The following is a 103,922-nucleotide window of genomic DNA, read 5'->3' as shown; positions in this document are numbered from 1 at the left end:
CCGCGATCCCGCCGGCGGCGATGACGGGCACGTCGACGGCGTCCACGACCTGCGGCACGAGCGCGACGGTTCCCACGAGCGACTCGGCCGCGGGGCGGAGGAACGACACCCGGTGCCCGGCCGCCTCGGCTCCCGAGGCGACGACCGCATCGACTCCGGCCTCGGCGAGCGCGACGGCCTCCGCGACGGTGGTGGCGGTGCCCACGACGCGGATGCCGCGGTCGCGGGCTTCGGCGACGAGAGCGGCGGACGGCACCCCGAACACCACGCTCAGCACGGCCGGAGCGACCTCCCACACCGCGTCGAGCTGTTCGTCGAGCTCGGGGACGTAGCGCTCGGGCCGGGCCGGCACCGGAACCCCGACGGCCTCGTAGAACGGCTCCAGCGCCTGGGCGAAGACCGCGTGCTGCGGGTTCGGCGCGACCTCATCCCCCAGGGGCAGCCAGATGTTCAGGGCGAACGGACGGTCGGTGGCGCGGTGCAGTTCGGCTCCGACAGCGCGGATCCGGTCGCCGTCGTACCCGTACAGCCCGTACGACCCCAGCCCGCCGGCCGCGCTCACCGCCGCCGTCAGCGCCACCGACGAGCTCCCCCCGAACGGTCCCAGCACGATCGGATGCTCGACTCCCAGAAGTTCTGTCGCCATACCCCGACCGTACGCCCTTCGAATCGCCTGAATGGCTCCATCGGCGGCCCGGATACAGCAATTCAGGCGATTCGAACGGGGTAAGCTCGCGGCATGAGCGAGTGGTTCGGGCAGATGCTCGGCTTCGTCGCGGCCGCGATCGGTCTCGTGACGGTGCCGGATGCCGCCGCGCTCGGCCTCGCGATCGCGCTGCTCGCCGTCACGGTCCTCACGCTCGCGCTCGTGCTGAGCGTGCGGCACCAGACCTCCGCCGATGCCCCGCACCCGCTGCGGGCGATCGATGTCGGAACGCTCCTGCCTCAGAGCGATCCGGATGCCGCAGGACACCCTCGTCCGCGAGCGCCGGGAGTCGCGACCGCCGCGTAGTCCGTCCGACCGGGACCGCGCGGCCTTCGCCGACCCCTCCCGACCTCATCGAACGGACCTTCCCGTGGACATCTTCGCCTTCCCTCCCCTCGCTGCGCTCCTGGACGCCGCCTACGGTGCCCTGAACGGCCTCTCCACCCTTCTCGAACTCCTCGCCGGCCCCTCCGCCGCCGCCCTCGCCGTAGTCCTGGTGACCCTCCTCGTGCGCGCCCTCCTCATCCCCGTCGGCATCTCCCAGGCCCGAGCCGAGCAGACCAGGGCCCGCCTCGCCCCGAAGCTGCGCGCGCTGCAGCAGCGCCACCGGAAGAACCCGGAGCGCCTGCAGCAGGAGATGATGGCGCTCTACCGCGCCGAGAACACCTCGCCCTTCGCCGGGATGCTGCCCGTGCTGGCGCAGGCACCGGTCGTCGGCCTGCTCTACACGCTGTTCCTGCGACCGGAGATCGCCGGACACCCGAACGAGCTGCTCACCCACGACCTCTTCGGCGCCCCGCTCGGCACGAGCCTAGTGTCGGCCCTGTTCGGCGGCACCGCGACCCCGGCGACGTTCGCGGTCTTCGGCGTGCTGCTGGCCGTGATGATCGCCGTCGCCGAGGTCACCCGGCGGGTGTTCCGACCGGCCCCCGTCGAGGGCGACGACTCTCCACTCAGCTCCCCCGGCATGCTCCGGATGATGGCCGCGCTGCACTACCTCACCGCGGTCTTCGCGGCCTTCGTCCCCCTCGCCGCCGCGCTCTACCTCACGGTCACGGTGGTGTGGACCCTCGTGCAGCGGGTGATGCTGCGCCGCCGTTACCCGCTGCCGCAGCCGGTGGCCGTCCGGGCATGAGAGCCGCCCGACCGGAGGGGCGTCAGTCGGGAAGCGGGATCGGCGCGGTGAACGGTCCCGCGGGGCCGTCGCCCCTCCGGTCGCGGCGCACGCCCAGCGTCGTCCCGACGCTCGCGGCGATCACGAGCGCCACCGCGAGCAGCCGCAGCGGCGTGGCGTCCTGTCCGAGGATGAGCCACCCGGCGAGGGTCGCGAACGCGGGCTCCAGGCTCAGCAGCACGCCGAACACCCGCTGTGGGAGCCGGCGGAGCGCCGCGAGCTCGAAGCTGTACGGGATCACGGACGACAGCACCGCGGTGACCGCCGCGAGCAGGAGGAGCTGCGGATCCAGCGCCACCGTCGCCGCCGCGGGCACGCCCACGGGGATGAGGAGCACCGCCGCGACGACGAGTCCCATCGCGAGACCGCTGCTGCCGGGGATGAGGGCGCCGACGCGCGCGCTCATCCGGATGTACATGACCCAGAATCCGGCCGCGATGAGGATGAAGACGACGCCCAGCGGATCGAGGGGCTCGGCGCCGACGAGGCCGTCGACGCCGAGCAGCGCCATGCCCAGCAGGGCCACGCCCACCCAGACCGCGTCGGCGAGACGGCGGGTCAGCACGGCGGCGAGCACGAGCGGCCCGAGGAACTCGATGGCCACGGCGGGCCCCAGGGGGATGCGGTCGATCGCCGCGTAGAAGAACCCGTTCATCGCGGCCAGGGACACCCCGAACAGCACGGCGGCGAGCCACTGCGACCGGGTCCAGGCGCGGGGCCGCGGGCGCACGATGACGACCAGCAGCAGCGCGGCGATCGCGACGCGGAGCGACGTCACGCCCCACGGCCCGAGGACGGGGAAGAGCTGCGCGGCCACGGCGGCGCCGAACGGCAGCGAGAGGCAGGATCCGATGACGAGCGCGACGCCCATGAGGGGGCCGGATGCCGCGGGTCTCTGCACCAGACAAGCTTAGGCGGCGGGGCCCTGCCTCCCCGCCGCCTGCGCCGTCCTCGCGCGGATCAGAGCGGCTTGCCACCCGTCACCGCGAGCACCGCGCCGGATACGTACGACGACTCCGCCGAGGCGAGGTACACGTAGGCACCGGCGAGTTCTGCGGGCTGCCCCGCGCGTCCGAGCGGGGTGTCCTGTCCGAACGTCTCCAGGCGCTCCGGCCCCCATCCGGTCGCGGGGATCAGCGGCGTCCAGATCGGCCCCGGCGCGACGGCGTTGACGCGCACGCCGCGCGGCCCGGCCTCCTCCGCGAGCGCCTTGACGAACGCGACCTGCGCCGCCTTCGTCATGGCGTAGTCGATGAGTCCCGGCGACGGCTGCGCCGACTGCACCGACGAGGTCACGATGATGCTGGATCCCGGCTCGAGGTCGGGGAACGCAGCCCGGGCCGAGAAGACGAGGCCGGCGAGGTTCGTGTCGAACACGCGGCGCATCTTCTCGGTGTCGAGGTTCTCGAAGCCGTCGATGTCGTGCTGATAGGCCGCGTTGAGCACGAGCACGTCGAGTCCGCCGAGCTCGCGACGCGCACGGTGCACCGCATCGGTCGCGAAGGCCTCCTCGCGGACGTCGCCCGGGATGCTGACGCCGGTGCGACCGGCTTCGCGGACGAGCGCGAGCGTCTCCTCCGCGTCCGCCTGCTCCTCGGGCATGTGCGCGATGGCCACGTCGGCACCCTCGCGGGCGAAGGCGATCGCGACCGCCCGTCCGATGCCGGAATCACCACCGGTGATGAGAGCGCGCCGTCCCTCGAGCCGGCCGTGGCCGACGTAGGACTGCTCGCCGTGGTCCGGCTCCGGGGTCGTCTTCTCGGTGAGGCCCGGCTGGTCCTGGCTCTGCGCCGGGAAGCCGTCCTCGTGGTGGGCGTGTCGGGGGTCGGTGAGGCCGCCGTCGCGGGTGGTGTCGGTCATGTCCGCTCCTCCTGTCATGGGGCTGTCGATCAGGTCGTGATCGAGCCTCGTGGGTCCGGAGGAGGGACGGCAGGGGGTTGACAGCCCGGGGCGGTCTCCGCGACAGCAGGTGTCAGCCGGCGGAGGAGACGTCGCCGTGCGGGGGCTCGGCGCCCTCGGCGGGCTCGGGGACGAGGTAGAGCCCGCTGGGGGAATTCGCGGTGAAGGCGAGCGCTTCGACCCAGGCCCGGTTGACCGCGGGCTGGCGGCTGCCGAAGTACTTGAAGACGAGAGAGCTGCCCGGCTGGATCCAGACGGTGGTCCGGCCGCCGCCGACGCTGGCGTCCTCGCGCCAGTTGAACGGGAACGGCTCGCCGCGACGCAGCTTGGCCGTGATGACGAGCTGCAGGTGCGTGAGTGCCCGGTCCTCGATCTCGGTCTTCACGCTGCCTTCGTAGATGAACTTGCCCATCGGGTGATGCTCCTCGGTCGGGTGGTCCTCAGCCCGGCGGACACTGCCGGGATCGGCCTATGGGTAGAGGGTAAGCCCTCGGGCGGGGCGCACGGCAAATCAGCCCCGGAGGGCGATGCGCGCGTCGAAGTCAAGGCCCTGCGCGCGATCCGCGCGGCGATTAGCCTCGAATCATCGACACCCGAGGAGGGCACCGCCATGACTGACCGCCACATCGACGACCGTCCCGACGAGGGCTACACGCCCGGCACAACCCACGCCGAGCGCGGCGCGGGCAACCCGCGACTGCGCGTGCGGCGCGACGACGAGCGCACCGAGTTCGCGCTCGACATGGAGGAGGTCCGCATCGGATCGGCCGCCGGGAACGAGCTGCGCCTCGCCGACACCGAGCCGGTGCACGCGACGGTCGTGCACGACGACCGTGACGAGTACGTGGTGACCCTGCACGCCGACGGTGAGATGAACTCCAACCCCGATGCCGACGCGACCCACCCGGGCGACCGCACGGAGACGCTGCGTACCGGATCGCGCTTCACGGTGGGCCCGTGGGAGCTGGTCTTCGCCCGCGAGGAGTTCGCCGACCACGGCCGTCCGTTCGGTGGACGCCAGGGCGGCGAGTACTCCGACCAGCCGCTGCAGGAGGCGCGTGCGGGCTACGACGCCGACGACGAGCGGCTGTCCCAGGCCGACGTCAACGACGAGCGGTCTCAGTCGGACTCCAAGGCCGACTGATGGTGCGGGGTGCCGACGGGCTTCGACTCCGCTGACCCCCGCTGGCGGAGGTAGATCGCGAACGCGACCATCGTCCCCACCGCGAGGAACTCGGACTGCCAGTTCTGCAGGGTGCGGTCCCAGAAGTCGGAGCTGGTCACGTAGTCGCCCCAGGTGATCGCGGCGAGGCCGTGCATCGCGTTCTCCTCGTTCATGACCACTGTCCCGGCGAGCGACTGCGCGAGCCAGGACAGCACGAACACCGCCCCCATCACGAGCAGTAGCGAGTTGCCGAACACCGCCGCTCGCCACCCGCCCGCCCGGGCCCACCGCGGAGAGTCCGGGCGGGCGTGCGCGCCGACGAGCTGATCGGCATCGCTGCCCGGCCCCTCGTCGCCGGGCTTCTTCGACTCCGGGGAGCCCTTCTGCACGAACCAGATCGTCGCGGCGATGAAGAGGAAGAACTGCAGGAACTCCGACTGCCAGTTCTCGGCGACGTCGACCGCGAAGTCGGACGACCAGAGGAAGTCTCCGAAGCCGATCGTCGGCTGCCCGTGGTCGAGGAGCTCGTCGTTGTTCCGGAGGTAGCCGGCGACGGCCTGTCCGGCCAGAGCCAGCACGAAGAGGGCGAGGAAGAAGAGGCTGAGGGCGTGGTCCTTGATCCGCGAGCGCATGTCATCGCCCTCCCAGCGGCAGGCCGATCATCACGGCGAGCCCGACGCCGATGATCCCCGCCCAGATCCAGAAGACCGCCCGCATCCCTGCGGTGTCCCGCGCATCCTCCGCCATGTCCGCCTCCTTCGTCGGTGTGACGTTCCTCGACGATGGCGCGCCGGGCGACGGCCCTCCAGGGGCTTGACGCGGGCGTCGTTGTCAATCCCCTGCGACAGGGCGCCACGGGGTCCGTAGCGTAGGGGGAACCGACGAGAGGAGCGCCCCGATGACCGCACCGAACGAGACCCCCGACCTCGAGCACCTCGGCGAGCTCGCCCGCAGCCGAGGTCTGCGCGTGAGCGTGGCGGAGTCGCTCACCTCCGGACGCCTCGCGAACACGATCGGTGCGGGCGAAGGGGCGTCGGGGTGGTTCGCCGGCGGTATCGTCGCGTACTTCACGGAGGTGAAGGAGAGGGTGCTGGGGCTCACCCCGGGGACCGACCCGACGTCCGCCGCCTGCGCCGAGCAGCTCGCCCGGGGCGCACGGGAGCTCTTCGACGCCGACATCTGCGTCTCGACGACCGGGGTGGGCGGGCCCGGTCCGGAGGGCGGTCATCCCGCCGGCACGGTGTACCTCGGCTGGGCGACCGCCGACGACGCCGGGCACCGGAGGCTGGCCCTGACCGGTGACCCGGACGAGATCCTGTCGGCGAGCGTCGACGCCGCGGTGCGCCTGCTCGCCTTCCACGCCGAAGGACTCCACCCCGCAGGGCCCCGGCGCACCGGGTCCGACTGAGGGCTCAGCGGCCCGGCACCAGCCCCACCCGCAGCGGGGCCCCCGGCGCCGCAGCCTCCGTGAGAGCGGCGTCGATGTCGAGCAGCGGTCGCACGGCGCCCACGGCCTCGGCGAACGGATAGGCGCGCCCGCGCCCCGCGAGGAACGACACCGCTGCCGCGAGGTCGTCGGCGCCGTAGTTGTGCACGCCGGTCACCGTGACGAGACGGCGGACGAGATCCTCCGCCTCCAGGGGGATGGGCGCCGCCGGGAACACGCTCCCGACCAGGACGACCGTGCCGCCGACGGCGACGCCGGCGAGCGCCTCCCCGACGGCGTGCCCGGAGGCTTCGATGACCACGTCCGGGTCACGGTCGAGCGCGGTGGCTCCGAAGCGGGCGGCGAAGCCACGACGATCGTCGTCTGGATCGCGCACCTCGACCACGGCCCCGTGCTCGGCCGCGATCGCCGCGGCGCTGATCCCCACCAGTCCTGCACCGTGGATGCGCACCGCGGCACCGTCGAGATCGATGTCACGCGCCGCTCGCGCCACGGCCGCCCATGCCGTCGCCGTCGCGCAGCCGGCCGGAGCCAGCACCGCGGCCGGCAGCGCCTCCGGTACGCGCGCGATCGCGGTGCCGGCCCGCAGCTGCACATGACTGGCGAAGGCTCCGGTCAGGTCGCCGTGCGCCCCGACGCGGTCGTGACCGTACTTGCCGAGGTCCCGGCACTTCTGCGTGAGGCCGCGCCGGCAGTGATCGCAGGTGCCGCACGACACCGTGACAGACCACACCACGCGGTCGCCGATCCGCAGCGGGGTCCCGTCCACCGCCTCCGCACCGTCGTCGCCCAGCGCGATGACCCGACCGACGCTCTCGTGCCCGAGGACGAGGGGCGCGGGCGCGGACCGGCGGCCCTGCACGGTGTGCACGTCCGATCCGCAGATCGTCGACATCTCCACGGCGACGAGCACGTCCCGGTCACCGAGCGCGACCCCGGGGACGGCGATGGTCTCGTGCGGGTGGCCTTCGCCGATCCAGACCATCGCGGTGGCGGCGGGGCGCAGCGCGACGTCCCTCCGGTGGCCGGGTGGGCGGATCAGCACCGTTCCCATGACACGACCTCAGACGGAGGCGACGGCAGGAAGGAGCTCGCGCTGCGCCAGCGCTGTCCGCAGCGCCGTGACGTCGGACAGCACGACGTCGGCCCCGGCTCCGCTCAGCGCCGCGCGATCGTGGGCTCCGGTGAGCACTCCCGCGACGAAGCCGGCCCCCGCACGACGGCCGGACTCGACGTCGCTCACGGTGTCGCCGGCGACGGCCACCGCCTGCACCGCTGACGCGCCCGTCCGCAGAAGGGCGGTGAGGACGAGGTCGGGCGCGGGGCGTCCGCGGCCGGCATCGACCGGAGACAGGGCGAGGTCGATGAGTCCTCCCCACCCGAGCCCATCGATGAGCGCCTGTCGCGTGACCGGAGCGAATCCGGTGGTCAGGACGACGGTGAGCCCCGCGTCCTTCAGCCCCTGGATCGCATCCGCCGCTCCGGAGATCTCCGCGACGCCGCTCTCGGCGACGATCTCGGCGTACGCGGTCTCGAACGCCGCGGTGGCCTGCCGCGCCGCCACCGCGTCACCGCCGGCGAGATGGAGGAAGACGTCGAACTTGGACTGCCCCATCGTCTCCCTGACGTAATCGAGGGCGTCCTCCCAGGGCAGCCGCGCGGCGACGCCGGTGCGCTCGGCGGCGCGCTGGAACGCCTGCTCCACCACGCCGTCGTCCACGACGGTGGTGCCGGCCATGTCGAGGACGACGAGTTCGATCGGAGTGGTCATGGTGTTCCTTCCAGAGCAGGGGTGCCGCCGAGGGCGGCGGTGAGGTTCAGGTCGGCGAGCCCGAGGCCGCAGGTCATGCCGATGCCGGTGGTCGCGGCGAGCACGAGGGCGCCGTCGTCTCCGCGGTCGACGAGGAACTCGCCGGGGGCTTTCGCGTACACGCCCTGCCACCGCTCGATGACCCGCGGCGCCGCCCCGTCGAACAGGGCCTCGGCCTCGTCGAGGAACGCGGTGAACGCGGCCTCCGGCTGGAACGGCGACGGGGCGGCGTCGGTGGCGTGGGAGTCTCCGAGGATGAGCGTGCCGTCCGGCAGCTGCGTGTACATCTGATTGAGATCGAGGGCCGCGAGGTCGGGGCGCTCGGCGTGCAGGCGCTCACGGAGGACCCGGGCCTGCAGTCCTTCGGCGAACCTCCCGTATCGGATGAGGGACCAGCCGGTCAGTAGGGGCGCGGTCAACGGTCGCGGGAAGGAGACGGCCGCCCGCATCATGTCCAGCGCACACCGCACGACCCCGTGCCGTTCCGCGACCTCGGGCAGGAGCTGGTCGATGTCGTGGTTGACGGCCACGACGACCGCCCCGGTGTCGATCGCCCCGCGCGTGGTCTCCACCCGGCCGGGGCCGAGGGCCGTCACCGCGGTGCGGAAACGGAACTCGACGCCCTGTGCCGTCAGGTGGCGCACGATCGCGGTCGCCGCCGTGCGCGGATCCGTCTGCAGATCGGCCTCGATGAGGGCACCGCCGACGAGCCCGTCCCGGCGCAGCGGCGCACGGCGCAGGAGCTCGGCGGCCTCCAGCATCCGGATGCCGCCGTCCTGCGCCGCCGCGGAGAGCACGGCGAGCTCGTCCTCGTGGCGGGCGGCCACGAGCGTTCCCGACTCGCGGAGCCAGAACCCCGCGTCGCGGGCGAGCTGCAGCCAGAGCTCACGGGACGCATCCGCGTATCGCCGTGCCTCTCCGCCCTGCGCGCCGATGCAGAGGTGGCCGAAGTTGCGGATCGTGGCGCCGGTCGGGGCGGCGCTGCGCTCGACGACGACGACCCGGAGCCCGCGGCGCACGGCGGCGAAGGCGGCGCCGAGACCGACGATCCCGGCCCCCACCACGACGAGGTCCGGATTCTGCTTCGCCCCGGTCATCGGAACACCTTCCTCATCCACATCCCGAGCCCCTCGACGGCGAGCACGGTGACGAGGATCATCAGCACGATCGCGGTGACGGTCTCGTAGCGCGATCCCTGGCTGGCGTTCAGCAGGTAGTAGCCGACCCCGCCGCCGCCGACGATGCCGAGGATCGTGGCCGCGCGGATGTTGGTGTCGAGCATGTAGAAGCTGTGCCCGATGAGGGCTCGGGTGCCCTGGGTCAGCGTGGCCGACGTGTACGTCTGCATCCGTGTGGCGCCCACCGCCCGCAGCGCGCGCTCGGGCCCGCGGTCGACCTCCTCGAAGGAGTCGGCGATGAGCTTGCCGAGCAGACCGATGCCGCCGATCGCGAGCGCGATGACGCCGGCCTGCGCGCCGAGACCCGTGATGACGACGAGGACGATGGCGAGGATCAGCTCGGGGATGCCGCGGATGCCGACGAGCAGCAGACGGGCGATGCCGCGCCCTGCCGCGTGCGGGGCGACGTTGCGCGCGGCGAACGAACCGAGCAGCAGCGAGGGCAGGAGCGTGAGGACGGTGGCGGCGAGCGCGATGGCGACGGTCTCCCGCATGGCCTCCAGCATCGCGACCGTGTCGTAGCTGCCGAACGACGGCGGCCAGAACCGGGCGGCGACGTCGGGCAGCTTCGCCCAGAAGGTGAACAGGTCCGACCAGGTGATCTGGCTCACGACGACGCTGCCGATCACGACGAGGAGCGCGACGGCACCGGCCGCGGTGTGGCGCACGCGTTGCGCGGTCCACGGACGACGCACCGCGGTCTCCGGGCTCGCCGCCCACGCCGGGCGGCCCTCGGCGGGCGCCTGCGACCGCCGACGCAGGCGCGGGTGCACGATCCGGTCCATCCAGGAACGGGTCTGCTTCTGCTCACCGAGCATCGCGCCCCGCACCGTGCTCGAGATGATCTCCATCACGATGCACAGCACGAAGATCACGAGCGCGATCCCGAGACCCTTGCCGTAGTTCAGCGCCTTGAACGCGTAGGACATCTCAAGACCGAGGCCGGCGACGCCCACGTAGCCGAGCACGACGCTCCCGCGCAGGTTGATGTCGTTGCGGTGCAGCACCGTCGCCACCCAGCTCGGCAGCACCTGCGGGAGGATGCCCGCCGTGAACTCCTGGAGCTTCGAGCCGCCGGCGGCGCGGATCGCGAGACGCGGCCCCTCGTCGATCTGCTCGATGGCATCCGCGAACATCTTGGAGATCATGCCGATCGAGTGGATGCCGATCGCGAGGATGCCGGGCAGCGTGCCGAGCGAGAACATCAGCACGAAGGCCATGGCCAGCACGACGTCCGGCAGGGCACGGGTGAGGACGCCGAGGAAGCGGGCCGCCGCGCGCCAGCCGGCGCCCGGGGTGGTGTTCGCAGCGGCGAGGTAGGCGATCGGCACGGAGAGCACGGCCGCCAGCAGCGTGCCGACGAGCACGAGGCCGACGGTCAGGGCGATCAGCCAGGCGAGGTCGGCCGGCGCGGGGAAGGAGAGTCCGCCGACCCGGGCGAGGAAGTTCTCGGCGTTGCCCCAGCTCTGCACCATCGCGGGGATCGAGATGCCCACGTCCCGCACCGCGACGATGCCGAGCACGACGAGGACGACGAGGGTGAGCCCCGCCGCGATGCGCTCCGCCGAGAGCGGCCGCTTCGGCGCCCGCTCCGCGACGCTCCCTCCGCCCTGGTTCGCTGAGCCCGTCGAAGCACCCTGGGTCGCTGAGCCGCTGCCCTGGGTCGCTGAGCCTGTCGAAGCGGCCTGGGTCGCTGAGCCGCCGCCCTGGGTCGCTGAGCCTGTCGAAGCGCCCCGTGTCGAGGCCCCCACCGTCGTCATGACGCCCCCACCGTGGTCACGGCGTCGACGAGTTCCACCTGCACGGCGCGGATCTCCGCCGTGGTCGTCGCGACGCGGCCGTAGATCTCCATCACCTCGGCCTTGGTGAGTCCGTCCGTCGGGGTGTCCAGGACGACCTCGCCGTGCCGGAGCCCGACGATCCGGTCGGCCCAGCTGATCGCGAGGTCGACCTGGTGCAGGCTGCACACGACGGTGAGGCCTTCGTCGGCGGCGATCTCGCGGATGAGGGCCATCACCTGCTCGCTCGACTCCGGGTCGAGGGAGGCGACGGGCTCGTCGGCCAGGAGGATCGCCGGCTTCTGCATGAGGGCCCTGGCGATGGCCACGCGCTGCTGCTGGCCGCCGGACAGGGTGTCGCTGCGCTGGTAGGCGCGGTCGAGGAGGCCGACGCGGTCGAGGTGCTCCAGCGCGGTGAGCTTCGCGGCGCGGGGATAGCTCCACAGCCCGAGCCGCGGGCCGCGCATCCGCGAGAGCGACCCTGTCAGCACGTTCTCCAGCACGGTCAGCGAAGGCACGAGCTCGAACTGCTGGAAGATGAAGCCCACGCTGCTGCGAAGCTGTCGCAGCGCCCGCCCCTTCATCGAGGGAACGGACGCGCCGAGCACCTCGACGGACCCGGAGCTGGGCAGCTCCAGGCCGTCGAGATGCCGCAGCAGCGTGGACTTGCCGGAACCGGAGAGCCCGAGCAGCACGACGATCTCTCCCTGGGCCACCTCGAGCGTGACGTCCTTGAGGGCGGTGGTGCTGCCGAAGGTCTTCGTGACGCCGGCGAGGCGGATGAGGGTGTCGGATGCCGCGGTCATGGCTTCTCCTGTCGTCAGGCGCGGGGCGTCAGCCCTGGCACTGCTCGGCTTCGGTCTCGGCGCAGATGTCGCGGATGAGGTCGTAGTACGCGTCGTCCACCGGCTTGGTGGCGAAGAACACGCTGCGGAACGCGTCCGAGTCCGCGCTGTCGATGCCCGCCGCGATGATGTCGTCGATGGTGACCTCGCCGAGGGCGTCGACGAGCTGTGTCGCCACGTCGTCCGGCAGCGACGACGAGTAGACGAGCGGAGCACCCGGGACCATGGTCTCGGCGATGACCTTCACCGTGTCCGACTTCTCGACCTCGGAGTCCTCGGCGAAGCCGGCCTCGCACTCGACGCCCTCGCCGACCTTCTGCACGCTGACATCGTGCTTGCCCGCGAACACGGGGGTGATGTCGGTCTTCGGGTCGACGCCCGCCTCGATGAGGTTGTACGACGGGAAGAGGTAGCCGGAAGTGGACGAGGGGTCCACGAAGCACACCTTCTTGCCCGCGAAGTCCTCGAGGCTGGAGATGTCGCTGTCCGCCGGCACGATCGCCTGCGAGTAGTAGCCGGGCTCCTGGCCTTCCTCGGTGACGATGGAGGAGATCGGGGTGAGCTTCGCGCCGTTGTTCGTCGCGGTGACGTAGGTGAACCCCGAGAACGAGGCGACGTCGACCTTGCCGGCGACGGCGGCCTCGATGAGCGCGGCGTAGTCGGTGGACTCGTGGTACTCGACGGCCTTGCCGGTGACCTCGGCGATGTAGTCCATGAGCGGCTGGTAGTTCGTCTCGGTGTCCACCGAGTCGGGGACGACGCCGAAGACGAGGGTGTTCTCGTCGACGGCGAATCCGCTGGCCGACTGAGCGTCGGCGGAGGCGTCGGTGGCGTCGGCCGATCCGGAACAGCCGGCGAGGCCGAGCGCGAGGATCGCAGCGCCGGCGAGGGCAGGGAGAGCGCGGAGCTTCATGAGGACCTTTCAGGGTGGGAGGAGTGATCCAGGGACGACTCTCCCAGCCCCGCGGCCGAGATGTATACCTATCTCGGAAGAGTTCAGGCGGCGTTCACCCGGCATTCGCTTGGGTGAACAGGCGCGCAACGCCGACTGTGCGACGGCGTCGAACGAAGTAATGTACCTATGTGGCAGAAGCTGTGTACACCCAGATCGCCGACGAGCTCCGCGCGCGGATCGCCGACGGGACGCTCCGCCCCGGGGACGACGTGCCGACCGAAGCGGAGCTCGCGGACCGCTGGCGCACGTCTCGCGGTCCGATCCGCAACGCCCTGGCTGCCCTCCGCGCCGAAGGGCTGATCGAGACGGGCCGCGGCCGCCCCGCGCGCGTGGTGGCACGGAAGGCGAATCAGGCGGTGGACGTCTCGGTTCCCTTCACCCGCTGGGCGCGGGACCTCGGCGTCTCGCCGGGCGCGCAGACGCAGGAGCTCAGCCTGCGTCGCGCGGGAGACCTCGCCTCGGCCCTGGGCGTGGGACGCGACGACACGATCGTGAGCGTGGTCCGGCTGCGGCTTCTCGACGGTCGACCGACGATGCTGGAGCGCCTCGCGTACACCGAGGACGTCGGGCGACGCCTGTTCGAGGTGGACCTCGACGAGGTGTCGATCACCGAGTACCTCGCCTCGGTCGGCCATCCCATCGTCACCCTGCAGCACGTGATCGATGCCGTGGCCGCCGACGACCAGGACGCCGCGCTCCTGCGTGTGCCGCGCGGAACCCCGATCCTCCGCCTCACGCGGACGTCGCGGGACGCCGAGGGGCGCATCTTCGAAGCATCGGAAGACCGCTACCTCAGCGAGGTGGTGCGCTTCACGGTGGCGGCATCCGGGATCTCGACGGACGGACACTACATGAGAGCGGTGGGCGGCTGAGCCCCGGAACAGATTCGCGACCGCGGGCGCGGGAGTTTAAGAAGCCAGAAAGATCGCGCCCGCGATCGCAGCGCTGGGGACGCTTTATCTGGGGAGCCTTCAGGATATGTCGGCGCCGCGAGGCCGCTGAAGTGCCGAATGTCGAGACACTCGTAGACTTTCGTCTACGGTCTCAGACCCGGAATCACGGGCGTCGTCTCAGACTACGCGGGGCTCACACCACCGGCAACACGGCGGAGACGAGCCAATGCCCGTCCACCTCCCCGGCGCTGAACTCGCCGCTGGCGCCCATCACGCGTTCGGCCATCCGTCCGAGTCCGGTCCGGCTGGAGGAGAGCTCGCGACGCGGCGTCGTGGGCAGCGGACTCCGCAGCGACAGGTGGGCCTTGTCGTCGTCCACGGCGAGACGGATCTCGACGGTGCCGGGGCCCGCGTACTTCAGGACGTTCGTCGCCGACTCGCGCACGATGCGCGCGAGCACGATCTCCACGGCCCGGGGGATGCGCTCGTCGCCGGGGTCGCCATCGAGGATGACCTCGTGCCCGGCCGCTTCGAACTCGGTCTGCGCCTCCTCGACCGCCGCGACGAGGTCGCCCGTCGGCATACCCGCGGCACGGGGGCCGTCGTCGGCGAGGTCGATCACGAAACGGAGGTCGGTCATGGCCTTCCGGGCGGCGACACGGATCGCCTCCCGGGAGCCATCGCTGGCGTCGGGGTCTTCGAGCATCTGCACGTGCAGCGACACCACCGTGAGGTGGTGCGCGATGCTGTCGTGCAACTCGCCGGCGATCCATCGTCGCTCGGCGAGGACGGCTTCCCGTTCCTGCTCCGCCGCAGCCTCCAGCTCGTGCTCGAGGCGACGTCCCCGGTCGAAGGCCAGCCGGAGTCCGAGGCCGATGGCCCCGGCGACCGTGGCCGCAATCAGGTAGATGCCGACATTGACGGGGACATCGGAGTCTCCGTACGCCATGACCGACGCAGCGACGAGGAAGACTCCGGTGTACGAGAGAACAAGAGGGGTCCAACCCAGGCGCATGACCAGCGCAGACGCCAGGGCGGCGGTGATGAGGACCTGCGATTCGGTCCCCGTGAAGAAGGAGGCCACCAGGACGACACCGATCGCACACGTGGCGATCAGAGGCGACCAGAGAAACAGAGCGGTAGCCAGAGTGGAGGCGATGCTCACCGCGGAGGCGAGGGGATTCACGGTGGGATCCGTGAAAAGAGTGAAGACGTCGATCGCGACCATCACGCCGATGATCGCGAGGATGACGATGCTCTCCACGCGTGTGAGGCGTTCGCCGCGTGCGAGTCGGAAAATGTCAGGCACCGCCCGTTTTGACTGGTCTAAGGCCATGGTGCACTGTCTCCTATTCGCCAGCTATCCTAGCGAGTGAAACCGAAAAGCTTGCCAACCTGCTGCCAGAAAGTCATTACATTCACCTCCGTTCTAGTGCCGTTTGTCGATGTCTGTATTCATCTTCTCGGCGGCGCGCGGAGCGCACATCTGGCGTTCGTCCAGACCTCGATAGCCAAAGGTCTACATCCTCAGAGCGCCCGCTTCACGCCGTTAGGCTTCCTCCATGCAGGAAATCCGCGTGGTGATCGTCGATGACGATCCTCTGGTCCGCTCCGCGCTGTCGCACTTCGTGTCGCGCGCGCCCGAGATCACGGTCGTGGCGCAGGCGGAGGACGGTGTGGAGGCCCTTACGACGGTCGAGCGCGAGAAGCCCGACGTCGTGATGATGGACGTCCAGATGCCGGAGATGAACGGCATCGAGGCGACTGCGGCGATCGCCGAACGGTGGCCTGACGTGCGCATCCTCGCCGTCACCACGCTCGACGGGAGCGACACCGTGCTGCCCATGCTGAGCGCAGGCGCCTCCGGCTACCTGCTCAAGGACTCCAGCGCGGAGGAGATCGTCACGGGCGTGCGCGAGGTGTTCGCGGGAGCGAGCTCGCTGTCGCCCCGCATCGCGTCGATGCTCATCCGCCATGTGCGCGACTCCACTCCCACCGCGGCGGCGGAGACCCTCGAACCGCTCACCGAGCGCGAGGAGGAGGTGCTGCAGTGCCTCGCGAAGGGCATGTCCAATGCCGAGATCGCGAAGGCGCTCATCGTCTCGGAGGGAACCGTGAAGGCCCACCTCGGTCGCATGATGTCGAAGTGGCACCTGCGCGACCGCGTGCAGATCCTCGTCACGGCCGCCCACGCCGGCCTCGTCACCTTCCGGTGAGCCGCGGCCTCAGAGCGCGAGCAGCACGATCCCGGTGAGGACGACCAGCGAGGCGCCGATCCGCCAGCCGGGCCGGGACTCGCGCAGGACGAAGGCGCCGAACAGGCTCACGAGCACGACGCTGACCTCCCGCAGCGGTGCCACGAGAGCCACCGGAGCGATCTGGATGGCCGTCAGCACGAGGATGTAGGACAGCGGCGACAGGATGCCGAAGGCCAGGATGCGCCGCCACTGCGTGCGCCCCAGCGCCACGACCGCACCCCATCGTCCGCGCACCGCCACGGAATAGAACGGCACCTGCAGCAGCGTCGTCCCGACCATGAACGCCACGGGTGACAGCTCCCACTCCCGCACCGCGTGGGCGTCCCAGATCGTGTAGACCGCGATGGCCACGCCGGTGAGAGCACCGAACAGGAGGCCGGGGTCGATGCGGCGCCCGCTGCCCGCCGGACGGCGGTCGACGAACCCGATCGCGACCACACCGGCGATCACCGCGGCGACGCCGACGAGCGCCAGGGCCGAGGGGCGTTCGCCGAGCAGGAGCACGGCGACGATCACGGAGAGGAAGGGGCCGGTGCCGCGTGCCGTCGCATAGACGGTCGACAGGCTGCCCTCCCGGTAGCCGCGCTGCAGCACGGCCATGTAGGCGACGTGCAGGACCGCGGAGACGGAGACCCCGAGTGCGAACGAGCCGAGGTCGGCCGCACCGAGTCCGCCCGTGAACGGCACGGCCCCGATCCAGACGGCGGTGCTGGCGACCGCACCCCACCACAGGAACGGCGAGCCGGCGCGGCTGATGCCGTGCGCGATGACGTTCCAGGACGCGTGGGCGATCGCGGCGGCGAGGACGAGGACGAGAGCGACAGCGGACACGGCAGACCCTTCCCTCCGCCGCGGGCGCGACGAATCGGGTCCTCCGGGCTTTTGTCCTGTCAGATGACGGCCCTCCTGCGGAGGAGGACCGTGGCGCCGCTCGGACCAGACGGGTGCAGACCCCGGAACCCTAGGCGCTATCGCCACCACCCTATCCCCGACCGGGAGGGGCGCGGTGACCGGGCGCGACTACGCTCGAAGGACACCCTGCGCAGGAAGGTCATGCCATGCCCGTCACCCCGGACGCCCTCGCCCACGCCGAAGACCTCGCCGACTTCGTCGCCGCATCCCCGTCGAGCTACCATGCCGCCGCCGAGACCGCCCGCCGTCTGGAGGAGGCCGGCTTCACACGGCTGGAGGAGGAGGACGCCTGGTCTGCGCAGCCCGGAGGCCGGTACCTCGTCGTCCGCGACGGCGCGACGATCGCATGGGTGGTGCCGGAGGACGCGACCGCCACGACGCCCGTGCACGTGTTCGGAGCGCACACCGACTCCCCCGGCTTCAAGCTCAAGCCGCAGCCCACCACCGGAGCCCGTGGCTGGCTGCAGGCCGCCGTCGAGGTGTACGGCGGTCCGCTGCTGAACTCCTGGCTCGACCGGGAGCTGCGCCTCGCCGGCCGGCTCGCCCTCGCCGACGGACGGGTCGTCCTCGCCGACACCGGAGCCCTGCTGCGCCTCCCCCAGCTCGCCATCCACCTCGATCGCGGGGCCAACAACGGCCTCGCGCTCGACAAGCAGACCGAGACGCAGCCGGTGTGGGGTCTGGGCGATCCGACCGAGGCCGATCTGCTGGCCGAGCTCGCCGACTCCGCCGGCGTGGACGCCGCAGAGATCCGCGGCTACGACGTCGTGGTCGCCGACGCCGCACCGGGCGCCGTGTTCGGCAAGGACGACGCGTTCTTCGCCTCCGGCCGGCTCGACGACCTCGCCTCCGTGCACGCCGGCGTCGTGGCCCTCGCGGCACACGCCCCCGTGGCGGGCGCGCCGATCGCGATCCTCGCCGCGTTCGATCACGAAGAGCTCGGTTCCGAGTCGCGCTCCGGCGCCGCAGGCCCCTTCCTCGAAGACGTTCTGGAGCGTCTCTACGCGGGGCTCGGCGCCGACGGCTCCGCCCGCCGCCAGGCGTACGCGTCGTCGTGGTGCCTGTCCAGCGACGTGGGGCACTCCGTGCACCCGAACTACATCGGCCGGCACGACCCCGTCGTGCAGCCCGTGCTCGGCTCCGGACCCATCCTCAAGCTCAACGCCAACCAGCGCTACGCGACCGATGCGGTCGGCGCCGCGTCCTGGCGGAACTGGTGCGATCGGGCCGAGGTCGTGACGCAGGAGTTCGTCTCGAACAACAGCGTGCCGTGCGGCTCGACGATCGGCCCGATCACCGCGACCCGGCTCGGCATCCGGACGGTCGACGTGGGCATCCCGATCCTCTCGATGCACTCCGCCCGCGAGCTCGCCGGGGTCTCGGACCTGCACGACCTGACCCGCGTGGCCGGGGCCTTCTTCGCCGGCTGAATCGGGCCGCGCGGAGTGCGCCCCCGGAGTGCCAGGATGTGAGGATGACCGACATCAGGCCGGCTCTCATCGAGCGTGCAGGCATCGAGATCATCCCCGAGTCCGAGCGGACCGCCCAGCCCCGCGACCTGTTCTGGCCGTGGTTCGCGGCGAACGTCTCGGTGTTCGGGATGTCGTACGGCTCGTTCGTGCTCGGCTTCGGCATCTCCTTCTGGCAGGCGACGGTCGTCTCGGTCATCGGCATCGTCGTGTCGTTCCTGCTCTGCGGGCTCATCGCGATCGCGGGCAAGCGCGGGTCGGCGCCGACGATGGTGCTCTCCCGGGCCGCGTTCGGCGTGCAGGGGCAGAAGGTGCCAGGGGTCGTGTCCTGGCTCACGTCGATCGGGTGGGAGACGTTCCTCGCGATCATGGCGGTGCTCGCCACGGCGACCGTCATCACACAGCTCGGCGGCGAGGGCGACAGCCTGTGGCTGAAGATCCTCGCCACCGTGATCGTCGCGGCGCTGATCGTCGCCGCCTCCGTGCTCGGGTACCACACGATCATGCGGCTGCAGTCGGTGCTGACGTGGATCACCGGCGTCGTGACGATCGTCTACATCATCCTCGCGGCGCCGACCATCGACCTCGCCGCGGTGCTGGCCCGGCCGGACGGCGGCATCGGTCAGGTCGTCGGCGCGCTCGTGATGGTGATGACCGGATTCGGGCTGGGGTGGATCAACATCGCCGCGGACTGGTCGCGCTATCAGAAGCGCACCGCGTCGGACGGGGCGATCGTCGCCTGGAACACCATCGGCGGCTCGGTGGCACCGGTCATCCTCGTCGTCTTCGGTCTGCTGCTCGCGGGATCGGACGAGGAGCTGATGGTCGCGATCGCCGCCGATCCGATCGGCGCGCTCGCGAGCATCCTGCCGGTGTGGGTCCTCGTGCCGTTCCTGTTCACGGCCGTGCTCGCGCTCGTCTCCGGCGCGGTGCTCGGCATCTACTCCTCCGGCCTGACCCTGCTCAGCCTCGGCATCCGCATCCCGCGGCCGTCCGCGGCGGCGATCGACGGCGCGATCCTCACCGCGGGCACCATCTTCGTGGTGTTCTTCGCGACCGACTTCCTCGGCCCGTTCCAGAGCTTCCTCATCACCCTCGGCGTGCCGCTGGCCTCGTGGGCCGGCATCCTCATCGCCGACATCCTGCGGCGGCGGAAGGACTACGACGAGGCGGCCCTGTTCGACAGCCGCGGCCGCTACGGCGCCTGGGACTGGACCTCCATCGGCACCATGGTCGTCGCGAGCGTGATCGGGTGGGGCCTCGTCCTCAACGGCTTCGCGGACTCGGCGCCGTGGAACAACTGGCAGGGATACCTCCTGTTCCTCGTCGGCGGGACGGACGGGGACTGGGCGTACGCGAACCTCGGGGTGTTCGTGGCGCTCGTGCTCTCGTTCCTCGTGACCTGGTTCGCGCGGGCCGGGAAGATCCGGCGGCAGGAGTCGTGAGCCCTTCGACAGGCTCAGGGACCCAGGGGGCGGCAGGCTCAGGGACCCAGGGGGCGGCAGGATCCGGGGCCGAGGAGGCGGCCGGTTCCGCAGACGAGAGCTGGCTCGTGGTGATCGATCCGCAGGTGATCTTCGCGTCGCCCGACTCCGCCTGGGGCTCGCCGTTCTTCGCCGCCGCGATGACGAACATCCGGCGCCTCGCGGACGCCTTCGGCGAGCGCGTGCTCGTGACCCGGTGGCTGCCGACGGCCGACCGCTCGACCTCCTGGGGCGAGTACTTCGCCGCGTGGCCGTTCGCCGACCGCCCCGCTGACGACCCGTTGTACGCGCTCGTCCCCGAGGCGGAAGGGCTGTCTCCACATCCCACCGTCGACCTCCCGACGTTCGGCAAATGGGGTCCGGAGCTGGAGGCGATCGTGGGGCGCGGTGGTCGGATCGTGCTCGCAGGGGTGTCCACGGACTGCTGCGTCGTGTCCACCGCTCTCGCCGCCGCGGACGCCGGGGCACGCGTGACGCTCGCGGCGGATGCCTGCGCCGGCTCCACGGCCGAGAACCATGCGGCCGCCGTGCAGGTCATGTCCCTGTATCCCCCGCAGATCACCGTGACCGACACCGCCACCCTCCTCTCCCCCTGACCCCGCCCCTGACCCCTCCCGCGCCCGTGCGGGACGGAAATCGCACCTCCGCGCACCGTTTCGCGCCCGTTTTCGATCCGGCACGCCGGCGAGCCCTCCCAGCGGGACGGATTCCGCCCCTCGCGCGGGTCCGCCGGGCACGGTTTCGATCCCGCACGGAGTCCGCGTCGCGGGACGCGAAACGCACCTCCGCCGCGCGACGGCGGTGCGTTATCGATCCGGCACGGTGCTGCGGCGTTCGGGCGGGACGGGAAGTGCACCTCGGCAGAGGCGGGGAGGAGCGTTATCGAACCCGACAGGGGCGAGCGTCAGGCGTGGGCGCGGACCGCGGCGGCGATGTCGGCGGGAGTTCCGTGCCACGGAGCACCATGGCCGGGAAGGACCCACTCGGCCTCGAGCGCCGCGAGGCGGTCGAGCGAGGCCAGGGCTTCCGCGGGCTCGTCGGTGAACGGGGCGGGTTGCGCGCCCTCCTCCCCCGTGAGCACATGCCGCGTGGTCAGGGCGTCGCCGACGAACACCGCGCCGACCGCCGGGACGTGCACCGCGATGCTCCCCGGCGAGTGCCCCGGAAGACCCACGACGAACGGGGCCCCGGGGAGGTCGAGCACGTCGCCGTCCGCGACCTCGGAAACCTCGGTGACGTAGCGCGTGCGGAGCGCACTCTTGCGGAGGCCGTAGGCGAGGAACCCGAGCATGGGACCGATCCGGGAAGGACCCATCGGGGTCTTCGGCTTCTCCCCGGTACGCACGCGGTGTGCATCGGCGCCGTGGATGTACACCGGAACGCCGGACTCGCGACGCAGTCGTTCCGCGAATCCGATGTGGTCGCTGTCGCCGTGGGTCAGCACGAGTCCGCGGATGTCGGACAGCGGGCGGCCGATCACGGCGAGCTCCCGCTGAAGGTCATGCCAGTGCCCGGGCAACCCGGCGTCGACGAGGGTGATGCCCTCGGGCAGGTCGATGAGGTACGAGGCGACGATGTCGTTGCCGAGGCGGTGGAGGTGAGGGGCGAGCTTCATGATGATCCTCTCGGGCGATTGCGATGGCTACGTTACGTAGCTATCATGGCTACTGTCAATAGCCATCGAGGAGGATCCATGCCCACCCCCGAACGCACGTCGATCGATGCCATCGTCGCGGCCGGCCAGGAGATCATCGAGGCCGACGGTCCTGCGGGGCTCACGATGCAGGCGGTCGCGGAGCGTGTCGGCGTGCGGGCCCCCTCCCTCTACAAGCGCGTGCGCGATCGTGAGGCGTTGCGAGTCGCGGTCGCCACGGCATCCGTCGATGCCCTCGCGACCCAGCTCGAGGCGGCCGGCGACGACCTCTCCACGCTCGCCCGGACCTATCGCGCCTTCGCTCATGCGCATCCGGAGGGTTTCCGCCTCATGTTCAACGCCGCGGTCTCCCGCGAGGCCCTGGAACGCTCCGCCGCCCCCGTCATCCGCGCCTGCGCCACCGCGGTCGGCGAGACGGACGCTCTCGACGCCGCGCGTCTCTTCACCGCCTGGGCCACCGGATTCCTGCAGATGGAACTGTCCGGGGCGTTCCGACTCGGGGGTGACGTCGACCGCGCCTTCGAGTACGGCCTCCGGCGTCTCCTCGCGAGCCTCGCCGGGTGAGGACGCTCGTCATTCCCGGTCCATGACGGCGGATGCTGGCACACTGAGGCCGTGGAAGACTCCCGCAGCACCGCCGGAACCGTGGCCGCGAAGACCGGTCGGACGCCCTGGCGTCGCACGAAGATCGCCGTGGGCACCCTCGCCGCGGTCGCCGCCGTCGTCGCGATCGTCGGCGCGCTCACCCCGTGGCCGTCCGCGATGATCATCCGCTCCGTGTTCACGAAGGGCGGCGACGAGACTGCCGCCGAGATGACCAAGCATGTCCCGGACACCGCCCTCGACGAGCGGAAGGATGTCGCCTACGGTGACGCCGGCGCGGACACGACGATGGACGTCTTCCGCCCCGCTTCCGCCGACGGCGCACTGCCGACCGTGGTGTGGATCCACGGAGGCGCCTGGATCTCGGGCTCGAAGGAGGACGTCGATCCGTACCTCCGCATCCTCGCCGCGGAGGGCTACACGACCATCGGCGTGAACTACACCCGCGGACCCGAGGGCGTGTATCCGCTCGCCGTCCACCAGCTCGACGAGGCCCTCGCCTACATCGACGCGCACGCGGCGGAACTGGGCGTCGATCCGCGCCGCATCGTCCTGGCGGGAGACTCCGCCGGGGCCCAGCTCGCCAGCCAGATGGCGACACTCATCACGAATCCGGACTACGCGGAGATCCTCGGCATCCGCCCGTCGATCCGCGCCGATCAGCTCGTCGCGACCGTGCTGAACTGCGGAGTCTACGACCTCGCCGCGCTGGCTGAACTCGACGGGGTCGCCGGATGGGGTTTCAAGTCGGCGATGTGGGCGTACTCCGGCACGAAGACCTGGGCGGAGGACTCGACGGGTGCCACGATGTCGACCGTCGACTGGGTCACGGCCGACTTCCCCGCGACCTACATCTCCGGCGGCAACGGCGACGGGCTCACCTGGCTCCAGTCGATCCCGATGTCGAAGCGGCTCCAGGAGCTCGGGGTCGACGTGACGCCGGTGTTCTGGCCCGCGCCGCACGAGCCGGAGCTCCCGCACGAATACCAGTTCCACCTCGATCTCCCCGAGGCCCGGAAGGCGCTTGCGGACACCATCGCCTTCCTCGACGCGCACACCCGCTGACCCGGCCCCTTTCGTCCAACCTCGGCTCCGACACGGATGCACGACTCCGGCACGGGTGCACGACCGAATCCTCCGGATACCCGTGCCACTGTCGCCGGGTCTTGCAGTCGGACCCGGGCACGGATGCACGAGCCGGGCACGGGTGCACGACTGCGGCACGGGTGCACGACCGAATCCTCCGGATACCCGTGCCACCGTCGCCGGGTCGTGCTGATGCGTCGGGATTCGGACATAACGTCTCTGTGACGACCGGCACGGAAATGATATGTTCACGAGATGCACACCGAGAACGAACGCGCACTCGAGTCCGGGATCGTCACGGACCTCTCCGGTCGCATGACCTACGGCTCGTACCTCGCGCTCGACCAGCTCCTCACGGCACAGCACCCGGTGAGCGACCCGCAGCACCACGACGAGATGCTGTTCATCATCCAGCACCAGACGACGGAGCTCTGGCTGAAGCAGCTGCTGCATGAGCTCAGCTCGGCGCGGGAACTGCTCGCGGCCGACGACCTGCGCGACGCCCTCAAGCGCATCGCCAGAGTCAAGCGCATCCAGGACGTGATGACGCAGCAGTGGTCGGTGCTCGCGACACTGACCCCGACGGAGTACGCCCAGTTCCGTGGCGCGCTCGGCAACTCGTCCGGCTTCCAGTCGGTGCAGTACCGCGCCGTCGAGTTCGCGCTGGGCAACAAGAACGAGAAGATGCTGAGCGTCTTCCGCGACCACCCCGCGAACCTTGCGCTCCTCACCACCGAGTGGGAGAAGCCCACGCTGTACGACGAGTTCCTCCGCTATGCGTCGCGCCGCGGGCTCCCCGTCCCGCGCGAGATCCTCGACCGGGACGTGCGCCAGCCGTACCGCGAGACCCCGGCCCTCGTACCCGCCATCCGCGCGATCTACCAGGACCCGCGCACCCACTGGGACCTCTACGAGGCCTGCGAGGACCTCGTCGACCTCGAGGACAACTTCCAGTTCTGGCGCTTCCGCCACCTCAAGACCGTGTCCCGGACCATCGGGATGAAGGTCGGCACGGGTGGATCGAGCGGCGTCGGCTTCCTGCAGCGCGCCCTCGACCTGACGTTCTTCCCGGAGCTCTACACCGTCCGCACCGAGATCGGCTCCTGATGCTCGCGGCGACGTTCTTCGACGGCGAGCGCTGGCGCGACGGCGTCGTCGGGCTCGGCGCGGACGGGCGCCCCCAGCTCCGCGATGAGGCGCCCTCCCCCGGCACCCCAGCCCTGGCCGGACGCATCGTCGGCGGCTTCACCGACCACCACGTGCATCTGCAGCTCGTCGACCACATGCTCCTGGCCTCGTCGCGCCTCGGACGGGTGGTCGACCTCGGCGGCGACCCGTCGACCGTCGCGTCTATCGCCGTCCACAATGCAGGAGAACTGGCCGACGGAGGCGGCGCCGGCGCGGTTTCGCGCACGGTGGGGCCGGATTCTCCTGAGTTGCGAACCGTCCGGTACGCCGGCGCCTTCCTCACTTCGCCGGGTGGCTACCCCTCGGATCGGGCATGGGCTCCGGCCGGATCGGTGCGGGAGATCGCGGACCCCGCCGGGGCGGCGGCCGCCGTGGCGGAGATGGCGGCGTCGGGCGCGTCCTTCATCAAGATCGCGAGCAACAGCACCGCCGGCCCGGTGTTCGCCGACGCCCTCTTCCGCGCGATCGTCGAGCTCGCCGTGGCGCACGGCCTCCCCGTCGTCGCCCATGCGGAGGGCACCGGCGAGGCGCAGCGCGTCGTCCGCCTCGGAGCGACGCAGCTCGCGCACGCCCCGTTCACCGAGCGCCTGGACGACGAGGAGATCGCGGAGCAGGCCGTCCGGGCCTCCTGGATCAGCACACTCGCCATCCACGACCCCGCCGCGAGGGCCATCGCGATCGACAACGTCGCCCGCTTCCATGCCGCCGGCGGCACCGTCCGCTACGGCACCGACATGGGCAACGGCCCGACCCCCGTTGACATGAACCCCGACGAGGTCCGTGCCCTCCGCACCGCCGGGCTCGACGACGAGACCCTCCTCCGCGCCCTCGCGCCGGTCGACCCGCTCGATCCCCGCTCTCTCCTGCTCCTGCTGCCACCGGGATCCGCCGATCCCCTGGCCGCCCGCCCCCTCACCGCCGCCGACCTGAAGGTGTGACATGACCGACCGCTCCGCCGACACCGCCCTCCTCGACGCCGCCCGCACCCTGGACGCCGCCGACCCGCTCGCCGCGCACCTCGACGCGTTCGTCGAGGCCCCGGGCGTCACCGCCTATCTGGACGGCAACTCGCTCGGCCGCCCGCTGCGCGACGTGCCGGAGAAGCTCGCCGCGTTCGTGCGCGAGGACTGGGGCACACGCCTCATCCGCTCCTGGGACGAACAGTGGATGGCCCTGCCGATGGAGCTCGGAGACCGCATCGGCGCCATCACCCTCGGCGCGGGGCCGGGGCAGACGGTCGTGTCGGACTCCACGAGCGTCCTGCTGTACAAGCTCATGCGGGGGGCCCTTCGACAGGCTCAGGGCCCCAGGGGCACGGCTCAGGGATCCGCGGGGCGGACGGAGCTCGTGATCGAAGAGGGGAACTTCCCCACCGACCGGTTCCTCGCCGAGGGCGTCGCGGCGGAGATGGGGGCCACGCTGCGCTGGATCACGCCCGACCCGGTGCACGGCGTCACGGTCGACGACGTCGCGGCCGTGGTCTCCGAGCGGACGGCGCTCGTCTCGCTCAGCCACGTCGACTACCGCTCCGGCGCCCTCGCCGACATGCCCGCCATCACCGCCGTCGTCCATGACGCGGGAGCGCTCATGCTGTGGGACCTCTGCCATTCGGCGGGTGTCGTGCCGATGCAGCTCGACGACTGGGGCGTCGACATGGCCGTCGGCTGCACCTACAAGTACCTCAACGGCGGCCCGGGATCGCCCGCGTTCGCCTACCTCCGCCACGACCTGCAGGGCCTGCTGCGGCAGCCGATCCAAGGCTGGTGGAGCGCGGCCGACATCTTCGCCATGGGCCCGGAGTACGTCCCCGCCGACGGCATCCGTCAGCTCCTCAGCGGCACGCCGCCGGTGACCTCGATGCTCGCGATGCAGGGGATGATCGACCTCATCGAGCAGTCGGGGATCGACGGCGTGCGCGCGAAGTCGGAGTCGCTCACCGCGCTCGCTGTGCGGGCGTACGACGAGCTGCTCGCGCCGCTGGACGTCCGCCTGCTCAGCCCTCGTGACCCGGCGCGACGCGGCGGACACATCACGATCGGCCACCCCGATTTCCGGGAGGTCACCCGGAGGCTCTGGGCGGACGGCGTCATCCCCGACTTCCGCTTCCCTGATGGGATCCGGCTCGGGCTGTCGCCGCTGAGCACCTCACACGCCGAGACCGTGGCCGGGGTGCTCGCGGTCAGGGACGCGTTGGAGTCCGGTGTCTCCTGACCCCGCGGCGCCGGTCGTGCTCGATGACATCGACGCCCGCCCCGGCAGCACCGCCTCGCTCCTGCGCACCCTGATCGGCCTGTATCTGCGCCCGCTGGGAGGCTGGATCTCGGCCGCCGATCTCGTGGCGCTGGCCGCCGACCTCGGCATCCCCGCCGCTCCCGCCCGGACGGGCATCGCCCGTCTCAAGCAGAGGGGCCTGCTCCTGCCGGAGCGCCGCGACGCCGTCGGCTACCGGCTGAGCCCGGCGGCCGTGCCGATGCTGGAGCGCGGCGACCGCCGGATCTTCCGGATGCAGGAGATGACCGACGACGATCCGTGGTGCCTCGTGTCGTTCTCGATCCCGGAGAGTGCGCGCAGCGTGCGTCATCAGCTGCGCCGGCGCCTGCAGTGGATCGGCGCCGGCGTCGTCTCCCCCGCCCTGTGGATCTGCCCCGGGCACCTCAGGGCGGAGGCGGAGCAGATCCTCGACGAGCTCGGCGCCCGCCGCTGGGCGACGCTGTTCGACGCGTCGGCCCCCGCCCCGGCCGGCACGCTGGCCGAGGCCGCGGCGGCGTGGTGGGACCTGGACGCGCTGCGCGGCGAGCACGAAGCCTTCCAGGCCTCGCTCACCGCGCTCCCGGATGCGCCGTTCCCCGCGTACGTGCACCTCATCGACCGCTGGCGGGTGCTGCCCTACACCGATCCGGGACTGCCCCCGGCGATGCTGCCGGCCGACTGGCCGGGCGGACGCAGCTTCGAGGCGTTCGCCCGCCTGTCGGCGGCGTGGGCGGCACCCGCCCTCGCGCATGTCCGCGCCGTGACGGCCTAGTCGGTCCGGGCGACCTCGCGCACGAATCCGGTCACATGCTCCTGCAGCCGCAGGATCCGCATCTCGCGCGCGAGCTCGCGGTCGTACCCCGGATAGGCCAGCGGCGGGAGCTTGCGCACCGCCGCGTTGCAGCCGAACTCCGCGCACGCGAGCACACCGACCGTGTCGCCCTTGCGGCCGGCGGCCCCGGCGCGTCGGGCGACGTACAGCTGCACGTCGTTGCGGAGCGTCACGTCCTCGCACCACGAGCACTGGGCGCGGGCGAGCACGCGCTGCTCGGCGCGCTGCAGCACGACGCCCACGGGTTCGTCGTCGATCCACACGACGACATAGGCGCGCCGGGGCAGCTTCGGGTCGATCCAGCCGAGGTAGTCGAGCCGGTCGAAATCGGTCTCGGCGAAGCCGGGCGGCAGAGTGATGTCGGAGACCTCCTTGCGGGAGGCGTTGCAGAAGGAGGCGCGCAGGGCGCGCTCGTCGATGGGACGCATGAGGGGAAGAGCTTTCGGTGTGATCGCCGGAACGGCGAGACGGATCGGAGGATCACCCGGACGATGCCGGGGTACGACGCAGCACCGGGGACGGGGTTCCGCCTCCGGCCGGTCCTCAGCCTCTGCCTGCGGCGCTGAACGCGCCTGCAGCTCCGCTCCGCGCCCCGAGGGCACTCATCGACGACAGCACCCGGCGAGCCTACACCCGTTTGTTTCGTCGCGTGTCGGGAGCGCTGCGGGATCCCGACCTCGTCGACGTACTCTGGCCGGACGCCGATCCGAAGGAGTTCCCGTGTCCACGCCGCTGCACCGCCGTCCGCCCCTCGAGGTGCGTGAGCGTGCGACGTGCATGTGCAGGAACGGCGGCCGCTGCTCCTCGTCGGCCCCCGGCCACGCCCTGCACCTGATCCAGGAGCGTCTCGCCGCGGCGACCCCGGCGCGATGGGCGGACGCGTTCGTGATCGCGGCGGATCCGGGCGCCGGAGACCTCGTCGTCCGCACGCTCGACGGCACCACGCACACGCTGTGGAACGGCTCCGGCGCCGCGCTGGAGGCCACCATCGGCAGCCCGGTCGCCCTCCACCTCGACTACGCCGTGCTCGCCGTGGGACGCACCCGCTTCAACGTCGCCGTCGTGTGACGAGGGCCTGATCCCCTCGGGTCAGGCGCTCGCCATCATCATGTCGCGGACCGCCATGCACGCGTTCATGCAGGCCTGGCACGCCTGAGCGCAGAGGCGGCAGACGTCGCTGTGATCGGCATGCTGCATGCACTCGTCCATGCACATCTGGCACATCGCGATGCAGGCGTCCAGCATCGCCATCATCGTGGCCGGGGTCATCCCCTGCATGCGGAGCATCGATCGCATCATCGTGTGGCACATGTCCGCGCAGTTCATGCACGCGAGGGCGCAGTCCATCTCCTGCGTCGCGCACACCGTGCAGGCCTGCTCGCAGGCGGCACACGCGTCCATACACGCCTGGAGCACCGACATGTCCATCATCGCCATGTCCGGCATCGACTCCATGTTCTTGGATATGGCACCCATCATCATCGCGTCCATCGCACACCGCTCCCTTCGTCCAGGACGACGGGCAGGACACCCGCCTGGCGCCAGGCTAACCCCTGTGCGGGCGGGAGTCGATGGGGGCGGAACGCTGACACGCCCGTCGGTGAATGTCAATCCCGTGGACGGACCGCGACGCCGGTGCGACGCTCGAAGAGAAATCGATCCGTCCAGGAGAGGAGCCTCTTATGAGTGGCGCAGATGACATGAAGAATTCCGCTGAGAAGCTGGGTGGCAAGGTCAAGGAAGGCTTCGGCAAGCTCACCGACAACGAGAAGCTCGAGGCCGAAGGCCAGGCGGATCAGGTGAAGGCCGACGCGAAGCAGGCCGGCGAGAACGTGAAAGACGCCGCGGGCAAGGCCGGCGACAGCGTCAAGGACGCGTTCAACCGCTGATCCCCCACCCGCTGAACCCATGAAGAGGGGGAGGCTCGCCGATGGCGAGCCTCCCCCTCCGCACTCGGGTCAGACCTTGCGGCTGCCGGTGATCGCTCGGATCAGCCAGGCGATCACGGCGATGGCCAGGAGCACCAGACCGACCCACAGCAGGAACTGGAGCGACTGCACCAGTCCTCCGGTGATCGCGAGGATCACGGCGATGACGATGACGATGATCAGGAGGATGTTCATCGGTCTTTCCCTTCTCTGGGGGCGCGGGCGCCCGACTGCGGTGACCTCACGCTAGACCCGAACCACACCCTCTCTGGAGGGGGTTGACTTGGACCCTCCCGATGCGCGAAGGAGCAGAGCAATGCCAGGACGACGCAACAACTCGCTGAAGGATCCGGAGCTGTACGAAGAGCTCCGCGACGACGGGGCTTCGAAGGAGAAGGCCGCCCGCATCTCGAACGCGGCCGCACGAGACGGCCGCAGCTCGGTCGGCCGCCGCGGCGGGAAGCACGGGGACTACGAGGACTGGACCGTTCCCGAGCTGCGGAAGCGCGCGAAGGAGTTGGGTCTCACCGGCTACAGCGGCAAGCGCAAGGCCGAGCTCATCTCCGAACTGCGAAACCACTGACCCGGATGACGCGCTTCGGGATCGAGGAGGAGTTCCTCCTGCTCGATGAGGATTCGCTCGTCCCCGTCGCCCTCAGCGGTGACATCCTGGAGCGCATCGGCGATGACGTCACCGCCGGACGCGTGACCACCGAGTACCTGGCCTCGCAGGTCGAGGCGCTCACCGACCCGGTGCGCACCGGCGCCGAGGCCGTCCAGGAGCTGACGGCGTTGCGCACGGCCATCGGGAGGCAGGCACGCGTCCGGCGCGCGATCGCGGCACCGACCGGCGCGCCGTTCACCACTCTCCGCTCGCCGCGCCTCTCACCGTCGGCGCACTACGACGACGTCGCGCGACGGCTGGCGCACCTCACCCGCGAGCACGAGGTCAACGGCCTGCACGTGCACGTGGAGGTGCCGGACGAGGAGGAGCGGGTCCGTTCCCTGAATCGGCTTCGCGCGTGGCTGCCCCTGCTGCTCGCCCTCAGCACGAACAGCCCGTTCGGCAACGGTCTCGACACGGGCTTCGCGAGCTGGCGGAGCATGCTCATCCGCCGACTCCCCTCGTCGTGGTGTCCGCCCCGGTTCGCCGACGTCGACGACTACCGCACGCGCGTGGACCAGCTCCTCGACCTCGGGACCATCGGCGAGGCGACCTCCCTCTCCTGGGCGGTGCGCCTCTCCGAGCGCTACCCGACCGTGGAGGCGCGCGTCGCGGACACGCAGCTCACCGCGGAGGACGCCGTCCTCTCCGCGCTGCTGACCCGCGGGATCGCCCTGTCGTCCGGGCAGCGGATCGTCGCCGATGAGACGGAGACGATCGACGCGTCGATCTGGATGGCGTCGCGAGCCGGGATGACGGCCCGCCTCCTGGATCCGCTCACGGGCGAGATCGCCCCGGCCTGGACGGTGGCGGAGCACCTTCTCGACGACATCGGACCGGTGCTGGACGAGCTCGGCGATGCGGACGCGGTGCGGGCGGGCCTCGCCCGGATACGGGCCGACGGGACCGGCGCGGCACGGCAGCGTGCGGCGCACGCACGGGACGGGCTCCCCGCGCTCCGACGGCTCCTGCAGGAAGGTACCGGAACACCGCCTGACTGACCGGCCCTCGCGTCCGTCGCCCGGAGTAGGGTCGGCCTGTGTCATCCTTCGCCCCGCTCCAGCGGCTCGTCATCGCGATCGCCGTGCTGGCCTCGTTCGTCACGTTCCTCGACGGGACAGTGGTGAACGTCGCCCTTCCCGCCATCAGCGAGGAGCTCGGCGGCGGGATCACCACGCAGCAGTGGGTCGTCGACGCGTACCTCATCACCCTCAGCGCGCTGATCCTGCTCGCCGGCTCCCTGTCCGACGCCTACGGACGGGTGCTGGTGATGCGGATCGGCCTCATCGCCTTCGGCATCGCGTCCGTCGCGGTCGCCGCCGCGATCGACCCGCTCATGCTCATCGTGGCCCGCGGGGCCCAGGGGGCGGCCGGGGCCCTGCTCGTCCCCAGCTCCCTCGCGCTCATCACCGCGACCATGCGCGGCGACCTGCAGGCGAGGGCCATCGGCGTCTGGACCGCCTTCACCACGGCCGCTCAACTGGTCGGTCCGCTGCTCGGCGGGCTCTTCGTCGACTTCCTGTCCTGGCGCTTCGTCTTCCTCATCAACGTCCTCCCCATCGGGGTGACGCTGGTGCTGCTCGCCCGCCTGCATCTGCCGGAGCACCCGCGGGGCGTCCGCGTGGACTGGTGGAGCGGTGTACTGTGCGCGCTGGGGCTGGGCGCCATCGTCTTCGCCCTCATCGAGCAGCCGAACCTCGGGTGGGCCTCCCCCGCGATCTGGATCCCCGCCGTGGCCGGGGCCGCGCTCTTCGCCGTCTTCCTGTGGCGCCAGGGCCGCTCGGCCACGCCGCTCATGCCGCTCTGGCTGTTCCGGGTGCGCGACTTCGGGTGGGGCAACCTCGCCACGCTGTTCGTGTACGCCGCGCTCTCCCTCAACGGCTTCGTCGTCGGCGTCTACCTCCAGCAGGGGGCGGGACTGAGCGCGACGGCGGCGGGGCTCGCGAGCCTGCCGATGACGATCCTCATGATCCTGCTGAGCTCCCGTGCCGGCGGGTGGGCAGGGCGCTGGGGCCCGCGCATCTTCATGACCGTCGGGCCGCTGATCATGGCCGTCGGAGCGCTGATGCTGCTGACCGTGAACGCCGCCTTCGACTACTGGGCGCAGGTGCTCCCCGCCATGATCGTGATGGGCCTCGGCCTGTCGCTCACCGTCGCCCCGCTGACGGCCGCGATCCTCGGCGCCATCGATGAGAACCACTCCGGCATCGCCTCCGCCGTGAACAACGCCGTCTCCCGCGTCGCCGGTCTGCTCGTGGTCGCGATGCTGTCGACCATCGTCGGCGGCACCCTCGACCTCGGCGGGTTCCACAACGCGGCCTGGGTCACGGCGGCGCTCCTCGTGCTCGGCGGCGTCGTGTCGTGGATCGGGATCCGCCGGAACCCCTCGGAGGCCGCGGCCCCGCCCGCCGACGCCCCCGCGCAGCCGACGCCTCAGCCGCGATGAGCCTCCCCCGTCCCCCGCGCGGTCGAAGCAGCATACGCGTCTCCCTGGCGCCGGCGGCCCTCGTCGCGGTCGGGATCCTCGCCCTCTCCGCCTGCACCGCTCCGTCCGCTCTCCCCGCGGAGGGAACGGCGCCGTCGGCCGCGGTCGCGCTGCCTCCGACCGCCGCCCTCCCGGACTACCAGCTCGGCGGCGCGTACGATCCGGCCGAGGGTGTGGGCATCGTCGGGCGAGACCGCAGCGCGGAGCCGGCTGCCGGCCTCTATTCCGTCTGCTACGTCAACGGCTTCCAGACCCAGCCGGGCGAGCTCGCCGAGTGGCCCGATGGCCTGCTCCTGCACGACGGTGACGAGGTGGTCTTCGATCCCGACTGGCCCGACGAGGCCCTCCTGGACACCACCAGCGCGGCACAGCGGTCCCGCATCGCCGAGATCGTGATCCCGTGGATCGAGGGCTGTGCGGACTCCGGCTTCCAGGCGGTCGAGTTCGACAACCTCGACTCGTTCTCGCGCGCGGACGGCGCCCTGACCCTGGACGACAACCTCGCCCTCGCAGAGCTCTTCGTCGACGCGGCGCACGGCGTCGGGCTCGCCGCCGGGCAGAAGAACGCGGCGGAACATGCGGACGCCCTGAAGGAGCGCGCGGGCTTCGACTTCGCCGTCACGGAGGAGTGCGCCGCCTACGCGGAGTGCGGCGCGTACACCGCGGTCTACGGGCCGCACGTGATCGACATCGAGTACACGGATCAGCTCCCTCGGCCGTTCGCGGAGCTGTGCGCCGACCCGGACACCCCGGCGTCGACAGTGCTCCGCGATCGCGACCTCGTCACTCCGGACGAGGAGGGGTACGTGTTCGCCGGGTGCCCGTGACGGCGGGCGCGCTTGCCTGCCGAGCGCCTCGGCGTCAAGTCCCTGGTGGTCTCCGCTCGCGCGGGTGAGGATGCGGGTGATCGATCCGATGGGAGCCCCTCCTCATGACCGTTTCCACCCTCGACGCCGACACCGCCGTCGCCTTCTCGCCGCGCGGCCCCCTGTCGAGCGCCGCCCTCGGTGTCCTCACGGGTCGCGGTGACGACGCCGCCACCCTCCCCGATCTCGCCGCCACAGCCGTCGCCGCGAGCGACGACGTGGTCAGGGACGACGACATCCAGCTCGCCCTGTTCGTCCTCTACGCGTCCTCCTACGGCTCGCTTCCGCAGCTGGATGCGAGTCTCGAGTGGGACGCCGGGGTGGTCACGGCACGCCGTATCCTCGAGGACGCCTTCGAGGCCGCACTGCGTGACAACATGCCGGTGCCCGAGCTTCCCGAACCCACGGTCGACGCCGTGGGTCGCGCCCTGTTCGCCCTCGCTGCAGCGGACACCGGCCCCAGCCTGTCGCGCCACATCGCCAGGAAGGCCACCCGTGAGCAGGCCGAGGAGTCCCTGATCCTGCGATCGGTGTACACGCTGCGGGAGGCCGATCCGCATTCGTGGGCGATTCCGCGGCTGACCGGGCGCCCCAAGGCCGCGCTCGTGGAGATCCAGTCGGACGAGTACGGCGGCGGCCGCCCGCAGCGGGTGCATGCGGAGCTCTACGCCCGAGCGCTGCGCGCCGCAGGACTCGACGACACGTACGGCGCCTATGTCGACGACGCCCCGGCGATCACACTCGCCTCGCACAACATGATGAGCTTGTTCGGACTCAACCGCCGGCTCGTCGGCGCCATCGTCGGCCACCTCGCCGCCTACGAGATGACCTCGTCGATCCCCTGCCGGTTCTACGCCGACGGCCTGCACCGGCTGGGGTTCGCCGACGAGGTCGCCGCGTACTTCGAGGAGCATGTGGAGGCCGACGCGGTACACGAGCAGATCGCCGCCCGTGACCTCGCGGGCAGCCTCGCCGAGGACCGTCCGGAACTGCTGGCGGACATCCTGTTCGGCGCGGCCGCGTGCCTCACGGTCGACGGCTGGGCCGGAGCCCACACCCTCGACGCCTGGACCGAGGGCCGCTCGGCACTGCGGGAGAGGACGACGGCATGAGCGGTCGAGAGGAGCCGGTGACCGTCACGGCGTACCCGGACGGTCCCCTGCTCGTGCGGGGCGAGATCGAGCTGCACGCGAGCGACGGCACGGTGATCGACCCGCGCCGACGCACCGTGGCCCTGTGCCGCTGCGGGCTCTCCGCGCTCAAGCCCTTCTGCGACGGCACGCACAAGGCGGCCGGCTTCCGCACCGAGGACTGAGCGGGCTCAACCCTCCGGCCAGTAGTGACTGTCGGGGACGGCACGCGCACCGAAGATCGCCTGCCCGACCCGCACGCACGTCGCCCCCTCCTCGACGGCGATCTCATAGTCGCCGGACATGCCCATCGAGAGGGCGCCGTCGCCGATGAGCTCGGGGGTCTCCTCGCGCGCCCTGTCCCGAAGAGTGCGCAGCAGCGCGAAGCACTCCCGCACCCGGGCGTCGTCCGGTGTGAGCAGCGCGAGCGTCATCAGCCCGCGGACACGGAGGGCACCGTAGGACGGCAGGGCCTTCAGGAAGCCCGGAAGCTCGTCGGGCGGCATCCCGAACTTCGAGTCCTCGGCCGAGGTGTTCACCTGCACGTACACGTCGAGGCTGCGCCCTGCGGCCTGCAGGCGCCGGTCCAGGGCTTCGGCGACCCGGAGCCGGTCGAGCGCCTGGAACTCCGCGGCGAACGAGGCGACGTCCCTGGCCTTGTTCGTCTGCAGATGGCCGATGACCACCCAGTCCACGTCGAGATCGGCCGTCTCCCGGTTCTTCCGCACGGCTTCCTGCACCTTGTTCTCCCCGAGCCGACGCAGCCCGGCGTCGATGGCCACCCGCACCCGCTCGGTCGGGACGGTCTTGCTCACCGGGAGCAGGTGCACCGCACCCGGATCACGTCCCGCACGCTCGGCGGCGGCGCCGATGCGGGCGCGGACGGCGGCGAGGTTGGCACGGAAATCCGCGGCGGTGACGGCCGTCGGGTAGCGCGCGGCGCCGTCTCCGACAGGCCCAGACTTTGACATAGGTCAAAATTTAACATAGCTTCGGGACCACGTCGCGCGCCCGTCGACGCCCCCTTCGCGAAGGAGCCCTCTCATGTCCACACCCGGCCTGTTCTCCGACACCGCACTGACGGCTCCGCGCCTGCGCACCGAGGTTCCAGGGCCGCGGAGCCGGGCGCTGCACGAGCGCCGGCAACGGGTCGTCCCCCGCGGCGTCGGCAGCGTGCTTCCCGTCTACATCGAGCACGCCGACGGCCCCTGGGTCACCGACGTCGACGGCAACCGCTTCCTCGACCTCGGCAGCGGCATCGGCGTGACGACGATCGGCCACACCAACCTCGCAGCCGTCACCGCCGCGGCCGAGCAGCTCGATCGGGTCACGCACACGCTCTTCACCGTCACCCCGTACGAGGGCTACGTGCGCCTCGCGGAGCTGCTCGCGGAGAAGGTGCCCGGCACCCACGAGACCCGCACGGCCTTCGCGAACTCCGGCGCCGAAGCCGTCGAGAACGCGGTGAAGATCGCCCGGAGACACACGGGACGGCGCGCTGTCGCCGCCCTCGACCACGCGTTCCACGGGCGCACCAACCTCGCGCTCGCCATGAACCACAAGGCGGCGCCGTACGGAACCGGGTTCGGCCCGTTCGCTCCCGACATCCACCGTGTCCCCAATTCCTATCCCTACAGGGACGGCCTCGACGGGACGGAGGCCGCGGCGCGCACGATCGCCCATCTGGAGCAGCGCATCGGCGTCCACGACCTCGCCGCCGTCATCGCCGAGCCCGTCCAGGGCGAGGGCGGCTTCGTCGTCCCTGCCGCGGGCTACCTGCCGACCCTGCAGGAGTGGTGCACGCGGAACGGCGTGGTGTTCATCGCCGACGAGATCCAGACGGGCCTCGGGCGCACCGGGACATGGTTCGCGAGCACGCACTTCGACCTCGTTCCGGACCTCGTGCTCACGGCGAAGGGCATCGCCGGCGGGTTGCCCCTGGCCGGGGTGACCGGTCGCGCCGAGATCATGGACGCACCCGACCCGGGCGGCCTCGGCGGCACGTTCGGCGGAAACCCGGTCTCGATCGCCGCCGCCCTCGCGGTGTTCGACGAGCTGGAGCACGGGACCTTCTTCGCGGACGCCCGGCGGATCGGCGCGCACCTGTCCGCGCGGCTCGAGGGCCTGCGCGCCCGTCACGCCGTCGTCGGGGACGTCCGCGGGATCGGTGCCATGCAGGCCTTCGAGCTGAGCACCCCTGGCACGACGCGACCGCTGGCCGGGGCCGCCTCCATGGTCGCGGAGTTCGCCGCCCAGCGCGGGATCCTGCTGCTCACCGCGGGCAGCGACGGCAACGTGATCCGCTTCCTGCCGACACTCACGACGACGGACGAGCAGCTCGACGTCGCGGTGGACGTCATCGACGAGGCCCTCAGCGCGCTCCGCTGAGCACTTGCAGGCACAGCGCCTCGCCGCTCCAGCGCACGCGGGCGAGGTCGTGCACGATCAGGTCGGGGTGGGCCGCCGCAGAGCCGGCGCCCACTCCGACCACGAGCCCCGCGCCTGCCGCCCGCGCCGCACGGATCCCCGGTGCCGAGTCCTCGAAGACCACGCAGTCCCGCGGGTCCCGCCCGAGCAGACGCGCGGCGCGGAGGTAGGGGTCGGGAGCGGGCTTGCCGCGGTCCACGTCTTCGGCGGCGACGAGCAGGGCGGGTGCCGGGATGCCCGCACCCCGCATCCGCGCGGTCGCGACCGCCCTGTTGCTGCTCGTCGCAACCGCCCAGAGCTCGGACGGCAGCGCAGCGAGCAGGGCAGCGGCCCCCGGGATCCCGGTGGTCGCCGGGGCGACGGCGAGCTCTCGCGCGAGGAGATCGACGGTCGCCTCGGCGGCCCGCTCCGGCCCGACGATCGCCGCGACCACCTCACTCGGTCGCATGCCGTGCGGGGCGTCTCGGAGGAAGTCGAATCCCGGGGCGTACCGGCGGGCCCAGGCATCCCACGCGATCGCCGCCGAGGGGACCGAATCCACCAGCACGCCATCGCAGTCGAACAGGACCCCCGCGGCGTGCACGATCACTTCGGAGCCCTGAACCTCCTGTGCTATTTTTGGCATAGGTCAAATCTATCCGAGGAGAGTGCATGTCCGCGTCCCGCACGCCCCGCACGGCCGTCGCCGTCCGCCACGTCCCCTTCGAAGACCTCGGGATCCTCGCCCCCCTGCTGGCGGAGCGCGGTTACGAGACCACCCTCCTCGATGCCGGCGTCGACGAACTCGACGCGGACGCCGTCGCCGGAGCCGACCTGCTCATCGTTCTCGGCGGACCGATCGGGGTGTACGACGACGATCGCTACCCCTTCCTGCTCTCCTCGAAGGCCGCCGTCGCGGCGCGACTCGACAGCGGCGGCGCCACGCTCGGCGTCTGCCTCGGCGCGCAGCTCCTCGCCGAATCCCTGGGCGCAGCGGTCCGGCCGACCGGCGCGGTCGAGATCGGCTTCGGTCCGCTCACGCTGACGCCCGAGGGCCGGGAGTCGGTCCTGGCCCCGCTCGACGGCGAGCCCGTGCTGCACTGGCACGGGGACGAGTTCGCGATCCCCGCCGGGGCGCAGTCCCTGGCGCACACCCCGGGCTTCCCGCATCAGGCCTTCGCGGTGGGGCGCACTCTCGGCCTCCAGTTCCACCTGGAAGCCGACCACCGCGTCATCGAGCGCTGGCTCATCGGCCACGCCCACGAACTGCATCACCACGGCATCGACCCGCGGGTGATCCGGGAGCAGGCACGCGTCCTCGGCCCCCGGCTCGAGACGCTCGCCACCCGCGTCCTCACCGACTGGCTGGATGCGGTCGAGGCCTAGCGAGCCGGCCGGGGCAGCGGAAGAGGCCGGACCCCCAGCGAATCCGGCCTCTGCTCCCCTCGACCTCAGGCGGCGCGACGCAGCGGCACCGTCGGGAAGTCGATCGGCACGTCGAGCGCGATGTTCACGTAGTTCGTGAAGAGGTTCAGCGCGACCTGGCCGATGGTCTCGACGATCTGCTCGTCGTTCCAGCCGTGCGCGCGGAGGGCGTCGACATCGGCCGAGGTCACCTGGCCGCGCTCGTCGACGAGCTTGAGCGCGAAGGCCAGCAGCGCCGCGGTGCGCGGGTCGTCGGAGGTGCCTTCCTGCGCCTCGGCGAGGACCTCGGTCGAGAGGCCGGCCTTCTTGCCGAGCGCGGTATGCGCGGCGAGGCAGTAGCCGCACGAGTTGCGGTTCGCGACGGCGACGGCGATCTGCTCACCCAGCGCCGCACCGAGCGTGCCCCCACCGTAGGCGCCGAACGCGCTCCACATGCTGGTCAGGGCCGCAGGCGAGTTCGCGACCGCGCGGAACATGGCGGGGACGGCGCCGAAGGCGGAGCCGATCCGCTCGAGCTGGTCCTTGACGGGGCCGGTGGCGGCCTCACGGTCGACGAGAGGGACGTTGGGCATGGGATGCTCCTTTGTTCGAGACGAGCCGGGTTCGGCTTCCCCTTCAGTCTTCCGCGGCAGTGAGTACGATACGTATCATTTGATCTTGCATTCATGACACATCGTCCAGAAGAATGGAGGAATGCCGCCGCTCGACCGCCTCACCCCGTTGCTCGACCGCTTCCGAGTGCGCAGTCGCCTGTTCCACACCGGACCGCTCTGCGGCACCACGGTCTTCGCGGCGAGCGCCGGCCACGGCTTCCTCCACGTGCTGCGGCGCGGCGAGATGGAGGTGACGCATCAGCGCCCGGACGGACGCATCGAGCGCGAGACCATCACCCGCCCGAGCCTGTTGTTCTTCCCCCGCCCGATCGATCACACCTTCCTCAATGCCCCGACCGAGGAGTCCGACTTCGCCTGCGCCACGATCGATTTCGACGGCGGGGCCACCCACCCGCTCGTGCGCACCCTCCCCTCCGTGATCGTCCTGCCGCTCGACGAGGTGTCCACCCTCGCGCCTGCGCTCGACCTCCTCTTCGCCGAGGTCGACAACGTGCGCTGCGGTCGTCCCCTGCTCGCCGACCGGATGTTCGAGGTCGTGCTCATCCAGCTCCTCCGCTGGATGCTCGACCACTCCGGCGAGCTGGCGCTTCCCCCGGGACTGCTGCCCGGACTCTCGGACGAGCGTCTGGCACCCGCGCTCGTGGCGATGCACGAAGCACCCGGCGAGCCCTGGAACCTCGACACGCTCGCGCGCACCGCGGCCATGTCGCGCAGCGCCTTCGCCGCCCGCTTCAAAGAGGTCGTCGGCCGCGCGCCGGGCGACTACCTGACGGAGTGGCGGCTCACGATCGCCCAGGAGCAGCTGCGTGCCGGCATGTCGGTGAGCGCGGTCGCCGCCGATCTGGGCTACGCCAGCGCGTCGGCGTTCTCCCGCGCGTTCGCCCAGCGGCTCGGCCGTTCGCCGCGCGCCTGGCTCGGCCTCGCGGCCTGAACTCACCCGCCGGCCGCGGGTGTCCGCTCAGAGGTGGAGGCAGGAATCGAACCTGCGTACACGGTCTTGCGGACCGCGACCTGGCCACTCGGTCACTCCACCGGGTTCGGGCGTCGTCAGTTCCGGGGCGGCGAGTACCCCTGCAGGAACCTGCCGAAGCGCTGCACGGCGTCGACGAGGACCTCCGTCTCGGGCAGGAAGGCGACGCGCACGTGGTCGGAGTCCGCGCCGTTGAAGGCCCGCCCGTGCACCAGGAGGATGCGCTCCGCATCGAGGAGATCGAGCACCAGGCGCTCGTCGTCCTGGATGCCGTAGACCTCCGGGTCGAGCCGCGGGAAGAGGTAGAGCCCACCACCGGCCTCCTGCACCTCGACACCGGGGATCTCCCGCAGCGCCGCCGTCGCCGCGTCGCGCTGCACCGTCAGACGCCCCTCCTCCGCGACGAGGGCGTCGAGCGACGTGTCGTGCTCCAGCGCCGCCGTGATCGCATGCTGCGCCGGTACGGACGCGCACATCCGCATCGAGGCGAGCAGCCGCACTCCCGAGAGGAAGGCGTCGTCTGCGGCGAACCCTGTCGTCAGCGCCCATGCCGCCCGATATCCGGCGACGCGGTGCGTCTTCGACAGTCCAGCGAAGGTCACACACGGCACGTCGGGCGCGACCTGCGCCGTGGAGAGGTGCGTGAAGCCCGGGTACACGACGCGGTCGTAGATCTCGTCCGAGAGCAGGAGGAGTCCGTGACGACGGGCGAGGTCGGCGATGCCCTCCAGCGTCGCGCGGTCGTACACCGCCCCGGTCGGGTTGTTCGGGTTGATGATGACGATGGCCACCGTGCGCGGTCCGATCGCCGCAGCCATGGCCTCGAGGTCGGGACGCCAGCCGGCTTCCTCGACGCAGGGGTAGTGGACCGGCTCTCCTCCGGCGAGGACGGTCGAAGCCGTCCACAGCGGATAGTCGGGGCTCGGGACGAGCACCTCGTCCCCCGGTTCCAGGAGCGCCTGCAGGGTGAGGCCCACGAGCTCGGACACCCCGTTGCCGACGGTCACCGCATCGATCCCCAGGGCCGGGAATCCGGGTCGGCGCGCATAGTGCGCGCGAATCGCCTCGCGCGTCTCCGGCAGACCAGGGGACTCGGAGTAGCCGTGGGCACGGGGAAGCGCCGCTCGCAGCGCCTCCACGATGACCGGCGGCGCCTCGAAGCCGAACGGGGCGGGATTGCCGATGTTCAGGCGGAGGATCTGCTCGCCACGGGCCTCCAGCTCTGCGGCCCGCTCCGCCACCGGACCGCGCAGGTCGTAGAGCACGCCGTCCAGTCGCGACGACCGCCCGACCCGGAAGACAGCCGCCGTCTCGCCCTGCGTCACGCGCCCTCCTCGGTCGAGGCCGGTCCGGCGGCTGCGGCGACATCGTCGGCGAGGCGGCGCAGCTCCGCGTCGTCGAGATCGTGCACGGTCACCCGCACGTGGCGCCCCCCGGCGGAATCGTCCTCCAGGGTGAACTCGGAACCCGGACGGACGAGCCAGCCACGGCGCGCCAGCCGATCCGCGACCACGCCGGCGTCGTCGCGGACGTCGACCCACACGTTCAGGCCGCTCTCCCCGGAGGCTTCCACTCCGCGGGCGGCGAGGAGCGCCACGAAGGACCGGTTGCGGGCCACGTAGCGGGCGCCTGCCGTCGCGATGAGCCGATGGACCTCCTCGTCACGGAGCATGGCCGCGGCGAGCTGCTGCATGACATGGCTCACCCACATCGTCCCGGGGCTGAGCCGGAGGGCGAGCCGCTCCGCCGTGACCGGGTCCGAGGCCGTCACCGCCAGGCGCATGTCCGGCCCGAGGAACTTCGACACCGACCGCACGAGGGCCCAGCGTTCGTGCGCCGGGCCGATGATGCTCGCGTAGGGCGTGGGGGCGAGCAGGGAGAAGTGGTCGTCCTCGATCACGAGGACATGCGGATGGGGCGCGAGCACCTCCTGCAGTTCCGCAGCGCGGGCGGCGCTGGTGCTGACCCCGGTGGGGTTGTGCGCACGGGGCGTACAGACGATCGCGCGCACGCCGGCCTCCAGGGCCTCGCGCACTCCCTCCACGGTCAGCCCCTCCTCGTCGACCGGGATGGCGACGGGCGTGTACCCGGCCAGCCGCGCGGTCTGGATGCTGGAGAGGAAGCAGGGGTCCTCGAGGCCCACCCGGTCGCCGTGCACGAGCGTCTGGGCGAGCAGCCGCTCCACGGCGTCGACGGCGCCCGCGGTGACCGAGAGCCGGAAGGGACGCGGCTGGTCCTCTGCGATCCAGCGCGTCGCCCACTCGGCGAGTTCGGCGTCGATCACCGACTCGCCGTAGAGGACGGACCGGGGATGCACCGTCGCGAGGGCCGCGGCGAGATCGGGCAGCAGGGCCGCCTGGGGGTTCCCGCTGGCGATGTCACGCAGGGCCGTTCCGGGCGTGAAGCCCTCATCCGGCGTGGCAGCCGGTCCGAGCACCGTCGTGCCGGTGCGCCCGCCGGTGGTCGCGATGCGCGCCGTCACGAGGGAGCGATAGGCCGCGAGCACGGTGTTGCGGTTGACGCCGAGGCGCTGTGCGAGGGTGCGGACAGGAGGGAGGCGGTCGCCGGCGACGAGGGTTCCCCGTTCGACGAGGTCGCGCACGCTCTCGGAGATCTCGGCGGCGGTGACACCGCTGATCGCATCGGTCTCGCCGTCTCTGCTCTCCGCCGTGCCCATGACTCGACGGTAGGGGAGATTTTGACCTATGTCAAAACCTCCCCCACCGATCAGGGACGGTCGTCGACCTCCACGCCGTCCTCGATCTCCTCCGGCTCCAGATCGGTCACGTCGACCTCCGGGGCGTCGCCTTCTCCGTTGTTGGCGGTCGGGGGCTCCCCCTGGAACCCGGTCGTCTCGTCCTGGCGCGGATCGGTCATGCTGCCTCCTCGGTCGATGGGGTTCCATGATCTCCGTACCGTCGGACGGCGGCGAGCGCCTTGACAACGCCGGCTCCTCCCGCTCCCTGCGCACGCAGGCGGGGTCCAGGGAAGGGCGATACCGTGCAGAGGCGATGTCCGCTCCGACGGACCCGCTCTCCGCACGATCACCGCGATCCCCCGACAGAGGACACGATGACCCCCGGCACTCTGCCCCTCGCCGCTTCCGCCCCCGGCTACGACGGATTCATCGGCTGGGTGCTCAGCCTGATAGAGACCCTCGGCGAGGTCGGCGTCGGCCTCGCGGTACTCATCGAGACATTCGTCCCCCCGATCCCATCCGAGGCGATCCTGCCCGCGGCAGGCTTCCTCGCCTACGACGGCCGGATGAACGCCTGGGGCGCCTGGGCCGCGGCCACCCTCGGAGGGCTCGTCGGCGCGTGGATCTGGTACGGACTCGGCGCGGCGGTCGGCCGGGACCGCACCCGACGCATCGTCGGACGCATCCCCCTCCTCGACCACGACGACTTCGACAAGGCGGAGGCGTTCTTCGCCCGCTGGGGCGGCGGCGCGGTGCTGTTCGGCCGCTGCGTGCCTCTCGTGCGCTCCTTCATCTCGATCCCCGCCGGCATCGAGCGCATGGCGCTGTGGAAGTTCACGCTGTACACCCTGGTCGGGTCGGCCGTCTGGAACGGCATCTGGATCGGCCTCGGGTTCGCCTTCGGCCCCGCCATCCGGCCGATCCTCGAGCAGTGGAGCGGCGTGATCTCCGACGTGGTCGTCGGCCTGCTCATCCTGCTGCTCCTGGTGTTCATCGCGCTGCGCATCCGCCGCCGTATGCGGGAGGCCGCGGCACGGCGCGCGGAGGACAACGGGTCCGCCTGAGATACGGCTCCGCGCCGTGCTGCACGCGGACGCAGCACCTGCTCGAAAGCGCCGACGCGCCGAAGGAACCATTCGTCGTCCCACCAGCCGGTCGCGCGCGCAGGTCCAGCTCGCGGTGAGTCGGTCACGCCCCCCGGTGGACTCGTCCTCCTCGCGGGGGCACTTCGCGCTCGCCGCGAACCGGGGTGCTCACCTCTGGGGAGCGTGCCCTGTCCCCCAAATGGCCGACTTGTTGCCAACCGGCGGCTCTGGGAGGCTCAGCTACGCATCGAAGGTTCGGAGCTTCCGGTCCTGGGGGCGGCCTTCGCTGACGATCGGAGAGAAGTGAAGAACAAGACAAAGGGCACCTACGCTGCTGCCCTCGCTCTGGTGGCCGTACTGGCGGGTGGGGTCATCCCTGCAGCCGCCACTGAGGCGCCCCCGCCCAGCGCGGTAGCGACCAACACGGATGTGAGCCCTAAGTGCGTCTCGGGCTGGCGATACCAAGCCCTCCAGCGCACCAGTAGCTCTCTAGTGAAGATCGGGCCCACGCATTCGAGTCGCAACGGGACCGGTTCCTCCGCGAGCATGACCCTGACTTCGACAGTATCGGGAACAGTGGGAGCTGCATGGACCGGCTCGACCAACGTATCGGGCAGCGTGAAGCTCGCTTCGATCTCTGGCACCTTCGGCATCAACGCGCAGGCGAGCGTGACCGCAACCGTCGGCAACTCGATCACGATCACCGTGCCGGCGGGCAAGACGGGGAACGGTGATTACGGAATTTGGAAGACGTACGTCACGGGCAAAGAGGTGTACTACCTCAACAACTGCACGTCCGGAGCGAGTTCCGCGACGAACGTGTGGGCGCCGTACCGCGTGGGCTGGAACACGTGGATCAGTTGAGAAGGAACGTACTTACGGTCAGCGGGGCCGCCATTTTGGTGGCGGCCCTCGCCGGCTGCACAGGAGGCACTGAGGAGGCGCAGCCGACCAGCCCGCCGGCCCCCTCAGCCTCGTCTGCGCCTACGGCGTCGCCCTCCCCATCCGCCTTGCTCGCAACCTACGCTGACGACGAGGAGGCATACGGGAAGCTCAACTCCGTTCGAGGACTTGCGGAGCTCGGCCCCTTCGACAGGGACAGCGAAGGCATCGCCGTGTACGTACGTTGCTTCGGTGAAGGAGCCGTCAGTATCGAGATCGAGGGCGTTGCACAGTTCAAGCAACAGTGCCTCACTGACGCCAACGACCCGGGAACACGCAACACCTTCGACGCCCGGTACGTGGACCGCATTACCGTTCGAGGACAAGCAGACAACAACCAGCTCTGGTCCCTAGCCGTTACAGCACTCCCGGCCAGTTGACAGGCCGAGCCCATCGCTGCGGGATCAGCGCTTGCCCGGTGCTCCCACCCCTCAGTTGATCCCATACCTTTGATCCGCATGAACACGGTTGAGGATCTCGTGGGCGAGCTGCGGCGGCGCGGTTTCGCCCAGCGCAGGGTGGGCACCGAAGCCGATCCGGTCGAGTGACGAGACCGGGCGTGGGAAGCCGCCCATCGTCTCTATCGTCCCGTGCAGACGATGCAGGGAGGTTTGGGCGTCGTCTCCGTTTGAAGGACTGGCCAGCGAACGAGCTTGAACTCGTAGCTCACCGAGCTGCGGGTCAGCAAGGCGATCAAGCGGATGCGCATCGCACTACCGGCTGACGCACCCGGAGCTTCCCAGTGAACGACGAAAGCCCCGCCGGATCGGCAGGGCTTCGGTCATAGTTCAGGTGCAACCACAGCTAAACACAGCGCTTGGAAGTCGCGGAAGGACTATCCCGTAAGGGATCGCGCCGTCGCGGCGGTGGCGATGGTCTCTAGTCGGCTCGCGCTCGCGACGAACGTGTCCTTGAACTCGTACCAGTGACGCAGCCTCCCGACCTTGTCACCGGCGCCGAGCATGACATCATTCCTCGGCTCGTCAACGGCTGTCTGCGCCCAGTGGTTCGCGAGCACGAGGAGGGCCTGCAGTTCATCACGTACACCCTTGTCCGAGATCAGGAGCTTCGCGTGCGTGGCCGCGCGGTCGAGGGCTTCACGGTTCTCCATCATCGGCTTCATGTCGGTCGGGTTCGCCCACTGCTGTGTGATGTAGACGTCAATATCTTCGACCGTCTGCCGTGATGCGATCAGCATCGCCGGGCTATCCGCGCTCTCGATCCATCGCCGAGCACTTACCAGCACCTCGAGGATCGCGAGCCTAGCGGCGTCCTCGAGGTCGTACTTCCGCGTGGCGGCCCGTTGCCGTTCGTTGGCCTTATTGGCGAGGTGCGTCGCGCCAAGGCCACCCACGAGCGTGCCCGCGACGCCGATTAAAGCGAGCCACATCGCCTCGCTCACGTCGCGATACCGGACGCCGACGGCTCAGAAGCAGCCTCAGGGTCGGCCCCGCCGTCACTCACAGTGTCAGTCTTCTCCTCCTCTTCGGCGACAGCGTCCGGGGAAAGCGTGCTGAGCAAGTCATCGAGTTTGCGAGCCTGGCTACTCGCTTCCAGATATTCCTGATACTGCGTCTGAGCGCTCTGAATCACTGCGTCGTAGAGGCGATAGCTACCGTTGAACGACTCGAATTGGCTGTGGAAGTACTCATCCTCAGTGCTCTTGATCCCTTGCACCCAGCCGCTCGAGCCTGGGCGCTGGCCGAGCACGAAGACGACCTCAATGAAAGGAATCTCGTGGTCTCGCTGCTGCTGGCTGAGCAGGCTGGCCAGGGCGGCGGCGTATTTCGCTCCCTGCTCTGCGAGCTTTCGCGCATCTACCTTGACACCGTAGCGCTTCAGCTCAACGATGACATGGCGTCCACCGACCGTCTTATAGCGAATATCGATGCGACCGGTGATCTCTTTATCCAGTTTGTCCTTGGCGAACAACCCCGGGGCGATCTTGCGGAGGTTCTCCTCAATCTGCTCGCTACCGGTTGCTCGCTCCCAGGAAGGATCGAGCAACCAGAGGTGGTCGAAAAGATGCTCTTGCAGCACCTTCTCTTTCTCGTTGGCGTCTGTCAGGTCTTGCAGCTTCTCGATGGCTTCGACCCGCGACCTCAGGATGTCCACCCAAAGCCCCGCCTCGTACGCGTCCTGTTGCCCGAGCAACGGCAAGAGGTCGGCCGCCGTCACATTGCTCAGGAGCTCCAGGTCCTGAGCCGACTGACGCAACCCGACACGGGCGAACGCCAGGACGCCAGACCGAAACAGCGCAGACCGATCCTCAGCCGCGGTTTTCCCTTCAAACTCCAGTCCGGCGATCGTCCCGACCATCGTCCGAGCACTCTCCTGCTGCCACTGCGGAAGCTCGTCTACCCAGCCCTGCAACTTGGGGTACCGAGCGAGGGCATCTTTCGCTTCACGCTTCGGCCGTGCGTTACTCCACTGCTCAGCTGCCGACACGAATGCCTGTCTCAGGAACTTCTGCAGAGCGATGACTCTTTCGTCGTCCTCGATTAGGCGCTGCCGGTCGCTTGTCGCGATGTCGTCGTAACCCTCCTCATCGAGATCGAGGAAGTCCGCTTCAATCTGTCCGGTCACATAGTTCCCGAAGAGTCTGCTGAAGTCGAGCTTCTCAATGATCCCCTCCTGGATCGGACGCTTGCGCGCCAGCACGATGATGTTCTTGAGACTGCCAGCGTCGGGGTCGTCCGTGAGATCTGTCGGCGTCTTGGTGGTGCCGAACCATCCTTTGACCGTCCAACCCTTTTCTGCGCTGACGATCCCGGAAGAAATCTCGAAACGCTCGATGCCCTTGGGAAGTGCGGCGGCTGGGATCTTGTCGCCCGGGAACTCCCAGATGAACTCGAGCTTCTTGAGTTCCTGCCTGTCGGCGTAAGTGACCCGCTTGCCGTTGACCAAGATATGAAAGCCGCCCTCATCGATGGGCGTCATGTCTAGGACGTCGAATCTTCGCGCGAGTCGCTTACGGAGGGCGGCGGCGGTCAAGCCCGCGCGCTTGCTCTTCAGGCTTGAAAGGACGAGCGTGGTCCCCTTCTTCTTGTACTCATCGGGCACTTCGATCGGTTGGGGGTGGTAGGGAAGCTCGTTCTTGATGCACTCCTCGAGCTCTTCAACCTTGATCACGAAGCCGTTGGCGTCTCCGCCATCCGTCTGGCTGTATACCTCCACAACTTCCGCAAGGGAGAAGACCGAGAGCTTACCGATACCCTTGCGTCCCATGTAAGGGCGCTCCCAGATGGGCGACGTCGTCCCCTCGTTCCCACTTGCTCGCTTCTTGTAGCCAGCCTTGAGGAAGCGAGCGTTTAGCTCCTTGACGCTCATACCAGAACCGTCGTCAGTCACCACAACCTCGAGCAGCTTTTCTGCGCCGTCCCCATCGGTGTCTGCCCTAGGCTGCCACGTGATGCTGACCGTCCCAGCATCCGCGTCATAGGCGTTCGCGACGAGTTCTGAGAGGACCGCGGCGGCGTTGCTGTAGAGATTGATGCCGAGAGACTCGAGCACAGACAACTCGACCGTCATCTTGAACGTCGTATCGATCTCCGGCTCTGTGTCCCCGGCATCCTCGATGACAGTCGTTGACATAGTTCCCCCTCAGGTCTCGCGTCCGATCGTTGACGCGCTCACTCGACGCGATCGAATGCAGCGACGTGCGCCACAGCGGCTCTGCCTACCTCCGCGGCGATGGGCGGTGGCACAGCGTTACCGATCAATCTAGCGACTTGAGTCTGATTCACGCGCGTATCTCTTCTGACCAGCTTGTATCCGGGAGGGAATCCTTGGAGGAGAGCGGCCTCGCGCAGCGTGATCGACCGGTCTTGCTCAGGATGCCCAAATCGACCGGCCCCGAAGTTACCGGACAGGGTGGTGATAGTCGGAGATGGCTTGTCCCACTCCATGCGCGCATAGACGTTCTTGAAGGACGAACCCGAACTCTTCCGATGGCATGGGGAAAGAAGTTCCTCGGGCCAGTCCTGCCATGTGCCGCCTGGTAGTGAAGCAGCGATGCGCCTGAGGTTGAGGGGCGACAGGTTACGTGCGACGTGCAGTGGATCGACCGGATCCGTTTCACCCGAAGCGAGCTTTGGGAGGGATCCGATGACGTCTCGAACCGTGCGGTAACTCGATTCGTCAAGCGCACCGTCCGGTACCTCGACCGGCCCGAGGCGCGATGCGAGAAGCACGAGACGGCGCCGGTGCTGCGGGAGGCCGAAGCGCGGTCCGTAGCAGCTCTTCCAGTCAACGAAGTATCCGAGCTCTTCCAGATCACGAACGAACTCGAGGAACACAGCGGAGGTGCCAATGCGCGGCACGTTCTCCATCGTGACGAGCTCGGGATTGATGTCCCGGACCAGTCGGGCAAACTCCCGCAGGAGAGGCCACTGCTCTTCGCCGGAGGTGTCCACCCCTCGTCGATACGGGGAGAACGGTTGACACGGTGCACAGCCAGCGAGCATCCGAATGCTGCCGGGGATCCAGAGTGGCTCGAGATGCTCGGCAGTCAGTTCACGCACATCGCGCTCGATGAACGGAGCATCGATGTTCGACTCGAACGCATAGGCGCACGAGGCCTCGATGTCCACGCCACCAACGACAGAGATTCCGGCATCCTGAAGCCCCTGCGACAATCCGCCAGCTCCGCAAAACAGGTCGACGGCGCTGATACTGGCTGGAGCGGGCTGCATCTGCCCAGAATAGATGAAGATTGCCCCCGCGTCGACGGCTGGAGCCGAGCGGCGCGACGACCTGCTCTCGTCCTCTCAGAGTGGCTCGGAAGACGGGGCAGGTTCACGACAACGGCTGCAATTGAGCGCGATCATCACTGAGTTCAGCGCTTCCGCGTGAGTGCCACACGCAGTGACTTTCACCCAGTAATTGTCGGCCACTCGCAGCGTGCGCGGTTCGCTAACCGCTGGCCGACCGCGCGTGTTTCTCATGGTCCGCTCGGCCACGAGAACGTCACTAGGATTCAGCACGGGTGCTCGGAGGACGCCATCTCGTATCCAGTTTCGGATGGTCCCTCGGATCTGTGCGCCACACACGCGGCCTCCGTCGGTGTCGCCGACTTTCAGCGCTTCTTCCCCGTCATCGGCTCGACGTGCACCCGGATCGCGGCGCGCTCGAAGAAGTCGTGCGGCAGTTCAATCTCGAGCGGCATGACGACGTCGCCGTCACGCGTCACCGCATTTCGTGTCTTCGCGAGCTTCACGACCGAGAAGCCCCCCATACCTGATCCTCGGAGGTAGTCGGCGCGCGGCAGTCGGGAAAGCGCCGCAGTGTCGTAGGGCCGGGGCACGATGGAGGCATGACGGACGGCTACGACCCCGGGTTCCTCGGCATCCCGCTCCCGCTCCCTGTGCCCCCGATGGCGGTGCGCACCCTGCCGGCGCCGCGGTTCACGGTGCTGCTGGACCCGGAGCGGCGGCTCGCCGCGGTGACGGCCGTCACCATCGACGGCGCCCGCCTGCGGGATCTCCCCCGGACGGGTGAGTGGCGTCTTGACCCGCGAGTGCCCGCAGAGGAGCAGGCGGGTCCAGCGGTCTATGCGGGGAACGACCTCGACCGCGGGCATCTCGTGCGCCGCCGCGATCCGGGCTGGGGCGAGCGCGCCGACGCCCGCGCGGCCATGGAAGCCACCTTCACCTACCCCAACGCGGCGCCGCAGGCGGCCGTCTTCAACCAGTCGAAAGACCTCTGGCTCGGGCTGGAGGACCACGTGCTCGCGTATGCCGAGACGACCGCACGGCGCCTGTCCGTCTTCACCGCCCCGGTGCTCGCCGACACCGACCCGCCGTACCGCGGCATCCGCATCCCCCTCCGGTTCTGGAAGATCGCGGCCTGGAGCTCCGAGGGCCGACTCGCCGCCGCCGCGTTCCTCCTCGACCAGACAGAGCTCGTCGACAACAGGGAGGGTGTCCTCGCCGTCGCGTCGCTCGGAGCCTTCCGCACCTTCCAGGTGCCCGTCGCCGAGGTCACCACCCTCACCGGAGTCGACCTCGGCCCGCTGCCCGACGCCGACGTCCTCCCCCGACGCGGGATCCGCGAGACCGGATGGCGCCCGCTGCACACGGCCGACGACATCGTCGTGTGACAGCGGGCGCTCCGCATCACTCGCCGGCGCGCGCGACCTCCAGGGACGGGTAGTCGATGTACCCCTCGGCGGTCGAACCGTAGAACAGCTCGGGGCGCGGTTCGTTCAGCTCGGCCCCGGTCCGCCAGCGCTCCACGAGGTCGGGGTTGGCGATGACGGGACGCCCGGCCGCGACCGCGTCCGCCCAGTCCTCGGCCACCAGCTCCTCTGCCGCGGCACGGGTGGTCTCGACGCCGAACCCGGTGTTGACGATCAGCGGCGCGCCCGCCGCCCGGCGGATGGCCTGGACGAGCTCTCCCGCGGGCTCGGGGTGCAGCACATCGACGAAGGCCAGCCGCAGAGGCGCGAGCCCTTCGGCGAGCGCGGTGTAGGTCGCGAGGACGTCGGCCGCGTCGTCCTCGATGACGCCCTGGATGCCGTGGGCCGGAGAGAGCCGGATGCCGGTCCGGTCGGCACCCACGGCGGCGGCGACCGCCGTGGTCACCTCGATCGCGAAGCGCGCGCGGTTCTCCGGCGCGCCGCCGTACCGGTCGTCGCGGACGTTGGACACGGGAGACAGGAACTCGTGGACGAGGTAGCCGTTGGCGCCGTGCACCTCGACGCCGTCGAAGCCGGCCACGATCGCGTTCCGCGCGGCCTGGACGAACTGCTCGACGACCACCGGGATCTCGTCGAGGGTGAGGGCGTGCGCGACCGGCAGGTCGGCCTTGCCCTGGGGCGTCCGCGTCTGGCCGGGGGCGGCCAGGGCGCTCGGGGCGACGATGCGGGGCTCACCGGAGATCTCCGGGTGGCCCACCCGGCCGCCGTGCATGAGCTGCATGACGATGGTGCCGCCCTCGGCGTGCACGGCGTCGGTCACGCGTCGCCATCCGTCGATCTGGGCGGGGGTCACGATCCCCGGCTGCCCGGGGTACGACTTGCCCTCGAGGACGGGCCAGACGCCCTCGGAGATGATCAGCCCCTGCCCCGCGCGCTGACGGTAATACTCCTCGATGATCGCGGTCGGCACGCCGTCGGCGTCCGCACGCGTGCGGGTGAGCGGCGCCATGACGACGCGGTTGGACAGGTGCAGCGAGCCGAAGTCGGCGGAGTCGTAGAGAGTCACAGAGGGACCAAGGACACGGCCGGCCGCTGTATTCCCGTGAATCGACCAGGTGTTCCGGTGTATCAACCGCCCAGATCGGCGACGAGGTTCGCGAAGTGGTCGAGGTCGGCGGCCGTCCAGCCGCGCAGTCGCTCGCCGATGCGCCCCTCATACCGGGAGCGGGCGAGAGCGACGCGCTCTTCGGCCAGCGGGGTCGCCACCAGCACCCGGGCGCGGCGGTCCTCGGGATCGGGGATGCTCTCGACGAGCCCGAGCTGCTCGAGCTGACGCACCTGCCGGCTCACGGCGGATTTGTCCGTCTGCAGGCGCTCGATGAGAGCCCCCGCCGAGGTCGCCCGTCCGGCGAGGATCGAGGTCAGCACCTGGTACCCGAGCGGCTGGAGGTCCGGATGCACGGTGGCGGCAGCCTCGCGCCACCCGACGCGGATGCGGGCGAACAGACGGCCGAGCTCGTGCTCGACGCGGGCGACCGCCTGGTCGAGATCGTCGAGGGGAGCGTCGTCGGCGGGATCGTCGGACGAGGCGCGCATATCGCCAGTGTACGGCGAAGCCCCGCGACCGCAGGCGGTCGCGGGGCCCGGTTCAGACCTCGGCGAGGAGCCGGAACACCTTGGACGCGGCGTCGATCTCGGCGGGCGTGAGCTCGTCGATCACGGCGCGGAGCCGGGTGCCGTACTCTCGCCGGACCTCGGTGAGAGCGGTGCACGCGGCGGGCGTCGCGGTGAGCACCCGGAGCCGGCCGTCACGCTCGTCCGGCACGGAGGCGATCAGCCCGAGGTCCTCCAGCATCCGCACCTGGCGACTGACGACGGACTTGTCCATCTCGAAGCGCTCGGCGAGCTCGTGCGCGCTGGCCGAGCCCGCCCGGTCGATGAACGTGAGCAGCTTGTACCCCGCCACCTGCAGCTCCGGGTGGACCCGGGACGCCGATTCCTTCCACAGCGACCGGGTCCGCGCGAAGATGAGGTTGAGATGCGCCTGGAGGTCGCTGAGGGCGGTGTCGACGTCGGGGGTGCCGACCGCCTCGGACGCGATCATGTCAGCGCTCCTGCTTCCGATCGTCGCGCTCGAGCACGCTCACCGACCCCGTGGTGGTCGCCGGTCCGGCCTGCCCGGTGCGGATCGTCCCCGTCGAGAGGTTGGCGCCGACCTCGGCCTCGGAGACCTCGATGACGGACTCCTCGGCCTGCTCGCGCAGCTGCTCCGCGGCGTTCTTGGTGGACAACGGCTTGTTCTTGATGAACGCGATCGCGATGATCGCGATCACGGCCAGCGGGATGGCGAGGATGAACGCGTCCGCGATGCCGTGCCCGTAGGCGCTCTCGACGATCGTGCGGATCGTGTCGGGCAGCTCGCCCACCTTCGGCACGTCTCCGGAGCCCAGGCGCTCCAGGGCGCTGATCTCGTCGGGCGTGGTCGGGACGAAGCCCTTCAGGCCGTCCTTCATGAAGTCGGCCACGCTGGTCGACAGCAGCGATCCCATGACGGTCACGCCGATGGTGCCGGCGATCGTGCGGAAGAAGTTGACGTTCGACGAGGCGGCACCCAGCTGCTGCGGCGCGGTGTCGTTCTGCACGATCAGGGTGAGGTTCTGCATGACCATGCCGAGGCCGGCGCCGAGGACGAACATGTACACGGCCACCAGGGTGAACGGGGTGTCGTAGCGCAGGGTGGCCATCAGGCTCACACCGATGGTGGCGAGGATGGAGCCGGTAACCATCCAGCCCTTCCACTTGCCGAAGCGGCTGACGAGCTGTCCGATGATGATCGACGCGCCCATCTGACCGATGATCATGGGGATGGTCATCAGGCCCGACTCGGTCGGCGTGGCGCCACGGGCCAGCTGGAAGTACTGCGCGAGGAAGACCGAGGTCGCGAACATCGAGACGCCGATCGCGATCGAGGCGATGACCGACAGCGTGAAGGTGCGGTTGCGGAACAGCGACATCGGGACGATGGGTTCCTTGACGAAGAACTCCACGGCGACGAAGGCGGCGATGGCGACGCCCGCGGTGACGGCGAGGGCGATGCTGGTCCCGGAGTCCCAGTCGAACTGGTTGCCGCCCATGGAGACCCAGATCAGCAGGGTCGAGACGCCCACGGCGAGCAGGACGATGCCGAAGTAGTCGATGGACACCTTGGTGCCGCGCTGCGGCTTGGGCAGGTGCAGGGTGAACTGCAGCAGGACGAGCGCGACGATCGCGAACGGGACGCCGACGAAGAAGTTGGCGCGCCAGCCCCAGGCGTCGGTGATGACGCCGCCGAGCAGCGGGCCGCCGATCGTGCCGAGGGCCATGATGCCGCCGACGACGCCCATGTACTTGCCGCGCTCGCGCGGGGAGATGATGAGGGCCACGGCGATCATGACGAGCGACATGAGGCCGCCGACGCCGATGCCCTGCACGACGCGGACCGCGATGAGCATGTTCGTGTCGGTCGAGAAGCCGGCGATGACCGTGCCGACCGTGAAGAGGATGAGCGAGATCTGGATGAGGACCTTGCGGTCGACGAGGTCGGCGAGCTTGCCCCAGATCGGCGTCGAGACGGCGGTGGCGAGAAGGCTCGCGGTGATGACCCAGGTGTACTGCGACTGGGTGCCGCCGAGGTCGGCGATGATGACGGGCATCGAGGTCGAGACGACCGTGCCGGAGAGCACGGCGACGAACATGCCGACGATGAGGCCGGAGATCGCGGTGAAGACCTCGCGGGCCGAGCGCGCGGTCTCGGAAGAGGATGAGGTGTGTGTCACGGGGGAATGCTCCTGCATAGAAAGTTGATCGAGATCAACCATACGCCGATAGTTGCGGTTTCGCAACTATCGGGGTTGGGTTCTTCCAGCTCTTCGACGGCGTCGTCGACCACAAGCTCCTCGGCATCCACACGACGGGCACGACGACCCGCCTCGGCTTCCGGGCCTCGATGCGGATGCGACGGGCGGGGGCATCGACGTCCTCCCCTTCCTCGCCCTCGTCCTCCTCCTCGGCGCCGCCGTGCTGTATCTCGTCGCGCTGCGGCGGACCCGCGACCGCAGTCCCTGGCCGCGGCCACGGACGGCCGCCTGGATGAGCGGTCTGCTGTGCACCGCGTTCGGCACCGTCGGACCGTTCGCCGCCCTGGCCCACAGCAGCTTCCCGGTGCATATGGCCGACCATGTCCTCGTGGGCATGCTGGCCCCGCTCCTCCTGGTGCTCGGGCGTCCGGTCTCCCTGGCCCTCCGCGCCCTTCCCGTCACCGAGGCCCGTGCGCTCTCCCGGGTGCTGCGCAGCGCCCCGATCCGGGTGCTCACGCATCCCGTGGTCGCAGGCACCCTCAACATCGGCGGGTTGTGGCTCCTCTACGCCACGCCGCTGTTCCCCCTCATGCACGCCTCACCGTGGCTGCATGCTGCCGTGCACCTGCACGTCCTGCTGACGGGGTATCTGTTCACCGCGAGCATCCTCGGCCTCGATCCCGATCCGCATCGAGCCTCCGTCACCGTACGGGCGTCCGTCCTCATCGTCTTCATCGCCGCGCACTCGATCCTCGCCAAGTGGCTGTGGGCACACCCTCCGGTGGGTGTCGACCCCGGGGACGCGCGGATCGGAGCGGAGCTGATGTTCTACGCGGGTGACGCCGTCGACGCACTGCTCATCGTGCTGCTGCTCCGGCAGTGGTACGTCGCGACACGACCGCGCGAGCCGGCTCAGCCGCAGAAGGAGGAGAGTCCGTCGTGGAGGCGCTCGATCGCCTCGACCGTCTCCGGGGCCTGAAGGTCGGTCATGCCGCCGAGCTGATCGGCGCCGGAGCGGATGAGGTCGCCGAGCTGCCCGTCCATTCCGTCCGCGACGCCGTCGAGGGTGGCGACGAGGTCGTCGCGCGCGGCATCGAGCTGCTCCGCGGACGCGTCGCCCTGGCTCAGCAGCTCCTGATACTGCGCGTACGCGTCGTCGATGGTCGCGCACGTCTCCGCGACCGGAACTCCGAACGCGTCTCCCGCGGCCTGGGTGACCTGCGCACACCCGGCGAGGAGACCGACGGCGAGCAGCAGAGGGACGAGAGCGATGCGGCGCATGACCCGAGAGTAGCCGCGCCACCTGGGGCGCGGCTGACCCTCGGGCGGTGCGGCGGTCAGCCGCCGGACGGGTTCTCGAGGGGCTTGCCCTCGTCGTCCGTCGTCTCGCGCTCGAGCACGTCGTCGGTGCTCTCACCGCTGTCGTCGGGAGCGCCGCCGGAGGCCGTGTCGGCTTCCTCGTCGGCGCCGGGGGTGCCCTGCGTGTTCTGGGGGTCGCTCATGCTCTCCTCCTCTGTTCGGTCCGACGACCATATGCGCGGCGGCGAGGAATGACGCAGGGGGTTGACCGCACGTATGGCGACGGCCACACTGCCCGCGCCGGGGCGTGTCACTCCGGTGTCCACAGTCGTTCGATCGGGACCGCCCGCCCGAGGATGCGCTCCGCCGCACGATGCCCGGAGAACAGGGCCGCCGGCACCGTGGCCGGATCGTCGGTCCACGTGGCCTCGCCCGCGAGGTGCAGCACGCCGCCGACCGGGGTGGCGAGGTCGTCGTGATCCGCGGTGGTCGACCCGACCGTCATGTACGCGTACGACCCGTGCGCGAACGGATCGTCCTGCCAGGCCGTGCGGCGCATCCCGATCGGATCGGGGATTCCGTCGCCGTAGAGCCGGCGGAGCTGCGCCATGATCGAGGCCTGCACCTCCGCATCGCTCCAGTCCCGCGTGGCTGCCGCGGCGGGCCCGGCGGCGAAGGTGAGCAGGAGCGGCTCGTCGTGCAGCGCGGTGAGGTCGTACCAGGAGTGCCACCATCGCGCCTCGGGGCCCTGCTGCCGGAGGGCGTACACCCCGTCCTCCCAGAACCGCGTCGGGAACCGCAGGAAGACCTTCTCGAAGGCGTTCATGCGCAGCCGCCCCAGCGCCTCGGCGTTCACCGGCGGCAGCGGAGGGACGATCTCCATGGTTCCGGCCTGCAGCACGCCGACGGGAACCGTGATGACGGTCGTGTCCCCGGAGAAGTCGCCATGCGAGGTCCGCACCCAGACGCCGTCGTCGCTCCAGTCGACACGGGTGACGAGGTGCTCCAGCCGGATGTCGAGGCCTTCGGCCAGGCGCTCCGGGAGCACGCCGTACCCGTCGGGGAACACGACCTCGTCGCCCTCGATCGCGTCGTCGTCGAGGCCGTGCGCGGCGAGGTCCTCGATCCACGCCCCGTACTGCTCCTCGGCGCGATGCTCCAGGTACTCCCGCACCCGCTGCGTACGCTCGGCGCTCCATCCCTGGCGCGAGAGGGCCTCGTCCGTGACGTCGCGGTAGGAGGCCGTGGGGCGGGAGGCGGCGATGATGTCCGGGAGCACGGCGTCCACCGCGTGGACATCGGCGGCGAAGCCGCGCGTCTCCTCGGCGGAGAGCGGGCGCCCGTCGGGGCCGTGATAGGCGATCGGCCGGCTGTCCACCTGGAAACCGCCGACGGTGAACTCCACGGTCCGCATGCCGAAGGCCTCGGCAGCCGCCGCTACCGGGCTGCCGTCGACACCGTGGATCCACGAGGCGCCGAGATCGACGATGCCGTCGGTCCGATCCGTGTGCACCCGGCCGCCGATCCGGTCGCGCGCTTCGAGCACCACGACCGTCCGCCCGGCATCCTGCAGCAGCCGCGCCGCCGTCAATCCCGCCACGCCCGCGCCCACGATCACCGTGTCGACCTGCTCCATGCGCCCCTCCTCGCAGCCCCTCCGCGCGGAGCCGTGCCCCGACGATAGCCCAGCCCGGCACCCACCGACAGGGCCGCGGAGCCCGACGACCCGCTCGCGACGCCGGGCTCAGGCGGCGTGCTGGATGAGTCCGAGCAGGGTGCCGTCCGGGTCGAAGAACTTCAGGAAGAGGGCGAAGCCGCCGTCGTCGAAGCTCACCACCTCGACGCCCTCTGCCGCGAACCGCTCGGCGAGCGCGTGGATCTCGGTCGTGCGCAGGAAGAAGAGCGGCCGCTCCTCCCCCGACACCGTGAGCTTCATCGGCGCGTGCCCCGGCGCCTCCCAGAGCATGAGATCCGGACCGCCTTCGGCGCGGAGCATGGCGCTCGACCCGTAGTAGCGCCACCCACCGACCACACGGCGGGCCGGATGACAACCCCCTTGGGTGCCGCACGCGGCACAGCGCACCCTGGGGCCATGAGCCACCACCCCGATGACATCAAGCAGCCCTTGGACCACCTGCCCCCGGCGGACGAGAGGGACAAGGCCGTCGAGATCGACGAGCCGCACTATCCGACGTCGGGCGCGCCGGCGGACAGCCCGGACGTGACGCCGGAGACCGCGGCCGAGCCGGACAAGCCGAACCGCCACGGCGTCGACAAGCTTCCGCCGACCTCGCGCTGACCGTTCCGCCCGTTCCTCAACTATTGTTGAGGTCTACGGAAGGGCGGCGGATGGAACCGGACGATCTCCTCCCGATCGGGGAGGTCACCCGACGCACGGGCGTCGCGCCCTCCGCGCTGCACTTCTACGAGCAGCTCGGCCTCATCGCGTCGACGCGCACGCCGGGTAATCAGCGACGCTATCGCCGCCACATGCTGCGACGGATCTCGATCATCGTGGTGGCCAAGCGCATCGGCATCCCGCTCAGCGAGGTCCAAGAGCTCTTCCAGACCCTGCCCGTCGACGCCCCGCCCTCGCACGGCGATTGGCGCCGCGTGGCCAAGCGCTGGCGCGCCGAGCTCGAGGAGCGGCGGACCCAGCTCGAGCATCTGCAGCGCGAGCTCGCGGGCTGCATCGGCTGCGGCTGCCTGTCCCTCAAGGCCTGCCGCCTGCTCAATCCGGAGGACGCCCTCGGCGAGAGCGGCCCCGGCCCCCGCCGCATCTGAGAACCGGGACGTCCGCCGCGACCGGATGGACGAAGGAGGGGTGGTACAAAGCCCGGATCGGTGAGAGCGTGGAGACATCCCCACCAGCGATCGGCATGGTTGCGCCTCTTGGCAACGGGTTCCTGTGGAGATGGAACGAAGGATCCATCGAATGGGCAAGTTCATCTATGAGGGCGGTCCGAAGATCGAGATCGAGGACCGCGCTCTCACACATATCCAGCTCGTCATGACGACGAAGCTCCGGCGCGGCGAACCGATGCCGTTCTCGTGGAAGGAAGACGCCTCCGTCGGGGGCGGCCGGACGACGGTCTGGGTGCATGCGCACTCGAACATCGTGTTCAAGTTCTTCGGCAGCAGGCCTCCGGCCATCAACCGGCGGTGGGTGGACGCGCTGGCGTTCACCGCGAACACGCCGAACGGCCTGTATCTGGTGCCGGAGCCGACGGAGACGAGCACCGCCTCCCGGCAGCTCGCGGATCTCGCCGTCTGACACCGGCTCCGCCGTAGAGGAACGCACAGGCCCGAGGACTCAGTCCTCGAGGTCGGTGTCCTCCCCCTTCGCCTTCTCGGCCTTCTCCTGGGCCTTCTCCGCTTCCTTCTCGGCGCGCTCCTGAGCCTTCTCGGCCTTCTTCTGCGCGTCCTCCTCGGCCTTCCGCTGCTCGTCGGCGGCCTTCTGAGCTGCCTCCTGAGCCTTCTCCGCCTTCTTGTCGTCCGGCACGTCGGGCGCCGGTTCCGGAGCCGGGGCCTCGACCGGGGTCGCCGGCGTGTCCGCCTCTTCCGGCACGGTGACGGGCACGACGACCGCCGGCGTGGGCGACGAGCGCGGCGTCGGTTCGGTGTCGACAGGGGTCACCACAGGGTTCGGGTTGAGCGCTCCGGCCGCCCAGAGCGTTCCGGCGACGGTGAGGGCGACCGCGACCGCCACGGCTCCGGTCAGGAGTCCGCGGCGTCGCCGAGCCCGCTGCAGGCGAGGAGTCCGGGAGCGGAGCATCCCGACCTCGGGAGACGGAGGAGCGGGCAGCACGAGGGTTCGTGTCGGAGCAGACGGACCGGCCGGCTCCCGTTCCGCGAGCGCTGCGGCGGCGATCGGAGCCGGAACCGGGGGCCGCGGCGGAATCGAGGGGTCGTGCGCGAGGGCGGACACCGCTGCGAAGACGCCGGCGGCGCTCGGCCGGTCCTCCGGATCCGTCGCGGTCATCCGCTGCAGCAGCGCGGACCATGCCGGACCCACGGATTCCGGAATCGCGGGGGGATCGATCAAGCGGGCAAGGGTGGCACCGATCCCCTCGGCCTCCGCGAAAGCGCGCTCTCCCGTGAGCGCTTCGCGCAGGACCAGGCCCAGCGCATAGATGTCGGCGGCAGGCGCCGGCGCCGCGCCGTTCAACTGCTCCGGCGCCAGGTATGCCGCGGTACCGATCACGGTTCCGGGAGACGTCAGCCGGGCCGCGTCCACGAGCACCGAGATCCCGAAGTCGGCGAGCTTGGCGCCCGACCGGCTCCCGGCGAGGGAGCGCCCGGTGAGCAGGACATTGGAGGGCTTGATGTCGCGGTGGACGATCCCCGCGCCGTGCACGACATGGAGGGCCTCCGCCAGATCAGCCGCGAGCGCCGCCACCTCGTCCGAGGGCAGCGGCCCCTGGGCGATCCGCTCGGCGAGGGTCGGGCCGTCGACGAACTCCATCACCAGGTATTCCGCCCGTCCCGGATGCAGTTGCGCGTCATACAGCGTGACCAGCGCGGGGTGGTTGAGCGAGGCGAGCACGGTCATCTCGCCGCGGGCGCGCTCGGAGGCGGCACCCTGTTCGGTCTCCGCGCGGAGCATCTTGATGGCGACCGTGCGCCCGAGCAGCGAATCCTCCGCGCGGTACACGCGGGCCATCCCGCCCTGCCCGACGCACTCCCGGAGATGGTAGCGCCCATCGAGCAGCGCCTCCGTGGGAAGCGAGTCATCCGTCATCGTCGAATCCTCCTGCCACGGCGTCGGGAGCGGCGCGGCGAGACCCCACTGTAGAAGCAGGGCCGGGGGGCCGTCTCGGGCCTTGACAGACGGGCCGTCGATCGGGTGGCCCTCGTCCGCGGGAGAATGGGAGATATGCCCGCGCGTTCCCCCCAGCGACTGCTCCTGTCCGTCCGCCGGCTGCTGCACACGGATCCGTCCTCCGTCGCCCACACCGAGGCGATGCCCGTGATCGACGAGCACACGGTGCCGCGGGTCCTCGATCTGGCGACGCGCATCGGGGAGTCGATGTTCGCGGTCGGCGCCTCCGCTCACGAGGTCACGCTCGCCATCACGCGCGTCTGCGAGGCGTACGGCCTCAAGGGCGTCCAGGTCGATGTGACCTACAACTCGATCACGGTGTCCTTCCACCTCAGCGGGGAGGTGTGGCCCGAGACGCTCGTCCGCGTGGTCCGCGTGGCCGCCCCCGACCACGCCAAGCTGCAGCGCGTGCAGGCGCTCGTGGCCGACATCGACGGCGGCCTGGATCTGGAATCCGCACGCACCGCGTTCCGGGTCATCCGTCGCGTGCCCTTCCGCTACCAGCAGTCCGTGGTGATCGTCGCACGGGCGCTCCTCGCGGTCGGCGTGAGCATCATGCTCGGCGCCTCCCCGCTCATCGTGGGCCTCACCTTCGTCGCCGCGCTGGGGGCGGCGCTCACCCAGGCGGGCCTGGCCCGGCTGCGAGTGCCGCTGTTCTTCAGCCAGATCGCGGGAGGCCTCGTCACCACGGTCGTCGCGGTCGCCGTCTCGGCGCTCGGCAGCGCGGGGATCGAACCGTTCGTCGGCATCCGCCCGTCGATCATCGTCGCCTCGGGCATCGTGCTCATGCTCGCCGGGCTCACGGTGGTGGGCGCCGCGCAGGATGCCATCGACGGCTTCGCCCTCACCGCCGGTGGCCGCATCCTCGACCTGACGATGCAGACGCTCGGGGTGGTGATCGGCATCCTCGTCGGGCTGGAGCTCGGCGGCGTGCTGGGCTTCACGATGGAGCTGCCGGACGACCCCGCGCCCTTCGGGCCCCTGCTCAACCAATTCGCGGGGGCCATCATCATCGCGGTCGCCGTGGCCGTGTTCAACGGCGCCGGCATCCGCATCATCCTCGTCAGCGCGTTGCTCAGCGCCGTCACCCTCGCCGGGTACGCCGGCACCATCGCCCTCCAGCTCCACCCGGCCGCGGCGAGCGCGGTGGGAGCGCTGCTGGCGAGCTTCGTCGGCATGCTCATCGCGCACAGTCTGCACGTGCCCTCGGTCGCGGTGACGACCGCCGCGATCGTCCCGCTCGTGCCCGGTGTCGCGGTGTTCCAGGGCCTCCTCGAAGTCGTGCACGCAGCGGGCACCTCCTCCGGGATGCTCACCGTCGGCGGATCGCTGATCGACGCCGCCGTGATCGGCATCGCGCTCGCCTCCGGCGCCTCCCTCGGCCTCTACCTCGGAACGCCGGTGCGAGCGACCCTCGCCGGCGTCGCGAAGACCAGGGCGCGCGTGCGCCGCTGACCCGACGAGGTCATCCCGCCGAGGAGTCGGCGGCGAGGTCGAGCACCCACGCGTTGACCGTGAGCTCGGCCCCGCGGAACTGCTCCGTGAGGGTTCCCTGACGGGTGAATCCGCCCCGCTGACACACCGCGTTCGACGCCGGGTTGTCGACCGCGGGGAACGCGAGCAGCGAACGCCCCTCCCCTGCGCGATCGCGGAGGACATCGACGAGCAGAGCCAGAGCCCGGGCGGCCACTCGCCGGCCCTGTGCAGCAGGCAGCACGAACCAGCCGGTCTCCCACGCCGGCTCGTCGTGCCACGTGATCCGCCACGCGCCGATCGAGCCGAGAGGCTGCCCCTCGTCGTCGACGATCGCGAACATCAGGGCCTCGTCCCCCGCGACGAGACGCAGGTACCGCTCGTGACGCGCCTGCACCTCCGCCGCACTCTCCGGCCCGTTGAGGTGCACCGTCATCTCCGGGGCGTTCGCCGCGTGCAGGAGAGGGAGATCGTCGGCCGACCAGGGCCGAAGGCTCAGCGTGTCCACGTTCGCAGCCTGTCACCTACCTCCGACACCGGACACGACGATGCGCCCGCCGCGGACGGATCCACGACGGGCGCATCGGTCGGCGGTCAGTGGCCGCCGAGGTCCTTGACCAGCTCGGCCTCGTCCTCCTTCGACAGCGAGGTCTGCACGACGGTGCCGTTGTACGGGGCCAGCGCCTCGGCGAACTTGTCCTCCGTGAGCTTGAGCGCGTAGATGACGACGGCGGACTTGCCGGCCGTCACGGTGGCCTTCACGCGGTCGCGGAACTCGGCGTCGATTCCCGTCTTGTCGAGACCGGAGAACAGGGCCCCGAGGAGGCCGCCGAACACCAGGCCGGCGACCGGGATGAAGAACAGGATGCCGATCAGCGCACCGAACAGAGCACCGGAGGCGACGCCGAGACCGATCCGGCTCCCGGCGCCCGGGTACTCCACCTTCGTCTTGCCCTCGCCGTCGACCTTCACGAGCGCGAGACCGGCGAGCTCGACGACGAGGTCGTCCTGCAGTGCCTGGACGCGGTTGTAGGCGCCTTCCGCGTCGCTCTCGGTGTCATAGGAGATGACGATCAGTTCAGCCATGGTTTCCTGCTTTCGGTTGCGATCGGAGATGCTCTCCACGCGCGCAGAGGCACCGGTCTTCGCCACCGACCCTAGGCGCGCCCCCGCACACAGGACAGAGCCGCCGTCGATGTTCACCCTGGTGACTCCGCAGCGGCGATGTCCGTGGCCTCGCCTACCGTCGCTGTCGTGCCCGAGTCCGTGCAGCAGTGGTGGGCGAGACGCCAGTTCTCGCGCGGACTCGACGTGCCCTACGCGGTCGGCACCTACCGGGCGGCGTGGGCGGCCTACCCCGAGCTCATCCGGCAGTACCACCCGGAGCTCAACCACGGCATCACGCTCTCGCAGATCCCGTTGGCGGCCGATGTGCTGCTCTGCTGGGAATGCGCCGTCGGCCATCTGTTCGCGGCGACGCCGACCGAGCAGCGCGAACGCCCGGGGCGGGTGCGACGGCGCTCGTCCTGGTGCCCCGAATGCGCGGCGCTGGCGCGTCCGCAGCCCGTGATCCTCGGAGAGGCACGGGCACTCCCCGCTCGCCCGAAGAAGCCCGCGCCGGCGCTGTGCTCGAAGACTCCCGCGCTGCCGACGGGCACGGCGTTCCTGAGCGCGTGCGCTCCGAAGCCGGCCTCGGCGGCGGAGGGGAAGCTGCGGCAGGCACTGGCGGCGCGACTGGTGTTCCCCGACGACGTCAACGCGATCAAGGTCGCGCGGCCGTTCTTCCGGCATACGGAGGTGTGGCCCGACATCCTGCTCCCGGAACTGCGGATCGCGATCGAGTACGACACGGTCGGCCGACACGGGCTGGAGCACGTCGGGAAGAGGGAGGAGACCGATCGCCGGAAGGATCGCGCGGTGCGCGGCGCCGGCTGGGAGGTCGTGCGGGTGCGGATGGGGAAGCTCGAGCCCCTCGGGCCCTTCGACCTCCCGCTCACCTCCCTCGGTGCGAGCGGCATCACCCGGCTGGTCGACCGGCTCCGCGACATCCGTGGCGCTCTCCTCGTCGATGCCTACCTGCGCTGACGTGCGGTACCTCACCCAGTTAGATACTCGAAGGCGGAGCGATCTAACCGTTCTCGCCGGTGAGCGCAACCCCCGTGCGCGACGGCGGCGGGCAGGCGATGATGCCCTCATGAAACTCGTCTCCTACGCCGGCCAGCAGCTCATCACCTCTGACGACGTCGCGGAGACGCTGCTCGCCCTGGCCGCCGCCATCGCCAGGGAGGGCGAGTCCGAAGCGGTCGAGATCCCGATCCTCCTGGAGGGCGAGAAGGACTGGGCCGACCTCCTCGTCGGCGTCGGCAACGACGTGCTCGTCAGCCCCCACCACACCGAGGAACCCGATCCCGACTTCTCCGCCGAGGTCGACGAACTGCAGGCCCACCGCCTGTTCCCGAAGCCGCGGAGCGACTCGTCGTCTCCCGGCGACATCGAGGTCCCCGCGCTCTCCGACTTCGACATGGGCCACGGCCTCTGATCGCGCTCCGCTGAGCGGCTGCTCCCCTCAGCGCGATGCAGAGAGCCTCATGCCGTCGCGGAGCGCGACCTCGCGGTCGGCATCGGCGATCAGGGTCGCATCGTGCGTGACGCAGAGGACGACCGCCCCGCGATCCGCCTCCTCGCGCAGCACTGTCCGGATGCGACGGACCGATGCGCCGTCCAGGGCCGTCGTCGGCTCATCCACGAGCAGGACGCCTGCTTCCCCCGCGAGCCCTTGAGCCAGGAGCACACGCTGCTGCTGGCCGCCGGACAGCGTCGCGAACGGCAGGCGCTGCAGAGCCGACACAGCGGTGCGCTCCATCGCCGCCGCCACCGCCGCACGCGCCCGCCGATCCCGCTGGCGGAAGGCCCCGAGCCGACGCCACGTCCCGACCGTCACGACGTCTCGCGCGGTGAGCGGAAGGCCCGGGGGCACCGCGGCGCGCTGCGGCACGAAGGCGATCGGACCGGTCGCACTCCGCCACCCCCTGGTCGGTGAGCGCACCCCGGCGGCCACCTCCAGGAGCGTCGACTTCCCCGCGCCGTTCGGACCGGTGACGACGACGAACTCACCCGCCTCCACCTCCAGGGTGACGCCGCGCAGGGCCTCGTGGTCGCCGAGCCGAACGGAGACGCCGTCGAGACGCAGGGCGCCGTCGGCAGCACGGAGGGTTCTCGTCATGTCTCCAGTTTATGAATTTGATAATCATTCTCAACTACGAATAGGCTCGCGTTCCGTGACCCCCTCGCTCGCCGCCCTGCTCACCCCGTTCACGCTCGAGTTCTTCCAGCGCGGACTCATCGGCGGCGCTCTCGTCGCGGTCCTCTGCGGGGTCGTCGGCACCTGGGTCGTCGTCCGCGGGATGGCCTTCCTCGGTGAGGCCCTGGCGCACGGAATGCTGCCCGGCGTCGCGCTGGCCACGGTGCTCGGGGCACCCGTGCTCGTCGGCGGGGCGGTCAGCGCGGTCGCGATGAGCATCGGCATCGGGGCCCTGCAACGACGCGCCCGGCTCTCCTACGACACGAGCATCGGACTGCTCTTCGTCGCGATGCTGGCTCTGGGGGTGATCGTCATCTCCCACTCCGGGAGCTTCGCCACGGATGCCACGGCGATCCTCTTCGGCGACATCCTCGCGATCACCCGCGCCGATCTCCTCCTGCTCGCCGCGGCCGAGGTCGTGGGAGTGACAGTCGCCGCCCTCTGCCATCGGCCGTTCGTCGCGCTCGCCCTCGACGCCCGCATCGCGACGGTGCTCGGGCTGCGCCCCCGGTGGGCCCAGGCGGCCCTGGTCGGACTGGTGACCCTCGCGGTGGTGGCGTCGTACCAGGCGGTGGGCTCGCTGCTCGTCGTCGGTCTGCTCCTCGCCCCCGCGGTCGCCGCCGGACAGTGGACGTCGCGCCTGCCCACGCGGATGGCGCTCGCGTGCGCCTTCGGCGCGGCTGCCGTCCTCGCCGGTCTCCTCGCGTCCTGGTATGCGGCCACCGCCGCGGGAGCGTCCGTCGCCGCCGCCGCGATCGCCCTCGCCGGTCTGTCCTGGGCGGCGCGGGTCGCCGTGCGAACCCGACGGCCGATCGCCCCTCCCGTCCCTGTCGCCGCCTCCTGACTCGTCCCGAAAGGCTCTTCGTGCATTCCCGCCTCCTTCCCCTCATCACCGTCGCCGCCCTGACTCTCCCCCTCGCGTCCTGTGCCGGGCCCGCGGCGCAGAGCCCCGCCACCTCCTCCTCCGCCGGAGACGGCCACGGCGCGATCGCCGGAGCGGAAGAGGTCGCGGAACCGCAGCTCGGACTCACGACCATCGACGCGCAGGGTCGGGTCACCCACCTCGACCTCCTGGACGAGAGCGTCACCGACATCGGCACGGTGGCCGCCCCGGAGGGCATGACGACCGACGGCCGGTACCTCTTCGCAGACACCGGCGACGGCGTCGAGGTCGTCGACAGCGGCGTCTGGACGTGGGACCACGTCGACCACTTCCACTACTACCGCGCCGATCCCGCCCTGCTCGGCACGGTGGAGGGCGACGGCGCGGCGACGGTCGCGACGACGAACAGCTCGACCACCGGCGGCACCGGCATCTCCTTCTCCGGATCCGGAGACGCTGTCCTCCTCGACACGGAGGCCCTGTCGAAGGGGGAGATCCGTGAGCTGTTCCGCATCGAGCGCTCCCCGCACGAGGGGCTGGTGGTGCCGGTCGGGTCGTTCGCACTGGTGACCGAGGCCGACGGGGAGGCGGGCGGAGTCGTCGTCGGCTACACGGCGGACGGCGAGCGCACCGGCCTCCGGGAGGACTGCGCCGCACCGACCGGCACGATCACGACCAGGGTCGGGGCGGTCATCGGCTGCGCCGACGGTGCCCTGCTCGCCCGTGTCGAAGCCGGGGCGCTCACCGTGGACCGCATCCCGTACCCGGACGGAGCGCCGGCCGGAGCCGTGTCCGCGTTCCACAACCGCGAAGGGCGCCCCACGGTCGCCGGCCTCGCCGGACCGACCGACATCCGGGTCCTCGACACCCGCGCGCAGGCCTGGACGGTGCCCACCGCCCCCACTCCCCTCGCGCAGGTCACCGCGGTCGGCGATGAGGACGACACCCTCCTGGCGCTGACCCAGGACGGACGCGTGCTCGTGCTCAGCGCGCTCGACGGGACGGTGCGGGCGGAGACCACCCCGCTCGTGGCGGGATCGCTGGCGGCGGGCGAGGCTCCGGCCCTCATCGCCGATCAGCACCGCGCCTATCTGAGCGGCCCGGCGGAACACCGGCTGTTCGAGATCGACTACGCCGACGACGCCCGCGTTGCGCGGACCTTCGATACCGCCGACGCTCCGGCGTTCGTCGCCGAGACGGGACGCTGACATGCGCCTCCTGCGACCCCTCGCCGCGGTTCTCGCCGCGCTCACCGCCGCCGCTCTGACCGCCTGCGCCCCTCCCGCCGATACGCGGCCGGTGGTCGTCGTCTCGACGAACATCCTGGGCGATGTGGTCGGCGAGCTCATCGGCGATCAGGCCCGCGTCGTCACCCTCATGAACCCGAACGCCGACCCGCACTCGTTCGAGATCTCGGCGCAGGAGGCCGCCACGCTGCGGGACGCCGACCTGCTCGTCTCCAACGGACTCGGGCTCGAGGAGGGTCTGCAGCAGCATCTCGACGCGGCCGTCGCGGCCGACGTGCCGTCCTTCGTCGCGGGCGACGCGATCGAGGTCCTGGACTACCGCGACGGCGATGCCGCGGGTATGCCGGACTCCCACTTCTGGACCGATCCGGCGCGGATGATCGACGTCGTCGACGCCCTGCAGCCCGCCCTGGCCGCGCTCGACGGGGTCGACGCCGACGCCCTCGCGGCGGACGTCGCCGGCTACCGCGAGGAGCTGACGGCGCTCGACGACGAGATGACGAGCGCGTTCGCCCGGATCCCCGACGACCGTCGGGCGCTCGTGACCAACCACCACGTCTTCGGCTACCTCGCCGACCGCTTCGACTTCGAGGTCGTCGGTGCCGTCATCCCGGGCGGCACCACGCTCGCGGCCCCCTCGGCCTCCGACCTCGCCGATCTCGTGGGTGCCGTGGAGGAGACGGGCGTGCCCGCCGTCTTCGCGGAGTCCTCCTCCCCCGACCGGCTCGTCCAGGCGCTCGCCGACGAGGCCGACGTCCACATCGAAGTGATCGAGCTCTTCACCGAGTCGCTCACCGCCGAAGACGGCGGCGCACCGGACTACCTGACCATGATGCGCGTCAACACCGAGCGCATCACCTCCGGTCTCACCCGCTGAGACCATCCCTCACAAGAAAGAAGCACCGCATGAAGACACTCCCCCTGCGCCGGGCGCTGGTCGGGGCCGTCGCCCTCGGCGCCGCCGTGACGCTCGCCTCCTGCTCGACCACGGCTGGAGCCGGCTCCGCCGCGAGCGACGCCCCGGAACCGGACGCCGGCCCCCGGGTTGCCATCTCGTATGAGGGCGGCATCCTCGTCCTCGACGGCGAGACCCTCGACACCGTCGCCGACTTCGTCTCCGAGCCGTTCACCCGCCTGAACCCGGCCGGCGACGGTCGCCATGTCATGGTGACGATGAGCGAAGGCTTCCAGGTGCTCGACACCGGGGCCGGGTCAGCCGACCAGGCGGTCCTGACCGACACGGTGTTCGCGGCCGACACCCCCGGCCATGTCGTCCGCCACGGTGGCAAGACCATCCTCTACGCCGACGGCACGAGCGACACCACGATCTTCGACACCGCCGACCTCGGCGACGGCGGTCTCCCGGCGGTGGAGACCGTCGACGGCGTCGAGGCGCACCACGGCGTCTCGGTGCTGTTGGAGGACGGCACGTTCCTCACCACGGTGGGCGATGCGGACGGTCGCAGCGGCATCGTCGTGCGCGATGCGGACGGTACGGAGATCGCCTCGTCCGACCAGTGCCCCGGCGTCCACGGCGAAGGGACCGCGGCCGACGAGGTGGTCGTCTTCGGGTGCGAGGACGGCGCGCTCGTGTACAAGGACGGCGAGATCACCAAGCTCGCCGCACCCGACCAGCCGTACGGCCGCATGGGCAACGCGTACGTGAGCGAGACGAGCCCTATCATCGTCGGGGACTACAAGAACGATCCCGACGCCGAGGGCTACCTGCTGAGCGCCGTCACGCTCATCGACACCGCGGCGATGACGTCCGAGGTCGTGTCCCTGCCCGAGGGGGCCGAGTACACCTTCCGGGACGTCGCGCGCGGCCCGGGCGACCTGGCCTACATCCTCGGCGCCGACGGCGCCATCCACGTGCTCGACCCGGAGACCGGCGAGATCACCGACTCCTACCCGGTCATCGAGGCGTGGGAAGGGCCCGCCGAGTGGCAGGACCCGCACCCCGCCATCGTCGTCGCGGGCGACATCGCGTACGTGACCGAGCCGGCCGCGGACAGCGTGCACGCGGTCGACCTCACCACCGGCGAGGTGCTCGCGAGCGCCGAACTGGAGGTCACGCCGAACGAGATCGCACCGGCCGCCGGCTGAGCCTCGACACGGCGGGCCCGTCCTCTCGAGGGCGGACCCGCCGTGCGTGGGCGGAGGGGTCGGATCAGCGCGATCCGGGATGCCCGTGCCGCGTGCGCCGAAGCCGCCGCGCCGCGAGGAGTCCGGCACCGAGGAGCACGAGCAGACCACCGGCGCCTGCCGCCGCGGCCGCGCCCGGCGCGAGACCCGTCGTGGCCAGGTCGGAGGCCGCCCCGCCGTCCGCCCCGGTCGCCGTCCCGGGGTCGACATCCGTGCCCGGATCCGGATTCTCGGGTTCGGGTTCGGGTTCGGGTTCCGGCTCGGGGTCGGGACCGGAGCCGGGGTCGTAGACGTTCGTCACCGTGCACACGGTGTCGACCCCTGCCGTCACCTGGACGACGTCGCCCTCCAGCACGCCCCCCGTGCACTCCCAGCCGTCGCTGCGGTAGTCCGCGGTGGGCGCGCCCGCGACCGCCCGCTCCGAGAGCCGCAACGCACCGGCCCCGAGCGGAGCCAGGGTCACCGCCGTCTCGCCGGACGCTCCCTCGATGCGCGGGCGCGGGAACTCCCCGCCACCGATTGCACGCAGCGTCCAGTCCGTGGCGTCGGCGGGCCCGGCCGGGGCTCCCGGGCCATCCCCGACGACGGTCTTCCGGAGCGTCAGAGTGCCGCCGACGAAGGTGTTCGTGGCGGTGCAGATCGCGTCCTCTCCGAATCCCAGCGTCGCCGTGGTCCCGTCCCAGGTCGTGCCGGTGCAGGACCACTCACCCTCATAGCCGCTCGGGCCGTCCTCGGAGAAGATGTACTCCCCCGGCGGAAGCTGCATATCGGTGACGAACTCCGAGCCGCTGGGGCCGGAGAGCGCCGCGTTGCCCGGACCACGGGCTTTCAACTCGAAGTCGCCGGGCACCGCGCGTCCGCGCTCGCCGTTCACGACCTGCTTGACGAGAGTCAGGCTCGGCGTGATCGATGCATTGGTGAGGATGCACACGACGTCTGCGGACGGCGGCACCTGGACCACGTCGCCGGTCACCGTCCCGCCCGAGCAGTTCCAGCCAAGCGGATCGTAGCCGGTGGGGCCGTCCTGCTCGCTCAGCGTCCATGCGCCGGGGGCGACGGCCGCCTGCGTGACGGCGGGGGAATTGGCGGGTCCCGACACCGTGGCGGCACCGTCGGTTGCGGTCAGGGACCACGCCGAGGGCAGCGCCGGCGTGCCGAAGGCGGAGGCGACCTGCTTGCGCAGCGTCAGAGTCGACTGGGTCCACCGGTTCGTGACGGTGCAGATCACACTCTCCAGCGGCACGACCTCGACGGTGTCGCCGGAGCCGACGGGAGTGCCCTCGTCATCGACGCACGACCAGCCCTCGCTCACATAGGAGCCCGCCTCCGGAGCGGAGCTCGCCTCCGACAGGGTGAAGGTCCCCGGAGCCACCGCCGCGAAGCTCACCTTGCCGGAGCCGGAGACGCCGCTGATGACGGTGTCGGCCGATGTCGCGGTGAGCTCCCAGTCCTGCGCGGTGAGGGGACCGCCGCCGGCGTTCACGACGTTCTTCACGAGCGTGAGTTGGCCGACCTCGAGGGTGTTCGTGACCGTGCAGGTCACGTCCGCTCCGGCGCCGACGGTCACGGTGTCGGTCGCCAGGGCGCCGCCCGTGCACGACCATGGCCCGGCCGCGTATCCGGCGGGTCCGTCCGCCTCGGCGAGCGCGTAGTCGCCGACCGGCACCGGGACGCGGGTGACCGCAGCGGATCCGGAGGCACCGGTCACCGTCTCCGGTCCGGCGGCCGTCAGGGTCCAGTCGGACGGCGGCTGGTCGCTGCCCACCACGTTCTTGACGAGGGTGAGCCAACCGCCCGCGAAGGTGTTGGTGATGCGGCAGGTGATGTCGGAGCTCTCCCGCACGTAGAGGAGCGCCCCGTCGATCCCGCCGTCGCCCGTGGCATCGACGCAGGTCCACGCACCGCCGCTGTATCCGGCGGGACCGCTCTCGGCGAGCGTGTAGGCGCCGGGGTCGATGGAGGCGTGGTCGACGGCGTCCGAGCCGGAAGGACCGGAGATCCGCTCGGGTCCGCTCGCGCTCAGGACGAAGTCCGACGGGGCGGCCAGCGGATATCCGGTCGCCGCCGGGTCGACGACCTCCTTGACGAGGGTCAGGTGGGGCAGGTCTCCGGTGTTCGTGATCTGGCAGGTCACCGCGCCGCCGAGGGTCATCTCGAACTGATCACCGGCCACGGGAACGGCGGTGACCGCGCCGGTCGTCAGATCCCGCCGCTCGCAGGTCCAGGGCCCCGGCACATAGCTCCCCGGTCCGCCCGATTCGCTCAACGTGTAGGTGCCGATCCGCGCCGGCTGGTTCTGCACCGCAGCGGAGCCTCCCGCCCCCTCGATGGTCGACGGTCCCTGGGCCCGCAGCGTCCACTCCGACGGGGCCGCGCCCCCGCCCTGCACGTTCTTGACGAGCGTGAGGCTGCTCCGGATCGCGTTGTTCTGCACCGTGCACGTCATCGACTGGTTCGCGGTGATGGTGATCGTACGCTCCGGCTGCGTCGTCACGTCGCCGTCGCAGTTCCAGGAGAAGAAGGCGTACCCGGCCACGCCGCCGGTCTCGAAGATGCGGTAGGTGCCGGGTGGGATGAGGCGCGACTGCATGCCGTTGAGGCCGTCGCCGGTGAAGGTCTCCCCCGTGGCCACGTTGACCGCGTGCATCGTCCACAGGGTGCGGTCTCCGAGGCTGGCCCCCGTGTCGAGGTTCTCGATCGCCTTGAAGAGCGAGAGCCGAGCCGTGGGTTCGGCGGCGACGGCGGGAAGAGCACCACCGATGCCGACGACCGCGGCCAGCAGCACGCCCAGAACTCCGAATCGGACTTTTCTCATCGAACGGCCCCCGCCCCGGGTGCGGATCCCCACCCGTCACCTCACCGTAGGTGCGGGGACCGCGGCAGGGCAAGGGTCGTCCGTGGATGGGGACGAGTGGGCTACGGTCGCCTCATGTCTGAGCCGTTCTTCACCATCGGGCACTCCACCCGCACGATCGACGAGTTCCTCGGGCTCGTGCAGGAGAGCCGCGTGGAGAGTGTCGTCGACGTGCGGCGTCTCCCCGGCTCGAAGCGGTACCCGCAGTTCGACCAGGACGCGCTGGCTTCTTCCTTGCAGGACGCGGGGATCGCCTACCGTCGCGAAGAGGCGCTGACGGGTAGACGCCCGGTGAGCAGGGACGTGCCCTTCGAGACCAACGCGTGGTGGCAGAACCGCAGCTTCCACAACTACGCCGATCACGCCCTGTCCGCGGATTTCGGACGCGCCCTCGATGAGCTCCGCGCCGAGGGTCGCGCGCGGCGCGTCACGGTCATGTGCTCGGAGAGCGTGTGGTGGCGATGCCATCGACGGATCATCGCCGACCACCTCCTCGCGCGGGACGAGGTCGTCCGCCATATCCTCGGTCCGGGGCACGTCGATAGGGCGGAGCTCAGCGGCGGCGCCGTCGTCCGCGCGGACGCGGTGGTCACGTACCCGGCCGCATGACCCTCCGCCGGCACAGCATCCCCCTCGACTCGCGTTCGCGCAACCCCCGTGCCGGAACACCTCCTCTCCTCATAGGACTGGATCGCGGGAGCAGCGCTCGCGCCGACGCGAGGAGGAACCATGTCGAAGGCAGCCACAGCACGCAGCGGATCCGCGTCCGCTCCACCGCCCGAGCACGACGAGAAGCCGGACAGCCCGACCGATCTGCAGAAGCGGTCGTGGAAGTACGTCCTCGTCAAGAGCGTCCGGGAGTTCTCCGCCGACCAGTGCATGGACGGCGCGGCGGCCCTCACGTATTACGCGGTGCTCTCGATCTTCCCCGCCATGATCGCCGTCTTCTCGCTGCTCGGCGTGTTCGGCCAGGGCGGGGCCGCCGCCGACGCGGTGCTGGGCATCATCGGCGACGTGGCCCCGCCGGAGACCGCGAAAGCCCTCCGCGGGCCCATCGAGCAGATCTCCCAGGCGCCAGGCGCCGGGATCGCGCTCGTGTTCGGAATACTCCTCGCTCTCTGGTCGGCGTCGGGGTACGTCGGAGCGTTCAGCCGGGTGATGAACCGCATCTACGAGATCGAGGAGGGGCGGCCGTTCTGGAAGCTGCGCCCCATGCAGCTGCTCGTCACGCTCATCACCGTCGTCTCCCTGACCATCGTCGCCATCGTGCTCGTGCTCTCCGGGGATGTGGTGTCGGCACTGGGCGACGCGATCGGCGCGGGCGAGGGCGTGCAGCTCGCGTGGAACATCGCCAAGTGGCCCCTGCTGCTGTTCGTCGTCGTCTTCCTCGTGGCGATGCTCTACTACGCGACCCCGAATGCCAAGCAGCCGAAGTTCCGGTGGATCAGCATGGGGGCCCTCGTGGCGATCGTGGTGCTGGCCGTCGCCACCCTCGGCTTCGTGCTCTACGTCACCACCTTCTCCAACTACGAGCGCACCTACGGATCGATGGCGGGGGTCATCGTGTTCCTGCTCTGGCTGTGGATCGCGAACCTCGCCCTCCTGTTCGGCGCCGAGTTCGACGCCGAACTGGAACGCGGCCGCCAGCTCCAGGCCGGGATCGCCGCCGAACGCGACATCCAGCTTCCCGCGCGCGACACCCGCCAGAGCGACAAGCGGGCGGAGAAGGAGCGGAAGGACATCGAAGAGGGTCGGCGCATCCGCATCGCGAACGAGGACGACGGAGGGGAACCGCGGCGAGACGAAGCCCCGCGGTCCTGATCCCCAGGTGGGGGCGCGGCCACGCCGCGCCCCCACCTGCTCAGCGGAGGTTCGCCCGACGACGGATCCGGAGGAGGGCACCGGCGAGCAGGAGCCCGAGGCCGGCGACCGTCAGCGGACCGGTCATCAGTGTCGGCCCGGAGGCGGCGAGTCCCTCGCCCTCGCCGGCGCTTCCGCCGGAGCCGCCCTCACCGCCGCCGCCACCGTTGCTCGGCGTCTCGACGGGGTCGTACGTGTTGGTCACTGTCACGACGACGGGCTCCGTCGCAGCCGCGTCGACCGTCACCGTCTCCGGTTCGATGGTCTGCGCGGCGAGGGTGACCGCGTCGTTGGCACCGTCCGCGGACTCGCTGACCGTGCACGTCGCCCCGTCCGGCAGGCCGGTGAAGACGACGGGATCCGCGCTCGTGGCCCCCGCAGGGATCGTGGCGGAGACGACGACGCCTTCAGCCGGGGCGGGAGTGCAGGCGAGGTCGATGGTGATGGCGTCCTGCAGCCCCGCGCCGTCTCCGGCGATGATCTTCTGCACGCTGACCTCCCCGGACGCATACGGGGTCGCGCGGACGCCGGTGCGGAGCGGGAGCGTCGTCGTCTGCGCCAGGACGAGCTTCTGCGCCGCGGGCCTGTCCGACGACTCCGTGTCGTAGAGATAGACCGTGCCCTGGGTGAGCGAGGCCTGGGCCGTGATCCGGAATCCGTTCACCGGCGCAGCCGGCCCGGTCCACCGCGCCCAGAGCTGCGTGCCGGCAGCGACCGCGGTACCGACGGGAACGGGCTGGGTTCCCGCCTGGTCCAGGAAGACCTCCACGCCCACGGCCGCGTCGAGCGTGCCGCTGGTGGTGCCGGAGACCGTGAAGGGTCCCACGATCGATCCGTCCTCCGGCACCGTGGTGGTGTCGGGGTCGATCGCGAGCGTCGGCAGAGCCGGCTCCGGGAGGCCGCCGCTGTCGAGGGCGGCCTGCACGACGGCGGCCGTCGCATTCCGGATGGTCGCGTTGGTCCCCGTCGCCAGCACGAAACCGTCGCTGAAGTACCAGATCGCGCTCTGCACCGCGGCGACCTGCTGCGAGAGCGGGAGACCGGAGAGCGGGTTCGCGGTGTTGAAGGGGAAGTAGTTGTTGAGGATGTAGTTGATGTAGTCGAGGTTGGGCACGTTCGACGCGTCCCACTCCCCGATGTTGTAGCCGGCGCCGATGCCGGTCTCCGTGCTGAAGTCGATGCAGTAGGCCGACGCGGTCGCTCCGGAGACGGGGTCGGCGATGGTGATGAGCTGCGGACTCACGGCCTCCACCGAGGCGCCGGTCGCCGGGTACGCGCCGGGAGTCGGCGCCAGGGTCGTGAGCTCACCCGTCACGTTCGTCGGGTACTGCGAGCCGGTGATGGTGACCTGCGTGAAGAAGCCCGCCCGGGGCAGCACGGGGTCGGGAATCCCACAGCGCGGACGCCGGCGTCGCGCCGAAGAGCACCATCGCCGCCGCGATGGCCGTCGCCAGAAGTGCCCCTGCTGTCCGCGAGCGTGCGCGCGTGGTCTCCGTGTGCATGGTGTCCCTCGATCTCGCCGATGATCCGAGTGACGGGTTCTCCGACTGCGACAGCCCGCCGTTGGTCACCGACGATAAGCCTGAGGGCCGCACGATCACAGGGGCGGAGCTGATGATCACCCGGGTGAGTCGAACGGCGTCGGTGCGGCGGCAGATCGCTCTCACAGCGGAGCGCCCGCCGGGGGAGGGAGGTGAGTGGCAGGCGCTCCGTCGGCCGCAGCGTGACCGTCGAGGCCCCCCAAGCCGGCCCGTGCAGCACGTTCAGGATGAACCATGCGCACGGTCCGCGCAACGGGTGTGTCCGTCAGTGTCCGTGCGCGAGCTGCTGCACGAGCACGACGACGCCGCCGAGCCCGACGAGGATGCCCAGCGCGATGAGCTGCTGCCACCAGCTCAGCCCGGTCCGGCGGACGGCGACGTACCCGATGAGCCCGAGGATCGCGACGTAGACGATCGACGCGACGGTGAGAGCCGTCCGCAGCTCGATCCACCCCAGCACGGCGGCGAGGAGGACGAGCAGCGGCACCGCCGCCGAGCCGAGCGCCGTGCCGGTGAGCCGCAGGACCTCACGCAGGTCCGCTCCCCGGGGGAAGCTGCCGTGCGCCGCGAGGTGCGCGACCAGATCGGCGGCGAAGCCCGCCAGCGCGATCGCGACGATGCCGATGAGCAGCGTCACGGTGGCCTGCAGGGCGCTGGTGTGCTCGACGTTGGAGTTCTGCACGAGCACGATGGCGAGGCCCGTGAAGGTCGCGTACACCCGCTCCTTGATCGCGGCGCGGTCGTGCTCGGGCCGGGTGGCATCGGAGTCCGGCGTCCTCATGGGCGGGATGCTATCAAGAGCCACCCGCCGACCGCCGGCCTCGCGGGACCGGAGCGGACCATCCGGGTGCAGATCCCACGCATCGAGGATCTCCTCGACGCGCATGCAGCGACCGCTCGTGCGCCACGTCAGTCGAGGCGCGCGGACAGCTCCGCCGTGATCCCCTCGACCTGGGTCCGCGCCTCAGCCAGTCGTCCGACCTCCTCGTCGAGCCATGCCCGCATCGCGGCCGATGCCCCGTGCACGCGGGCGAGCCGCAGATTGGCCCGAAGGTTCAGGGACGCCCCCGCCAGCCCCGCTTCCAGAGCCTCCGTGGCGACGGCGAGGTCAACGGCGAGGTGTGGGTTGCCGTCCGCGGCGAGCGCACGGGCCTCCGCGACGAGGCTGATGCCGATGCGCCCGAGCTGTGCCACCGACCGCGCCGCCTCGACAGCCGCCTCCCGCACCCGCTGCTCCCGCGCGGGATCGTCCGACGCCAGCCCGAGCGCCGCGCCGAAGCGGGCCGACACGATCCCGTCCGTTTCGACGGCCTCCAGGAGCTCGGCGCGCACCGCGTCGAGCCGGCCCGTGCCCTCGACCACCGCGGGGTCGTCCGGGGTGTACCCGGCGACCATGCCCATCAGCGCGGCAGCGAGGCCCAGCATCACCCCGGATGCTGCGCCCCCTCCCGGCGAGCCGGTGGGCCGACTGAGGGCGTCGAGCCACGCGTCCATCGGGCGAGACGTCGGCACCTCTGCGGAATCCGTCATGCGCACCAGGCTATCCGCGAAGGCCCGACCGGCTCGCTCCTAGAAGGTGTTCGCGCTCTTCGCGAGGAGGCCGCCATCGCACACGAGGTGACTGCCGGTGACGTACGCGCTCTCCGGGCCGAGAAGCCACAGGACGGCGTCGGCGATCTCCTCCGGACGCGCCATCCGGCCGAGCGGGATCTGCTGACGTGCCGCCTCCCCGAGCTCGGTGCGGCGGGCGGCCAACGCCTCCCCCTCCAGGCCGAAGTAGAGGATGTCGGTGTCGGTGGCGCCCGGGACGACGGCGTTGACCCGCACCCCGTCCGGGGCGGCGTCCAACGCGGCGGCCCGCACGAACGCGGAGATGCCGCCCTTCGATGCCCCGTAGGCGGTGTTCGCTCCCCCGGCGAAGCCCACGAAGGCGGACGGCGACGAGACGCACACCAGTGATCCGCCCGTGCCCACGGCTCGCCAGCGCTGCAAGGCCGCCCGCGCCGTGAGGAAGGTCCCACGGAGGTTGACCGCCATCACGCGGTCCCACGACTCGACGCTCGCCGACGTCAGCGTCTCGCTCACCTCGATGCCCGCATTCGCAACGACCCCGGAGATCGCTGGCAGGCGCTCGGCGACGGTCGTGAAGGCCGCGTCGACCTCGCTCTCGACGCTCACGTCACAGCGGAGCGGAAGGGCGGACGACGCCCCCGCGGCGAGCGCCGCCGCCGCAGTGTCCGCAAGCGCGCGCTCATCGATGTCGAGGAGGGCGATGTCCTGGCCCCGCGCGGCGGCGCGGAGCACGATGCCGCGGCCGATCCCGGCGGCGGCACCGGTGACGACGACCGTGCTCACCGGTCGGCCTCCGGAGCGGTGGCCGCGGAGAAGTGGGTGCGGATGTGCTCCGTGATGACGTCCAGGCCGTGATCGCGGTCGCCGCTCTGCAGCGCGCCGATCAGCTCGCGATGCTGGTCCGCGACGGCATGCGAGTCGGCGTAGTAGTTCGCGTCGCGACGGAAGTAGGCGCGGACCCGCGGCTGGATGGTGCGCCAGATCTGCAGGCAGTGCTGCTGCCCCGAGAGGAGCACGATGGCCTCGTGGAAGCGGATGTCGTCGTCCGCGAGCCGGGCGAGGTCGCCCGCGGATGCCGCCTCGTCCATGCTGTCGATGATCGCGGTCAGGGCGGCGACGTCCTCATCGGTGACGACGGCCATCGCCTTCTCGAACGCGAAGCGCTCGAGCGCGATGCGGATGGGCACGAGCACGTTCTCGATCTCCTCCTGGGAGACGCCGAGCACCTCGGTGCCGCGGTACGGGTAGGAGACGACGAGGCCTTCCTGCTCAAGCTGGCGCAGGGCTTCCCGCACCGGCGCCCTGCTGGTCCCCAGCTGGGCGGCCAGTTCGAGCTCGGTCAGCTTCTGACCCGGCTCCAGGTCGCCGGTGGTGATGGCCTCGCGGAGGATCTCTGCGACGCGCTCGCGGCGCGACGCCGCAGGGACCGCGGGGAGGGAGGAGAGAGCGCTCATCATGTCATCGTACCGATGCGTGGGAGATTGTCGACAAAGTCCATTCACAGCGGACCACCGCGTGGAACACGTCGCCCGCCTCCAGGCGCTGCACCGTCCCGGCGGCGAGCGCATCGCCCACCCCCAGTCCCGCCGCCGTGGACGGCTCCCACGCGATCGTGTCCGCGCGGGGAAGGTCGGCGGCGGCGTGGTTGGACCACAGCAGCCAGTGCGGCAGCGTCCCGGCGACGTCTCGCAGCGTGACCGAGCCGGCGGGCCCGAGGAGCGCGCCGGTCGCATGCGCCCCGTGACGGGCGATATGACCCGCCCCGCCGTCCGCGTGCGCCGGCACGGCGACGACCGGCTCTCCGGCGAACAGCACGCGCCCCGGAGCGAAGAACGCGCGAGAGAAGCAGGGGTGCTCGCCCCACGTGAACGACCGGACCCCCGAACCCGTGTTCCGCACGACGGTCGAGACCGTGAGGGCGCCGTCCTCGAGAGCGATCGTGCGGGTCAGCTCCGCCACCCCGCCGTCGAGGAAGGGCCCGTCGGCGACGCACACCACGCGGTCGTCGGCGTGCGCGACCATCGTCCACGGCACCCGGGGCGCCCATCCGTGCTGCGCCGTGGACGGGGTCGGCAGTCCCGCGCCGGGGAACATGGGGAACCATCCGCCGACCAGCACCTCCTCGTCGAACTCCTGCGCCGACTCCTCCCCCGTCAGTTCCGAGGGCACGAGCAGGCGCGGGCGACGACCGTCCGACCACAGCACGTCCCCCCCGCCCGGATCGAGCTCATGGATCAGGCAGCCGTGGGCGGGCACGACCGTCGCCCGCGCACGCCCCGCCCGCAGAACGTGCACGGTCGCCACGTCCGACGCGTGCTCCCCGGCCCCCGGGCGCGACGTCGTCATCGCGACGGAACCTCCGCCCCGCCGCGTCCCGCGCTCGCCCCCATCTCCTCGAGCGAGCGGCCGTTGGTCTCACGGACCCCGAAGTACACGAGCAGGAACGACAGCGCCGCCATCACCGCGTACAGGGCGTAGCTGCCGGGGAGCGACACGTCCCGCAGGCTGGGGAACGAGAAGTTGAGCGCCACGCCCGCGAGCCAGTTCGCCGCGGCGCACACGGACAGCGCGACGCCGCGGATCCGGTTGGGGAACATCTCCCCCAGCAGCACCCACACGACCGGACCCCACGACACCGCGAACGCGACCACGAACAGGTTCGCGCCGATCAGCGTCACCGGGCCCCACACGCCGTCCAGCTGGGGCGCCCCGTCCACGATGCGCGCCGTGGAGAAGCCGATGCTCACGATCACGAGGCTGACGAACATGCCCACCGAGCCGGTCAGCAGCAGCCTGCGACGCCCAACTCGGTCGATGAGGACGATCGCGACGACGGTGGCCGCCACGTTGATGAAGGAACTCAGCACCGACAGCCCGAATGCGGCGGACTCCTCGAAGCCGACCGACTCCCACAACGAGGTGGAGTAGTAGAAGATGACGTCGATGCCGACGAGTGCCTGCAGCGCGGCGACCCCGATGCCCACCCACACCACGGGGAGGAGCCCCCGACGCCGGTCCAGCAGGTCGCGGAAGCGCCCCGCGTCCTTGTGCTGCAGAGACTCCTCGATGCGGTCCGTGAGCAGTCGCGCCTCCGCCGGCGCGACGCGCTGCAGCCGGATCAGCACCCGACGCGCCGCCTCCACCCGGCCACGCGCCACGAGGAATCGCGGGGACTCCGGGACGACGAGCGCGAGCACCAGGTAGATCAGCGCCGGCACCACCCCCGCGATGAACATCCAGCGCCAGGCCGGCAGCCCGAGGAACAGCTCCGCATCCGCGCCGCCGAGCACCCACGCGATCCCGCTGTCCGAGAGCAGGGCGACGAAGATCCCCAGCACGATAGCCATTTGCTGCATCGAGGCGAGCCGTCCGCGGACGTGTGCCGGAGCGATCTCCGAGATGTAGAGGGGGCCGAGCACGGTCGCGAACCCGACCGCGATGCCGGTGACGAGCCGCCACACCGCGAGGTCGACCACGCCCTGCGCGAGACCGCACCCGATCGCGGCGACGAAGAAGACGACGCCGGCGGTGAGCATGGTGCGGGGCCGTCCGATGCGGTCCGCGATCCACCCGGCGCCGAGCGCCCCCACCGCCGCCCCGAGGAGCGTGACGGCGACCACGACGCCCAGACCGACGGCGTCCAGTCCGAGGTTGTTCTCGATGGCGGTGACCGCGCCGTTGATGACGGCCGTGTCGAAGCCGAAGAGGAAGCCGCCGACCGCGGCCGCGACCGCGAACCCGGTCACAGCGGGGGTGAGACGTCCGCTCTCCCCTGGCGGGGGCGTCGTGGCGGCGCTCCTGCGACGGCGGCGCTCGGGCGCGGCGACGGCGGATGAGGATTCAGAGGACATCGGCTCTCTCCAGTCGGATTCCGGGTCGGTGCACGGTGCGCGCTCCCGACGAGACCACCGCGGTGCCGTTCACCCAGACGTGACGGGCGGCGGTGGCGTAGGTCTCGGGCAGGACGAAGGTGTCCGTCGCCCGCAGCAGTTCGGGGTCCCACAGGACCAGGTCGGCGAAGGCCCCGTCGGCGACGACGCCCCGATCGCGGAGGCGGAAGTGCCGCGCGACCGCGCCGGTCATCTTGTGGACGGCCGCCTCCAGGGGGAGAGTCCCCGCGCGCAGGGCATGGTGGCTCAGGAAGTGCTGGGAGCCGTGGAAGAACAGGGGATGCGGGGTCCGGGCGCCGAGGACGCCGTCCCGACGGGACGTGAAGCCGTCCACGCCGAGGAGGAAGCGCTCATGGCGCACCGCCTCGGCGACGTGGTCGGGATGGAACAGCGCTCCCATGAACTGCACGGCTCCGAGGTCGCCACCCGACGCCGCCATGATGTCGAAGTAGGCGTCCCATTCGTCCGTCCCGTTCGCCGCCGCGATCTCCGGAAGGATCAGCCCCTCCCAGTCGGGGGTGGCCGGGCTCACCGCCAGCCGGACCCGTTCCCACTGGCCCCTGTGCACGAAGCGCCAGTACCGGTCGGCGTCCGCACGCACCCGCGCACGCATCGCCGGGTCGCGGAGGGCGTCGGCCGCGGCCTCCTCCCCCGCCGAGAGCAGCCAGTCGGGCAGCAGTCCCGCGGCGAGTCCGATGCCGTCGGGATAGGGGGTCATGTCCGCGAGGACGTCGACCCCGGACCGACGCTCGCTCTCCAGCCGTGCCACCGCTTCCTCCCACGCCCCCTCGTGCGCGCCGGTGTCGTGTCGCACGTTCAGATGCGACAGCTGCGCGCGTAGCTCCCCGGCGTGGACGACGCGGAAGAACTCCGCCACGGCCTCCGCGAGCGCCGTGTCCCGGTTGCGGATGTGGCTGGCGTACATGGCGTCATGACGTCCCGCGACACGGGCGAGCGCCTCCAGCTCCGGTGTCGAGGCGTTGCGCCCCGCCCCGTATTCCAGACCGGAGCTGAAACCGAGCGCGCCGGCGTCGAGCGCCTCGTGGAGATGCCGCTCCATGGTGCGCACGAGGTCGCCCTCCGTCCGCTCGGCGGCGCGACGGAGACCCGTGTGCCCGACGAACCAGGCGAGGTTCTGCGCCGTGCCGCCGTCGTGCACGACGGTGAGGAGGTCGGCGAACGACCGCCAGCGCACCTCGCCGTCGTAGCCGAAGGCCGCGAGCGCTCGGCGGGCGGTCTCCTCGTCGCCGTCGGCGATCGGCGCGTACGTGACGCCGCAGTTGCCCACGACCTCGGTCGTCACCCCTTGGTGCACCGTGCTCAGCGCATCGCGGTTGCCCAGGATCGACCAGTCGCTGTGGCTGTGCGGATCGATGAGCCCCGGGGTGAGGAGAAGGCCGCCCGCGTCGAGTTCCGCGGCCGCGGCGATGCCGGCATCGGGCGCGACGACCGCGATGCGATCGCCGACGATCCCGACGTCGGCCGGGAACGGCTCCGCCCCGGTGCCGTCGATGACGGTCGCTCCGCGGATGAGGAGGTCGACCACGACGTCAGAGCACCTTCCCGAGGAACGCCCGCGCCCGTTCGGTCTGCGCGTGGGACAGCAGCTGCTGCGGGGTGCCGCTCTCGACGATGCGCCCGTCGTCCATGTAGATGACGCGGTCGGCGACCTCGCGGGCGAAGCCGATCTCGTGCGTGACGACGACCATCGTCATGCCCTCCTGCGCGAGCCCCTTCATCACGGAGAGGACCTCGCCGACGATCTCGGGGTCCAGCGCCGAGGTGGGCTCGTCGAAGAGCATCACGCGCGGCTGCATCGCGAGGGCGCGGGCGATCGCGACGCGCTGGGCCTGTCCGCCGGACAGGTTGCCGGGGTAGGCGTCGGCCTTGGCGGCCAGGCCGACCTTCGCCAGCAGGGCGTCGGCCCGCGCGGCGGCCTCCGACGCCCCGATGCCGAGCACCTTGCGCGGGGCGAGCGTGACGTTCTCCCGCGCCGTGAGGTGCGGGAAGAGGTTGAACTGCTGGAACACCATGCCGACGTCGCGGCGGACGGCGGCGAGGTCGGCCCGGCGCTCCTTCGCGGTGAGCAGGTGCCCGTTCACTTCGACGCTGCCGTGGCTGGGCGTCTCCAGTCCGTTCATGCAGCGCAGCAGGGTGCTCTTGCCGGAGCCGGACGCCCCGATGATGCAGACGACCTCGCCTTCGGCGACGTCGCACGTGATCCCGTGCAGCACCTCCGTGGCGCCGAAGCTGAGCCGCAGGTCGGTGACAGTGATCATTTCGAGTCTCCTCGGGAGGGGGTGAGCGCGTCCTCCACCCGGGGCGGGCGCGCGTGGATGGTGAGTCGGCGTTCATAGCGGCGGCCGGCGACGGAGAGGGCGAAGCAGATGACGAAGTAGACCGCCCCCACCACGAGGTAGGCGAGGATGGGCTGGCCGGTCTGCGAGGCGACGATGTTGCCCGCGCGGGTGAGCTCGATCAGGCCGATGACGGCCACCAGCGAGCTGTCCTTGATGAGCACGACGAGGAAGCCGATGCCCGGCGGAACCATGATGCGCGCTGCCTGCGGCATCACCACGAACCGGAGCTGCTGCGGCCAGGAGAGGCCCAGCGCCTGCGCCGCTTCGAACTGACCGCGCGGGAGGGCCTGGATGCTGCCGCGGACGATCTCGCTGATGTACGCCGAGGCGAAGATCGTGAGGGCGATCACGGCCGCCCAGTAGTCCGGCACGTTGCTGCCGGGCGACATCAGGGGCAGGGCGAAGTAGACGAAGAAGATGATGAGCAGCACGGGGACCCCGCGGATCGCCCCCACCCAGATCGCACTGATCCAGCGCAGCGGGGCGAACGGACTCGCCGCGAGGATGCCGGAGACGATGCCGACCACCCCGCCGAGAACCACCGCCAGAAGGCAGATCTGCAGCGTCACGAACGCGCCCTGGAGGATGAGGAGGAGATCGGGCAGATCGAACGACGTGAACATCAGGCCACCTTCCAGCGGATGCCGCGCGTCTCCAGGAGACGCGACGCCCCCGCGATGAGGAACGCGACGAGGAAATAGAGCAGCCCGCCGACGACGAACGTCTCGATCGTGCGGAAGGTGCTCGTCGTGATGCCCATCATCACGTGCATGAGCTCGGGCACCGCGACGATGGAGGCGATGGAGGACGCGAGGAACAGCAGGATCACCTGGTTCGTCAGCGACGGCAAGACGTTGCGCAGGGCCGGCACGAGACGCACATGGAGGAACGTCGTCCGTCGCGAGAGACCCAGGGCGTCCGCCGCCTCGATCTGCCCCTGCGGGATCGCCTCGAAACCGGCGCGGTAGATCTCCGCGAGGTACGCGGAGTTGTTGACGCTGAGGGCGAGGATGCCCGCGGTGATCGGATCGAAGTTGACGCCGACCGACGGCAGGGCGAAGTAGATCAGGTACAGCTGCAGCAGCAGCGGGGTGTTCCGGATCACCTCGACGTACGCGGCGCCGATCGCGCGGAGCACGGGGAGACGGGAGGCGCGCAGCAGGTACACGCCGACGCCCAGCGGCGACCCGATGAGCACGGCCGCGAGGGTGATGAGGATGCTGATGCCGAGGCCGGCGAGCAGCTCGGGCGCATGGGGGATGAGGTCCCCGAAGAAGAGTTGCATGAGTTGTCCGTTCCGGCTGCCCCGCCCGGGGCGGGGCAGCCGAGGAGGTCGCTACTTGATGAGCTCGGGGACGTCGGTGCCGAGCCACTCGTTGTACGAGTCGTTCGCCGCGTCGCTGATGTTGTAGTTCCGGATGAAGTTGTCGACGTAGTTCAGCCACAGCTGGTCGCCCTGCTTCAGCCCCATCGAGACCACGGACGGGCTCAGCTGCGGGGCGTCGACGACGACGAACTCGTCGCCGGAGTCGGCCAGGATGCCCTGGACGACGGAGTTGCTCTCCATCAGGGCGTCGACCTTGCCGCTGCGCAGGGCCTGGATGGAGTCGGCCACCGCCTCGAACAGGCTCGCGTCGGCCTCCGGGAAGCGCTTCTCGAGGATGGTGGCGGGTACGCTGCCGCGGGTGGCGGCCACGCTGCGGCCCGCGAGGTCGTCGTACGAGGTGATGTCGCTCCCCGCCGGGACCAGGACGACCTGGCCCTCCGCCGCGTAGGGACGGGACATGGCCACCTTCTGCGCACGCTCGTCGAGGTTGGTGAGGGCGGCGATGACGATGTCGACCTTGCCGGTCTCCAGCAGCGGGATGCGGTTCGCGTTCGTGGTGGACACGTACTCGATCTCCGCCCCCAGGGAGGCGGCGAGCGCCTGCGCGGCGTCGATGTCGAAGCCCTCGTACTCCCCCGAGCTCTTCATGACCCCGTAGGGCGGGGCGTCCGCGAACACACCGACGACGAGCGTCTTCTTCTCGAGGACTTTCGTGAGGGTGCTCTCCTGGCCGCCTGCTCCCGCGCCGCCGCTCGAGGTGCACGCGGTGAGGGCGAGGGCGGTCGTCGCGGCCACGGCGAGGCCGGTGAGGATACGCGTCAACTTCATTGTGATGCCTTTCGGGTTCGGGCCTTCGCGCTGCCGTCGTGCACAACGCTGTGGTCTCTCGTCGCACCGCTGACGGGTGCAGGAACAGACATTACCCACAGATTGCCCAGTTGTCGACAATCGACTATCTTCGGTTTCGGAAGGGGCTCCCTTTCCCTCATCACGGTTGGAAGGTCTTCATGCGCATCACCCGAATCGACACGTGCGGACTGCGAGGTGCGACACCCGAGGGCGGATGGTCGCACGAGCTGCAGCCCGACGACATCGTGCACACTCTCGTGGCGGTCCACACCGACGAGGGCATCGTCGGCGTCGGCAGCGCCTTCACCTCGGAGGCCCTGGTGCGCGGCGCCATCGACCTGCTCTCCCCGCACCTCATCGGCGAGAACCCCCAGGAAGTCGAGCGCCTGACCGAGACGCTGCACCAGACCGCCTTCTGGATGGGACGCGGCGGATCCCTCACCCACGCGACGAGCGCCATCGACATCGCCCTGTGGGACATCGCCGGCCAGGCGGCCTCCCAGCCCGTCGGACGACTCCTCGGCGGGCGCCACCGCGACCGCGTCCGCCCGTACGCGTCGGTCCTCATGGACGAGGCCGGCCCGATGACCGAGAATCTCGAGGCGCTCGTCGCGACCGGCTTCTCCGCCTTCAAGATCGGCTGGTGGAAGTTCGGCCGCGTGGACGCGGCGACCGACGAGGCCACCGTCGCCGCCGCACGGGCCGCGGTCGGCGATCGACTGCTGGCCGTCGACGCCGGCGGATCCGAGGCCTTCTTCCCGGGCGACAGGGCCTGGGCGAAGCGGACCGCCCGGATGCTCGCCGACTACGACGTCGCCTGGTTCGAAGAGGCGCTCGCCCCGGACGACATCGACGGCTTCGCGGAGCTCCGCGCGACGTCCCCCGTCCGCATCTCGGGCGGAGAGGTGCTCACCCGCCGCCAGAGCTTCCAGCCCTACCTCGACCGGCACGCGTTCGACATCGTGCAGCCTGACACGACGAAGGGCGGCGGACTGAGCGAGTCCCGCCGGATCGGGTGGGCGGCGCAGGACCGCGGCATCCGGCTCATCCCGCACGGCTGGAACACCGGCATCGGGCTCGCGGCCGACCTGCAGCTGGCCTCCGCCCTCTCCGCCACCGACCTCGTCGAGTACAAGACGGGCTCGGCCTACGTCGACGACCTCATCCACGGCGGCTGGACGCTGGACGCCGAGGGCCGCCTCGACATCCCCGCGACGCCCGGACTCGGGGTGACCCTCGACGAGGACACCCTCGGCCGCTACGGCACCCGCCCTGGATTCGCCACCGCGACCCCCTGACCGCCCCGCGCGACCGACCGCAGGAGACCATCATGCGCCCCACCCCGTCCGACACCCTCACCCGCACCGGCGTGCTGGCCGTGCTCCGCGCACCCGATGCGAGCCTGTACGAACCGGTGGTGCGGACCCTCGCCGAGAGCGGCGTCCGCTGCATCGAGCTGACCCTGACGACCCCGGGCACGATCGCCACCCTGCCCCGACTCATCGCAGCGGCGGGTGAGGCGGAGATCGGCGTGGGGACGGTCCGGGAGGAGCACGAGGCGCGTGCCGCGATCGACGCCGGCGCCCGTTTCCTCGTCTCGCCGGGGATCATGCCCGGCGTGGCGGAGGCGGCCGCCGCCGGGGAGGTGCCGGTCTACCCGGGCGCGATGACGCCGACCGAGGTGGACGCCGCGTGGCGACTCGGCGCGGCGGCGGTGAAGATCTTCCCGGCCGCGACCGTGGGCCCCGACTACATCGGGCAACTGCGCGGACCCTTCCCGGACGTGCGAACGCTGCCCTCGGGCGGCATCGCGCTGGACGAGATCCCCGCGTGGATCGCCGCCGGCTGCATCGCAGTGAGCCTGGGCGGCCCGCTCCTGGGCGATGCGTTCGCCGGCGGCAGTCTCGTCGCCCTTCGCGAGCGCGCCGAGCAGGCGCTCGCGGCCGTCGCCCGCGGACGCGCCGCGTGACCCTCCCACCGCTCCACGTCGTCACGGTCGGCGAGGCGATGGGTGTGGTCACGAACGACCGGCCCGGCCCCCTCGACTCCGCGCGGGCGCACACGTTGAGCTTCGGCGGCGCGGAGAGCAACGTCGCGATCGGGCTGGCGCGCCTGGGAGCACGCGCGAGCTGGGTCAGCCTCTTGGGCGACGATCCACTCGGCGATCTCATCGCGCGCGAGCTGCGGGCGGAGGGCGTGACGGTCCATGCTCCTCGCCGCAGCGACCGCCCGACGGGGATCATGCACAAGCACCGACGGACCACGGGGATGGCCACGGTGACCTTCTGGCGCGCGGGGAGCGCCGCCTCCGGGCTCGCACCGGCGGACGTCCCGGACGCGCTCCTGGCCACCGCGGACGTCGTCCACCTCACCGGGATCCTCGCCGGGCTCGGCCCCGACTCCTTCGCCTGCGCGAAGGACACCGCGCGGCGGGCCCGGGCGGCCGGCGCCCGCGTCTCGTTCGATGTCAACCATCGCGCCGCGCTCTGGCGCGGCCGGGACGCGCGCGCCGCCTACCGTGACCTCGCCGCGGCCGCCGATGTGCTTTTCGCGGGCGAGGAGGAAGCCGCCATCCTGGTCGGCGCGGCGACGCCGGGTGAGCTCGCGGAGCGTCTGCGCGCCCTCGGTCCGCGGGAGGTCGTCATCAAGCGCGGCGCGGCCGGGGCCTTCGCGGACGACGGCCGCGATCGCCTCGACCTCCCGGCCGTGACGGTCGACGCCGTGGACACGGTGGGCGCCGGGGACGCCTTCGTGGCGGGGTACCTGAGCCTGCGGCCGGAGGAGGCGAGTCTCGCGGAGCGGGTGCAGCGGGCGGTGGCGGCGGGGGCCTTCGCGTGCCTGTCGTCCGGCGACTGGGAGGGGGCGCCGACGGCGGCCGAGCTCGCGCGGCTCGGCGAGGCGGAGGGTGTGCGGCGCTGAGCGGCGGCCGTCGCCTCTTTTCACTTTAGGTCTGATAAAGTGCTTTCATGATCGACAAGCAGTACACCGTGGAAGAGGCGGCCCAGCAGCTCGCCGACACCGAGCGGATCGGCCGAGAGGCCCGGCGCGCGACGCGCTGGTTCCGGATCTTCGTCATCGCGCAGGCGACCTACGCCCTGGCGTTCACCCTCTCGATCGACGTCGCCGACGTGCCGTACTGGAAGGCGTTCGCGCCCTTCGCCCTCGTGACGATCTCGATCTGGATGATCGCGGTCCGCTACCGCCGCTCCGTCCCCCGGAACGGGTTCCGCAACATGGGGATCGCCCTGTGCACGTGGTTCGCGCTGTATACCCTCATGTTCGATCCGGCGCTCCAGCTGGTCGGGGCATCCTCTCCCTGGTGGTGGGTGCTCGCCGGCGTGGTGGCGGTCGCCCCGATCCTCGCCTGCGTGTTCGCGAGCTCCCGTCGATGAGTCACCCCCGCCGGGAGATCGACGCCCTCATCCACTCCCCGGTGAGGTTCTCCCTGCTGGCCGCCCTGCGCAACCTGGAGGACGTCGACTTCCGGTTCCTCGCCGACCTCCTCGAGGTCAGCGACTCCACGCTGTCGCAGGCGCTCACCGCGCTCGCCGACGCCGGCCTCGTCACCGTACGGAAAGAGGCCTCCGGTCGCCGCACACGCACCTGGGTCGGCATCACGGACGCCGGCCGCGCCGCCTTCGCCCGGCACCTCGCCACGCTTCAGGCGATCATCGACGCGGGGGCCACCACCGAGAGGACACCGGAATGAACGACGACACGGAGGTCGATGTGCGCCTCGCCCGTGGCGAGGATCTAGCGACCTGTGCGGAGACGCTCGCCGCCGCTTTCCGCGACTACCCCTGGACCCGGCACGTGATCCCCGAGGACGACTACGACGCGCGGCTCGCGGCCCTGCAGCGCCTGTACCTCGGGTACGCGCACGACCAGGGGATCGTCGCGGTCGCCGGTGAGGGCGCGGGCACCATCGCGCTTCTCCGCCCGGACGCCGCGGAACCGGAGGCCGCCTTCATCGCGCAGGTGGTCGCGCTGCACGGCGACCGCCTCGACCGCGTCGACCAGACCCCCTCCCCCGCAGGCGCGTGGCGGCTCGAGACCCTGGGCGTGCACCCTGGCCGACAGGGACGCGGGATCGCCTCGCACCTCCTCCGCTTCGCACTCGACGAGGTCGCTCGCCGTGGCGGCGGACCCGTGGTGCTGGACACCTCGGATGCGCGCAACGTGCGCCTCTACGAGCGTCACGGATTCCGGACGACTGCCCTCACCGATACCGACGGTGCGCCGCCGGTCTGGCGCATGGCGGCGGTCGTCCCCACGGACGATGCGCGGGGAGAGTAGATGACCAGCGCGAGCCCGTCCGTCCCGTTCAGGTGGAGTTGCTCGCGCGTGAAGATCTGCTCGCCCCGTTCCGCGTGGGTGAGGCGCACGACGGCGCCGCGCTGCGCACGGACGTCGTGTCGCGCCCAGATCCGTCGGAACGTCGCGCTGGCCCCGGAGAGCTCCGCGGCCAGCGCGTGGAGCCGCGCGTCGTCCCCTGCGCCCATCGCGTACCGGAGGCCGGCAGTCATGCACGCGGCGACTCCCTCCCAAGCCGGGTGCATGGCGCGCTCCTGAGGATCGAGGTACAGGTCGCGGAGCTGATTGCGGCCCGGCCGCAGGCGCGGGTTGAGGTCGCGGGCCGCGGCATTCGCGGCGAGGACGGTGAGACCGGCGTCTTCGAGGAAGGCGGGCTGGTCCAGAGCCTCGATGAGGTCGAGCGCCGTCTGCGGCAGCACGTCGTCCGACGACGAGGCCCCCACGGCGGGCGGCTCTGCGGCGAGCGCTCTCAGGTGAGCGACGTGGTCGGCGTCCAGGCGCAGCGCCCGCGCCAGGGCGTGCTCCCGCGGGGTCGGGTGTGCCCCGAGCCCGGGAGTTCAGCCACATCCAGTTCCACGGCCATGTTCCCGCGCGGACGCCGGAGGACTCCGTGCCGGCCCTGGTGAGGCTCGCGCGGCCGAGGGGAGCCGCTGATCGGACGGCTCTGGTCGTCTCGAGCGATCACGCCGACGCCGTCGCATTCGTCACGAAGCTCTACGACGAGCTCGGCTTCGACACCGTCGACGACAGCCCGCTCGCCGCGTCCTGGCGCAGCGCCCCCGGAACCCCGATGTGGGCGATGTCCGTCGACGGACAGAGCCGCGACCGGCTTCGGAGGAACCTGGAGCAGGCCCACCGCCCGCGATCCCGTCCGACGGCGTGACTCTCCCACCGGTTCCTCTCTCTACGATGGAGTCGTGCAGCTCGTGGACACCCTCTCCGTCGTCGGTGAGGTGCTGTCCTGGATCGGCCTCGGCGTCGGAATCCCGTTGCTCATCGTGGCCCTGCTGATCCGGCTCGTCGAGGGGCAGTGGGTCCCCGTCGAGATCGCCGTGATCGATCGGGACGGCCGCCCCACCGCTCGCTGGTTCGCCGGCGGCGACTTCCACGAGAGACCGCTGCGCCGCGGCGAGCCCGCGGCCACCACCGATGGATGGGTCGACGGGTTCCACAGCTCGAACGACCCGGCCCGCATCCGGATCGGTGAGCCGCCGCATCTGCGCCGGGTCCTGCGGACTGTCGGGGTCGTCTTCGCCGCGGTCGGTGCCGTCGGCCTGATCGTGTCGTTCCTCCCGCTCGTCCTCTGACTCGGCCCGCGGGACGTCACGCCCTCGACGGGCGCTCCGGGAGACCTCGGCCGAACGAGTCCAGCGCCGCGCGGTACGCGGCGGAGTCGCTCCGCACCTCATCGGTGACCAGGAGCGCTTGCGGTCCGATCTGCCGGACGTACGTCCCCCGGCAGGGCAGCGTCACCACCCTTCCGAGGCCGCGCCGCCAGGCATCGGCCAGGGTGGCGACGTCACGGCGTTCGGGGCTGTCCGCGATCGTCGTGAGGTGCGTCGCGAGATGTGCCTCGGAACCGCGCCGCTCCCACGCGCGGTACGCCGCATCATCGGACACCTCCACCCCGAACTCGTCCCGCGCTGTGGGCCCGACGAGCCGAGTGAGCACCGCCTCCCGCTCATCCGGACTCAGCGTCGTGGCGACGGCGCGGTCGAGCAGCGCCTGGTCTGGTTCGGTCGCGGCGTGCGCGACCGCGTCGCCCCAGATGCGGGGCCAGACCTCCGTCCAGCGCGCCCGGGTCTCCTCGTCCACGCGCCGCGCGGCCGCCGCCGGTCGATCGACCAGCGGCGGCGGGAGCGCGTCATCGGCGGGATCCAGCCCGTGCGCCTCGCGGATCCAGAGGAGCTCCAGCAGCGTGTGCGGTCGGTCCTCGACGGTGAGGGTCATGTCGTGCGGCCACGGGTTCCCGGGCATCGGTCGCGTCGAACGCATGTGTCCTCCCCTCCCGCCGTCGGCCGACCGCCGCCGGCCGACAGTCTTATATACTGCCTTATACAAGATCGCGGGGAGGAAGGAACGACCATGACCGTCACATCCATCGACATCGACCCCGACGAGTTGAAGCAGGCCAAGAAGCTCGCCGGAACGACCTCCAACCGCGAGACCGTGGATCTCGCCCTGCGCACCCTCATCGCGGTACGTCGCCAGCCCGCCGCCGTCGAGCGCATCATCGGCCGCCGTTTCGAGGCCGAACAGATCGACGCACCGACGGTGGCTCCCGAGCCGATGCCGGAGCGGCGCGAGGGCGCTGGATGGAGCGCGAGCACTCCCCGGTGACCATCTACCTCGTCGACAACAGCATCTGGCAGAAGGCAGGGAGAAGCAGCGCGATCGCCGACCGCCTCCGTTCCCTCTCGCCGAACCACCTCCTCATCACCTGCCCGCCGCAGGTGCTCGAGTACTGCCACTCGGCCCGTGACGCGGAGGAGTACGCCGCTCTGCGGGAAGACATGGAGGAGCTGCTCCCCGCCTGGGAGCATCCCGACGAGCAGGTCGCCCTGGACATCCAGCAGGCGCTCTGGACCAACGGATTCCTGCGAGCCGCGGCCGCTTTCGACTGCCTGATCGCGGCGTACGCCGTCGCCAACGACGCCGTGATCCTCAACTCCGACCACGACTTCGGATACATCGAGCTGGCGACGGCGGGCCGAGTCCGCCAGGAGTACGTCGCCGCCTGAGCGCACGCTCACGCGATCGCGTCGTCGTCCCGCGGGCGCGGCACCGTCGCGCCGTGCGCGGGGATGAGCCCGAAATCCGTCAGCAGCTCTCCCATCTGCGTGTTGTCGAGCTTGTCGAGGAGACGCCCCTGGAGGAAGTTCGGGCCGGGGATGTGGACGGCCTCGCCGTCGCGCAGCCGCGCGGTGGCCTTGAGGAGGTAGCGGATGTCGTAGGTCGAGTTGAAGACCTCCGGCACGCCGCGTTCCACGTCGAGCAGCTGATACGTGGCCTCCATCGCGGTGCGCACGGAGTACTCGGTGGTGAAGATCGTGTCGCGCGTCGTCTCGGCGAACTGTCCGAGGAAGGCGAAGTTGACGCTTCCCTCCGGGACCACCTGCGGACGGTCGCCGGCCCGGCGCGGCATGAAGAAGGAGGTCACGTACGGCATCATCACCGGGACCGTCTTGGCCGCCGACGCGGCGAGCTCGGCGATGTCCTCCACCGGCACACCGAGGTGGTAGAGCCACTCCTGCGCGATCTCCTCGCCCGTGCACTCCTGCATCGGCTTCTTGACGTAATCGCCGGGCGTCTCGACGAACAGCCCGTACACCCAGACCACGATCTCGTTCGGCTTCTGCGCCTTAAAGTGCGGCTGCCGGTTCACCGTCCAGCTCATCAGCCAGGCCGAGTCCTTGGCGGTGACGATCCCGCCCGTGACGACCTTGCCGCTGAACGGGTCGCGCTTGCAGATCTTCTCGATGTACTTCGGGATGCGCTCGTCGACGGTGGTGACGGTGGCGGACTCCCACTTCGTCTTGTCGATGTCGCTGCAGAACACCTCCGGTCGCCCGAACACCGGCGACTTCGCGGCGATCCGCTTCCAGAGGTCCCAGGCCGGGGCCGGGCCGGTCTTCAGCTCCGGAGCGGTGTGCTGGTCGCCGTTGCCGGAGTTCTCCGTCAGCGAGCCGATCGTCGCCAGACACAGGTCGTCCGGACCGAGGTCGACGCCGCCGGGCTCGCCGTCGGCGATCCAGTCGATGCGCGTCGCCTGGATGCGACCGTCCTCGATGTCGAACTGGATGTCGGTCACGGTGTGATGGAACCGGAACTGCACGCCGTGGTCGTCGAGGAACTTCCGCATCGGCAGCACGAGCGACTCGTACTGGTTGTACTTCGTGAACTTCAACGCGGACAGGTCGGGCAACCCGCCGATGTGGTGCATGAAGCGGTGCAGATACAGCTTCATCTCCAGCGCCGAGTGCCACTCCTCGAACGCGAACATGGTCCGCCAGTACAGCCAGAAGTTGCTGCCGAGGAAGTCGTCGCCGAACACCTCGTCGATCCGCTTGCCCTCCATCTCCTCGCGGGTGGCGAGGATGACGGCGACGATCTCCTTCTGCGCCTTCTCCGAGAGGGTGAAGAGCTTGTCCGTATGCGCGTCCTGCCCCTGCTTCTCGGTCGCCCGGCACAGGGAGACGTTGGGGTCGTCCTTGTTGAGCCAGTAGAACTCGTCGAGCACGCTGGCACCCTCGATCTCCAACGACGGGATGGAGCGGAACATGTCCCACAGGCACTCCATGTGATCTTCCAGCTCCCGGCCGCCGCGGATGACGAATCCCTTCTCGGGGTACTTGATCCCGTCCAGCGCGCCGCCGGGCAGCCCCAGCTCCTCGAGGATCGTGATCCGCTCCCCCGCGACCTGCCCGTCGCGGATCATGAAGATCGCGGCCGCCATCGCGGCGAGACCGCCGCCGACCAGCCAGACCGTCTTGTCGTCGGCCCCCTCCGGCTTCCGGGGTCGTGCGAATGCTTCGTAGTTCCCATTGCTGCGGTACATCTGTCCCACCCTCCGATTGGTCGACACCGATGCGCACAGTCCAGCCGAAACCGATGCGGAAAGGAAGGGCTTCCTCCGCGAGCGGCCGGGGCTCGCCCTCGCCGAGTCGCGTGATCGCTAGGATCGCGGGGTGACTCAGATCCCTCCGTTGCCCCGTCGCCGAGCCTTCGGATGCGGAGTCGCCTCCGCCGCCGTGGCGGTCGTCGGGATCCTGCCGACCGCGATCGTCTTCGTCCTGGCGGGGACGGCGGACCCGAACTACGGATGGCTGGTGTTCCTCACGCTGCCGCTCGCGGTCCTCTTCGGTGGCATCGCCCTCGTCCTCGGCGTGATCGGGCTCGTCTTCGCCCGCGCCGACGGCGGAGGGTATGCGTGGCCGGTCGCCGGAGCCGTGCTCGGCGTCCTGGCGATCCTTCCCGCCGCCGCGTTCCTGTGGGGCGGCTGATCTCGTGCGCCAGAATCCGCCCGCCAACAGGCTGATGCTCGCGATAGCTGCCGCAGTGGCGGCATTCTTCGTCTGGGGCGCACTCGTGCGCCCCCTGTTGGACGGCGAACCGCCTGTCGCGACCTCGCTCGTGTTCGGCGCTGGCGTGGCACTCGCCGGCCTGATCATCTGGATCGTGCTCGGACGCATCCGACGACTGCAGCGCGCCCAGCGGCGAGCGCTGCGGGAGCGTGAGCCGCAGGCACGGATCTTCGGCTCCTACGCCCTCAACGGCGTGGCCGCGTACCTCTCGCGCACGATCCCCCTTCTCGGACTCGGCGCCGCACCGCGCGGCCTGCTCACGGCGAGCCCCACCGGGGTCATCGAGCCCTCGGGCTTTCGGCTGGTCCGCGGCGGAGCGCGTCTCCTCACGGCCTACAGCGTTCCTCGGGACCGGATCCAGGGCGTGACGAGGGGCGGCATCCAGGAGGGCGCCTTCCTCTATCCGACCCTGGTGATCGTGGTCTCGCAGGAAGCGGGACAGGTCGCGATCCCGGTGCCGGTGACCAGGGACGACGCGCCGCTTCGCCGGGAGTCGCCGGATGGCATGGATCGCCTCATCTCCGATGCGGCACGGATCTGGGGCGTCCCGGTACTCGGGGACGGCGACTGACGCGAGCGACTCCGCGACCGGAATCGACGCGCGAGCGCGGGTGACTGATGCGTAAATCGACAGCGTGGTGGTTGATTGCAGCGATGACCGCCGTCTCGCTCATCACTCTCGGCCTCGTCATGACCTACCGTTTTTCGACTCCGCTCGTCGATCCTGCTCCGCCGACGCCGGACTACGGGGTCCAGGCGCTCGTCGCCGGCGTGACGATGGCGGCAGCGACGGCGGGTGGCCTCGGCGCGGGCGTGTACGCGACGAAACGCGAGGTCGCCCGAGGCCGCATCGTCGGCTGGACCGCCGCCGCGATGCTCGCGGGCACCGTTTTGGGAGCGGTTCTGGCCTTCGTCCTGAGCGCACGCTGAGGTCTACCCGATAGCCGCCGGAAGGAAGAGACCCGCGACCCGGGTCATTGCGATGATCTTCGACCTTCCATGAAGGAGGGGAAGTCGGAAGCACCGAGGCCGTCCGGCGCAAAGAACGACTGAACAAAACTCCGGGCCGCTCGTTCCAGCTGCTCGGCTGTGAGATTGCTACCTCCGAGCGAGAAACCGTACGTACCGTCTTCGGGCCCGTTGGTCCACGTGAAATGGTAGGCGTGCACCCCATCTGAAGGTCCTGATTCGCGTACGTCGAACATCTCCCCGCTGACATCCAGAACCGTGTTCACATCCGCCACGCTACTGCGCAGCACAGCGCCACAGAATAGTCTTGCGAATCGCGGCGAGCGCGACCGCGATGACGGTCGTCATCTCTCTCCTGCGAAGGAGGCCGGCCTATGTCATGCTCGGTCTGCGGCGGATGGATCTTCAAGGGGCGATGGGTATGCTCACGCCATGGAACCCGCTGCGATAGCCGACCACACTCCGGAGAAGGGTTCGACGCGGCGCCGCAGGATCCGGGTCGGCCTGACCGTCGCCGCAGCTCTCCTCATCGTGTTCTACCTCGCACGGCTGGGCTGGCTGTTCATGATGGCGGACGAGGGCGACACTCCTCCCCTGTCAGCCGTGACCCTCCCTGCCGGCGCGCAGGTGGTCGGCCAGAGCGAAGGCTGCGGAAGCGGCGGCTGCTCGGTGACGTTCACCGTTCGCCCACCCGACGGCATGACCCCGGAACAACTCGCCGCGGAGATGGGGGCGACGCCGCAACTGTCGGTGCCTGGGAACCTGTGGGATCCGCGCACTGTGTGGGTGTCCGCGCAGCCGTCAGCGGGCACCTTGAAGCTCGTCGCCGACTACACATCGGGCGAGTACGTGCCGTAGCCCGACCGTTCCGTCTGAGCGCTGACAGCGGACGACCGGACCGCGATCGTCAGGCTCACGGTGGGTTACCCGACGGCGCCTCCGGCCAGCCCGAGGGTCGGGTCGGCCGGAGTCGGACGCATTACTCTGCTTGCGTCCCGCCGCGCAGGGCTCAGAAGTCCCAGTCGTCGTCTTCCGTGGCCTCGGCCTTGCCGATGACGTAGGAGGAGCCCGAGCCGGAGAAGAAGTCGTGGTTCTCGTCCGCGTTCGGGGAGAGCGCCGACAGGATCGCCGGGTTCACGTTCGTGACGCTGGAGGGGAACATCGCCTCGTAGCCCAGGTTCATCAGGGCCTTGTTGGCGTTGTAGTGCAGGAACTTCTTGACGTCCTCGGTCAGCCCGACGCCGTCGTAGAGGTCCTGCGTGTACTGCACCTCGTTGTCGTAGAGCTCGTAGAGCAGCGAGAACGTGTAGTCCTTGAGCTCGTCCTTGCGCGCCTGGTCGGCCGTCTCGAGTCCGCGCTGGAACTTGTAGCCGATGTAGTACCCGTGCACGGCCTCGTCGCGGATGATGAGGCGGATGAGGTCGGCCGTGTTCGTCAGCTTCGCCTTCGACGACCAGTAGATCGGCAGGTAGAAGCCCGAGTAGAACAGGAACGACTCCAGCAGCGTGGAGGCGACCTTGCGCTTGAGCGGGTCGTCTCCCTGGTAGTAGTCCATGATGATCTGCGCCTTCTTCTGAAGGTTCACATTCTCCGTGGACCAGCGGAACGCCTCGTCGATCTCCTTCGTCGACGCGAGCGTCGAGAAGATCGAGGAGTAGCTCTTCGCGTGCACCGACTCCATGAACGCGATGTTCGTGTAGACGGCCTCCTCGTGCGGCGTGATCGCGTCGGGGATCAGCGACACCGCGCCGACGGTGCCCTGGATCGTGTCGAGGAGCGTGAGCCCGGTGAACACCCGCATGGTGAGCAGCTGCTCGTCGGGGGTGAGCGTGTTCCACGACTGCACGTCGTTCGACAGCGGCACCTTCTCCGGCAGCCAGAAGTTGTTCACCAGACGGTTCCAGACCTCGAGGTCCTTGTCGTCCTGGATGCGGTTCCAGTTGATCGCCTGCACGCTGGAGACCAGCTTGAGCGGGGAGTGAGGAGTCATTCTTGTCCTAGTTCCTGGGTCACTGAGCCTGTCGAAGTGTCAGAGCATGCACGAGACGCACTCGGTCATGTCGGTGCCCTCGAGCGCCAGCTGACGCAGACGGATGTAGTAGATCGTCTTGATGCCCTTGCGCCATGCGTAGATCTGGGCCTTGTTGATGTCACGCGTGGTGGCGGTGTCCTTGAAGAACAGCGTCAGCGACAGGCCCTGGTCGACGTGCTGCGTGGCCGCGGCGTAGGTGTCGATGACCTTCTCGTAGCCGATCTCGTACGCGTCCTGGTAGTACTCCAGGTTGTCGTTCGTCATGAACGCCGCCGGGTAGTAGACGCGACCGAGCTTGCCTTCCTTGCGGATCTCGATCTTCGAGGCGATCGGGTGGATCGAGGAGGTCGAGTTGTTGATGTAGGAGATCGAGCCCGTCGGCGGCACGGCCTGCAGGTTCTGGTTGTAGATGCCGTGCTCCTGGATCGACGCCTTGAGCTGGACCCAGTCCTCCTGCGTCGGGATGTGCTTGCCCGCGAAGAGCTCCTTGACCTTCTCGGTCTCCGGGACCCAGGCGCGGTCGATGTACTTGTCGAAGAACTCGCCGGACGCGTAGGTCGAGTCGGCGAATCCGTCGAACGCCGTGCCGCGCTCGATCGCGAGCTGGTTCGAGGCGCGCAGCGCGTGGAACAGCACGGTGTAGAAGTAGATGTTCGTGAAGTCGACACCCTCCTCCGAGCCGTAGAAGACGTGCTCGCGGGCGAGGTAGCCGTGCAGGTTCATCTGACCCAGGCCGATCGCGTGCGACCGGTCGTTGCCGTCCTCGATCGAGCGGACCGAGCGGATGTGGCTCTGGTCGCTGACCGCGGTGAGCGCGCGGATCGCGGTCTCGACCGTCTGGCCGAGGTCGTCGGCGTCCATCGACAGCGCGATGTTCATCGAGCCGAGGTTGCAGGAGATGTCCTTGCCGATCTCCTTGTACGACAGGTCGTCGTTGTAGGTGGTCGGCGTGTTCACCTGCAGGATCTCGCTGCAGAGGTTCGACATGTTGATGCGCCCCTTGATGGGGTTGGCCTTGTTGACCGTGTCCTCGAACATGACGTACGGGTAGCCGGACTCGAACTGGATCTCGGCGACGGTCTGGAAGAACTCGCGGGCGTTGATCTTCGTCTTCTTGATGCGCGGGTCGTCGACCATCTCGCGGTACTTCTCGGTGACCGAGATGTCGCCGAACGGGACGCCGTAGACCTTCTCCACGTCGTACGGCGAGAACAGGTACATGTCCTCGTCGTTCTTGGCGAGCTCGAACGTGATGTCCGGCACCACGACACCGAGCGACAGCGTCTTGATGCGGATCTTCTCGTCCGCGTTCTCGCGCTTCGTGTCGAGGAAGCGCATGATGTCGGGGTGGTGGGCGTTGAGGTACACCGCACCCGCACCCTGACGCGCGCCGAGCTGGTTGGCGTAGCTGAAGCTGTCTTCGAGGAGCTTCATGACCGGGATGATGCCCGAGGACTGGTTCTCGATCTGCTTGATCGGGGCGCCCGCCTCGCGGATGTTCGACAGCAGCAGGGCCACGCCGCCGCCGCGCTTCGAGAGCTGCAGGGCGGAGTTGATGCCGCGGGCGATCGACTCCATGTTGTCCTCGATGCGCAGCAGGAAGCAGCTGACGAGTTCGCCGCGCTGGGCCTTGCCCGCGTTGAGGAAGGTCGGGGTGGCCGGCTGGAAGCGACCGGAGATGATCTCCTCGACGAGGTTCACGGCGAGCTTCTCGTCGCCGTCGGCCAGGGCGAGCGCGGTCATCACGACGCGGTCCTCGAAGCGCTCGAGGTAGCGCTTGCCGTCGAACGTCTTCAGCGTGTAGCTCGTGTAGTACTTGAAGGCACCCAGGAACGTCTCGAAGCGGAACTTCTTCGAGTAGGCGAGGTCGTTGAGCTTCTGCACGAAGTCGAACGAGTACTTCTCGATGACAGCGCCCTCGTAGTACTCCTTCTCCACGAGGTAGTCCAGGCGCTCCTTGAGCGAGTGGAAGAACACCGTGTTCTGGTTCACGTGCTGCAGGAAGTACTCCCGCGCGGCGCGCTTGTCGGCGTCGAACTGGATCTTCCCGTTCGCGTCGTACAGGTTCAGCATCGCGTTGAGCGCGTGGTAGTCCAGGCCCTCGTACGCGGGGTTCACCTTGAATGCCACTGTCTCGGTCACTGAAGATTCCACCGTCGTTCCAATCCGTCGCTCACGCGATCCACGTCGTCCTGTGTGCCGAAGATCTCGAGCCGATACAAGTGAGGCACGTGGCACTTGCGGCTGATGATGTCGCCGGCGAGGCAGAAGGCGTCGCCGAAGTTGGTGTTGCCCGCGGAGATGACCCCGCGGATGTGGCGCCGGTTGCGCTCGTCGTTGAGGAACCGGATCACCTGCTTGGGCACGGCCCCCTTCTCGACCCCGCGCCCAGCACCCCCGCCGTAGGTGGGGGTGACCAGCACGAAGGGCTCGTCGACGACGAGGTCCTCTTCGTTCCGGTGGAGGGGGATGCGTCGGGCGGGAAGCCCGAGCTTCTCGATGAAGCGCGCGGTGTTACCCGACACGCTCGAGAAGTAGACCAGGAGCGGCGCTGCGGTCGCGACTAGGTGCATGATTCACCCCGGTCCCTGAGCGACGCCGAAGGCTCACGCCAGGCGGGACGCGAGCTCGTCGATCTTGTCGGGACGGAAGCCCGACCAGTGGTCCTCGTCCGTGACGACGACCGGCGCCTGCATGTAGCCGAGCGCCTTGACCTGCTCCAGGGCCGTCGGGTCCTCCGACAGGTCGTGGATCTCGTACTCGATGCCCTTGGCATCCAGGGCACGGTAGGTCGCGTTGCACTGGACGCAGGAAGGCTTGGTGTACACCGTGATCGACATCTGAACCCCTCAAATCTCTGGTTTCTCCGGCAGACCTCCGCCGGGATCTCAATACTACATATAGGGACGGACATTCGGTGCGACCACAAGGGGTAGTAGTTACATCCGTGTAGTTTTTCCACCGCTCTCTACAGATACAACACAGGTTGTCCACCGTTTCTTCCACAGGCGGACCCCCTCTCCCGGGGTCGTCGACCCGCGGGAAATCGCGGCTGGGAGGAGCCTGTGAGAGATCCATCCACAGGGGGCACCCTACGAGGGGCTTCCGACATCCCCAGGCCTGTGGAATTCGCCCGTCGGCGTGTCCACGGCGTGTCGCGGCGTGTCGGTCACCGGCCCGTCCCTCCGACGTCGCCGCCGCCCGGTACCGTGGTCGAGTGGCGGGCTATCGGGATCTTCTTCGCACGCCGGGAGTGGGCCGCATGATCGCCGCCCAGCTCACCGCGCGCTTCCCCAACGGGATGATGTCCTTGGCGATCCTGCTGCATGTCGAGCAGCAGACCGGATCGTACGGATCAGCGGGCCTCGTGCTCGCCGCGACCAGCGTCGGCCAGGCGGTCGCCGGCCCCATCACCAGCCGGTGGATGGGCGCCTGGGGCATGCGGCGGGTGCTGACCCTCACCCTGTCCGTCTGCGTGATCGCCGTGCTCGGTCTCGGGCTGCTGCCGCTCTCCGTCCCCGGCTACATGGCTCTCGGCATGATCGCCGGCCTGTCGACCCCGCCCGTGCAGGCGGCCGTCCGCACGATCTACCCCAAGCTCGTGAACGCCGGCCAGCTCACGCCGCTGTTCTCCCTCGACGCGTCCCTGCAGGAGATCATCTGGGTGCTGGCCCCGGTGGTCATCACCCTCGTCTCCACCCAGGTCGGCACCATGGAGGGTCTGCTCCTGGTGGCGATCGTCCTCGTCGCCGGCGGCGCGTGGTTCATCCTCTCCCCCGAGGTCGGCCGCGTGCGCATCCCCCGCAGCCGCAATGCGCTGGGCAAGGTCGTCCTCAAGCCGCCCGTGCTCCTCGCCACGGTCATCGGCTTCCTCCTCATCGGCGCCTGCTCGGCGGTCGAGGTCGGCGTGGTCGCGACGTTCGAGCACGGCAGCCTCGCGGCGGGCCTCATCCTCGCCGTCTTCTCCGCCGGCAGCCTGGCCGGCGGCCTCGCCTTCGGCCACATCCCGATCGGCCCGTGGGCCATGGCGCGCCGCCTGCTCATCGTCACCGTGGGCCTGGCCCTCACGATGGTGATGCTCAACGTCTTCTGGCTGGGCGGCACGCTCATCCTCGCCGGCATCGGCATCGCTCCCGCCCTCGCGGTGCTGTTCGCCATCACCACGGCCAGCGTGAAGTTCAGCGAGACCGCCGAGGCCTTCGGCTGGGCGGGCACCGGACAGCTCATCGGCGCCGCAGCCGGATCGGCGGTCGCCGGCTTCCTCGTCGACGTCGGCGACTGGCGCGGCGCCTACCTGGCCGCCACCATCTTCGCGGGCGTCGGACTGCTCGTCTCGATCGTGTTCGTGCGCTCCTTCCCCGATCTGCGTCACCGCGACGCGAGCCCCCATCCCGACACCGAGCCCCTGGCGGTCACCCCCTCATGAGCCCCTCCGTCCCGTCCTCCTCCCCCGCGATCGTGTGCGTCGGCGAGTCGATGGCGCTGATCACGCCCACCGGCGCCGACCTCGCGTCCGCCGACACGGCGTCGATCACGCACGCGGGCGCGGAGGCGAACGTCGCGGTCGGCGTGGCGGCCGCGGGCCACCGCGCCGTCTGGGCCTCCCGCCTCGGCGACGATCCCCTCGGCCGACGTCTCACCGCCGAGCTGGAACGGCGTCGCGTCGAGTTGTGGACCGAGCTCGACGCCGAGGCACCGACCGGTGTGATGTTCAAGGATCCCGGCGTGGAGTCGTCGGCCGTCTACTACTACCGCCGCGGCTCGGCCGCCTCGCGCATGGCACCGGGGTTCCTGTCCCCCGCGCAGCTCGCCGGCGTGCGCATCGTGCACACCACGGGCATCACCCCGGCGCTGTCCGCGACGTGCCTGGCGATGGTCGACCAGCTCTTCGCCGACGCGCGCACCGCCGGAGCCGTCGTCTCGTTCGACGTCAACGACCGCCGGGCGCTGTGGAGTCCGGAGGAGGCGGCCGCCACGCTGGCTCGTCTGGCCGACGCCGCCGACATCGCCTTCGTCGGCCGCGACGAGGCCGAGCGCATCTGGGGCACCGCCACAGCAGCGGAGATCCGCGCCCACCTCCCGCACTGCGGTCTCCTCGTCGTCAAGGACGGCGACGTCGGCGCGACGGCGTTCGCGGGCGACGCGGATCCGGTGTTCGTTCCCGCGCCGGTGGTCGACTTCGTCGAGCCCGTCGGTGCCGGCGAGGAGGACGAGCCGTCCCCGGTGCTGAGGCTCAGGGTGGCGTGCGGCGCGGCGACCGCGAGGTCCCGGCGGAGATCGACGAGGAGGGCGCGCAGGGCGTCCCTGCCCATCTCGCTCGGGGCCT

119 protein-coding genes and 1 tRNA gene are annotated in these 103,922 nt (G+C 70.4%); 60 read left to right on the top strand and 60 right to left on the bottom strand.

From position 1 onward, the window contains the following. The coding region (locus D8M34_RS09700; protein WP_148113052.1) for an NAD(P)H-dependent flavin oxidoreductase at positions 1-646 on the bottom strand (646 nt) is incomplete at its 3' end. Positions 647-739: 93 nt separating this feature from the next. On the opposite strand from D8M34_RS09700, the gene D8M34_RS09695 reads away from it, so the two are divergent. Both D8M34_RS09695 and D8M34_RS09690 read left to right on the top strand, forming a co-directional pair. Further along, entirely contained in the window at positions 740-1,012 is a 273-nt protein-coding gene (locus tag D8M34_RS09695; protein WP_126893882.1) for a DUF6412 domain-containing protein, read from the top strand. Between the two features lie 64 nt (positions 1,013-1,076). Then, positions 1,077-1,841 carry a YidC/Oxa1 family membrane protein insertase gene (locus tag D8M34_RS09690; RefSeq protein WP_126893880.1) on the top strand — a complete coding sequence of 255 codons (765 nt, stop codon included), beginning with the start codon at positions 1,077-1,079 and terminating at the stop codon, positions 1,839-1,841. Between the two features lie 22 nt (positions 1,842-1,863). On the opposite strand, the gene D8M34_RS09685 is transcribed toward D8M34_RS09690, so the two are convergent. From D8M34_RS09685 to D8M34_RS09675, 3 genes are all read right to left on the bottom strand, one after another. Then, positions 1,864-2,781 carry an EamA family transporter gene (locus D8M34_RS09685; RefSeq protein WP_062765416.1) on the bottom strand — a complete coding sequence of 306 codons (918 nt, stop codon included), beginning with the start codon at positions 2,779-2,781 and terminating at the stop codon, positions 1,864-1,866. Between the two features lie 59 nt (positions 2,782-2,840). After that, positions 2,841-3,740: an SDR family oxidoreductase gene (locus tag D8M34_RS09680; RefSeq protein ID WP_062765420.1), complete on the bottom strand. Its 900-nt coding sequence runs from the start codon at positions 3,738-3,740 to the stop codon at positions 2,841-2,843. 112 nt (positions 3,741-3,852) lie between these two features. Beyond that, positions 3,853-4,191, bottom strand: coding sequence for a DUF7882 family protein (locus D8M34_RS09675; protein ID WP_062765424.1), 339 nt, complete (start codon positions 4,189-4,191; stop codon positions 3,853-3,855). A gap of 198 nt (positions 4,192-4,389) precedes the next feature. Between D8M34_RS09675 and D8M34_RS09670 the strand changes: the two genes are divergently transcribed. After that, a complete protein-coding gene (locus tag D8M34_RS09670) occupies positions 4,390-4,923 on the top strand; it encodes an FHA domain-containing protein (protein WP_062765427.1) in 534 nt (177 codons plus the stop codon). On the opposite strand, the gene D8M34_RS09665 is transcribed toward D8M34_RS09670, so the two are convergent. Next, on the bottom strand, positions 4,899-5,576 hold the full coding sequence (locus D8M34_RS09665; protein ID WP_062765430.1) for a DUF6766 family protein: 678 nt from the start codon (positions 5,574-5,576) through the stop codon (positions 4,899-4,901). The genes D8M34_RS09670 and D8M34_RS09665 overlap by 25 nt on opposite strands. A 266-nt stretch (positions 5,577-5,842) precedes the next feature. On the opposite strand from D8M34_RS09665, the gene D8M34_RS09660 reads away from it, so the two are divergent. Continuing rightward, positions 5,843-6,352: a CinA family protein gene (locus D8M34_RS09660; protein WP_062633002.1), complete on the top strand. Its 510-nt coding sequence runs from the start codon at positions 5,843-5,845 to the stop codon at positions 6,350-6,352. A 4-nt stretch (positions 6,353-6,356) separates the two neighbouring features. On the opposite strand, the gene D8M34_RS09655 is transcribed toward D8M34_RS09660, so the two are convergent. From D8M34_RS09655 to D8M34_RS09630, 6 genes are read right to left on the bottom strand one after another with little or no spacing between them, the layout of a single operon-like run. Beyond that, positions 6,357-7,445, bottom strand: coding sequence for an alcohol dehydrogenase catalytic domain-containing protein (locus D8M34_RS09655; protein WP_126893879.1), 1,089 nt, complete (start codon positions 7,443-7,445; stop codon positions 6,357-6,359). A gap of 9 nt (positions 7,446-7,454) precedes the next feature. Continuing rightward, on the bottom strand, positions 7,455-8,162 hold the full coding sequence (locus tag D8M34_RS09650; protein WP_126893877.1) for an HAD family hydrolase: 708 nt from the start codon (positions 8,160-8,162) through the stop codon (positions 7,455-7,457). Beyond that, positions 8,159-9,298, bottom strand: coding sequence for a TIGR03364 family FAD-dependent oxidoreductase (locus D8M34_RS09645; protein WP_126893876.1), 1,140 nt, complete (start codon positions 9,296-9,298; stop codon positions 8,159-8,161). The genes D8M34_RS09650 and D8M34_RS09645 overlap by 4 nt, the downstream gene beginning before the upstream one ends. Beyond that, positions 9,295-11,139, bottom strand: a complete 1,845-nt coding sequence (locus D8M34_RS09640; RefSeq protein ID WP_082758417.1) for a PhnE/PtxC family ABC transporter permease — start codon at positions 11,137-11,139, stop codon at positions 9,295-9,297. The genes D8M34_RS09645 and D8M34_RS09640 overlap by 4 nt, the downstream gene beginning before the upstream one ends. Next, entirely contained in the window at positions 11,136-11,963 is an 828-nt protein-coding gene (phnC, locus tag D8M34_RS09635; protein WP_062765447.1) for a phosphonate ABC transporter ATP-binding protein, read from the bottom strand. The genes D8M34_RS09640 and phnC overlap by 4 nt, the downstream gene beginning before the upstream one ends. A gap of 28 nt (positions 11,964-11,991) precedes the next feature. Continuing rightward, positions 11,992-12,915 carry a phosphate/phosphite/phosphonate ABC transporter substrate-binding protein gene (locus D8M34_RS09630; protein WP_062765451.1) on the bottom strand — a complete coding sequence of 308 codons (924 nt, stop codon included), beginning with the start codon at positions 12,913-12,915 and terminating at the stop codon, positions 11,992-11,994. 170 nt (positions 12,916-13,085) lie between these two features. Between D8M34_RS09630 and D8M34_RS09625 the strand changes: the two genes are divergently transcribed. Then, positions 13,086-13,829: a GntR family transcriptional regulator gene (locus D8M34_RS09625; protein ID WP_231729501.1), complete on the top strand. Its 744-nt coding sequence runs from the start codon at positions 13,086-13,088 to the stop codon at positions 13,827-13,829. A gap of 214 nt (positions 13,830-14,043) precedes the next feature. Here D8M34_RS09625 and D8M34_RS09620 read toward each other — a convergent pair whose 3' ends face one another. Continuing rightward, complete coding sequence (locus D8M34_RS09620) at positions 14,044-15,114, bottom strand: sensor histidine kinase (protein WP_231729502.1); 1,071 nt, start codon at positions 15,112-15,114, stop codon at positions 14,044-14,046. Between the two features lie 298 nt (positions 15,115-15,412). Between D8M34_RS09620 and D8M34_RS09615 the strand changes: the two genes are divergently transcribed. After that, positions 15,413-16,066: a response regulator gene (locus D8M34_RS09615; RefSeq protein ID WP_231729504.1), complete on the top strand. Its 654-nt coding sequence runs from the start codon at positions 15,413-15,415 to the stop codon at positions 16,064-16,066. A 9-nt stretch (positions 16,067-16,075) separates the two neighbouring features. Here D8M34_RS09615 and D8M34_RS09610 read toward each other — a convergent pair whose 3' ends face one another. Further along, positions 16,076-16,939 carry an EamA family transporter gene (locus D8M34_RS09610; protein ID WP_025102501.1) on the bottom strand — a complete coding sequence of 288 codons (864 nt, stop codon included), beginning with the start codon at positions 16,937-16,939 and terminating at the stop codon, positions 16,076-16,078. 227 nt (positions 16,940-17,166) lie between these two features. On the opposite strand from D8M34_RS09610, the gene D8M34_RS09605 reads away from it, so the two are divergent. From D8M34_RS09605 to D8M34_RS09595, 3 genes are all read left to right on the top strand, one after another. Further along, entirely contained in the window at positions 17,167-18,450 is a 1,284-nt protein-coding gene (locus tag D8M34_RS09605; protein ID WP_126893875.1) for a M18 family aminopeptidase, read from the top strand. A gap of 44 nt (positions 18,451-18,494) precedes the next feature. Continuing rightward, positions 18,495-19,934, top strand: coding sequence for a purine-cytosine permease family protein (locus D8M34_RS09600; RefSeq protein ID WP_126893874.1), 1,440 nt, complete (start codon positions 18,495-18,497; stop codon positions 19,932-19,934). Positions 19,935-20,041: 107 nt separating this feature from the next. Then, a complete protein-coding gene (locus D8M34_RS09595) occupies positions 20,042-20,569 on the top strand; it encodes a cysteine hydrolase family protein (protein ID WP_126893887.1) in 528 nt (175 codons plus the stop codon). A gap of 308 nt (positions 20,570-20,877) precedes the next feature. Here D8M34_RS09595 and D8M34_RS09590 read toward each other — a convergent pair whose 3' ends face one another. Next, the gene (locus D8M34_RS09590; RefSeq protein WP_126893873.1) at positions 20,878-21,588 is read right to left on the bottom strand and encodes an MBL fold metallo-hydrolase; all 711 of its coding nucleotides are present in this window, start codon (positions 21,586-21,588) and stop codon (positions 20,878-20,880) included. A gap of 78 nt (positions 21,589-21,666) precedes the next feature. Here D8M34_RS09590 and D8M34_RS09585 point away from each other — a divergent pair, with 78 nt between their 5' ends. From D8M34_RS09585 to D8M34_RS09560, 6 genes are all read left to right on the top strand, one after another. Continuing rightward, on the top strand, positions 21,667-22,191 hold the full coding sequence (locus tag D8M34_RS09585) for a TetR/AcrR family transcriptional regulator (RefSeq protein ID WP_025102506.1): 525 nt from the start codon (positions 21,667-21,669) through the stop codon (positions 22,189-22,191). 51 nt (positions 22,192-22,242) lie between these two features. Next, positions 22,243-23,295 carry an alpha/beta hydrolase gene (locus tag D8M34_RS09580; RefSeq protein WP_025102507.1) on the top strand — a complete coding sequence of 351 codons (1,053 nt, stop codon included), beginning with the start codon at positions 22,243-22,245 and terminating at the stop codon, positions 23,293-23,295. Between the two features lie 276 nt (positions 23,296-23,571). Further along, positions 23,572-24,423 carry a tryptophan 2,3-dioxygenase gene (locus tag D8M34_RS09575; protein WP_126893872.1) on the top strand — a complete coding sequence of 284 codons (852 nt, stop codon included), beginning with the start codon at positions 23,572-23,574 and terminating at the stop codon, positions 24,421-24,423. Beyond that, on the top strand, positions 24,423-25,442 hold the full coding sequence (locus tag D8M34_RS09570) for an amidohydrolase (RefSeq protein WP_126893871.1): 1,020 nt from the start codon (positions 24,423-24,425) through the stop codon (positions 25,440-25,442). The genes D8M34_RS09575 and D8M34_RS09570 overlap by 1 nt, the downstream gene beginning before the upstream one ends. A gap of 1 nt (position 25,443) precedes the next feature. Further along, positions 25,444-26,715, top strand: a complete 1,272-nt coding sequence (locus tag D8M34_RS09565; protein WP_126893870.1) for a kynureninase — start codon at positions 25,444-25,446, stop codon at positions 26,713-26,715. Next, positions 26,705-27,526 (top strand): PaaX family transcriptional regulator, encoded by an 822-nt coding sequence (locus D8M34_RS09560; protein ID WP_126893869.1) that lies wholly within the window; start codon positions 26,705-26,707, stop codon positions 27,524-27,526. Before D8M34_RS09565 ends, D8M34_RS09560 begins: the two co-directional genes overlap by 11 nt. Here the strand turns inward: D8M34_RS09560 and D8M34_RS09555 are convergent. Continuing rightward, positions 27,523-28,014, bottom strand: a complete 492-nt coding sequence (locus tag D8M34_RS09555; protein WP_025102512.1) for an FBP domain-containing protein — start codon at positions 28,012-28,014, stop codon at positions 27,523-27,525. The two genes, D8M34_RS09560 and D8M34_RS09555, sit on opposite strands and share 4 nt — an antisense overlap. Before the next feature lie 292 nt (positions 28,015-28,306). On the opposite strand from D8M34_RS09555, the gene D8M34_RS09550 reads away from it, so the two are divergent. Then, positions 28,307-28,654 (top strand): hypothetical protein, encoded by a 348-nt coding sequence (locus tag D8M34_RS09550; protein WP_025102513.1) that lies wholly within the window; start codon positions 28,307-28,309, stop codon positions 28,652-28,654. Between the two features lie 21 nt (positions 28,655-28,675). On the opposite strand, the gene D8M34_RS09545 is transcribed toward D8M34_RS09550, so the two are convergent. Then, a complete protein-coding gene (locus tag D8M34_RS09545) occupies positions 28,676-29,077 on the bottom strand; it encodes a hypothetical protein (protein ID WP_126893868.1) in 402 nt (133 codons plus the stop codon). Positions 29,078-29,268: 191 nt separating this feature from the next. On the opposite strand from D8M34_RS09545, the gene D8M34_RS09540 reads away from it, so the two are divergent. Beyond that, positions 29,269-29,475, top strand: a complete 207-nt coding sequence (locus tag D8M34_RS09540; RefSeq protein WP_025102515.1) for a CsbD family protein — start codon at positions 29,269-29,271, stop codon at positions 29,473-29,475. A gap of 69 nt (positions 29,476-29,544) precedes the next feature. Here D8M34_RS09540 and D8M34_RS19270 read toward each other — a convergent pair whose 3' ends face one another. Next, positions 29,545-29,709: a hypothetical protein gene (locus D8M34_RS19270; RefSeq protein ID WP_164498167.1), complete on the bottom strand. Its 165-nt coding sequence runs from the start codon at positions 29,707-29,709 to the stop codon at positions 29,545-29,547. Between the two features lie 121 nt (positions 29,710-29,830). Between D8M34_RS19270 and D8M34_RS09535 the strand changes: the two genes are divergently transcribed. The 6 genes from D8M34_RS09535 (at position 29,831) to D8M34_RS09510 (ending at position 34,844) form a co-directional block, all read left to right on the top strand. Next, on the top strand, positions 29,831-30,097 hold the full coding sequence (locus tag D8M34_RS09535) for a DUF7218 family protein (protein ID WP_025102516.1): 267 nt from the start codon (positions 29,831-29,833) through the stop codon (positions 30,095-30,097). 5 nt (positions 30,098-30,102) lie between these two features. Beyond that, a complete protein-coding gene (locus D8M34_RS09530; protein ID WP_025102517.1) occupies positions 30,103-31,179 on the top strand; it encodes a carboxylate-amine ligase in 1,077 nt (358 codons plus the stop codon). A gap of 38 nt (positions 31,180-31,217) precedes the next feature. After that, entirely contained in the window at positions 31,218-32,624 is a 1,407-nt protein-coding gene (locus D8M34_RS09525; protein ID WP_025102518.1) for an MFS transporter, read from the top strand. Further along, positions 32,621-33,490: an endo alpha-1,4 polygalactosaminidase gene (locus D8M34_RS09520; protein ID WP_051582153.1), complete on the top strand. Its 870-nt coding sequence runs from the start codon at positions 32,621-32,623 to the stop codon at positions 33,488-33,490. Before D8M34_RS09525 ends, D8M34_RS09520 begins: the two co-directional genes overlap by 4 nt. Before the next feature lie 104 nt (positions 33,491-33,594). Then, positions 33,595-34,641 carry an iron-containing redox enzyme family protein gene (locus tag D8M34_RS09515; RefSeq protein WP_126893867.1) on the top strand — a complete coding sequence of 349 codons (1,047 nt, stop codon included), beginning with the start codon at positions 33,595-33,597 and terminating at the stop codon, positions 34,639-34,641. Then, complete coding sequence (locus D8M34_RS09510; protein WP_060922967.1) at positions 34,638-34,844, top strand: CDGSH iron-sulfur domain-containing protein; 207 nt, start codon at positions 34,638-34,640, stop codon at positions 34,842-34,844. The genes D8M34_RS09515 and D8M34_RS09510 overlap by 4 nt, the downstream gene beginning before the upstream one ends. Positions 34,845-34,850: 6 nt before the next feature. On the opposite strand, the gene D8M34_RS09505 is transcribed toward D8M34_RS09510, so the two are convergent. Next, the gene (locus tag D8M34_RS09505) at positions 34,851-35,630 is read right to left on the bottom strand and encodes a YggS family pyridoxal phosphate-dependent enzyme (protein WP_126893866.1); all 780 of its coding nucleotides are present in this window, start codon (positions 35,628-35,630) and stop codon (positions 34,851-34,853) included. Between the two features lie 73 nt (positions 35,631-35,703). Here D8M34_RS09505 and gabT point away from each other — a divergent pair, with 73 nt between their 5' ends. Beyond that, the gene (gene gabT, locus D8M34_RS09500) at positions 35,704-37,047 is read left to right on the top strand and encodes a 4-aminobutyrate--2-oxoglutarate transaminase (RefSeq protein WP_126893865.1); all 1,344 of its coding nucleotides are present in this window, start codon (positions 35,704-35,706) and stop codon (positions 37,045-37,047) included. Here gabT and D8M34_RS09495 read toward each other — a convergent pair. Continuing rightward, positions 37,031-37,711, bottom strand: a complete 681-nt coding sequence (locus D8M34_RS09495) for an HAD-IA family hydrolase (RefSeq protein ID WP_126893864.1) — start codon at positions 37,709-37,711, stop codon at positions 37,031-37,033. The genes gabT and D8M34_RS09495 overlap by 17 nt on opposite strands. Before the next feature lie 26 nt (positions 37,712-37,737). Here D8M34_RS09495 and D8M34_RS09490 point away from each other — a divergent pair, with 26 nt between their 5' ends. Then, positions 37,738-38,451 (top strand): glutamine amidotransferase, encoded by a 714-nt coding sequence (locus tag D8M34_RS09490; protein ID WP_126893863.1) that lies wholly within the window; start codon positions 37,738-37,740, stop codon positions 38,449-38,451. A 65-nt stretch (positions 38,452-38,516) separates the two neighbouring features. Here the strand turns inward: D8M34_RS09490 and D8M34_RS09485 are convergent, their stop codons facing one another. Beyond that, the gene (locus D8M34_RS09485) at positions 38,517-39,062 is read right to left on the bottom strand and encodes a carboxymuconolactone decarboxylase family protein (protein WP_126893862.1); all 546 of its coding nucleotides are present in this window, start codon (positions 39,060-39,062) and stop codon (positions 38,517-38,519) included. Positions 39,063-39,183: 121 nt separating this feature from the next. On the opposite strand from D8M34_RS09485, the gene D8M34_RS09480 reads away from it, so the two are divergent. After that, positions 39,184-40,035, top strand: a complete 852-nt coding sequence (locus D8M34_RS09480; protein WP_025102527.1) for an AraC family transcriptional regulator — start codon at positions 39,184-39,186, stop codon at positions 40,033-40,035. A gap of 31 nt (positions 40,036-40,066) precedes the next feature. Here the strand turns inward: D8M34_RS09480 and D8M34_RS09475 are convergent. From D8M34_RS09475 to D8M34_RS18885, 4 genes are all read right to left on the bottom strand, one after another. Beyond that, a tRNA-Cys gene (locus D8M34_RS09475) sits at positions 40,067-40,137 on the bottom strand. A 14-nt stretch (positions 40,138-40,151) separates the two neighbouring features. Beyond that, the gene (locus D8M34_RS09470) at positions 40,152-41,399 is read right to left on the bottom strand and encodes an aminotransferase class I/II-fold pyridoxal phosphate-dependent enzyme (protein ID WP_126893861.1); all 1,248 of its coding nucleotides are present in this window, start codon (positions 41,397-41,399) and stop codon (positions 40,152-40,154) included. Beyond that, complete coding sequence (locus tag D8M34_RS09465) at positions 41,396-42,751, bottom strand: aminotransferase class I/II-fold pyridoxal phosphate-dependent enzyme (RefSeq protein ID WP_126893860.1); 1,356 nt, start codon at positions 42,749-42,751, stop codon at positions 41,396-41,398. The genes D8M34_RS09470 and D8M34_RS09465 overlap by 4 nt, the downstream gene beginning before the upstream one ends. A gap of 50 nt (positions 42,752-42,801) precedes the next feature. Beyond that, positions 42,802-42,951, bottom strand: coding sequence for a hypothetical protein (locus D8M34_RS18885; protein WP_153245002.1), 150 nt, complete (start codon positions 42,949-42,951; stop codon positions 42,802-42,804). 195 nt (positions 42,952-43,146) lie between these two features. Here D8M34_RS18885 and D8M34_RS09460 point away from each other — a divergent pair, with 195 nt between their 5' ends. The 3 genes from D8M34_RS09460 to D8M34_RS09450 all read left to right on the top strand — a co-directional run bounded on the left by D8M34_RS09460 (position 43,147) and on the right by D8M34_RS09450 (position 45,179). Further along, a complete protein-coding gene (locus tag D8M34_RS09460) occupies positions 43,147-43,836 on the top strand; it encodes a DedA family protein (protein ID WP_025102530.1) in 690 nt (229 codons plus the stop codon). Positions 43,837-44,475: 639 nt separating this feature from the next. Further along, positions 44,476-44,721: a hypothetical protein gene (locus tag D8M34_RS09455; protein ID WP_126893858.1), complete on the top strand. Its 246-nt coding sequence runs from the start codon at positions 44,476-44,478 to the stop codon at positions 44,719-44,721. Positions 44,722-44,867: 146 nt separating this feature from the next. Continuing rightward, the gene (locus D8M34_RS09450; RefSeq protein ID WP_126893857.1) at positions 44,868-45,179 is read left to right on the top strand and encodes a hypothetical protein; all 312 of its coding nucleotides are present in this window, start codon (positions 44,868-44,870) and stop codon (positions 45,177-45,179) included. 455 nt (positions 45,180-45,634) lie between these two features. Here D8M34_RS09450 and D8M34_RS09445 read toward each other — a convergent pair whose 3' ends face one another. The 4 genes from D8M34_RS09445 to D8M34_RS18880 form a co-directional block, all read right to left on the bottom strand. Further along, positions 45,635-46,201 carry a hypothetical protein gene (locus tag D8M34_RS09445; protein ID WP_126893855.1) on the bottom strand — a complete coding sequence of 189 codons (567 nt, stop codon included), beginning with the start codon at positions 46,199-46,201 and terminating at the stop codon, positions 45,635-45,637. Beyond that, entirely contained in the window at positions 46,198-48,393 is a 2,196-nt protein-coding gene (locus D8M34_RS09440; RefSeq protein ID WP_126893854.1) for a BbrUII/HgiDII family restriction enzyme, read from the bottom strand. Before D8M34_RS09440 ends, D8M34_RS09445 begins: the two co-directional genes overlap by 4 nt. Positions 48,394-48,431: 38 nt before the next feature. After that, positions 48,432-49,493, bottom strand: coding sequence for a DNA cytosine methyltransferase (locus tag D8M34_RS09435; RefSeq protein WP_126893852.1), 1,062 nt, complete (start codon positions 49,491-49,493; stop codon positions 48,432-48,434). 383 nt (positions 49,494-49,876) lie between these two features. Next, a complete protein-coding gene (locus D8M34_RS18880) occupies positions 49,877-50,035 on the bottom strand; it encodes a hypothetical protein (RefSeq protein ID WP_153245001.1) in 159 nt (52 codons plus the stop codon). Positions 50,036-50,113: 78 nt separating this feature from the next. On the opposite strand from D8M34_RS18880, the gene D8M34_RS09430 reads away from it, so the two are divergent. After that, positions 50,114-50,899, top strand: a complete 786-nt coding sequence (locus tag D8M34_RS09430; protein WP_126893851.1) for a DNA/RNA non-specific endonuclease — start codon at positions 50,114-50,116, stop codon at positions 50,897-50,899. A 16-nt stretch (positions 50,900-50,915) separates the two neighbouring features. Here the strand turns inward: D8M34_RS09430 and D8M34_RS09425 are convergent, their stop codons facing one another. The 4 genes from D8M34_RS09425 to D8M34_RS09410 all read right to left on the bottom strand — a co-directional run bounded on the left by D8M34_RS09425 (position 50,916) and on the right by D8M34_RS09410 (position 54,771). Continuing rightward, complete coding sequence (locus D8M34_RS09425; protein WP_126893849.1) at positions 50,916-52,004, bottom strand: alkene reductase; 1,089 nt, start codon at positions 52,002-52,004, stop codon at positions 50,916-50,918. Positions 52,005-52,066: 62 nt separating this feature from the next. Then, positions 52,067-52,534, bottom strand: coding sequence for a MarR family winged helix-turn-helix transcriptional regulator (locus D8M34_RS09420; RefSeq protein WP_025102533.1), 468 nt, complete (start codon positions 52,532-52,534; stop codon positions 52,067-52,069). Positions 52,535-52,586: 52 nt separating this feature from the next. Next, positions 52,587-53,042 carry a MarR family winged helix-turn-helix transcriptional regulator gene (locus D8M34_RS09415; RefSeq protein ID WP_025102534.1) on the bottom strand — a complete coding sequence of 152 codons (456 nt, stop codon included), beginning with the start codon at positions 53,040-53,042 and terminating at the stop codon, positions 52,587-52,589. A 1-nt stretch (position 53,043) separates the two neighbouring features. Further along, entirely contained in the window at positions 53,044-54,771 is a 1,728-nt protein-coding gene (locus D8M34_RS09410; RefSeq protein WP_060922712.1) for an MDR family MFS transporter, read from the bottom strand. A 50-nt stretch (positions 54,772-54,821) separates the two neighbouring features. On the opposite strand from D8M34_RS09410, the gene D8M34_RS19865 reads away from it, so the two are divergent. Both D8M34_RS19865 and D8M34_RS09400 read left to right on the top strand, forming a co-directional pair. Continuing rightward, positions 54,822-55,070, top strand: coding sequence for a DUF2243 domain-containing protein (locus D8M34_RS19865; protein WP_446723730.1), 249 nt, complete (start codon positions 54,822-54,824; stop codon positions 55,068-55,070). After that, positions 54,995-55,753: a cytochrome c oxidase assembly protein gene (locus tag D8M34_RS09400; RefSeq protein ID WP_174235382.1), complete on the top strand. Its 759-nt coding sequence runs from the start codon at positions 54,995-54,997 to the stop codon at positions 55,751-55,753. The genes D8M34_RS19865 and D8M34_RS09400 overlap by 76 nt, the downstream gene beginning before the upstream one ends. Here D8M34_RS09400 and D8M34_RS09395 read toward each other — a convergent pair. The 4 genes from D8M34_RS09395 to D8M34_RS09385 form a co-directional block, all read right to left on the bottom strand. Next, positions 55,687-56,055, bottom strand: coding sequence for a hypothetical protein (locus D8M34_RS09395; RefSeq protein ID WP_025102538.1), 369 nt, complete (start codon positions 56,053-56,055; stop codon positions 55,687-55,689). The two genes, D8M34_RS09400 and D8M34_RS09395, sit on opposite strands and share 67 nt — an antisense overlap. Before the next feature lie 56 nt (positions 56,056-56,111). After that, positions 56,112-56,276, bottom strand: coding sequence for a hypothetical protein (locus D8M34_RS19265; RefSeq protein ID WP_164498166.1), 165 nt, complete (start codon positions 56,274-56,276; stop codon positions 56,112-56,114). A 107-nt stretch (positions 56,277-56,383) separates the two neighbouring features. Next, on the bottom strand, positions 56,384-57,709 hold the full coding sequence (locus tag D8M34_RS09390) for a flavin monoamine oxidase family protein (protein ID WP_126893848.1): 1,326 nt from the start codon (positions 57,707-57,709) through the stop codon (positions 56,384-56,386). A gap of 108 nt (positions 57,710-57,817) precedes the next feature. Continuing rightward, positions 57,818-58,069, bottom strand: coding sequence for a VOC family protein (locus tag D8M34_RS09385; protein ID WP_085605767.1), 252 nt, complete (start codon positions 58,067-58,069; stop codon positions 57,818-57,820). Between the two features lie 96 nt (positions 58,070-58,165). On the opposite strand from D8M34_RS09385, the gene D8M34_RS09380 reads away from it, so the two are divergent. From D8M34_RS09380 to D8M34_RS09370, 3 genes are all read left to right on the top strand, one after another. Further along, positions 58,166-58,372, top strand: coding sequence for a hypothetical protein (locus D8M34_RS09380; RefSeq protein ID WP_025102541.1), 207 nt, complete (start codon positions 58,166-58,168; stop codon positions 58,370-58,372). A gap of 50 nt (positions 58,373-58,422) precedes the next feature. Next, complete coding sequence (soxR, locus tag D8M34_RS09375) at positions 58,423-58,857, top strand: redox-sensitive transcriptional activator SoxR (RefSeq protein ID WP_025102542.1); 435 nt, start codon at positions 58,423-58,425, stop codon at positions 58,855-58,857. Between the two features lie 151 nt (positions 58,858-59,008). Next, complete coding sequence (locus D8M34_RS09370; protein WP_025102543.1) at positions 59,009-59,347, top strand: DUF7882 family protein; 339 nt, start codon at positions 59,009-59,011, stop codon at positions 59,345-59,347. Between the two features lie 39 nt (positions 59,348-59,386). Here D8M34_RS09370 and D8M34_RS09365 read toward each other — a convergent pair whose 3' ends face one another. Further along, complete coding sequence (locus D8M34_RS09365) at positions 59,387-60,814, bottom strand: serine/threonine-protein kinase (RefSeq protein ID WP_085605763.1); 1,428 nt, start codon at positions 60,812-60,814, stop codon at positions 59,387-59,389. A 135-nt stretch (positions 60,815-60,949) separates the two neighbouring features. Here D8M34_RS09365 and D8M34_RS09360 point away from each other — a divergent pair, with 135 nt between their 5' ends. After that, complete coding sequence (locus D8M34_RS09360) at positions 60,950-62,350, top strand: threonine/serine ThrE exporter family protein (protein ID WP_126893846.1); 1,401 nt, start codon at positions 60,950-60,952, stop codon at positions 62,348-62,350. A gap of 10 nt (positions 62,351-62,360) precedes the next feature. On the opposite strand, the gene D8M34_RS09355 is transcribed toward D8M34_RS09360, so the two are convergent. Next, positions 62,361-62,876 (bottom strand): GNAT family N-acetyltransferase, encoded by a 516-nt coding sequence (locus D8M34_RS09355; protein ID WP_126893845.1) that lies wholly within the window; start codon positions 62,874-62,876, stop codon positions 62,361-62,363. An 86-nt stretch (positions 62,877-62,962) separates the two neighbouring features. Next, positions 62,963-63,454: a DUF1269 domain-containing protein gene (locus D8M34_RS09350; RefSeq protein ID WP_025102547.1), complete on the bottom strand. Its 492-nt coding sequence runs from the start codon at positions 63,452-63,454 to the stop codon at positions 62,963-62,965. A gap of 168 nt (positions 63,455-63,622) precedes the next feature. Here D8M34_RS09350 and D8M34_RS09345 point away from each other — a divergent pair, with 168 nt between their 5' ends. Beyond that, on the top strand, positions 63,623-64,453 hold the full coding sequence (locus tag D8M34_RS09345) for a zinc-ribbon domain-containing protein (protein ID WP_126893844.1): 831 nt from the start codon (positions 63,623-63,625) through the stop codon (positions 64,451-64,453). A 109-nt stretch (positions 64,454-64,562) separates the two neighbouring features. Continuing rightward, a complete protein-coding gene (locus D8M34_RS09340; RefSeq protein ID WP_126893843.1) occupies positions 64,563-64,907 on the top strand; it encodes a hypothetical protein in 345 nt (114 codons plus the stop codon). Between the two features lie 27 nt (positions 64,908-64,934). On the opposite strand, the gene D8M34_RS09335 is transcribed toward D8M34_RS09340, so the two are convergent. After that, positions 64,935-65,591, bottom strand: a complete 657-nt coding sequence (locus D8M34_RS09335; protein WP_126893841.1) for a metal ABC transporter ATP-binding protein — start codon at positions 65,589-65,591, stop codon at positions 64,935-64,937. Positions 65,592-65,646: 55 nt separating this feature from the next. Between D8M34_RS09335 and aztB the strand changes: the two genes are divergently transcribed. From aztB to aztD, 4 genes are read left to right on the top strand one after another with little or no spacing between them, the layout of a single operon-like run. After that, the gene (aztB, locus tag D8M34_RS09330; RefSeq protein ID WP_238695635.1) at positions 65,647-66,513 is read left to right on the top strand and encodes a zinc ABC transporter permease AztB; all 867 of its coding nucleotides are present in this window, start codon (positions 65,647-65,649) and stop codon (positions 66,511-66,513) included. 20 nt (positions 66,514-66,533) lie between these two features. Then, the gene (locus D8M34_RS09325) at positions 66,534-67,760 is read left to right on the top strand and encodes an ABC transporter (RefSeq protein ID WP_126893838.1); all 1,227 of its coding nucleotides are present in this window, start codon (positions 66,534-66,536) and stop codon (positions 67,758-67,760) included. Between the two features lies 1 nt (position 67,761). After that, positions 67,762-68,676 (top strand): zinc ABC transporter substrate-binding protein AztC, encoded by a 915-nt coding sequence (aztC, locus tag D8M34_RS09320; protein WP_126893837.1) that lies wholly within the window; start codon positions 67,762-67,764, stop codon positions 68,674-68,676. 29 nt (positions 68,677-68,705) lie between these two features. Then, positions 68,706-69,905 (top strand): zinc metallochaperone AztD, encoded by a 1,200-nt coding sequence (gene aztD / locus D8M34_RS09315; protein WP_174235383.1) that lies wholly within the window; start codon positions 68,706-68,708, stop codon positions 69,903-69,905. Between the two features lie 64 nt (positions 69,906-69,969). Here the strand turns inward: aztD and D8M34_RS09310 are convergent, their stop codons facing one another. Next, entirely contained in the window at positions 69,970-72,759 is a 2,790-nt protein-coding gene (locus tag D8M34_RS09310; RefSeq protein ID WP_126893836.1) for a hypothetical protein, read from the bottom strand. A 114-nt stretch (positions 72,760-72,873) separates the two neighbouring features. On the opposite strand from D8M34_RS09310, the gene D8M34_RS09305 reads away from it, so the two are divergent. Together D8M34_RS09305 and D8M34_RS09300 are read left to right on the top strand one after the other, a co-directional pair. Further along, the gene (locus D8M34_RS09305) at positions 72,874-73,407 is read left to right on the top strand and encodes a DUF488 domain-containing protein (protein ID WP_025102556.1); all 534 of its coding nucleotides are present in this window, start codon (positions 72,874-72,876) and stop codon (positions 73,405-73,407) included. 120 nt (positions 73,408-73,527) lie between these two features. Continuing rightward, the gene (locus D8M34_RS09300) at positions 73,528-74,619 is read left to right on the top strand and encodes a YihY/virulence factor BrkB family protein (protein ID WP_126893834.1); all 1,092 of its coding nucleotides are present in this window, start codon (positions 73,528-73,530) and stop codon (positions 74,617-74,619) included. A gap of 40 nt (positions 74,620-74,659) precedes the next feature. Here D8M34_RS09300 and D8M34_RS09295 read toward each other — a convergent pair whose 3' ends face one another. The 12 genes from D8M34_RS09295 to D8M34_RS09240 all read right to left on the bottom strand — a co-directional run bounded on the left by D8M34_RS09295 (position 74,660) and on the right by D8M34_RS09240 (position 86,176). Beyond that, entirely contained in the window at positions 74,660-76,036 is a 1,377-nt protein-coding gene (locus D8M34_RS09295) for a thioester domain-containing protein (RefSeq protein WP_126893833.1), read from the bottom strand. Between the two features lie 428 nt (positions 76,037-76,464). Then, positions 76,465-76,980 (bottom strand): hypothetical protein, encoded by a 516-nt coding sequence (locus tag D8M34_RS09290; RefSeq protein WP_126893832.1) that lies wholly within the window; start codon positions 76,978-76,980, stop codon positions 76,465-76,467. A 128-nt stretch (positions 76,981-77,108) separates the two neighbouring features. Continuing rightward, positions 77,109-77,729 carry a cyclodeaminase/cyclohydrolase family protein gene (locus D8M34_RS09285; RefSeq protein WP_085605738.1) on the bottom strand — a complete coding sequence of 207 codons (621 nt, stop codon included), beginning with the start codon at positions 77,727-77,729 and terminating at the stop codon, positions 77,109-77,111. A 39-nt stretch (positions 77,730-77,768) separates the two neighbouring features. After that, the gene (locus D8M34_RS09280) at positions 77,769-78,554 is read right to left on the bottom strand and encodes an SDR family NAD(P)-dependent oxidoreductase (protein ID WP_085605736.1); all 786 of its coding nucleotides are present in this window, start codon (positions 78,552-78,554) and stop codon (positions 77,769-77,771) included. Next, the gene (locus D8M34_RS09275) at positions 78,551-79,225 is read right to left on the bottom strand and encodes a GntR family transcriptional regulator (protein ID WP_126893831.1); all 675 of its coding nucleotides are present in this window, start codon (positions 79,223-79,225) and stop codon (positions 78,551-78,553) included. Before D8M34_RS09275 ends, D8M34_RS09280 begins: the two co-directional genes overlap by 4 nt. Positions 79,226-79,229: 4 nt before the next feature. Next, positions 79,230-80,117, bottom strand: a complete 888-nt coding sequence (locus D8M34_RS09270) for a hypothetical protein (RefSeq protein ID WP_126893830.1) — start codon at positions 80,115-80,117, stop codon at positions 79,230-79,232. Then, positions 80,114-81,622: a sugar porter family MFS transporter gene (locus D8M34_RS09265; protein ID WP_126893829.1), complete on the bottom strand. Its 1,509-nt coding sequence runs from the start codon at positions 81,620-81,622 to the stop codon at positions 80,114-80,116. The genes D8M34_RS09270 and D8M34_RS09265 overlap by 4 nt, the downstream gene beginning before the upstream one ends. Continuing rightward, positions 81,612-83,207, bottom strand: coding sequence for an N-acyl-D-amino-acid deacylase family protein (locus D8M34_RS09260; RefSeq protein ID WP_126893828.1), 1,596 nt, complete (start codon positions 83,205-83,207; stop codon positions 81,612-81,614). Before D8M34_RS09260 ends, D8M34_RS09265 begins: the two co-directional genes overlap by 11 nt. 4 nt (positions 83,208-83,211) lie before the next feature. Then, positions 83,212-83,940, bottom strand: coding sequence for an amino acid ABC transporter ATP-binding protein (locus D8M34_RS09255; RefSeq protein WP_085605728.1), 729 nt, complete (start codon positions 83,938-83,940; stop codon positions 83,212-83,214). Then, positions 83,937-84,644, bottom strand: a complete 708-nt coding sequence (locus D8M34_RS09250) for an amino acid ABC transporter permease (protein ID WP_085605726.1) — start codon at positions 84,642-84,644, stop codon at positions 83,937-83,939. The genes D8M34_RS09255 and D8M34_RS09250 overlap by 4 nt, the downstream gene beginning before the upstream one ends. Continuing rightward, on the bottom strand, positions 84,644-85,306 hold the full coding sequence (locus tag D8M34_RS09245; protein ID WP_126893827.1) for an amino acid ABC transporter permease: 663 nt from the start codon (positions 85,304-85,306) through the stop codon (positions 84,644-84,646). Before D8M34_RS09245 ends, D8M34_RS09250 begins: the two co-directional genes overlap by 1 nt. A 51-nt stretch (positions 85,307-85,357) precedes the next feature. Then, positions 85,358-86,176, bottom strand: coding sequence for a transporter substrate-binding domain-containing protein (locus tag D8M34_RS09240; RefSeq protein ID WP_085605722.1), 819 nt, complete (start codon positions 86,174-86,176; stop codon positions 85,358-85,360). 179 nt (positions 86,177-86,355) lie between these two features. On the opposite strand from D8M34_RS09240, the gene D8M34_RS09235 reads away from it, so the two are divergent. From D8M34_RS09235 to D8M34_RS09210, 6 genes are read left to right on the top strand one after another with little or no spacing between them, the layout of a single operon-like run. Then, positions 86,356-87,495 carry a mandelate racemase/muconate lactonizing enzyme family protein gene (locus tag D8M34_RS09235; protein WP_126893826.1) on the top strand — a complete coding sequence of 380 codons (1,140 nt, stop codon included), beginning with the start codon at positions 86,356-86,358 and terminating at the stop codon, positions 87,493-87,495. A 32-nt stretch (positions 87,496-87,527) separates the two neighbouring features. Next, on the top strand, positions 87,528-88,166 hold the full coding sequence (locus D8M34_RS09230) for a bifunctional 4-hydroxy-2-oxoglutarate aldolase/2-dehydro-3-deoxy-phosphogluconate aldolase (RefSeq protein ID WP_126893825.1): 639 nt from the start codon (positions 87,528-87,530) through the stop codon (positions 88,164-88,166). Then, entirely contained in the window at positions 88,163-89,116 is a 954-nt protein-coding gene (locus tag D8M34_RS09225) for a sugar kinase (protein ID WP_085605716.1), read from the top strand. Before D8M34_RS09230 ends, D8M34_RS09225 begins: the two co-directional genes overlap by 4 nt. Positions 89,117-89,163: 47 nt before the next feature. Continuing rightward, positions 89,164-89,589 carry a hypothetical protein gene (locus D8M34_RS09220; RefSeq protein WP_085605714.1) on the top strand — a complete coding sequence of 142 codons (426 nt, stop codon included), beginning with the start codon at positions 89,164-89,166 and terminating at the stop codon, positions 89,587-89,589. Continuing rightward, positions 89,586-89,906 carry a transcriptional regulator gene (locus D8M34_RS09215; protein ID WP_085605712.1) on the top strand — a complete coding sequence of 107 codons (321 nt, stop codon included), beginning with the start codon at positions 89,586-89,588 and terminating at the stop codon, positions 89,904-89,906. The genes D8M34_RS09220 and D8M34_RS09215 overlap by 4 nt, the downstream gene beginning before the upstream one ends. Further along, on the top strand, positions 89,903-90,493 hold the full coding sequence (locus D8M34_RS09210; RefSeq protein WP_085605710.1) for a GNAT family N-acetyltransferase: 591 nt from the start codon (positions 89,903-89,905) through the stop codon (positions 90,491-90,493). Before D8M34_RS09215 ends, D8M34_RS09210 begins: the two co-directional genes overlap by 4 nt. Here the strand turns inward: D8M34_RS09210 and D8M34_RS09205 are convergent. Further along, on the bottom strand, positions 90,394-90,954 hold the full coding sequence (locus D8M34_RS09205) for an MmyB family transcriptional regulator (protein ID WP_126893824.1): 561 nt from the start codon (positions 90,952-90,954) through the stop codon (positions 90,394-90,396). The two genes, D8M34_RS09210 and D8M34_RS09205, sit on opposite strands and share 100 nt — an antisense overlap. Positions 90,955-91,049: 95 nt before the next feature. On the opposite strand from D8M34_RS09205, the gene D8M34_RS09200 reads away from it, so the two are divergent. Further along, entirely contained in the window at positions 91,050-91,394 is a 345-nt protein-coding gene (locus D8M34_RS09200; RefSeq protein WP_126893823.1) for a hypothetical protein, read from the top strand. A 34-nt stretch (positions 91,395-91,428) separates the two neighbouring features. Then, a complete protein-coding gene (locus tag D8M34_RS09195; protein ID WP_126893822.1) occupies positions 91,429-91,818 on the top strand; it encodes a hypothetical protein in 390 nt (129 codons plus the stop codon). Positions 91,819-91,834: 16 nt separating this feature from the next. On the opposite strand, the gene D8M34_RS18995 is transcribed toward D8M34_RS09195, so the two are convergent. Beyond that, entirely contained in the window at positions 91,835-92,506 is a 672-nt protein-coding gene (locus tag D8M34_RS18995) for a hypothetical protein (RefSeq protein WP_161973061.1), read from the bottom strand. Between the two features lie 90 nt (positions 92,507-92,596). On the opposite strand from D8M34_RS18995, the gene D8M34_RS18990 reads away from it, so the two are divergent. Both D8M34_RS18990 and D8M34_RS09185 read left to right on the top strand, forming a co-directional pair. After that, positions 92,597-92,851, top strand: a complete 255-nt coding sequence (locus D8M34_RS18990; protein ID WP_161973060.1) for a type II toxin-antitoxin system VapB family antitoxin — start codon at positions 92,597-92,599, stop codon at positions 92,849-92,851. After that, on the top strand, positions 92,848-93,252 hold the full coding sequence (locus D8M34_RS09185; protein WP_126893883.1) for a PIN domain-containing protein: 405 nt from the start codon (positions 92,848-92,850) through the stop codon (positions 93,250-93,252). Before D8M34_RS18990 ends, D8M34_RS09185 begins: the two co-directional genes overlap by 4 nt. Positions 93,253-93,260: 8 nt before the next feature. Here the strand turns inward: D8M34_RS09185 and D8M34_RS09180 are convergent, their stop codons facing one another. Beyond that, positions 93,261-95,069, bottom strand: a complete 1,809-nt coding sequence (locus D8M34_RS09180; RefSeq protein WP_126893820.1) for an oleate hydratase — start codon at positions 95,067-95,069, stop codon at positions 93,261-93,263. 130 nt (positions 95,070-95,199) lie between these two features. Here D8M34_RS09180 and D8M34_RS09175 point away from each other — a divergent pair, with 130 nt between their 5' ends. From D8M34_RS09175 to D8M34_RS09160, 4 genes are all read left to right on the top strand, one after another. Next, on the top strand, positions 95,200-95,514 hold the full coding sequence (locus tag D8M34_RS09175) for a hypothetical protein (RefSeq protein ID WP_126893819.1): 315 nt from the start codon (positions 95,200-95,202) through the stop codon (positions 95,512-95,514). A gap of 55 nt (positions 95,515-95,569) precedes the next feature. Continuing rightward, a complete protein-coding gene (locus tag D8M34_RS09170; protein WP_161973059.1) occupies positions 95,570-96,166 on the top strand; it encodes a hypothetical protein in 597 nt (198 codons plus the stop codon). 83 nt (positions 96,167-96,249) lie between these two features. Further along, positions 96,250-96,525 (top strand): hypothetical protein, encoded by a 276-nt coding sequence (locus tag D8M34_RS09165; protein WP_025102568.1) that lies wholly within the window; start codon positions 96,250-96,252, stop codon positions 96,523-96,525. 471 nt (positions 96,526-96,996) lie between these two features. Further along, positions 96,997-97,422, top strand: coding sequence for a hypothetical protein (locus D8M34_RS09160; protein ID WP_126893817.1), 426 nt, complete (start codon positions 96,997-96,999; stop codon positions 97,420-97,422). Positions 97,423-97,573: 151 nt separating this feature from the next. Here D8M34_RS09160 and nrdF read toward each other — a convergent pair whose 3' ends face one another. From nrdF to nrdH, 4 genes are read right to left on the bottom strand one after another with little or no spacing between them, the layout of a single operon-like run. Then, positions 97,574-98,554 (bottom strand): class 1b ribonucleoside-diphosphate reductase subunit beta, encoded by a 981-nt coding sequence (gene nrdF, locus D8M34_RS09155; RefSeq protein ID WP_025102609.1) that lies wholly within the window; start codon positions 98,552-98,554, stop codon positions 97,574-97,576. 39 nt (positions 98,555-98,593) lie between these two features. Further along, positions 98,594-100,738 carry a class 1b ribonucleoside-diphosphate reductase subunit alpha gene (nrdE, locus tag D8M34_RS09150; protein WP_029989124.1) on the bottom strand — a complete coding sequence of 715 codons (2,145 nt, stop codon included), beginning with the start codon at positions 100,736-100,738 and terminating at the stop codon, positions 98,594-98,596. Beyond that, entirely contained in the window at positions 100,735-101,169 is a 435-nt protein-coding gene (gene nrdI / locus D8M34_RS09145) for a class Ib ribonucleoside-diphosphate reductase assembly flavoprotein NrdI (RefSeq protein ID WP_126893816.1), read from the bottom strand. The genes nrdE and nrdI overlap by 4 nt, the downstream gene beginning before the upstream one ends. A 33-nt stretch (positions 101,170-101,202) precedes the next feature. Beyond that, positions 101,203-101,436: a glutaredoxin-like protein NrdH gene (gene nrdH / locus D8M34_RS09140; RefSeq protein ID WP_017202656.1), complete on the bottom strand. Its 234-nt coding sequence runs from the start codon at positions 101,434-101,436 to the stop codon at positions 101,203-101,205. A 422-nt stretch (positions 101,437-101,858) separates the two neighbouring features. Between nrdH and D8M34_RS09135 the strand changes: the two genes are divergently transcribed. Then, positions 101,859-103,022, top strand: coding sequence for an MFS transporter (locus D8M34_RS09135; RefSeq protein ID WP_051582162.1), 1,164 nt, complete (start codon positions 101,859-101,861; stop codon positions 103,020-103,022). Further along, positions 103,019-103,922 (top strand): sugar kinase (locus D8M34_RS09130; protein ID WP_148113051.1); only part of this gene is annotated, 904 nt, incomplete at its 3' end. The genes D8M34_RS09135 and D8M34_RS09130, both read left to right, overlap by 4 nt.

Source organism: Microbacterium sp. HSID17254, from assembly GCF_003989315.1.
Lineage (GTDB): Bacteria > Actinomycetota > Actinomycetes > Actinomycetales > Microbacteriaceae > Microbacterium.
The sequence above is the reverse complement of the archived record's forward strand: the minus strand, read 5'-3'. Positions and strand labels throughout refer to the sequence as shown.

Excerpts from the sequence above, each read along its gene's own strand:
- D8M34_RS09695 (WP_126893882.1), top strand. The coding sequence starts at position 740 with ATGAGCGAGTGGTTCGGGCAGATGCTCGGCTTCGTCGCGGCCGCGATC.
- D8M34_RS09680 (WP_062765420.1), bottom strand. The coding sequence starts at position 3,740 with ATGACCGACACCACCCGCGACGGCGGCCTCACCGACCCCCGACACGCC.
- D8M34_RS09675 (WP_062765424.1), bottom strand. The coding sequence starts at position 4,191 with ATGGGCAAGTTCATCTACGAAGGCAGCGTGAAGACCGAGATCGAGGAC.
- D8M34_RS09670 (WP_062765427.1), top strand. The coding sequence starts at position 4,390 with ATGACTGACCGCCACATCGACGACCGTCCCGACGAGGGCTACACGCCC.
- D8M34_RS09665 (WP_062765430.1), bottom strand. The coding sequence starts at position 5,576 with ATGCGCTCGCGGATCAAGGACCACGCCCTCAGCCTCTTCTTCCTCGCC.
- D8M34_RS09660 (WP_062633002.1), top strand. The coding sequence starts at position 5,843 with ATGACCGCACCGAACGAGACCCCCGACCTCGAGCACCTCGGCGAGCTC.
- D8M34_RS09655 (WP_126893879.1), bottom strand. The coding sequence starts at position 7,445 with ATGGGAACGGTGCTGATCCGCCCACCCGGCCACCGGAGGGACGTCGCG.
- D8M34_RS09650 (WP_126893877.1), bottom strand. The coding sequence starts at position 8,162 with ATGACCACTCCGATCGAACTCGTCGTCCTCGACATGGCCGGCACCACC.
- D8M34_RS09645 (WP_126893876.1), bottom strand. The coding sequence starts at position 9,298 with ATGACCGGGGCGAAGCAGAATCCGGACCTCGTCGTGGTGGGGGCCGGG.
- D8M34_RS09640 (WP_082758417.1), bottom strand. The coding sequence starts at position 11,139 with ATGACGACGGTGGGGGCCTCGACACGGGGCGCTTCGACAGGCTCAGCG.
- phnC (WP_062765447.1), bottom strand. The coding sequence starts at position 11,963 with ATGACCGCGGCATCCGACACCCTCATCCGCCTCGCCGGCGTCACGAAG.
- D8M34_RS09630 (WP_062765451.1), bottom strand. The coding sequence starts at position 12,915 with ATGAAGCTCCGCGCTCTCCCTGCCCTCGCCGGCGCTGCGATCCTCGCG.
- D8M34_RS09615 (WP_231729504.1), top strand. The coding sequence starts at position 15,413 with ATGCAGGAAATCCGCGTGGTGATCGTCGATGACGATCCTCTGGTCCGC.
- D8M34_RS09605 (WP_126893875.1), top strand. The coding sequence starts at position 17,167 with ATGCCCGTCACCCCGGACGCCCTCGCCCACGCCGAAGACCTCGCCGAC.
- D8M34_RS09600 (WP_126893874.1), top strand. The coding sequence starts at position 18,495 with ATGACCGACATCAGGCCGGCTCTCATCGAGCGTGCAGGCATCGAGATC.
- D8M34_RS09590 (WP_126893873.1), bottom strand. The coding sequence starts at position 21,588 with ATGAAGCTCGCCCCTCACCTCCACCGCCTCGGCAACGACATCGTCGCC.
- D8M34_RS09585 (WP_025102506.1), top strand. The coding sequence starts at position 21,667 with ATGCCCACCCCCGAACGCACGTCGATCGATGCCATCGTCGCGGCCGGC.
- D8M34_RS09575 (WP_126893872.1), top strand. The coding sequence starts at position 23,572 with ATGCACACCGAGAACGAACGCGCACTCGAGTCCGGGATCGTCACGGAC.
- D8M34_RS09570 (WP_126893871.1), top strand. The coding sequence starts at position 24,423 with ATGCTCGCGGCGACGTTCTTCGACGGCGAGCGCTGGCGCGACGGCGTC.
- D8M34_RS09565 (WP_126893870.1), top strand. The coding sequence starts at position 25,444 with ATGACCGACCGCTCCGCCGACACCGCCCTCCTCGACGCCGCCCGCACC.
- D8M34_RS09555 (WP_025102512.1), bottom strand. The coding sequence starts at position 28,014 with ATGCGTCCCATCGACGAGCGCGCCCTGCGCGCCTCCTTCTGCAACGCC.
- D8M34_RS09545 (WP_126893868.1), bottom strand. The coding sequence starts at position 29,077 with ATGGACGCGATGATGATGGGTGCCATATCCAAGAACATGGAGTCGATG.
- D8M34_RS09540 (WP_025102515.1), top strand. The coding sequence starts at position 29,269 with ATGAGTGGCGCAGATGACATGAAGAATTCCGCTGAGAAGCTGGGTGGC.
- D8M34_RS19270 (WP_164498167.1), bottom strand. The coding sequence starts at position 29,709 with ATGAACATCCTCCTGATCATCGTCATCGTCATCGCCGTGATCCTCGCG.
- D8M34_RS09535 (WP_025102516.1), top strand. The coding sequence starts at position 29,831 with ATGCCAGGACGACGCAACAACTCGCTGAAGGATCCGGAGCTGTACGAA.
- D8M34_RS09530 (WP_025102517.1), top strand. The coding sequence starts at position 30,103 with ATGACGCGCTTCGGGATCGAGGAGGAGTTCCTCCTGCTCGATGAGGAT.
- D8M34_RS09520 (WP_051582153.1), top strand. The coding sequence starts at position 32,621 with ATGAGCCTCCCCCGTCCCCCGCGCGGTCGAAGCAGCATACGCGTCTCC.
- D8M34_RS09515 (WP_126893867.1), top strand. The coding sequence starts at position 33,595 with ATGACCGTTTCCACCCTCGACGCCGACACCGCCGTCGCCTTCTCGCCG.
- D8M34_RS09510 (WP_060922967.1), top strand. The coding sequence starts at position 34,638 with ATGAGCGGTCGAGAGGAGCCGGTGACCGTCACGGCGTACCCGGACGGT.
- D8M34_RS09505 (WP_126893866.1), bottom strand. The coding sequence starts at position 35,630 with ATGTCAAAGTCTGGGCCTGTCGGAGACGGCGCCGCGCGCTACCCGACG.
- gabT (WP_126893865.1), top strand. The coding sequence starts at position 35,704 with ATGTCCACACCCGGCCTGTTCTCCGACACCGCACTGACGGCTCCGCGC.
- D8M34_RS09495 (WP_126893864.1), bottom strand. The coding sequence starts at position 37,711 with ATGCCAAAAATAGCACAGGAGGTTCAGGGCTCCGAAGTGATCGTGCAC.
- D8M34_RS09490 (WP_126893863.1), top strand. The coding sequence starts at position 37,738 with ATGTCCGCGTCCCGCACGCCCCGCACGGCCGTCGCCGTCCGCCACGTC.
- D8M34_RS09485 (WP_126893862.1), bottom strand. The coding sequence starts at position 39,062 with ATGCCCAACGTCCCTCTCGTCGACCGTGAGGCCGCCACCGGCCCCGTC.
- D8M34_RS09480 (WP_025102527.1), top strand. The coding sequence starts at position 39,184 with ATGCCGCCGCTCGACCGCCTCACCCCGTTGCTCGACCGCTTCCGAGTG.
- D8M34_RS09465 (WP_126893860.1), bottom strand. The coding sequence starts at position 42,751 with ATGGGCACGGCGGAGAGCAGAGACGGCGAGACCGATGCGATCAGCGGT.
- D8M34_RS18885 (WP_153245002.1), bottom strand. The coding sequence starts at position 42,951 with ATGACCGATCCGCGCCAGGACGAGACGACCGGGTTCCAGGGGGAGCCC.
- D8M34_RS09460 (WP_025102530.1), top strand. The coding sequence starts at position 43,147 with ATGACCCCCGGCACTCTGCCCCTCGCCGCTTCCGCCCCCGGCTACGAC.
- D8M34_RS09440 (WP_126893854.1), bottom strand. The coding sequence starts at position 48,393 with ATGTCAACGACTGTCATCGAGGATGCCGGGGACACAGAGCCGGAGATC.
- D8M34_RS09435 (WP_126893852.1), bottom strand. The coding sequence starts at position 49,493 with ATGCAGCCCGCTCCAGCCAGTATCAGCGCCGTCGACCTGTTTTGCGGA.
- D8M34_RS18880 (WP_153245001.1), bottom strand. The coding sequence starts at position 50,035 with ATGGGGGGCTTCTCGGTCGTGAAGCTCGCGAAGACACGAAATGCGGTG.
- D8M34_RS09430 (WP_126893851.1), top strand. The coding sequence starts at position 50,114 with ATGACGGACGGCTACGACCCCGGGTTCCTCGGCATCCCGCTCCCGCTC.
- D8M34_RS09420 (WP_025102533.1), bottom strand. The coding sequence starts at position 52,534 with ATGCGCGCCTCGTCCGACGATCCCGCCGACGACGCTCCCCTCGACGAT.
- D8M34_RS09415 (WP_025102534.1), bottom strand. The coding sequence starts at position 53,042 with ATGATCGCGTCCGAGGCGGTCGGCACCCCCGACGTCGACACCGCCCTC.
- D8M34_RS09410 (WP_060922712.1), bottom strand. The coding sequence starts at position 54,771 with ATGCAGGAGCATTCCCCCGTGACACACACCTCATCCTCTTCCGAGACC.
- D8M34_RS09395 (WP_025102538.1), bottom strand. The coding sequence starts at position 56,055 with ATGCGCCGCATCGCTCTCGTCCCTCTGCTGCTCGCCGTCGGTCTCCTC.
- D8M34_RS19265 (WP_164498166.1), bottom strand. The coding sequence starts at position 56,276 with ATGAGCGACCCCCAGAACACGCAGGGCACCCCCGGCGCCGACGAGGAA.
- D8M34_RS09390 (WP_126893848.1), bottom strand. The coding sequence starts at position 57,709 with ATGGAGCAGGTCGACACGGTGATCGTGGGCGCGGGCGTGGCGGGATTG.
- D8M34_RS09385 (WP_085605767.1), bottom strand. The coding sequence starts at position 58,069 with ATGCTCCGCGCCGAAGGCGGTCCGGATCTCATGCTCTGGGAGGCGCCG.
- D8M34_RS09380 (WP_025102541.1), top strand. The coding sequence starts at position 58,166 with ATGAGCCACCACCCCGATGACATCAAGCAGCCCTTGGACCACCTGCCC.
- soxR (WP_025102542.1), top strand. The coding sequence starts at position 58,423 with ATGGAACCGGACGATCTCCTCCCGATCGGGGAGGTCACCCGACGCACG.
- D8M34_RS09370 (WP_025102543.1), top strand. The coding sequence starts at position 59,009 with ATGGGCAAGTTCATCTATGAGGGCGGTCCGAAGATCGAGATCGAGGAC.
- D8M34_RS09365 (WP_085605763.1), bottom strand. The coding sequence starts at position 60,814 with ATGACGGATGACTCGCTTCCCACGGAGGCGCTGCTCGATGGGCGCTAC.
- D8M34_RS09360 (WP_126893846.1), top strand. The coding sequence starts at position 60,950 with ATGCCCGCGCGTTCCCCCCAGCGACTGCTCCTGTCCGTCCGCCGGCTG.
- D8M34_RS09350 (WP_025102547.1), bottom strand. The coding sequence starts at position 63,454 with ATGGCTGAACTGATCGTCATCTCCTATGACACCGAGAGCGACGCGGAA.
- D8M34_RS09340 (WP_126893843.1), top strand. The coding sequence starts at position 64,563 with ATGAAACTCGTCTCCTACGCCGGCCAGCAGCTCATCACCTCTGACGAC.
- D8M34_RS09335 (WP_126893841.1), bottom strand. The coding sequence starts at position 65,591 with ATGACGAGAACCCTCCGTGCTGCCGACGGCGCCCTGCGTCTCGACGGC.
- aztC (WP_126893837.1), top strand. The coding sequence starts at position 67,762 with ATGCGCCTCCTGCGACCCCTCGCCGCGGTTCTCGCCGCGCTCACCGCC.
- aztD (WP_174235383.1), top strand. The coding sequence starts at position 68,706 with ATGAAGACACTCCCCCTGCGCCGGGCGCTGGTCGGGGCCGTCGCCCTC.
- D8M34_RS09310 (WP_126893836.1), bottom strand. The coding sequence starts at position 72,759 with ATGAGAAAAGTCCGATTCGGAGTTCTGGGCGTGCTGCTGGCCGCGGTC.
- D8M34_RS09305 (WP_025102556.1), top strand. The coding sequence starts at position 72,874 with ATGTCTGAGCCGTTCTTCACCATCGGGCACTCCACCCGCACGATCGAC.
- D8M34_RS09300 (WP_126893834.1), top strand. The coding sequence starts at position 73,528 with ATGTCGAAGGCAGCCACAGCACGCAGCGGATCCGCGTCCGCTCCACCG.
- D8M34_RS09290 (WP_126893832.1), bottom strand. The coding sequence starts at position 76,980 with ATGAGGACGCCGGACTCCGATGCCACCCGGCCCGAGCACGACCGCGCC.
- D8M34_RS09285 (WP_085605738.1), bottom strand. The coding sequence starts at position 77,729 with ATGACGGATTCCGCAGAGGTGCCGACGTCTCGCCCGATGGACGCGTGG.
- D8M34_RS09275 (WP_126893831.1), bottom strand. The coding sequence starts at position 79,225 with ATGAGCGCTCTCTCCTCCCTCCCCGCGGTCCCTGCGGCGTCGCGCCGC.
- D8M34_RS09270 (WP_126893830.1), bottom strand. The coding sequence starts at position 80,117 with ATGACGACGTCGCGCCCGGGGGCCGGGGAGCACGCGTCGGACGTGGCG.
- D8M34_RS09265 (WP_126893829.1), bottom strand. The coding sequence starts at position 81,622 with ATGTCCTCTGAATCCTCATCCGCCGTCGCCGCGCCCGAGCGCCGCCGT.
- D8M34_RS09255 (WP_085605728.1), bottom strand. The coding sequence starts at position 83,940 with ATGATCACTGTCACCGACCTGCGGCTCAGCTTCGGCGCCACGGAGGTG.
- D8M34_RS09250 (WP_085605726.1), bottom strand. The coding sequence starts at position 84,644 with ATGTTCACGTCGTTCGATCTGCCCGATCTCCTCCTCATCCTCCAGGGC.
- D8M34_RS09245 (WP_126893827.1), bottom strand. The coding sequence starts at position 85,306 with ATGCAACTCTTCTTCGGGGACCTCATCCCCCATGCGCCCGAGCTGCTC.
- D8M34_RS09240 (WP_085605722.1), bottom strand. The coding sequence starts at position 86,176 with ATGAAGTTGACGCGTATCCTCACCGGCCTCGCCGTGGCCGCGACGACC.
- D8M34_RS09235 (WP_126893826.1), top strand. The coding sequence starts at position 86,356 with ATGCGCATCACCCGAATCGACACGTGCGGACTGCGAGGTGCGACACCC.
- D8M34_RS09230 (WP_126893825.1), top strand. The coding sequence starts at position 87,528 with ATGCGCCCCACCCCGTCCGACACCCTCACCCGCACCGGCGTGCTGGCC.
- D8M34_RS09220 (WP_085605714.1), top strand. The coding sequence starts at position 89,164 with ATGATCGACAAGCAGTACACCGTGGAAGAGGCGGCCCAGCAGCTCGCC.
- D8M34_RS09215 (WP_085605712.1), top strand. The coding sequence starts at position 89,586 with ATGAGTCACCCCCGCCGGGAGATCGACGCCCTCATCCACTCCCCGGTG.
- D8M34_RS09210 (WP_085605710.1), top strand. The coding sequence starts at position 89,903 with ATGAACGACGACACGGAGGTCGATGTGCGCCTCGCCCGTGGCGAGGAT.
- D8M34_RS18995 (WP_161973061.1), bottom strand. The coding sequence starts at position 92,506 with ATGCGTTCGACGCGACCGATGCCCGGGAACCCGTGGCCGCACGACATG.
- D8M34_RS18990 (WP_161973060.1), top strand. The coding sequence starts at position 92,597 with ATGACCGTCACATCCATCGACATCGACCCCGACGAGTTGAAGCAGGCC.
- D8M34_RS09180 (WP_126893820.1), bottom strand. The coding sequence starts at position 95,069 with ATGTACCGCAGCAATGGGAACTACGAAGCATTCGCACGACCCCGGAAG.
- D8M34_RS09165 (WP_025102568.1), top strand. The coding sequence starts at position 96,250 with ATGACCGCCGTCTCGCTCATCACTCTCGGCCTCGTCATGACCTACCGT.
- D8M34_RS09160 (WP_126893817.1), top strand. The coding sequence starts at position 96,997 with ATGGAACCCGCTGCGATAGCCGACCACACTCCGGAGAAGGGTTCGACG.
- nrdF (WP_025102609.1), bottom strand. The coding sequence starts at position 98,554 with ATGACTCCTCACTCCCCGCTCAAGCTGGTCTCCAGCGTGCAGGCGATC.
- nrdI (WP_126893816.1), bottom strand. The coding sequence starts at position 101,169 with ATGCACCTAGTCGCGACCGCAGCGCCGCTCCTGGTCTACTTCTCGAGC.
- nrdH (WP_017202656.1), bottom strand. The coding sequence starts at position 101,436 with ATGTCGATCACGGTGTACACCAAGCCTTCCTGCGTCCAGTGCAACGCG.
- D8M34_RS09135 (WP_051582162.1), top strand. The coding sequence starts at position 101,859 with ATGATCGCCGCCCAGCTCACCGCGCGCTTCCCCAACGGGATGATGTCC.